This is a genomic window from Rhizobium sp. LCM 4573, from assembly GCF_001854865.1.
Taxonomy (GTDB): Bacteria; Pseudomonadota; Alphaproteobacteria; order Rhizobiales; family Rhizobiaceae; genus Neorhizobium.
Map to the genome: position 1 here is coordinate 393,421 of NZ_MDDW01000028.1, position 111,830 is coordinate 505,250.

113 protein-coding genes, 1 tRNA gene, 1 other RNA gene and 1 riboswitch (2 of these 116 only partly in view) are annotated in these 111,830 nt (G+C 62.4%); of the genes, 66 read left to right on the top strand and 49 right to left on the bottom strand.

From position 1 onward, the window contains the following. The 3 genes from LCM4573_RS23885 to LCM4573_RS23895 form a co-directional block, all read left to right on the top strand. Nucleotides 1–209, top strand: partial view of an FAD-binding oxidoreductase gene (locus tag LCM4573_RS23885; protein ID WP_071008985.1) — the 3' end only. 1,225 nt of this gene lie to the left of the window's left edge; 209 of the gene's 1,434 nt are visible here — the last part of the coding sequence; the start codon falls outside the window, past its left edge; the stop codon is at nt 207–209. Nucleotides 210–317: 108 nt separating this feature from the next. After that, entirely contained in the window at nt 318–4,004 is a 3,687-nt protein-coding gene (locus tag LCM4573_RS23890) for an AsmA-like C-terminal region-containing protein (protein ID WP_071008987.1), read from the top strand. A gap of 13 nt (nt 4,005–4,017) precedes the next feature. Next, a complete protein-coding gene (locus tag LCM4573_RS23895; protein WP_071008988.1) occupies nt 4,018–4,800 on the top strand; it encodes a DUF3658 domain-containing protein in 783 nt (260 codons plus the stop codon). On the opposite strand, the gene LCM4573_RS23900 is transcribed toward LCM4573_RS23895, so the two are convergent. From LCM4573_RS23900 to LCM4573_RS23920, 5 genes are all read right to left on the bottom strand, one after another. Then, the gene (locus LCM4573_RS23900; protein WP_071008990.1) at nt 4,797–5,012 is read right to left on the bottom strand and encodes a ribbon-helix-helix domain-containing protein; all 216 of its coding nucleotides are present in this window, start codon (nt 5,010–5,012) and stop codon (nt 4,797–4,799) included. The genes LCM4573_RS23895 and LCM4573_RS23900 overlap by 4 nt on opposite strands. Before the next feature lie 74 nt (nt 5,013–5,086). Further along, the gene (locus LCM4573_RS23905; RefSeq protein ID WP_071008992.1) at nt 5,087–5,281 is read right to left on the bottom strand and encodes a DUF4169 family protein; all 195 of its coding nucleotides are present in this window, start codon (nt 5,279–5,281) and stop codon (nt 5,087–5,089) included. Between the two features lie 14 nt (nt 5,282–5,295). Continuing rightward, complete coding sequence (locus tag LCM4573_RS23910; RefSeq protein ID WP_071008993.1) at nt 5,296–5,802, bottom strand: SspB family protein; 507 nt, start codon at nt 5,800–5,802, stop codon at nt 5,296–5,298. Between the two features lie 118 nt (nt 5,803–5,920). Next, nucleotides 5,921–6,287, bottom strand: a transfer-messenger RNA (tmRNA) gene (gene ssrA / locus LCM4573_RS23915). Between the two features lie 66 nt (nt 6,288–6,353). After that, on the bottom strand, nt 6,354–7,160 hold the full coding sequence (locus tag LCM4573_RS23920) for an NAD(P)H-dependent oxidoreductase (RefSeq protein ID WP_071008995.1): 807 nt from the start codon (nt 7,158–7,160) through the stop codon (nt 6,354–6,356). Between the two features lie 94 nt (nt 7,161–7,254). Here LCM4573_RS23920 and LCM4573_RS23925 point away from each other — a divergent pair, with 94 nt between their 5' ends. The 6 genes from LCM4573_RS23925 (at nt 7,255) to LCM4573_RS23950 (ending at nt 13,798) form a co-directional block, all read left to right on the top strand. Then, entirely contained in the window at nt 7,255–8,172 is a 918-nt protein-coding gene (locus tag LCM4573_RS23925; RefSeq protein WP_071008997.1) for a LysR family transcriptional regulator, read from the top strand. Nucleotides 8,173–8,266: 94 nt separating this feature from the next. After that, entirely contained in the window at nt 8,267–9,061 is a 795-nt protein-coding gene (locus LCM4573_RS23930; RefSeq protein WP_071008999.1) for a thymidylate synthase, read from the top strand. Continuing rightward, nucleotides 9,061–9,588, top strand: coding sequence for a dihydrofolate reductase (locus LCM4573_RS23935; protein ID WP_071009001.1), 528 nt, complete (start codon nt 9,061–9,063; stop codon nt 9,586–9,588). The genes LCM4573_RS23930 and LCM4573_RS23935 overlap by 1 nt, the downstream gene beginning before the upstream one ends. 145 nt (nt 9,589–9,733) lie before the next feature. Then, on the top strand, nt 9,734–10,831 hold the full coding sequence (gene hflK, locus LCM4573_RS23940; protein WP_071009002.1) for an FtsH protease activity modulator HflK: 1,098 nt from the start codon (nt 9,734–9,736) through the stop codon (nt 10,829–10,831). Further along, complete coding sequence (gene hflC / locus LCM4573_RS23945; protein WP_071009004.1) at nt 10,831–11,766, top strand: protease modulator HflC; 936 nt, start codon at nt 10,831–10,833, stop codon at nt 11,764–11,766. The genes hflK and hflC overlap by 1 nt, the downstream gene beginning before the upstream one ends. Before the next feature lie 388 nt (nt 11,767–12,154). Continuing rightward, on the top strand, nt 12,155–13,798 hold the full coding sequence (locus tag LCM4573_RS23950; RefSeq protein WP_083347619.1) for a Do family serine endopeptidase: 1,644 nt from the start codon (nt 12,155–12,157) through the stop codon (nt 13,796–13,798). 2 nt (nt 13,799–13,800) lie between these two features. Here LCM4573_RS23950 and LCM4573_RS23955 read toward each other — a convergent pair whose 3' ends face one another. From LCM4573_RS23955 to serB, 4 genes are all read right to left on the bottom strand, one after another. Further along, entirely contained in the window at nt 13,801–14,403 is a 603-nt protein-coding gene (locus LCM4573_RS23955; protein ID WP_071009006.1) for a GNAT family N-acetyltransferase, read from the bottom strand. Then, nucleotides 14,400–14,687: a BrnA antitoxin family protein gene (locus LCM4573_RS23960; RefSeq protein WP_071009008.1), complete on the bottom strand. Its 288-nt coding sequence runs from the start codon at nt 14,685–14,687 to the stop codon at nt 14,400–14,402. The genes LCM4573_RS23955 and LCM4573_RS23960 overlap by 4 nt, the downstream gene beginning before the upstream one ends. Next, complete coding sequence (locus LCM4573_RS27570; RefSeq protein WP_244505402.1) at nt 14,668–14,943, bottom strand: BrnT family toxin; 276 nt, start codon at nt 14,941–14,943, stop codon at nt 14,668–14,670. The genes LCM4573_RS23960 and LCM4573_RS27570 overlap by 20 nt, the downstream gene beginning before the upstream one ends. A gap of 69 nt (nt 14,944–15,012) precedes the next feature. After that, nucleotides 15,013–15,903 (bottom strand): phosphoserine phosphatase SerB, encoded by an 891-nt coding sequence (serB, locus tag LCM4573_RS23965; RefSeq protein WP_071009010.1) that lies wholly within the window; start codon nt 15,901–15,903, stop codon nt 15,013–15,015. On the opposite strand from serB, the gene miaA reads away from it, so the two are divergent. After that, nucleotides 15,904–16,794 (top strand): tRNA (adenosine(37)-N6)-dimethylallyltransferase MiaA, encoded by an 891-nt coding sequence (gene miaA / locus LCM4573_RS23970; RefSeq protein ID WP_071009011.1) that lies wholly within the window; start codon nt 15,904–15,906, stop codon nt 16,792–16,794. It abuts the gene before it with no gap. 5 nt (nt 16,795–16,799) lie between these two features. On the opposite strand, the gene LCM4573_RS23975 is transcribed toward miaA, so the two are convergent. Then, nucleotides 16,800–18,887 (bottom strand): helicase HerA domain-containing protein, encoded by a 2,088-nt coding sequence (locus LCM4573_RS23975; RefSeq protein ID WP_071009013.1) that lies wholly within the window; start codon nt 18,885–18,887, stop codon nt 16,800–16,802. Nucleotides 18,888–19,268: 381 nt separating this feature from the next. Between LCM4573_RS23975 and LCM4573_RS23980 the strand changes: the two genes are divergently transcribed. Both LCM4573_RS23980 and ilvN read left to right on the top strand, forming a co-directional pair. After that, on the top strand, nt 19,269–21,047 hold the full coding sequence (locus tag LCM4573_RS23980) for an acetolactate synthase 3 large subunit (RefSeq protein WP_071009015.1): 1,779 nt from the start codon (nt 19,269–19,271) through the stop codon (nt 21,045–21,047). A gap of 49 nt (nt 21,048–21,096) precedes the next feature. Then, nucleotides 21,097–21,669: an acetolactate synthase small subunit gene (gene ilvN, locus LCM4573_RS23985; protein WP_046792595.1), complete on the top strand. Its 573-nt coding sequence runs from the start codon at nt 21,097–21,099 to the stop codon at nt 21,667–21,669. A gap of 9 nt (nt 21,670–21,678) precedes the next feature. Here ilvN and LCM4573_RS23990 read toward each other — a convergent pair whose 3' ends face one another. Continuing rightward, nucleotides 21,679–22,524, bottom strand: coding sequence for an aldo/keto reductase (locus LCM4573_RS23990; RefSeq protein ID WP_071009017.1), 846 nt, complete (start codon nt 22,522–22,524; stop codon nt 21,679–21,681). Nucleotides 22,525–22,681: 157 nt separating this feature from the next. On the opposite strand from LCM4573_RS23990, the gene LCM4573_RS23995 reads away from it, so the two are divergent. Next, on the top strand, nt 22,682–23,275 hold the full coding sequence (locus LCM4573_RS23995; protein ID WP_046792593.1) for a LysE family translocator: 594 nt from the start codon (nt 22,682–22,684) through the stop codon (nt 23,273–23,275). Beyond that, a complete protein-coding gene (locus tag LCM4573_RS24000; protein ID WP_244505403.1) occupies nt 23,275–24,018 on the top strand; it encodes a hypothetical protein in 744 nt (247 codons plus the stop codon). The genes LCM4573_RS23995 and LCM4573_RS24000 overlap by 1 nt, the downstream gene beginning before the upstream one ends. Nucleotides 24,019–24,080: 62 nt before the next feature. Here the strand turns inward: LCM4573_RS24000 and LCM4573_RS24005 are convergent, their stop codons facing one another. The 4 genes from LCM4573_RS24005 to LCM4573_RS24020 form a co-directional block, all read right to left on the bottom strand. After that, nucleotides 24,081–24,866 (bottom strand): anti-sigma factor, encoded by a 786-nt coding sequence (locus LCM4573_RS24005; RefSeq protein ID WP_071009019.1) that lies wholly within the window; start codon nt 24,864–24,866, stop codon nt 24,081–24,083. After that, on the bottom strand, nt 24,863–25,417 hold the full coding sequence (locus LCM4573_RS24010; RefSeq protein WP_071009021.1) for an RNA polymerase sigma factor: 555 nt from the start codon (nt 25,415–25,417) through the stop codon (nt 24,863–24,865). The genes LCM4573_RS24005 and LCM4573_RS24010 overlap by 4 nt, the downstream gene beginning before the upstream one ends. After that, a complete protein-coding gene (locus tag LCM4573_RS24015) occupies nt 25,401–25,775 on the bottom strand; it encodes a hypothetical protein (RefSeq protein WP_071009023.1) in 375 nt (124 codons plus the stop codon). The genes LCM4573_RS24010 and LCM4573_RS24015 overlap by 17 nt, the downstream gene beginning before the upstream one ends. A 101-nt stretch (nt 25,776–25,876) precedes the next feature. Then, nucleotides 25,877–27,013, bottom strand: a complete 1,137-nt coding sequence (locus LCM4573_RS24020) for a mandelate racemase/muconate lactonizing enzyme family protein (protein ID WP_071009025.1) — start codon at nt 27,011–27,013, stop codon at nt 25,877–25,879. A gap of 150 nt (nt 27,014–27,163) precedes the next feature. Between LCM4573_RS24020 and LCM4573_RS24025 the strand changes: the two genes are divergently transcribed. Together LCM4573_RS24025 and LCM4573_RS24030 are read left to right on the top strand one after the other, a co-directional pair. Beyond that, complete coding sequence (locus LCM4573_RS24025; RefSeq protein ID WP_071009026.1) at nt 27,164–28,291, top strand: ATP-dependent RecD-like DNA helicase; 1,128 nt, start codon at nt 27,164–27,166, stop codon at nt 28,289–28,291. A 103-nt stretch (nt 28,292–28,394) separates the two neighbouring features. After that, nucleotides 28,395–29,147, top strand: coding sequence for a pyridoxine 5'-phosphate synthase (locus LCM4573_RS24030; protein WP_071009028.1), 753 nt, complete (start codon nt 28,395–28,397; stop codon nt 29,145–29,147). On the opposite strand, the gene LCM4573_RS24035 is transcribed toward LCM4573_RS24030, so the two are convergent. Together LCM4573_RS24035 and LCM4573_RS24040 are read right to left on the bottom strand one after the other, a co-directional pair. Next, nucleotides 29,144–30,082 (bottom strand): bifunctional helix-turn-helix transcriptional regulator/GNAT family N-acetyltransferase, encoded by a 939-nt coding sequence (locus LCM4573_RS24035; RefSeq protein ID WP_071009030.1) that lies wholly within the window; start codon nt 30,080–30,082, stop codon nt 29,144–29,146. The two genes, LCM4573_RS24030 and LCM4573_RS24035, sit on opposite strands and share 4 nt — an antisense overlap. A 57-nt stretch (nt 30,083–30,139) precedes the next feature. Next, on the bottom strand, nt 30,140–31,027 hold the full coding sequence (locus LCM4573_RS24040; protein ID WP_071009031.1) for an SDR family oxidoreductase: 888 nt from the start codon (nt 31,025–31,027) through the stop codon (nt 30,140–30,142). A 142-nt stretch (nt 31,028–31,169) separates the two neighbouring features. Here LCM4573_RS24040 and LCM4573_RS24045 point away from each other — a divergent pair, with 142 nt between their 5' ends. Continuing rightward, a complete protein-coding gene (locus LCM4573_RS24045; RefSeq protein WP_071009033.1) occupies nt 31,170–31,577 on the top strand; it encodes a helix-turn-helix domain-containing protein in 408 nt (135 codons plus the stop codon). A 26-nt stretch (nt 31,578–31,603) separates the two neighbouring features. Next, nucleotides 31,604–32,188 carry a hypothetical protein gene (locus tag LCM4573_RS24050; protein WP_071009035.1) on the top strand — a complete coding sequence of 195 codons (585 nt, stop codon included), beginning with the start codon at nt 31,604–31,606 and terminating at the stop codon, nt 32,186–32,188. Nucleotides 32,189–32,252: 64 nt separating this feature from the next. Here LCM4573_RS24050 and LCM4573_RS24055 read toward each other — a convergent pair whose 3' ends face one another. Then, the gene (locus tag LCM4573_RS24055) at nt 32,253–33,299 is read right to left on the bottom strand and encodes an NAD(P)-dependent alcohol dehydrogenase (RefSeq protein WP_071009037.1); all 1,047 of its coding nucleotides are present in this window, start codon (nt 33,297–33,299) and stop codon (nt 32,253–32,255) included. Nucleotides 33,300–33,528: 229 nt separating this feature from the next. Between LCM4573_RS24055 and LCM4573_RS24060 the strand changes: the two genes are divergently transcribed. The 5 genes from LCM4573_RS24060 (at nt 33,529) to ilvC (ending at nt 38,212) form a co-directional block, all read left to right on the top strand. Next, nucleotides 33,529–34,437 (top strand): AraC family transcriptional regulator, encoded by a 909-nt coding sequence (locus LCM4573_RS24060; protein WP_071009038.1) that lies wholly within the window; start codon nt 33,529–33,531, stop codon nt 34,435–34,437. Nucleotides 34,438–34,633: 196 nt separating this feature from the next. Further along, nucleotides 34,634–34,780, top strand: a riboswitch (FMN riboswitch). A 114-nt stretch (nt 34,781–34,894) separates the two neighbouring features. Continuing rightward, on the top strand, nt 34,895–35,530 hold the full coding sequence (ribB, locus tag LCM4573_RS24065; RefSeq protein WP_071009040.1) for a 3,4-dihydroxy-2-butanone-4-phosphate synthase: 636 nt from the start codon (nt 34,895–34,897) through the stop codon (nt 35,528–35,530). A gap of 192 nt (nt 35,531–35,722) precedes the next feature. After that, nucleotides 35,723–36,361 carry a glutathione S-transferase family protein gene (locus LCM4573_RS24070; protein ID WP_071009228.1) on the top strand — a complete coding sequence of 213 codons (639 nt, stop codon included), beginning with the start codon at nt 35,723–35,725 and terminating at the stop codon, nt 36,359–36,361. Nucleotides 36,362–36,492: 131 nt separating this feature from the next. After that, nucleotides 36,493–37,152: a TetR/AcrR family transcriptional regulator C-terminal domain-containing protein gene (locus LCM4573_RS24075; RefSeq protein WP_071009042.1), complete on the top strand. Its 660-nt coding sequence runs from the start codon at nt 36,493–36,495 to the stop codon at nt 37,150–37,152. A gap of 40 nt (nt 37,153–37,192) precedes the next feature. Beyond that, nucleotides 37,193–38,212 (top strand): ketol-acid reductoisomerase, encoded by a 1,020-nt coding sequence (gene ilvC / locus LCM4573_RS24080; RefSeq protein WP_071009044.1) that lies wholly within the window; start codon nt 37,193–37,195, stop codon nt 38,210–38,212. A gap of 69 nt (nt 38,213–38,281) precedes the next feature. On the opposite strand, the gene LCM4573_RS24085 is transcribed toward ilvC, so the two are convergent. Continuing rightward, nucleotides 38,282–38,734, bottom strand: a complete 453-nt coding sequence (locus tag LCM4573_RS24085; RefSeq protein WP_071009045.1) for an RbsD/FucU family protein — start codon at nt 38,732–38,734, stop codon at nt 38,282–38,284. A gap of 265 nt (nt 38,735–38,999) precedes the next feature. Here LCM4573_RS24085 and LCM4573_RS24090 point away from each other — a divergent pair, with 265 nt between their 5' ends. From LCM4573_RS24090 to LCM4573_RS24120, 7 genes are all read left to right on the top strand, one after another. Next, nucleotides 39,000–40,226 (top strand): PLP-dependent aminotransferase family protein, encoded by a 1,227-nt coding sequence (locus LCM4573_RS24090; RefSeq protein WP_071009047.1) that lies wholly within the window; start codon nt 39,000–39,002, stop codon nt 40,224–40,226. A 150-nt stretch (nt 40,227–40,376) separates the two neighbouring features. Then, complete coding sequence (locus tag LCM4573_RS24095) at nt 40,377–41,360, top strand: ABC transporter substrate-binding protein (RefSeq protein ID WP_071009049.1); 984 nt, start codon at nt 40,377–40,379, stop codon at nt 41,358–41,360. A 12-nt stretch (nt 41,361–41,372) separates the two neighbouring features. Then, a complete protein-coding gene (locus LCM4573_RS24100) occupies nt 41,373–43,067 on the top strand; it encodes an iron ABC transporter permease (RefSeq protein ID WP_071009050.1) in 1,695 nt (564 codons plus the stop codon). Next, nucleotides 43,055–44,083, top strand: coding sequence for an ABC transporter ATP-binding protein (locus LCM4573_RS24105; RefSeq protein WP_071009052.1), 1,029 nt, complete (start codon nt 43,055–43,057; stop codon nt 44,081–44,083). Before LCM4573_RS24100 ends, LCM4573_RS24105 begins: the two co-directional genes overlap by 13 nt. A gap of 54 nt (nt 44,084–44,137) precedes the next feature. Then, nucleotides 44,138–45,247 (top strand): endonuclease/exonuclease/phosphatase family protein, encoded by a 1,110-nt coding sequence (locus LCM4573_RS24110; protein ID WP_071009054.1) that lies wholly within the window; start codon nt 44,138–44,140, stop codon nt 45,245–45,247. Then, complete coding sequence (locus LCM4573_RS24115) at nt 45,244–45,990, top strand: DNA mismatch repair protein MutT (RefSeq protein WP_071009056.1); 747 nt, start codon at nt 45,244–45,246, stop codon at nt 45,988–45,990. The genes LCM4573_RS24110 and LCM4573_RS24115 overlap by 4 nt, the downstream gene beginning before the upstream one ends. A 61-nt stretch (nt 45,991–46,051) precedes the next feature. Then, nucleotides 46,052–46,969 carry a PhzF family phenazine biosynthesis protein gene (locus tag LCM4573_RS24120; protein ID WP_071009057.1) on the top strand — a complete coding sequence of 306 codons (918 nt, stop codon included), beginning with the start codon at nt 46,052–46,054 and terminating at the stop codon, nt 46,967–46,969. Between the two features lie 676 nt (nt 46,970–47,645). Here the strand turns inward: LCM4573_RS24120 and LCM4573_RS28385 are convergent. Further along, complete coding sequence (locus LCM4573_RS28385) at nt 47,646–47,822, bottom strand: hypothetical protein (RefSeq protein ID WP_198539777.1); 177 nt, start codon at nt 47,820–47,822, stop codon at nt 47,646–47,648. 163 nt (nt 47,823–47,985) lie between these two features. Between LCM4573_RS28385 and LCM4573_RS24130 the strand changes: the two genes are divergently transcribed. The 3 genes from LCM4573_RS24130 (at nt 47,986) to LCM4573_RS24140 (ending at nt 49,709) form a co-directional block, all read left to right on the top strand. After that, nucleotides 47,986–48,723, top strand: a complete 738-nt coding sequence (locus LCM4573_RS24130; RefSeq protein WP_071009061.1) for a LuxR family transcriptional regulator — start codon at nt 47,986–47,988, stop codon at nt 48,721–48,723. 109 nt (nt 48,724–48,832) lie between these two features. After that, nucleotides 48,833–49,495 carry an acyl-homoserine-lactone synthase gene (locus LCM4573_RS24135; RefSeq protein WP_071009063.1) on the top strand — a complete coding sequence of 221 codons (663 nt, stop codon included), beginning with the start codon at nt 48,833–48,835 and terminating at the stop codon, nt 49,493–49,495. A gap of 34 nt (nt 49,496–49,529) precedes the next feature. Further along, a complete protein-coding gene (locus LCM4573_RS24140) occupies nt 49,530–49,709 on the top strand; it encodes a hypothetical protein (protein WP_071009065.1) in 180 nt (59 codons plus the stop codon). 157 nt (nt 49,710–49,866) lie between these two features. Here the strand turns inward: LCM4573_RS24140 and LCM4573_RS24145 are convergent. Together LCM4573_RS24145 and LCM4573_RS24150 are read right to left on the bottom strand one after the other, a co-directional pair. Next, a tRNA-Lys gene (locus LCM4573_RS24145) sits at nt 49,867–49,942 on the bottom strand. Between the two features lie 113 nt (nt 49,943–50,055). After that, nucleotides 50,056–51,249, bottom strand: a complete 1,194-nt coding sequence (locus LCM4573_RS24150) for a CynX/NimT family MFS transporter (protein WP_071009067.1) — start codon at nt 51,247–51,249, stop codon at nt 50,056–50,058. Nucleotides 51,250–51,446: 197 nt separating this feature from the next. Between LCM4573_RS24150 and LCM4573_RS24155 the strand changes: the two genes are divergently transcribed. Continuing rightward, on the top strand, nt 51,447–52,106 hold the full coding sequence (locus LCM4573_RS24155; protein WP_071009069.1) for an HAD-IA family hydrolase: 660 nt from the start codon (nt 51,447–51,449) through the stop codon (nt 52,104–52,106). A 7-nt stretch (nt 52,107–52,113) separates the two neighbouring features. On the opposite strand, the gene LCM4573_RS24160 is transcribed toward LCM4573_RS24155, so the two are convergent. After that, complete coding sequence (locus LCM4573_RS24160) at nt 52,114–53,472, bottom strand: APC family permease (RefSeq protein WP_071009071.1); 1,359 nt, start codon at nt 53,470–53,472, stop codon at nt 52,114–52,116. Between the two features lie 235 nt (nt 53,473–53,707). Here LCM4573_RS24160 and LCM4573_RS24165 point away from each other — a divergent pair, with 235 nt between their 5' ends. Beyond that, nucleotides 53,708–54,328 carry a class I SAM-dependent methyltransferase gene (locus tag LCM4573_RS24165; protein ID WP_071009229.1) on the top strand — a complete coding sequence of 207 codons (621 nt, stop codon included), beginning with the start codon at nt 53,708–53,710 and terminating at the stop codon, nt 54,326–54,328. Then, nucleotides 54,321–54,956, top strand: coding sequence for a TetR family transcriptional regulator (locus LCM4573_RS24170; protein ID WP_071009073.1), 636 nt, complete (start codon nt 54,321–54,323; stop codon nt 54,954–54,956). The genes LCM4573_RS24165 and LCM4573_RS24170 overlap by 8 nt, the downstream gene beginning before the upstream one ends. A 3-nt stretch (nt 54,957–54,959) precedes the next feature. Here LCM4573_RS24170 and LCM4573_RS24175 read toward each other — a convergent pair whose 3' ends face one another. The 8 genes from LCM4573_RS24175 to LCM4573_RS24210 form a co-directional block, all read right to left on the bottom strand. After that, on the bottom strand, nt 54,960–55,397 hold the full coding sequence (locus LCM4573_RS24175) for a YqaA family protein (protein ID WP_071009075.1): 438 nt from the start codon (nt 55,395–55,397) through the stop codon (nt 54,960–54,962). A 74-nt stretch (nt 55,398–55,471) separates the two neighbouring features. Further along, nucleotides 55,472–58,012, bottom strand: coding sequence for a protein translocase subunit SecD (gene secD / locus LCM4573_RS24180; protein ID WP_071009076.1), 2,541 nt, complete (start codon nt 58,010–58,012; stop codon nt 55,472–55,474). 89 nt (nt 58,013–58,101) lie between these two features. Next, entirely contained in the window at nt 58,102–58,509 is a 408-nt protein-coding gene (locus tag LCM4573_RS24185; RefSeq protein ID WP_071009078.1) for a hypothetical protein, read from the bottom strand. A gap of 138 nt (nt 58,510–58,647) precedes the next feature. Further along, complete coding sequence (locus LCM4573_RS24190; RefSeq protein WP_071009080.1) at nt 58,648–59,133, bottom strand: cupin domain-containing protein; 486 nt, start codon at nt 59,131–59,133, stop codon at nt 58,648–58,650. 84 nt (nt 59,134–59,217) lie between these two features. Beyond that, nucleotides 59,218–61,458 carry a xanthine dehydrogenase family protein molybdopterin-binding subunit gene (locus LCM4573_RS24195; protein ID WP_071009082.1) on the bottom strand — a complete coding sequence of 747 codons (2,241 nt, stop codon included), beginning with the start codon at nt 61,456–61,458 and terminating at the stop codon, nt 59,218–59,220. Continuing rightward, nucleotides 61,458–61,961, bottom strand: coding sequence for a (2Fe-2S)-binding protein (locus tag LCM4573_RS24200; RefSeq protein ID WP_071009084.1), 504 nt, complete (start codon nt 61,959–61,961; stop codon nt 61,458–61,460). Before LCM4573_RS24200 ends, LCM4573_RS24195 begins: the two co-directional genes overlap by 1 nt. Then, nucleotides 61,961–63,349, bottom strand: coding sequence for a cytochrome c (locus LCM4573_RS24205; RefSeq protein ID WP_071009085.1), 1,389 nt, complete (start codon nt 63,347–63,349; stop codon nt 61,961–61,963). The genes LCM4573_RS24200 and LCM4573_RS24205 overlap by 1 nt, the downstream gene beginning before the upstream one ends. A gap of 134 nt (nt 63,350–63,483) precedes the next feature. After that, nucleotides 63,484–64,119 carry a TerC family protein gene (locus LCM4573_RS24210; RefSeq protein ID WP_071009230.1) on the bottom strand — a complete coding sequence of 212 codons (636 nt, stop codon included), beginning with the start codon at nt 64,117–64,119 and terminating at the stop codon, nt 63,484–63,486. Nucleotides 64,120–64,423: 304 nt separating this feature from the next. Here LCM4573_RS24210 and LCM4573_RS24215 point away from each other — a divergent pair, with 304 nt between their 5' ends. From LCM4573_RS24215 to LCM4573_RS24235, 5 genes are all read left to right on the top strand, one after another. Next, on the top strand, nt 64,424–64,786 hold the full coding sequence (locus LCM4573_RS24215) for a response regulator (RefSeq protein WP_071009087.1): 363 nt from the start codon (nt 64,424–64,426) through the stop codon (nt 64,784–64,786). 156 nt (nt 64,787–64,942) lie between these two features. Continuing rightward, nucleotides 64,943–66,331 (top strand): FAD/NAD(P)-binding protein, encoded by a 1,389-nt coding sequence (locus tag LCM4573_RS24220; RefSeq protein WP_071009089.1) that lies wholly within the window; start codon nt 64,943–64,945, stop codon nt 66,329–66,331. 127 nt (nt 66,332–66,458) lie between these two features. Next, nucleotides 66,459–67,019 carry an FMN reductase gene (gene msuE / locus LCM4573_RS24225; protein WP_071009090.1) on the top strand — a complete coding sequence of 187 codons (561 nt, stop codon included), beginning with the start codon at nt 66,459–66,461 and terminating at the stop codon, nt 67,017–67,019. A 78-nt stretch (nt 67,020–67,097) separates the two neighbouring features. Next, the gene (locus tag LCM4573_RS24230) at nt 67,098–67,589 is read left to right on the top strand and encodes a heme-degrading domain-containing protein (protein WP_071009092.1); all 492 of its coding nucleotides are present in this window, start codon (nt 67,098–67,100) and stop codon (nt 67,587–67,589) included. Nucleotides 67,590–67,605: 16 nt separating this feature from the next. Next, nucleotides 67,606–68,163, top strand: a complete 558-nt coding sequence (locus tag LCM4573_RS24235; protein WP_071009094.1) for a DUF924 family protein — start codon at nt 67,606–67,608, stop codon at nt 68,161–68,163. Nucleotides 68,164–68,165: 2 nt separating this feature from the next. On the opposite strand, the gene LCM4573_RS24240 is transcribed toward LCM4573_RS24235, so the two are convergent. After that, complete coding sequence (locus tag LCM4573_RS24240; RefSeq protein ID WP_071009096.1) at nt 68,166–68,417, bottom strand: GlsB/YeaQ/YmgE family stress response membrane protein; 252 nt, start codon at nt 68,415–68,417, stop codon at nt 68,166–68,168. Between the two features lie 159 nt (nt 68,418–68,576). Here LCM4573_RS24240 and LCM4573_RS24245 point away from each other — a divergent pair, with 159 nt between their 5' ends. From LCM4573_RS24245 to LCM4573_RS24255, 3 genes are all read left to right on the top strand, one after another. After that, on the top strand, nt 68,577–71,120 hold the full coding sequence (locus LCM4573_RS24245; RefSeq protein ID WP_244505404.1) for a mechanosensitive ion channel family protein: 2,544 nt from the start codon (nt 68,577–68,579) through the stop codon (nt 71,118–71,120). A gap of 160 nt (nt 71,121–71,280) precedes the next feature. Further along, entirely contained in the window at nt 71,281–73,794 is a 2,514-nt protein-coding gene (locus LCM4573_RS24250) for an FAD-dependent oxidoreductase (RefSeq protein WP_071009100.1), read from the top strand. A gap of 151 nt (nt 73,795–73,945) precedes the next feature. Then, nucleotides 73,946–74,797, top strand: a complete 852-nt coding sequence (locus tag LCM4573_RS24255; RefSeq protein WP_071009101.1) for a response regulator — start codon at nt 73,946–73,948, stop codon at nt 74,795–74,797. Nucleotides 74,798–74,894: 97 nt separating this feature from the next. On the opposite strand, the gene LCM4573_RS24260 is transcribed toward LCM4573_RS24255, so the two are convergent. Next, nucleotides 74,895–75,926 (bottom strand): GlxA family transcriptional regulator, encoded by a 1,032-nt coding sequence (locus LCM4573_RS24260; RefSeq protein WP_071009103.1) that lies wholly within the window; start codon nt 75,924–75,926, stop codon nt 74,895–74,897. Between the two features lie 222 nt (nt 75,927–76,148). After that, a complete protein-coding gene (locus LCM4573_RS24265; protein ID WP_046792540.1) occupies nt 76,149–76,361 on the bottom strand; it encodes a hypothetical protein in 213 nt (70 codons plus the stop codon). Nucleotides 76,362–76,575: 214 nt separating this feature from the next. Between LCM4573_RS24265 and LCM4573_RS24270 the strand changes: the two genes are divergently transcribed. Then, nucleotides 76,576–77,472: a LysR family transcriptional regulator gene (locus LCM4573_RS24270; protein ID WP_071009105.1), complete on the top strand. Its 897-nt coding sequence runs from the start codon at nt 76,576–76,578 to the stop codon at nt 77,470–77,472. A gap of 7 nt (nt 77,473–77,479) precedes the next feature. Here LCM4573_RS24270 and LCM4573_RS24275 read toward each other — a convergent pair whose 3' ends face one another. Genes LCM4573_RS24275 through LCM4573_RS24295 form a run of 5 tightly spaced genes read right to left on the bottom strand, consistent with a single transcriptional unit; the run spans nt 77,480 to nt 82,522 of the window. After that, on the bottom strand, nt 77,480–79,516 hold the full coding sequence (locus tag LCM4573_RS24275; protein ID WP_071009106.1) for an ASKHA domain-containing protein: 2,037 nt from the start codon (nt 79,514–79,516) through the stop codon (nt 77,480–77,482). A gap of 37 nt (nt 79,517–79,553) precedes the next feature. Next, nucleotides 79,554–80,513, bottom strand: coding sequence for a methyltetrahydrofolate cobalamin methyltransferase (locus tag LCM4573_RS24280; protein WP_071009108.1), 960 nt, complete (start codon nt 80,511–80,513; stop codon nt 79,554–79,556). A gap of 44 nt (nt 80,514–80,557) precedes the next feature. After that, nucleotides 80,558–81,649 carry a methylenetetrahydrofolate reductase gene (locus LCM4573_RS24285; RefSeq protein WP_071009110.1) on the bottom strand — a complete coding sequence of 364 codons (1,092 nt, stop codon included), beginning with the start codon at nt 81,647–81,649 and terminating at the stop codon, nt 80,558–80,560. Beyond that, nucleotides 81,646–82,227: a methylenetetrahydrofolate reductase C-terminal domain-containing protein gene (locus tag LCM4573_RS24290; protein WP_071009112.1), complete on the bottom strand. Its 582-nt coding sequence runs from the start codon at nt 82,225–82,227 to the stop codon at nt 81,646–81,648. Before LCM4573_RS24290 ends, LCM4573_RS24285 begins: the two co-directional genes overlap by 4 nt. Further along, nucleotides 82,220–82,522, bottom strand: a complete 303-nt coding sequence (locus tag LCM4573_RS24295) for a virulence factor (protein ID WP_071009114.1) — start codon at nt 82,520–82,522, stop codon at nt 82,220–82,222. The genes LCM4573_RS24290 and LCM4573_RS24295 overlap by 8 nt, the downstream gene beginning before the upstream one ends. 239 nt (nt 82,523–82,761) lie before the next feature. Here LCM4573_RS24295 and LCM4573_RS24300 point away from each other — a divergent pair, with 239 nt between their 5' ends. Continuing rightward, complete coding sequence (locus LCM4573_RS24300) at nt 82,762–83,394, top strand: LysE family translocator (protein ID WP_071009116.1); 633 nt, start codon at nt 82,762–82,764, stop codon at nt 83,392–83,394. 47 nt (nt 83,395–83,441) lie between these two features. Here LCM4573_RS24300 and LCM4573_RS24305 read toward each other — a convergent pair whose 3' ends face one another. Further along, nucleotides 83,442–84,041, bottom strand: a complete 600-nt coding sequence (locus tag LCM4573_RS24305) for a DUF1638 domain-containing protein (RefSeq protein WP_407071765.1) — start codon at nt 84,039–84,041, stop codon at nt 83,442–83,444. A 101-nt stretch (nt 84,042–84,142) separates the two neighbouring features. Here LCM4573_RS24305 and LCM4573_RS24310 point away from each other — a divergent pair, with 101 nt between their 5' ends. Then, entirely contained in the window at nt 84,143–84,256 is a 114-nt protein-coding gene (locus LCM4573_RS24310) for an entericidin (protein WP_244505409.1), read from the top strand. 85 nt (nt 84,257–84,341) lie between these two features. Here the strand turns inward: LCM4573_RS24310 and LCM4573_RS24315 are convergent, their stop codons facing one another. Beyond that, nucleotides 84,342–85,040, bottom strand: a complete 699-nt coding sequence (locus LCM4573_RS24315; protein ID WP_071009122.1) for a B12-binding domain-containing protein — start codon at nt 85,038–85,040, stop codon at nt 84,342–84,344. Nucleotides 85,041–85,282: 242 nt separating this feature from the next. On the opposite strand from LCM4573_RS24315, the gene LCM4573_RS24320 reads away from it, so the two are divergent. Next, a complete protein-coding gene (locus tag LCM4573_RS24320; protein ID WP_071009124.1) occupies nt 85,283–86,854 on the top strand; it encodes a trimethylamine methyltransferase family protein in 1,572 nt (523 codons plus the stop codon). A gap of 101 nt (nt 86,855–86,955) precedes the next feature. Continuing rightward, nucleotides 86,956–87,630, top strand: coding sequence for a 4Fe-4S dicluster domain-containing protein (locus tag LCM4573_RS24325; protein WP_071009125.1), 675 nt, complete (start codon nt 86,956–86,958; stop codon nt 87,628–87,630). A gap of 19 nt (nt 87,631–87,649) precedes the next feature. On the opposite strand, the gene bmt is transcribed toward LCM4573_RS24325, so the two are convergent. The 6 genes from bmt to LCM4573_RS24355 all read right to left on the bottom strand — a co-directional run bounded on the left by bmt (nt 87,650) and on the right by LCM4573_RS24355 (nt 93,590). After that, a complete protein-coding gene (gene bmt / locus LCM4573_RS24330; RefSeq protein WP_071009127.1) occupies nt 87,650–88,663 on the bottom strand; it encodes a betaine--homocysteine S-methyltransferase in 1,014 nt (337 codons plus the stop codon). Between the two features lie 44 nt (nt 88,664–88,707). After that, nucleotides 88,708–89,805, bottom strand: coding sequence for a glycine betaine/L-proline ABC transporter ATP-binding protein (locus LCM4573_RS24335; RefSeq protein WP_071009128.1), 1,098 nt, complete (start codon nt 89,803–89,805; stop codon nt 88,708–88,710). A 191-nt stretch (nt 89,806–89,996) separates the two neighbouring features. After that, on the bottom strand, nt 89,997–90,992 hold the full coding sequence (locus LCM4573_RS24340) for a glycine betaine ABC transporter substrate-binding protein (protein WP_071009130.1): 996 nt from the start codon (nt 90,990–90,992) through the stop codon (nt 89,997–89,999). Between the two features lie 167 nt (nt 90,993–91,159). Beyond that, on the bottom strand, nt 91,160–91,789 hold the full coding sequence (locus LCM4573_RS24345) for a glutathione S-transferase family protein (RefSeq protein ID WP_071009231.1): 630 nt from the start codon (nt 91,787–91,789) through the stop codon (nt 91,160–91,162). A 71-nt stretch (nt 91,790–91,860) separates the two neighbouring features. Beyond that, nucleotides 91,861–92,307 carry a GNAT family N-acetyltransferase gene (locus LCM4573_RS24350; RefSeq protein ID WP_071009132.1) on the bottom strand — a complete coding sequence of 149 codons (447 nt, stop codon included), beginning with the start codon at nt 92,305–92,307 and terminating at the stop codon, nt 91,861–91,863. A gap of 68 nt (nt 92,308–92,375) precedes the next feature. Then, entirely contained in the window at nt 92,376–93,590 is a 1,215-nt protein-coding gene (locus tag LCM4573_RS24355) for an NADP-dependent isocitrate dehydrogenase (RefSeq protein ID WP_071009134.1), read from the bottom strand. Between the two features lie 243 nt (nt 93,591–93,833). Between LCM4573_RS24355 and LCM4573_RS24360 the strand changes: the two genes are divergently transcribed. From LCM4573_RS24360 to LCM4573_RS24410, 11 genes are all read left to right on the top strand, one after another. Further along, the gene (locus LCM4573_RS24360) at nt 93,834–94,364 is read left to right on the top strand and encodes a hypothetical protein (RefSeq protein WP_071009135.1); all 531 of its coding nucleotides are present in this window, start codon (nt 93,834–93,836) and stop codon (nt 94,362–94,364) included. A 94-nt stretch (nt 94,365–94,458) separates the two neighbouring features. Further along, on the top strand, nt 94,459–96,444 hold the full coding sequence (locus tag LCM4573_RS24365) for an FUSC family protein (protein ID WP_071009137.1): 1,986 nt from the start codon (nt 94,459–94,461) through the stop codon (nt 96,442–96,444). Nucleotides 96,445–96,510: 66 nt separating this feature from the next. Then, on the top strand, nt 96,511–97,335 hold the full coding sequence (locus LCM4573_RS24370; RefSeq protein ID WP_071009139.1) for an RNA methyltransferase: 825 nt from the start codon (nt 96,511–96,513) through the stop codon (nt 97,333–97,335). Next, complete coding sequence (murI, locus tag LCM4573_RS24375; RefSeq protein WP_071009141.1) at nt 97,322–98,125, top strand: glutamate racemase; 804 nt, start codon at nt 97,322–97,324, stop codon at nt 98,123–98,125. Before LCM4573_RS24370 ends, murI begins: the two co-directional genes overlap by 14 nt. A 377-nt stretch (nt 98,126–98,502) precedes the next feature. Beyond that, nucleotides 98,503–98,769: a DUF1127 domain-containing protein gene (locus tag LCM4573_RS24380; RefSeq protein ID WP_071009142.1), complete on the top strand. Its 267-nt coding sequence runs from the start codon at nt 98,503–98,505 to the stop codon at nt 98,767–98,769. A gap of 118 nt (nt 98,770–98,887) precedes the next feature. After that, nucleotides 98,888–99,373, top strand: coding sequence for a GNAT family N-acetyltransferase (locus tag LCM4573_RS24385; protein WP_071009144.1), 486 nt, complete (start codon nt 98,888–98,890; stop codon nt 99,371–99,373). 133 nt (nt 99,374–99,506) lie between these two features. Continuing rightward, a complete protein-coding gene (locus LCM4573_RS24390; protein ID WP_071009146.1) occupies nt 99,507–100,142 on the top strand; it encodes a LysE family translocator in 636 nt (211 codons plus the stop codon). Nucleotides 100,143–100,166: 24 nt separating this feature from the next. Continuing rightward, on the top strand, nt 100,167–100,538 hold the full coding sequence (locus tag LCM4573_RS24395) for a GFA family protein (RefSeq protein ID WP_071009148.1): 372 nt from the start codon (nt 100,167–100,169) through the stop codon (nt 100,536–100,538). Nucleotides 100,539–100,548: 10 nt separating this feature from the next. Further along, nucleotides 100,549–101,181, top strand: coding sequence for a LysE family translocator (locus LCM4573_RS24400; RefSeq protein ID WP_071009150.1), 633 nt, complete (start codon nt 100,549–100,551; stop codon nt 101,179–101,181). A gap of 13 nt (nt 101,182–101,194) precedes the next feature. Further along, nucleotides 101,195–101,602 (top strand): VOC family protein, encoded by a 408-nt coding sequence (locus LCM4573_RS24405; protein WP_071009152.1) that lies wholly within the window; start codon nt 101,195–101,197, stop codon nt 101,600–101,602. Nucleotides 101,603–101,721: 119 nt separating this feature from the next. Then, nucleotides 101,722–103,245: an ATP-binding protein gene (locus tag LCM4573_RS24410; RefSeq protein WP_071009155.1), complete on the top strand. Its 1,524-nt coding sequence runs from the start codon at nt 101,722–101,724 to the stop codon at nt 103,243–103,245. Between the two features lie 38 nt (nt 103,246–103,283). Here LCM4573_RS24410 and LCM4573_RS24415 read toward each other — a convergent pair whose 3' ends face one another. Then, nucleotides 103,284–104,258 carry a TerC family protein gene (locus LCM4573_RS24415; RefSeq protein WP_071009157.1) on the bottom strand — a complete coding sequence of 325 codons (975 nt, stop codon included), beginning with the start codon at nt 104,256–104,258 and terminating at the stop codon, nt 103,284–103,286. A 334-nt stretch (nt 104,259–104,592) separates the two neighbouring features. Here LCM4573_RS24415 and rpsD point away from each other — a divergent pair, with 334 nt between their 5' ends. Next, nucleotides 104,593–105,210, top strand: coding sequence for a 30S ribosomal protein S4 (gene rpsD / locus LCM4573_RS24420; protein ID WP_071009159.1), 618 nt, complete (start codon nt 104,593–104,595; stop codon nt 105,208–105,210). Nucleotides 105,211–105,282: 72 nt separating this feature from the next. Here rpsD and LCM4573_RS24425 read toward each other — a convergent pair whose 3' ends face one another. Continuing rightward, nucleotides 105,283–106,335 carry a LacI family transcriptional regulator gene (locus LCM4573_RS24425; protein WP_071009161.1) on the bottom strand — a complete coding sequence of 351 codons (1,053 nt, stop codon included), beginning with the start codon at nt 106,333–106,335 and terminating at the stop codon, nt 105,283–105,285. A gap of 416 nt (nt 106,336–106,751) precedes the next feature. Between LCM4573_RS24425 and LCM4573_RS24430 the strand changes: the two genes are divergently transcribed. The 5 genes from LCM4573_RS24430 to LCM4573_RS24450 form a co-directional block, all read left to right on the top strand. Then, a complete protein-coding gene (locus LCM4573_RS24430; protein ID WP_071009163.1) occupies nt 106,752–107,987 on the top strand; it encodes an ABC transporter substrate-binding protein in 1,236 nt (411 codons plus the stop codon). Between the two features lie 141 nt (nt 107,988–108,128). Beyond that, nucleotides 108,129–109,031 (top strand): carbohydrate ABC transporter permease, encoded by a 903-nt coding sequence (locus tag LCM4573_RS24435; RefSeq protein ID WP_071009165.1) that lies wholly within the window; start codon nt 108,129–108,131, stop codon nt 109,029–109,031. Continuing rightward, the gene (locus LCM4573_RS24440) at nt 109,024–109,968 is read left to right on the top strand and encodes a carbohydrate ABC transporter permease (RefSeq protein WP_071009166.1); all 945 of its coding nucleotides are present in this window, start codon (nt 109,024–109,026) and stop codon (nt 109,966–109,968) included. Before LCM4573_RS24435 ends, LCM4573_RS24440 begins: the two co-directional genes overlap by 8 nt. Nucleotides 109,969–109,975: 7 nt before the next feature. Beyond that, the gene (locus tag LCM4573_RS24445) at nt 109,976–111,082 is read left to right on the top strand and encodes an ABC transporter ATP-binding protein (protein WP_071009232.1); all 1,107 of its coding nucleotides are present in this window, start codon (nt 109,976–109,978) and stop codon (nt 111,080–111,082) included. Between the two features lie 175 nt (nt 111,083–111,257). After that, nucleotides 111,258–111,830: the start of a glycosyl hydrolase 2 galactose-binding domain-containing protein gene (locus LCM4573_RS24450; protein WP_071009168.1), read on the top strand. 1,872 nt of this gene lie beyond the right edge of the window; 573 of the gene's 2,445 nt are visible here — the first part of the coding sequence; its start codon is at nt 111,258–111,260; the stop codon falls past the right edge of the window.

Here is a 111,830-nt window from a genome sequence, read left to right on the forward strand (position 1 = left end):
CGCAGCGCCTCAATGCCAGGGCGCTTGCCATGGACGGCACCTGCACCGGCGAGCACGGCATCGGCCAGGGCAAGATGGCCTTCCTGGAAGAGGAACTCGGCGGCGCGCTGGCGCTGATGCGCTCCATCAAGAAAGGGCTCGATCCGCGGAATATCTTCAATCCCGGCAAGATCCTGCGGCCGCTTGAAGGAGAACTCCCGCAAGCGTGACCTGGACGATCTCACCGGGGCGTTTTCATTTCGGGCCCGACGCTTTAGGGTGGCGATAAAACCCAATCAACGCCGACCGGCGGGTGGGGTGAGAAGGAGAGGCGGACGGTGCTTCAACGCATCATGCTTGCAATCGGCGGACTTGTCGTGGTGGCGCTTTTCACCGCGCTGCTCGCTCCGTTCTTCGTGGATTGGTCGAGCTTCCGCGTCGCCTTCGAGGAGCAGGCAAGCCGCATTCTCGRCAAGAAGGTCTCCGTCCACGGCGCCGTCGATGCGCGTATCCTGCCGTTTCCCTCCGTCACCCTGCACGATGTGAGGGTCGGGACGGATACAGACGGCCAGCCGCTGGTTCAGGTCGCCCGCTTCTCGATGGATATGGAGCTTGCTCCTTTCCTTTCGGGCGAGGCGCGCATCTTCGACATGCGTATCGAGGAGCCGAAGGCGCGCATTCGCGTATTGCAGGACGGCACGCTCGATTGGATGCGCGGCAGCCGTCCGGCGATCCCGGCCCGCACCGTCGTCATCGAGGATGTGCACATCACCGATGGCGCGATTGACCTGATCGATGAACAGACCGGCAAGTCGCGCCGCCTCACCGGACTTTCCGCCGATATGTCGGCGGAAAGGCTCACCGGTCCCTGGCGGGGCGAGGGCAACGCAATTCTCGATGGCTACGAGGCGCGCTTCACGCTGGCGAGCGGGGAGATCGATCGGGCGGCGGGCCGGCTGCCGCTTCGCTTGCGCCTGTGGCCGGAAGCGCAGGCGGTCGAGGTCAATCTCGACGGCGAACTGGCGATTGCCGACAGCAAGCCGCTCTACCGCGGCAACTTCACCTTCGGCTTCCTGCAGGAGGAGGACGAGACCGAGCCCGTCGAGCCGCCACCTCCGGGACCGCGCCTCAAGGGCGGCTTCGAACTGACCAACGAACGCCTCCGCATCCCGGAATACCGGTTGGAAGCGGGCGCTCTGGACGATCCTTACGTGGTGACCGGGGAAGCAACCCTGGACACCGGCGAAAAGCCTGAATTTCTGCTGACGGCGGAAGGCCAGCAGATCGATGTCGACCGTCTCGGCAACGGCAATCGCGGCAAGACAAGCCGGTACGCCTCGGCCAACCGCCGCATCAATGCCTTCATCGATCTCGCCGCGCGCATTCCCGTTCCACAGGTGCCGGGCCGGGCAAGCCTGCGCCTGCCGGCGATCGTCGCGAACGACACGACCATCCGCGATATTCGTCTGGATGTTCGCCCTGCCGGAAACGGCTGGACTGTCGATAATGTCGTGGCGACCCTGCCGGGGCGCACGCAGATCGAAGGCAAGGGGCAATTGACGCTGACCGGTCGCCCTGCCTTCGTGGGTGACCTGCTGCTCGCCTCGACCCAGCCTTCGGGCCTTGCGGACTGGCTCTCCGGACAGGTGGTCCCGGCAATTCGGCAATTGCGCACGGCCGGTTTCTCGGCGAAGGTCAACCTGACACCCGAACTGCAGCGTTTCGACGATCTCGAACTGGCGATAGGACCGGCGACGCTCACGGGAAGCGTCGAGCGCCAGTCGCCGTCGAATGCCGTACCTGCGCTGACCCTCGATCTTTCGGGCAACGAGATCGACATCGATGCCATGCGGGCCCTCGCCTCACTGATGACGGGCGATGATGCCGGCCAGGCCGTGCTCGATCACCGCATTGCCGCCAATCTGAAGGCCGACCGGTTCACCGCCTTCGGCGTGGCGGCGGAGAAGGTCGATACCGTCTTCACGCTTTCGGAAGGTGCGCTGTCGCTGGAGCGGCTGACGGTCGGCAGCCTGGAGGGGGCGACGATCGATGCCCGCGGCAAGGCGGAAGGCTCTCTGCTCTCCTATCTCGGCAATGCGACCGTCACTCTGAAGGCCGCAAATCCCGGCCGCTTCCTCGCAATGCTGCGCGATCGGCTGCCGTCGCATCCTGCGCTGCAAAAGCTGGCGCAGAATTCCGCCTGGTTCGCCGATACCGATCTCTCCGCCGACCTGACGATCGGCGGGGCCGGCCGAAGCGGCATCTCGGCGGTCGTGACAGGTGCCATGAACGGCAGCAGGCTTTCCGCCGATCTCGAACTGCCGCGCATCTTCGATCTCACCGGCGGACCGGATTTCACGGTTAAGGCAAGCCTCGACAATCCCACTCCCTCGATCCTGCTGGGGCAGGTGGGCTTCGATCCGCTGCCCTTCGAGGGCGATGGGGCGGGCCATCTTGACCTCGATCTCCGTCAGCAGGGTGATGGACCCGCTGCCGCCGAGTTCACCTTCCGCACGGAGCGCACGCAGCTTTCGGCCAAGGGCGATGTCGATCTGAAGGCGAGCGATTTCGGTGAGGGAAGGGCGCATGTGAATCTGCAGAGCGCCGATCTCGAACCCTATCTGCTGATGACGGGCATTGGCCTGCCGCAATTCGGTTCGGGCCTGCCGCTCCGGCTTGCGGGAGACGTGGCCATGACCCCGCAGGCCGTGAAACTGACGGGCGTGAACGGCGAGGCCGCCGGCAGCGCCTTTTCAGGCGAGCTGAGCGTCGACCGCACCCTGCCTGGCTATCCCGCATCCGGGACGCTCGATCTAGACACACTCGATCTGTCCTGGCTTGGCGAAGCCGTCTACGGGCCTTTGACCGAACCGGAGAGCGGCGCCTTTTCGGCAAGGGATTTCGGCCGTCCGATCTTCGGCGATGCCGATGTGAACCTCGACGTGAAAGCCAAGGCTTTCTGGGCGGGTGTGGCCGGCAGGATCGATGATTTCTCCGCGAAACTCGTGCATCGGAATGGCGGTGTCACGATTGAGGACGGAAATGGGAAATGGCAGGGCGGCAGGGTTTCCGGCCGGATGATGATGTCGAACGGCGAGGGCGCCGGTATCTTCCAGACAAAAATTCACCTGGAAGATGCCGACCTCGCGCCGCCGGTCTGGAATCTCGATKAAGTGCCGGTCGCAAGCGGCAGGCTCGGGTTTGACCTTTCGGCTGAGGTGACGGGAAAGAGCGTTGCCGAACTTCTGGATTCGGCGGGAGGCTCGGGCGAGATACGGTTCTCCGGCCTTTCCGTCGAAGGCATCAATCCGAATGCCCTGCCGCCGCTCACCGCCGAGGTGGACAAGCTCGAGGGCGAGGTAACGGAGGCAAAGATCCTGCCTCTGCTGTCCAAAGTCGTGCACAGGGGCTCCGCCAATCTCGGGCAGGTCGCCATTCCCTTCACCGTAACCGATGGCGAGCTCCGGGCGCAGAATGTCGCGGCCTCGACCGGCCCGGCGAAGCTGATGGGAGATGTCCGCATCGATCTCCTGAAAGAAGCGCTCCAGGGCAGTCTCGCGATCACCTATGATGCAGGGGATGAAGCCATCGCTGGCGGCGACCCGACGGTGCGGCTCGTCTATTCCGGCGATCTCGCCGCTCCTAAAAAGACGATCGATGCGGCGCCGCTCACGAATTTCCTGTCACAGCGTGCCTTCGAGCGCGAACGGCGGCGCGTGGAAACGCTGCAGGCGAGCGTCCTGGAAAAGCAGCGCCTTCGCCGCGAGGTCGCGCTTTATAACTTCCAGGCGGCGGAGCGCGAGGCGGCCCGCCAGAAGGCGGAGGCCGAAGACCGGGCGCGGCGGGAGGCGGAAGCCAAAAGGCAGGCGGAAGCCGAGACGCGCCGGCAAGCCGCCCTGGCCGAACAGCGCCGGCAGCGGGAAACCCAAGAAAGCCAGCCGCAGGCACCGGTCCTGACCGTGCCGCCCACGGAGGACGTCATCCGGGAGAGCCTGCCGCCGCTTGGAAACTCGGCGTTCCAGTAGCGGGTCTTGGCCAATGACCGATCTTCACGTCGTAACCTCGCCAAGTGCCGCCGCCAGCTTGAAACATGCCGTCGAACGCCTCGGTTTGTCGGGCGACGTGCACTGCATCATGGATGATCTGAGGCTTGGTCCCCTCGCCGGTGAAAGGGAGCGGTTCCTGTTTTGGCAGGGCCTTTCGAAGGGATATGGCGATGATGATCTGGATTTAACGATGCACGGGGGAGAGGATGTCTTTGCTCCGTGGCGGATATTGCGCGAGCGCGTGATTTCCGGCGGACCGCATCGCGTGTTGATCTGGGCGAGCGGCAGCGGGGCGGACTATGTTTTCCTGCGGATGGCTTGCCATCGGCTTGCGGATACGTGGGCAACCCTCATGCATGTCCCGGTGCCGCCACGGGACGGTTTGCATGCCGTTGCCGTCCATGATCCGCAATCATTGGCCGGTTTTGCACCGGACGCGATTAGTATCCCCGGGATCGAACGTCGCCGTCTTGCCGCGGAATTCGAGACGATCGCCATCCGGCCGGAGCTCTTGCGGGAATGCGACGGTTCCGGACATTTGCGTTTCCGCGATCTGTCGGTTCACGATGCCTTCATCTTGGAAAATTGCCCGGCCGAATGGCGCCTTGCGGCGCGGGTCGCGGGCGATGTGATGGGCAAATGCGATCCCCGAAACGGATTGAGCGACATGTTCGTTCATTCCCGGCTGCAGCATCTCATCGACGAAGCGCTGATCGAGAGCGATGGCGAGCGCCAGGGATTGCGCAACTACCGGGTCCGGTTGGCCAGCTCTTAGGAAGATTTGTTTTTGAACCAGTTAAGCACGTGGACGCGGAGGGCCGATGAGAGATTGCTCTCCGCCGCGCGGCCGTCGTCGATCTCGGCTATGAGCGCCGCAATGCTGATCTTCCGCTCCTCGGCGATCAGCCGCAGCTCCTGCCAGAACTCGTCTTCGAGGGTGAAGCTGGTGCGATGGCCGTGCAGCGTCGTGGAGTGTTTTCGGATCATGCAGGGGCTCCATCGTTGACGCATGGAGCGGTCGAGAATTCGGCGTCAAGGCCGCGCAGCAGCCGCACGGGCCATCAGTCCTTGTCGAGCGGCTTTTCCAACCGGCCCTGATCCAGCGTCTTCTCCGCCTTTTCGTTGAGCGCGCGGGTCAGCGTCTTCTCCGCCTTGCCGCGGCCGAAGGAGAGGCGGTTCTGCTCCGCCTGCTTTTCCTTTTCGCTGCGCGCCTTGTTCTTCCGGAACTGGCGGAGATTAACGACCTGGCCGGTCATGAGACCTCGTGGGATCAGTGTTTCTTGCGGAAGGAATCGAGCGAGACGACCGAGCCGGCCTTTTTCTCTTCACTGGGAGCGGCTTCCGGTGCTTCGACCGTCCGCGGTGCGGATTCGACCGGAATGGCGGTGATTTCCGCCGACGCATCGTCCTCTTCCGACAACGGCACCTCGAACTCGAGCTCGAAGTTCACGGACGGGTCGTAGAAGCCGCGAATGGCATTGAAGGGGATGGCGAGACGTTCGGGCGTATCCGAGAAGGAAAGCCCGATCTCAAACATGGTGTCGGTCACCTTCAGGTCCCAGAACTGGTGCTGGACGACGATGGTCATCTGTTCGGGATATTTCGCCTTCAGGTGCTGGGAAATACGCACGCCCGGTGCGCCGGTCAGGAAGGTGATGAAGAAATGGTGGTCTCCGGGCAGGCGACCGGTTGCCGCGACCTCCGCCAAAACCTTGCGGATGACGCCGCGCAAGGCGTCCTGCGCCAGAATGTCGTAACGGATATGATCCTGCCCCATACGGTCCTGTCTTTCCAATTCTCTGTCTTATGTAAAGCGCGTTATGCCATGCGGGCAGCTCGGGGAAAACCCCCGCGACGCTTCGAGTCAACCACATACTATTCGACTGGAGGGAGAAGGTGAAGGCTTCTGTTGCCAGGTGCCTTCGGACCCCGCCTTAAGGTGCTAACCCTAAGGGCTTAGAGCGGAATTCCCGCACCGCCATTAGGCAGCGAGAGCATATTCCTTAGCGTTGTTGTCGTTTGCAACTACACTTGTGACCCGATGACGGTGGTATCATGCCGAGCAAAAGTTCGATCTTTACACCCTTGTCGATCCTATTTCGCCCCCATCAAAAGCCGGTCTTCGGACCGACCGGTTTTTGGTGGAGGCGCCGGGTACCGCCCCCGGGTCCAATAGGTTTATTACACCGACCGTTTATTGCCATAGCCGGGCGGGTGCCCGGCAAGGGTGATATAGGTGTTTCCGGCCGCCATGAAAAGAGGCAGGCCGCGTTTGCGGCCTGAAAAATATCGGCAATTGCAGGGCGGCGGCGGAACGCCGGGCATCCGTCAGGATGCCTTGCGGACGATCGCGGCGCCGTCGAGATGCAGCGCGAATCCGCTTGCGGCCGGATCGGCAAGGCCGGGACGCAGCTGCATGCTCGGGATCAGGTAATCGCCGCCATTCTGCTGCCGATAGGGGATGGGCGCGGTGGTTTGCAGCGTGCRCATCCTCTCGCGCAGACGCTCCGCGACGGTTTCGAACCCCGCCTCGTCCAGGCGATCGACCTTATAGGCCACGAACGGCGGCAGGATGTCATAGCCCGGATAATAGAGAATGCCGTGATTGATCGGAAACAGCAGGTCGTCGATCGGTCCGTTGACGCCGCGGGCGGAATAATGCTCCTCCCAGCCGCCGGCGGTCACGATCAGCATGGCGCGCTTGCCGGCGAGCTTTCCCTCGCCATAGCGGTCGCCCCAGCGCGTTTCGCTATGCTCGCCGACGCCATAGGCGAAGCCATAGGCAAAGACACGTTCGACCCAACCCTTGAGGATCGCCGGCATGCTGAACCACCAGAGCGGGAACTGGAGGATCAGGGCGTCGGCCCATAGAAGCTTCTCGATTTCGGCCTGAACGTCACCGGTCAGCGTGTTGCCCTTGAAGGCTTCCTTGGAAGCGGCGACGGGGATCAGCCGCGCATCCGGCGCAAGCGCTGGAAAATCGGCGCGGTCGATCTCCGGCTTCCAGCCTTCGGCATAGAGATCGGTCACCCGGACTTCATGGCCCTGGGCTTCGAGTTCCTTCACCGCGACCTCTCGAAGAGCGCCGTTGAGCGAACCCGGTTCGGGATGAGCAAAGACAAGCAGAACTTTCATGGTCAGCAACTCCTGTGACGAATGGCAGACCCGTAGGTAGACAGGATGAAAGCGACCCGGTAGATGTCGATGATGAATAGGATTATGCCGGATTATGGATAAATCGGATGTCACCTTGGAGCGAATGCGCACCTTCGTGCGGGTAGCCGAACGCGGCAGTCTCTCGGCGGTAGCGCGCGAGTTCGGTATCGGCCAGTCCACGGTGACCCGGCATCTGAGGGAATTGGAAGAGGCGGTCGGTGTGCCGCTTCTCTCGCGGACCACCCGGCGGGTGACGCTGACGGACGAAGGCAGCCGCTATTATGCCGATAGCGTTCAGATCCTGCGTCTCGTGGAGCAGGCGGGCGACGAGGCGCGCGGCGCGCGCGGAGCACCAGCCGGCACGATCCGGATCTCCTGCACGGCGGCCTTCGGCGTCCTGCATGTCAGCCGCCTGATCTTCGCCTTTCAGGATCGCTATCCGGATATCGGGATCGACCTCAGCCTCACCGACGAACGGGTGGACCTCGTGCGGGAAGGCGTCGATGTCGCTCTGCGTCTCGGCCCGCTGACCGACAGTTCCATGAAGCTGCGGCCCCTCGGCCAGAGCCGGCGCCTGCTCGTCGCCGCGCCCGATTATCTTGCGGCCCATGGCAGGCCGGCTCGCCCGCAGGATATTGCTGGCCATGAAGGCATCCGCATGTCGAACGTCGCGGGAAGCGACACGCTCGTCCTTCAGGGGCAAGACGGCGCGCGGCATGTCGTGACGTTCGGTGGACGTTTCCGGGTCGATCACGGGCTTGCGGCGCGGGAGGCCCTTGCCGCCGGGCGCGGCATCGGTCCCACACACCGCTGGCTTGTCGACGACCTACTGGGGGAAGGGCGGCTCGAGGCGGTCCTGCCGGAATATTCCCTGCCTTCGGTGCCGCTGAACATGCTCATCGTGCCCGAGCGGGCCGGCATCGCAAGAGTTCGCCTGCTGATGGAATTCCTCGCCGCGGAAATCGTCGCCATTCCGGGCATAGAGCGATGAAATAGGCATATCCTGTGGAGGTCCCGGCAAGCAGGTGGCCCGCCGGCCCGGTCGGCGCTAATATAGGGGGAACAAGGAATCAGCGGCTCGTATCATGAAGCAATATCTCGACCTCCTCCGGCATGTCATGGAAACCGGCATCGATCGCGGCGATCGCACCGGCAAGGGCACGCGCTCCGTCTTCGGTTATCAGATGCGGTTCGATCTTTCGGAAGGCTTTCCGCTGCTGACCACCAAGAAACTGCATCTGAGGTCGATCATCCATGAGCTGCTCTGGTTCCTGAAAGGCGACACGAATATCGCCTATCTCAAGGAAAACGGGGTCTCGATCTGGGACGACTGGGCCGATGAAAATGGCGATCTCGGCCCCGTCTACGGCTATCAGTGGCGCTCCTGGCCGGCCCCGGACGGCCGGCATGTCGATCAGATCGCGCAGCTTGTCGAAGGGCTCAAGGTCAACCCGAATTCCCGCCGTCATATCGTTTCCGCCTGGAACCCGGCGTTGGTCGACGAAATGGCGCTGCCGCCCTGCCACTGCCTGTTCCAGTTCTATGTTGCGGACGGAAAGCTCTCCTGCCAACTCTACCAGCGGTCGGGCGATGTCTTCCTCGGCGTGCCATTCAACATCGCCTCCTATGCGTTGTTGACCATGATGATGGCGCAGGTGACGGGGCTGAAGCTCGGCGATTTCGTCCATACGCTCGGCGATACGCATATCTATTCGGACCATTTCGAGCAGGCGAAACTGCAGCTCACCCGCGAGCCGAAGGCGCCGCCGAAAATGCACATCAATCCGCAGGTGAAGGACATCTTCTCCTTCCGCTTCGAGGATTTCACGCTGACGGATTACGATCCCCATCCGCACATCAAGGCGGCGGTAGCGGTGTGATGGCCGTTCCCGTTTCGATTTTCGTCGCGATCTCCAGGAACAATGTCATCGGCCGCGACGGTGATATGCCGTGGAAGCTCTCGACGGACCTCAAGCGCTTCAAGGCGATGACGCTGGGCAAGCCGATGGTCGTGGGCCGCAAGACGCTCGAAAGCTTCGGCGGCAAGCCTCTGCCGGGGCGGCCGCATGTGATCGTGACGCGCGATCCGGCCTTCCATGTGGAAGGCGCGGAGGTGGCGCTGTCGCTTGAAGAGGCGCTCGATCGGGCGCAGGCGATCGCGGCGCAAACGGGAGCCGACGAGATCGGAATCCTGGGCGGCGGGCAGATCTATGCCCAGGCGATCGACGTCGCCGACCGGCTCTATGTGACGCATGTGGAAGCGGAGATCGAAGACGGAGACACCTTCTTTCCACCGATCGACCCCGCCGTCTTCGAAAAGAGCGAAGAACTCTTCGTTCCGGCGGGCGAAAAGGACAGTTTTCCAACCCGTTTCGTGGTTTATTCCCGCCGTGCTGCGGCAAACTGAAACATTTCGTTACCAAACACCTGGAAGTTATTGAGTGCCGCGTTGAAAGGCGTGAAACTCGTACCTATAACGGGCAATGACCTTGGCGGTGGCTGTCAAAAGTTGTCGTTCCGGGATGGGAGAATTTGCAAACAAAGAGGTTTTGATGCCCTGGAGCAATCAGAATGGTGGCGGCGGCGGCCCTTGGGGCGGCGGCGGTGGTGGCGGTAATAATCAGGGACCCTGGGGACAGGGACCCAACCGCCCACGCGGCGGTGGCAGCGGCGGTCCGCCGGATTTGGAGGACATCATCCGGCGCAGCCAGGACAGGCTGCGGGGCGTCGTGCCGGGAGGCTTCAATGGCGGCGCCTTCGCGATCATTGCGCTGGTCCTCATCGCCTTCCTCGCATTCCAATCGATCTACACCGTCCAGCCGGACGAACGCGGCGTCGAGCTGCGCTTCGGCCGTCCGAAGGACGAGATTTYCATGCCGGGCCTGCACTTCCACCTCTGGCCGTTCGAAACGGTCGAGATCGTCAAGGTCACCGAGCAGCAGCAGAATATCGGTGCACGCGGTTCCAGCAATTCGAACGCGGGCTGGATGCTGACGGGCGACCAGAACATCGTCAACGTGCAGTTCTCGGTGCTTTTCACGGTGACCGATCCGCGCGCCTATCTCTTCAATCTGGAATCGCCGGCCGAGACCCTGCAGCAGGTCGCCGACAGCGCCATGCGCGAGGTCGCCGGCCGTCGTCCGGCGCAGGACCTCTTCCGCGACGACCGCGAAGGAATGTCGACGCAGGTTCGCGATATCATCCAGGGCACGATGGACCGCTACGGCTCCGGCATTTCGATCAATGCCGTGCCGATCGAGGATGCGGCTCCGCCGCGTGAAGTGGCCGATGCCTTCGAAGAAGTGCAGCGCGCCGAACAGGACGAGGACCGTATCGTCGAGGAAGCCAACCGCTATGCGAACCAGCAGCTCGGTCAGGCTCGCGGTCAGGCCGCGCAGATCCGGGAAGAGGCTTCCGCCTATCGCGATCGCGTCGTCAACGAGGCGCAGGGTGAGGCGCAGCGCTTCGTTTCGATCTATCAGGAATATGCCAATGCGCCGGATGTCACGCGCGAGCGCATCTTCATCGAGACCATGGAGAACGTGCTGAAGAACTCGAACAAGATCATCATCGAGGGTGGCCAGGGCGTCGTTCCCTACCTGCCGCTCAATGAAATCAACCGGCCGGCGGCCACGCAGGGGGCTAACTGATGGTTTCGAACAAATTGCCAGCCCTGCTGATCGGCCTCGCGGTCATTCTTTTCCTGATCTACTCCTCGGTTTTCGTGGTCAACGAGCGGGAGCAGGCCATCGTCGTCCGCTTCGGTGAGATTCAGGACGTGAAAAGCGAACCCGGCATCTATCTCAAGCTGCCCTTCGCCTTCATGGACGCCGACCGTGTCCAATATATCGAGGATCGCGCCCTGCGCTTCGATCTGGACAATATCCGCGTTCAGGTTCGCGGCGGCGCCTTCTATGAGGTCGACGCCTTCGTGGTCTATCGCATCGAAGACCCCCGCCGTTTCCGGGAGGCCGTGTCGGGCGACCGGGAGGCTGCAGAAGCGCGTCTGAGCACCCGTCTCGATGCCGGTCTGCGCCGCGTTTACGGTCTCCGCAGCTTCACCGCCGCGCTTTCCGACGAGCGCGCCTCGATGATGACCGAGGTTCATAACGATTTGAACCAGGCGGCCGAGTCTCTCGGCGTGAAGATCCAGGACGTCCGCATTCGCCGGACCGACCTGACGCAGGAGGTCTCGCAGCAGACCTTCGCCCGCATGCGGGCAGAGCGTCTGGCCGAGGCGGAACTGATCCGAGCCCGCGGCGGCGAGGAAGGTCAGCGGCGCCGGGCCATCGCCGACCGCCAGGTCGTGGAGTTCGTCTCCGAGGCCCAGCGCGATTCGGAAATCATCCGAGGCGAGGGTGACGCCCAACGCAACAAGATCTTCGCGGAAGCTTTCACGCGCGATCCGGGCTTCTTCCAGTTCTATCGTTCGATGCGGGCCTATGTGGCTTCGATGGCGAATAACGGAACGACCATGGTTCTGTCGCCGGATTCGGAATTCTTCCGTTTCTTCAACGGCTCCGGCGGCCAGCCGGGGCAGGTGGCGCCACCTGCCGCGCCTACCCAGCCGGCAGCGGCAAACTGACGGAACGATGATCGGGGCGGCTGCGGGCCGCCCCGGTCTTTTCTGGAGACATCCACAGGCGAATGCCGGGCGAGGGGCGCCGTCTCACGAAAAGGTAATTTCRCCTGTCTTTATTCCGCCTTATGCTCGGTCGAAACTTGAGGCCGAAGTTCAACAGTCCGCCCGCTACCGTGCCGGGCTTACCCGATAGCGAGGAAACCAGATGGTCCATTCGGTTCAATCGTCCTGGAAGTGCTCAGTCGCGCTGATCGCGGCCTTCGCCGTTCTGGCGGGACCCTTGCAGGCTGCAGCCCAGACGACCGGGCCGGCCGTTCCTCCAGCCGCGCCCGAGGCGCAGCCGGTTCCTCCCGAGACGCAGCCAGCCCCTGATGCGCAGCCGACCCCCGAGATGCAACCTGCTCCTGATGCGCAGCCGGCTCCTCCGCAAGTACAGCCGACGCCGGAGACGCAGCCTGCGCCCCCGCAAGCGCAACAGGCTCCGCCGGCGCCGCCCGCCGCGGAAATGCTGCCAGCGCCTCCGACCGCTTCTCCGCCGATTGCGACCACGCCGCCTTCGCCCGTTCTGCCGGGTGCAGGGCCGGCCTCGGTCGCCGATATGGCCGGTGGGCTGCTCGATGCCGTGGTCAACATTTCCACGTCCCAGAGCGTCAAGGAGGAGGGCGCCGGCCCGCAACCGCAGATTCCGGAAGGCTCCCCCTTCCAGGAGTTCTTCGAGGATTATTTCGACGGTCAGGGTGGCCAGGGCGGGGCCCAGAAGGTTTCCTCGCTCGGTTCCGGTTTCGTGATCGATCCGGCCGGCTTTGTGGTGACCAACAACCATGTGATCGAGGGCGCCGATGATATCGAAGTCGTTTTCCCGAACGGCAGCAAGCTCAAGGCCACCTTGGTCGGCACGGATACCAAGACCGATCTTTCGGTGCTGAAGGTGGAGCCGAAGACGCCGTTGAAGGCGGTGCGCTTCGGCGATTCCCGCCAGATGCGGATCGGTGACTGGGTGATGGCGATCGGCAATCCCTTCGGCCTCGGCGGCTCGGTGACGCTCGGCATCATCTCGGCCCGCAACCGTAACATCAATGCCGGGCCCTACGACAACTTCATCCAGACGGACGCCGCCATCAACAAGGGCAATTCCGGCGGTCCGCTCTTCAACATGCGCGGCGAGGTCATCGGCATCAACACGGCCATCATCTCGCCCTCCGGGGGCTCGATCGGCATCGGCTTCGCCGTCCCGACCGAACTTGCGGAAAACATCGTCCACCAGTTGATCGAGTTCGGCGAGACGCGCCGCGGCTGGCTCGGCGTGCGCATCCAGCCGGTGACCGACGAGGTCGCCCAGAGCCTCGGTATGGACCGCGCCCGCGGCGCGCTGGTTGCCGGCGTCATCAAGGGAGGTCCGGTCGACAACGGCGTGCTGCGCTCCGGTGATGTCATCCTTTCCTTCGACGGCCGACCGGTCAACGAAATGCGGGACCTGCCGCGGGCCGTGGCGGAGAGCGCGGTCGGCAAGGAAGTCGACGTCGTCGTGCTGCGCGACGGCAAGGAAGAAACCGTCAAGGTGACGTTGGGCCGCCTGGAAGATAGCGCCGATGCCGCCGCCGACGATGCCGAACAGCCCGTTCTACCCGAAGGCGAGGGCGAGGATATGGCTCCGGAGAACGGCGCCCCCGGGGACCAGCCGGGAGATCAGTCAGGAGATCAGTCCGGTGACCAGTCGGGGGCGGTAACGGATGACCCGACGCTGAGCCTCGGCATGACGCTCGCCACGCTCGATGAAGAGCGCCGCAGGAGCCTCGGCATTGCAGAAAGCGTCGAAGGCGTCGTCATCACCGCCGTCGAAGCGGATTCAGCCGCCGCCGGAAAGGGCTTGAAGCCCGGCGAGGTGGTGGTTGAAGTCGGGCAGGATTTCATGGCGAGCCCGGCCGATGTTGTGGCCAAGGTTCAGGCGCTGAAGGCGGAAGGACGCCGCAATGCGCATGTAATGATTTCCGACGCGACCGGAAACCTGCGGTTCGTGGCAGTACCCCTCGAATAGGCCTAGGCCGGCGTTCTGCCGGCCTCCCATTCCCTCCGGCTGAGGGCGTAGACCACATGGCCCTTCAGGTGGGGGTGCGTGTCCGGCACGCGTGGTGAATTGAAGTCCCGGCTCGCATCCCTTCGGAGGCCTATCCGTTCCATGACGGCTGTGGATCGGCGGTTGCCGGTGACCGCGAAGGAGACGATTTCTGCAAGGTCTGCCTTCTCGAAGCCCCAGTCGATGAGTGCGCGTCCCGCCTCCGTGACATAGCCGTTGCCCCAGAAGCGGGTGGCCAGCCGCCAACCAATCTCCACCGTCTCCGGGGGAAAGATATCCGGCATGTTGGCGAGCGAAAGGCCGCAGAAGCCCATCGGCTCGCCGGTTTCCTTGAGTTCCAGCGCATAGAAGCCGAGGCCGGTCTCCGTGATCAGGCCATTCAGCTTTTCCATCATCGCATCGGCCTCCGCATGGGACCGCCGGAAGGGGAAGAACTCCATCACCTTCGGATCGGCATTGATCTCGCGAAAGAGGTCGCGGTCGGAGGCCAGCCAGTTGCGCAGCCGAAGGCGTTCGGTTTCCAGGATGATGGTGGGGATTTGCCGGTGGGCCGGATTGGACGTCATGCCCGTTTCTTTTCCTGCCGGGCAACGTGCTGCCGCAGCACGCTGTTGATCTCGGTCTGATAGCCGCTTCCATGGGCATGTGATTTGAACCATTCGATCACGTCGGCATCCAGCCGGATGGTGACGGATTTCTTCAGCGGTCTGTAAAGGTGACCCCGCTTTGCCAGGCGCCACTGTTCTTCCGTGATTTCCGGAATGTCGCTGGTGTCGATATCATCATCGCTGAGTGCTGCGATTTCCGCCAGTTCAGCCAATTGATCGTCGCTAAAAGGCTTCTTGCTCATATCGTCTCCTTTCATGCGGAGTGGCCTTTCGGGCACTGATGATACGGATCACCTCTTCTGCTCCGGCGCTCCGGTAGACATGCGCAACGACCAGAATGGTCACCGATGAGACCGAGCCTATCGCAAGCCATCGCTCTTCGCCGTCGTAGACCGCATCCGGGATGATTAGATGATGAGGATCGTCCCAGACATGTTGCGCAATCTGGAATGAGACCCTGTGCTTCGCCTGTTCAGGTCCGCTTTCTGGGGGTCCCATTCGAATTCCATTCCATCACCTGATGTACATACATTTTTGTAATGCTTCAACGGCGATTGATGGTGGTATTTATACCATCGCGAAATCCGCCTTCCGGTAGCCCTGGATGTAGAGAAGGGCGGTGAGGTCGCCATGGTCGATGCGCATCTTTGCCTGGGCGGCGACGGTGGGCTTGGCATGCAGCGCGACGCCGGAGCCGGCGAGCCCCAGCATGCCGAGRTCGTTGGCTCCGTCGCCGACTGYGATCGCATCTTCCGGCGTGATGCCGAGCCTCTCGCTGATCTCGACCAGCGCGTCGATCTTGGCCTGCTTGCCGAGAATGGGTTCGGCCACCTCGCCGGTCAGCAGCCCGTCCTTTTCGATGAGGAGATTGGCGCGGTTCTCGTCGAAGCCGAGGCGCGCGGCAATGCGGCTGGTGAAGACCGTGAAGCCTCCGGAAACCAGTGCGGAATAGTGGCCCTTTGCCTTCATGGTGGCGATAAGCTCCGGCCCGCCGGAGGTGAGCGTGATGCGCTTGGCGATCACCTCGTCGACCACGGAAACCGGCAGCCCTTTCAGGAGAGCGACGCGTTCGCGCAACGCCGGCTCGAAGGCGATTTCGCCGTTCATGGCCCGTGCTGTGATCGCCGCGACCTTCTCCTTTAAGCCCACGACATCGGCCAGCTCGTCGATGCATTCCTGTCCGATCATGGTGGAATCCATGTCGGCGATCAGGAACTTCTTGCGGCGGGTCTCGGCCTCCTGCACCACGAGATCGATCGGGCTTGCGGCGATCACGGCCTGCAGATTGGCTTCCGCGGCGCGCGGATCGGCGCCGTCGCGCAGCGCGATATCGCAGGCAATGCCGTCCGCGAGCCAATAAAGGCCGGCGGCATTCACCGCCTCGGCCGCCTTCTCCCCAAGTACGGGTGACAGAATGGGGTTTGACGGATGGGCGATGAGCGTGGCAACGAAAGCCATATGAAAGACCTTTTGGATGATGTGGACGCGATCCTGATAACCGGGCCGACGGCGAGCGGCAAGTCGGCGCTTGCCGTACGACTCGCCGAAGAGCAGGGCGGCGTGGTGATCAATGCCGACAGCATGCAGGTCTACGATACGCTGCGGGTCCTCACCGCAAGGCCGTCGGGCGAGGAGATGCGCAGCGTGCCGCATCTGCTCTATGGGCATGTGCCGGCGACGCGCGCCTATTCCACCGGCGAATGGCTGCGCGACGTCTCGACCCTTTTGGCGAAGTTGAGGGCTGAAGGCAGGCTGCCGGTGCTGGTCGGGGGCACGGGGCTCTATTTCAAGGCGCTGACCGGCGGTCTCTCCGACATGCCGGAAATCTCGCAGGATATCCGTTGCCGGGTGCGCCTGCGCCTGAAGGAAATGGGGCCGGAGGCGCTCCATGCCGAACTCAGCTTTCTGGACGCACCGGTTGCGGCAAGCCTGGAGCCCAAGGACGGGCAGCGGATCGTCCGCGCGCTCGAGGTCCTGGAGGAGACGGGCCGTTCGATCTCGGAGTTTCAGGACAGGCGCGGCCCGATGGTCATCGATCCGGCGCGGGCGCGCAAGATCGTCGTGCTGCCGGAACGCAAGCTGCTGCATGAGCGGATCAATCGCCGTTTCGAGATCATGCTGGAGACCGGCGCGATCGAAGAGGTGAGGGCGCTTCTCGCTCTCGATCCGGCGCCCGACCTCCCGGTCATGAAGGCGATCGGCGTGCGGGAGATCGCCGAAATGCTGGAAGGCAGGATGACGAGGGAAGACGTGATCGAAAGAGGTGCAGCACTAACGCGGCAATATGCCAAGCGCCAGATGACCTGGTTCCGCAACCAGATGGACGAGAGCTGGGAACGTCTCGGCTAGCGGCACTAATCCTTGTCGTAGAGGCTGCTCAAGGGCCGTTTCAGCAGGCTTTCCCGCAGCGATCCCTCACGTCTCGGTAGGGGAGCGGCGCGTAGGCCGTCTCCGCTCGGCGAAGGCGGCTGAGCGCCAGTCTCGGGAAAGCGCTGCCTGCGCAGTTCCGCGAAGCGGTCGGGCCATGGCGTGGCGGGCGGTTTCGGGGAGGTGTCGCCGCGGGGCAGCATGTCGGGCCTGTAGGGCTCCATCCGCGGGGCCTCGCTACTACCTGACAGGTCGGCGGCCGGTCTCGGCTCGCCATGCATCTCGCGACCCCAGCGCTCGAATTCCTCGTCGCTTGCCGGCGGAAAGTCGTGAACTTCCGGGCTGCCTTCGAAGGTCAGATTGTCCAGCGTGGTCGCAGCCTCGTAGCGACGCTGGAAGGTGGAAATGTCCGGGCCGCTTATCGCGCGCATGCGGGTGATGACCGCGCGCAGATCCACCGTATCCGGCGTCTCTTCCGACTGCCGTTCGGCAATCCCATGCGCCTTCGGCAGATGCAGGCGATCGACGCGCGAAAAGCGCATGCGCATCGGCACGGAGATAGCCTCGCCGAAGGCGATGGCCTCGCCATTGCCGATCGAGGAGAGGAAGCTGGTCGTGGAGATGGAGGAATTCGGGATCGCCGACTTGATGATTTCCTGGTCGCGCTCGTTGGAGAGCCGCATGGCGAAGACCGTCGAGCACTGCGAAAGGATCGTCTGGTCGAGTTCGCCCGGCCGCTGGGTGATGATGCCGAGCGAGACCCCGTATTTGCGGCCTTCCTTGGCGATGCGGGAAATGGCCTGCCGGGTCGGGAAGAAGCCGAGCTCCCGGTCGGCGGGCACATAGCGGTGCGCCTCTTCGCAGACCACCAGCACATGGATCGCGCCATTGCTCCAGAGCGCGATCTCGAACGCCATGCGGCAAAGCACGGACGCGACCGAATTGACGACCTCGGAAGGGATGCCCGCGAGCTGGAAGGTGGAGATCGGCCTGTCCGTGCCCGGAATGCGGAAGATATGCGCGATCGTTTCCATGATCGTGTCGCTGATCGTGTTGTTGGAGAACATGAAATGGTAGCGTGGATCGTTGATCGCCGACATGATCCGCACCTTGAGCGAGCGCAGTGAAGGCTTCTCGCCGCGTCCTTCCAGCCGGCCGATGCGCTCGTCGATGAAGGCCAGGAGATCGGCCACGCGATAGGGAACCGGCGTATCGGCGGTGATCGAGCTTCGCTCCACGGTGCGTCGCGCCGGCGAGCCTTCGCTGCCCCGGAAGGCGCGCTTCGCCTCGGGAATGAGATCGCGCAGGATATCCATCTCTTCCGAGACCGGCGGGCGGCCGCGGAACACCACTTCCGCGAACTCGTCGAGCTTCATCAGCCAGAAGGGCAGGTCGAGCTTGTCGGTGTCGATGACGACGGCGTGGTCCGGAAAGGCGGCCGCGAATTCGTTATGCGGGTCGAGGATCAATACCCTGAGCTTGGGGTCGGTTTCGATCGCCTTGTGCAGCAGCAGCGAAACGGCGGTGGACTTGCCCACGCCCGTCGAGCCGACGACCGCGAAATGCTTCGACAGCATCGATGGGATGTGGATCGTCGCGTCTATCGTCTCGTCCTGGGTGATTTTGCCGATGACGCAGGTGTCGCTCTTGCCGGTGTCGTAGATGCGCAGCAGGTCGGAAGCGCGGATGCGATGGGCCATGGCGCCGAGATGCGGATAGCGCGATATGCCGGTGGAAAACTCGTCCCGGCCGTCCGGGCGCGCGCGGACCTCGCCCAGAAGCTCGACTTCGATGTGGAAGCGGTTGTCCTCGTGCTCGCTCCAGTCCTGACGGCTGGTCTGCATGGAATAGGTGAGCGCAACCACCCGGTTTTCCCCGACCGCGATCGATATGAGGCGGCCGACGGACCAGAGCTCCGCTACCTCCGTGTCGCCATCCGCGGCAATAGCCGCGATCGTGGCATGCGAACCGCTGCAAGCGACGACCCGGCCGAGCAGGCGGTCGCCGACCTTTTGAAGATCGCGGCGCTCGTGTTCGCCGGCCGAGATGGAACGATGGAGGTCGTTGTTCAGCAAAACTGGCCCCTGTCGCTGGGGTTTGGCTTGCGGCTCGTCTGCGAGCTCGCGCTATCCCTTGAAATTCCGGAATTCTATAGCCGCCGGTTTAACAAGTGGTGTAGCGGCCGACGGTTCGGTTGCCGCGAAAACAAACGTGGTGGCATTTTTTGACGCAGCGCCAAGTTGACGAATGCCGATTATGTGGCTAACACTTCGCACCATGAAGATTTCGAGCGCACTTATTGTGGTGGGACCGCGCATGGGCAGGATGGTGTAACCATCCGGCGACAGCCACCCATGCGCGGAAAGACAGGCTCCTCAAGGGGCCTTTTTTTATGCCTTCAATCCGGCTCGCAATGAGCTTAATGCACCAAAATCACCGGCGAATGGACGAGAGCAATGACGGATACTGACAATCGCATGACGGGCGCGGAGATCGTTCTGAAAGCGCTGAAGGACAACGGCGTGGAGCATATCTTCGGCTATCCCGGCGGCGCCGTGCTGCCGATCTACGACGAGATATTCCAGCAGGACGATATCCAGCACATCCTCGTGCGGCACGAGCAGGGGGCCGGCCATGCGGCCGAAGGCTATGCCCGCTCCACCGGTAAGGTTGGCGTCATGCTCGTCACCTCCGGCCCCGGCGCGACGAATGCGGTCACCCCGCTGCAGGACGCGCTGATGGATTCCGTCCCGCTCGTCTGCATTTCCGGCCAGGTCCCGACCACGCTGATCGGTTCCGATGCGTTCCAGGAATGCGATACGGTGGGCATTACCCGGCCCTGCACCAAGCACAACTGGCTGGTCAAGGACGTCAACGAGCTTGCCGGCATCATCCACGAGGCGTTCCGCATCGCCCAGAGCGGGCGGCCCGGCCCGGTCGTTGTCGATATCCCGAAGGATATCCAGTTTGCGACCGGCACTTATACGCCGCGTCCGGAAACGCCTGCCAAGTCCAGCTACCAGCCGAAGGTCCAGGGCGATCTCGGCGCGATCCAGGCGGCGGTCGAACTGATGGCCTCGGCGCGCCGGCCGATCCTCTATACCGGCGGCGGCGTCGTCAATTCCGGTCCGGAAGCGTCGCGGCTGCTGCGCGAACTGGTGGAACTCACCAATTTCCCGATCACCTCCACGCTGATGGGGCTCGGCGCTTATCCGGCATCCGGCAGGAACTGGCTGGGAATGCTCGGCATGCACGGTTCCTACGAGTCCAACATGGCGATGCACGATTGCGACGTCATGGTCTGCATCGGCGCCCGCTTCGACGACCGCATTACCGGCCGGGTCAACGCGTTCTCGCCGAATTCCCGGAAGATCCATATCGATATCGACCCGTCCTCGATCAACAAGACCGTCCGGGTCGACCTGCCGATCATCGGCGATGTCGAGCATGTGCTGGAGGATATGGTCCGCCTGTGGCGGGCGCTGCCGAAGAAGCCGGAAAAGGCGCAGACCGAGGAATGGTGGACGCAGATCGACCGCTGGCGGGCGCGCAAGAGCTTCTCCTACAAGAACTCTTCCGACGTCATCATGCCGCAATACGCGCTGGAGCGGTTGTTCGAGGCGACCAAGGGCAAGGATACCTACATCACCACAGAGGTCGGCCAGCATCAGATGTGGGCGGCGCAGTTCTTCGGCTTCGAACAGCCCAACCGCTGGATGACCTCCGGCGGTCTCGGCACCATGGGCTACGGCCTGCCTGCCGCCCTCGGCGTCCAGGTCGCCCATCCGGAGGCGCTCGTCATCGATATCGCCGGCGATGCGTCGATCCAGATGTGCATTCAGGAAATGTCCTGCGCCATCCAGCACAATCTGCCGGTCAAGATCTTCATCCTCAACAACCAATACATGGGCATGGTGCGCCAGTGGCAGCARCTCCTGCACGGCAATCGCCTGTCGAACTCCTATACGGAAGCCATGCCGGATTTCGTCAAGCTGGCGGAAGCCTATGGAGCGGTCGGCCTTTATTGCGATGATCCGAAGGAACTGGACGGGAAGATCGCCGAGATGATCGCGGTCGACAAGCCGGTGATCTTCGATTGCCGCGTGGCCAATCTCGCCAACTGCTTCCCGATGATCCCCTCGGGCAAGGCGCATAACGAGATGCTGCTGCCGGRCGAGGCCACTGACGAGGCGGTAGCGACGGCGATCGACGCGAAAGGGCGCCAGCTCGTCTGATGCGGGCTCGCTTTCTTGAACTGAATTCTAAGGAAACGGACCCAAGATCATGAATGCCCATCAACAACCGACCGGCTCAGCCTATTTCATTTCGCCGGAGACGGAAAAGGTCGAAAGCCATACGCTTTCGATCCTCGTCAGCAACGAGCCGGGAGTTCTAGCCCGCGTCATCGGCCTTTTCTCCGGGCGTGGCTACAACATCGAGAGCCTGACGGTTTCCGAAACCGAACATGAGGCGCATCTTTCGCGCATCACCATCGTGACGCGCGGAACGCCCCACGTGCTGGAGCAGATCAAGGCGCAGCTCGAGCGGATCGTGCCGGTGCACCGCGTCGTGGACCTGACCGTGCGGGCCCGCGATCTCGGCCAGGAACGGCCGATCGAGCGCGAGGTGGCGCTTATCAAGGTCGTGGGGCAGGGCGAGCGCCGCGCCGAGACGCTTCGGCTTGCCGATGCCTTCCACGCCAAGGTGGTGGATGCCACCGTGGAGCATTTCATTCTGGAGATCACCGGCAAGTCCTCCAAGATCGACCAGTTCGTGGCCGTCGTGAAGCCGCTCGGACTCGTGGAAGTGTGCCGCACCGGCATCGCGGCCATGAACCGCGGCCCGCAGGGAATGTGAGGCGAAGCTTCAGATCATCTCCAGCGGCGTCTTGCCTCGGGGCGGCGGAAAGGCACGATCCAGCGCCGCCCAATCCTCTTCGCTGATCTCCAGCGATATCGCCTCGCGATTCTCATCGATCCGGTCGGGATTGGCGGTCTTAGGAATGGCGATCACGCCCTGACGCTTGACGAGGAAGGCAAGCGCCACCTGCGCCGGGGTTGCCTGATAGGCCTTGGCGATGCGGATGAGTTCGGCATTGCGGGCTAGCCGCCCCTGCTCGATAGGTGAATAGGCCATGACCGGAATGTTGCGCTCCCGGCACCAGGGCAGGAGGTCGTATTCGATGCCGCGGCGGGAGAGATTGTAGAGCACCTGGTTGGTGGCGCAGTTTGCGCCATCCGGCAGCTCCATCAGTTCTTCCATGTCGTCCTGATCGAAGTTGGAGACGCCCCAGGCGCCGATCTTGCCCTGTTGCCTCAACGTCTCGAAGCCGGCGACGGTTTCTCCGAGCGGATGCTGGCCGCGCCAGTGGAGCAGGTAGAGATCAATGCGGTCTGTGCCCATCCGCTCGAGACTGCGTTCGCAGGCGGCGATCACCCCGTCGCGGCTGGCATTCCACGGATAGACCTTGCTGACCAGGAAGACCTTGTCGCGCCGGCCTTCGATCGCCTTGCCGACGATGCGCTCCGCGCCGCCTTCCGCATACATTTCCGCCGTGTCGATCAACGTCATGCCGAGATCGATGCCGCGCTTGAGGCTTTCCGCCTCGATCCCGGCCTTGCGCGGCTCTTCGCCCATCTGCCAAGTGCCGAGGCCGAGTGCGGGAATCTTTGCGCCGGAAGGAAGGGTGATGGTGGGGATTGGATCGGACATGGACGACCTCGCGAAAAAATCGAACCTAACATATGACTTTCGTCGCGAACGCCAACCCCGCTTGTCGATAGAGGGAATCGGGCTTACACCGCAATCACAGCCATCCACGAAGAGATGGCACCTGAAAATCTCATCATATTGGCGCTAAGGAGTAATTATGTCGCTGGAAACCCTTCTGGCTCTATTCCTGTTCGCCTTCACGACCTCCATCACGCCGGGGCCGAACAATATGATGCTGTTCGCATCGGGCGTGAATTTCGGCTTTCGCCGCACGATTCCGCATATGTTCGGCATCGGCGCCGGCTTCTTCTCGCTTCTGATCGCCGTAGGCCTCGGTCTCGGCGCGCTGATGCAGAGCGTGCCGCTTCTCTATACCGTGCTGAAGTTCGCGGGCGGCGCCTACCTCCTGTGGATCGCTTGGAAGATCGGTACGTCGCGCAGCCTTTCGGAAGGCGAGGCGGCAGCCCGGCCGATGACATTTCTGGGCGCGGCGGCATTTCAGTGGGTCAATCCCAAGGCGTGGGTCATGGCCGTCACCGCCATGGCGACCTATACCGACCCCGCCTATTACCTGCCGACCGTGCTGATGGTGGGCCTGGTCTTTGCCGCCGTCAACGTCCCGAGCGTTTCCACCTGGGCGGGCTTTGGCTCGGCGCTGCGGGAATGGCTGTCGGTGCCTGTGCGGCTTAAATGGTTCAACATCACCATGGCGGTCTTGCTTGTTGCGAGCCTCTGGCCAATGTTGAAGTGATGAGCGACCTCCTGATCTCTCTTGCAATCGGAATCGGTTTCGTCCTTGGTACGATTGCTCTGGTGCTGGGCAGCTATTTCATCGCGCGAACGCTGCTCCATCCGGGATATGAGGGGGACCGGACGTGGGACGTGGCCAACAATGTCGCAGTCAGGATCGCGACATTGCACGGGCTGATCCTGGGTCTCGTCTATGCGCAGGAGCTTGACGACTACAAGGGCGTGCGCGCCACGCTGACCGACGAGGCGATCGCCATCTCGGATGTCTATCACGATGCCGGGCGCTACGGCGGCGTGATCGTCGTGCCGCTGCAGGAGGGGCTAGCGCGTTATCTGGCGGTCGTCGTGGATGAGGAGTGGCCGCTGCTGGCGCAGCATCAGGGCCTTTCCCCAAAGGCCTGGATGATCTGGGACGAGGTTTATCGGCGCTTGCTGGACCTTTCTCCGACGACCGACCGCGAGCGATATCTGAGCCAGCGCATGAAGGACCGGATTGCTTCGATCGCCCGCTACAGGCAACTCCGGGAGGCCACCTCGGTCAGCCGCTTCTCCGGCCTGTTCTGGGGGGCCGGCCTTGATCGGCCTGGTTCTGGTTTCGGCTGCCTTCTACGTCTCCCGTCCGACGCGGACGCATATAGCGCTGCTGTCGCTGTTCGGCGCTTACTCGGGCGTCATTCTCTTCTTCATCTTCGCGTTTGCGAACCCCTATGCCAATCCGGGAAAACTGGAGCCGCGGCCTTTTGAGCATCTGATCCGGGGAGAGATCGGCAGGAGCCTGCCGGCAGGTTGAACGGTGCTAAGGCCTCTCATGAAGGGAATTGCCGGTAGCATTCCTCCGCCACCTGCCGCAGCATGTCGCGCGGCACTTCGCCAGTGACCGCATAGCCGAGTTCGCCATCGATCCAGTAGAAGGTCTCGACATCACCCACGGAGGCGAAGCGGAAGCTCGTCGTCCTGTTTTGCGAGTTGCGGCTGAGCAGTACCGTCAGGCGCTCGCCGGCCTGATCCTCGTACATGAACATGGCGCCGGGCTGACCGTCCACAGGCAGCAGCCGTCCGCCGACCAGCTTGAAGCCGAGTCTTTGAAGGTTCGGAACCTTGAGATCGTCAATGGCGAGCCTCTTGCCGAGCCAAGTGGCGAGATGCGCTTCCTCTTCGGCGAACACCTCCACCGGATGCCTGACCTCACCGGCATAGACGAGGAAGGCGCTCTGCGCCTCCTTCGGCAGGATTTCGGCGTAGGTGAGCTGGATTTCCGGCTGGCCGAGTAGGCGGGGAGCAAAATGGCCGCTCAGCACCCCGATCGCGAAGATCACGGCCGCAGCACCGGCAAGCCGCAGGCGCTTGGCGGATGGGGCTGTCTTTGAACCCGCGCCACGAGCGATCAGCCGCACGTCGTTTTCCATGCTTTTCGCATGCCCCGCGAAAGCGGCACGTATCCGGTCGTTCTGCGTCTTCCAGTCGGCGATCATCGCTGCGGCATCCGGATTGGCGGCAAGCCAGGTTTCGATGCGCGCGCGCTCCGCCTCGTCGAGAAGCCCGTCGACATAGGCATGCAGTTCCGCTTCGCTCACGCGTGCCTCTTCGTTCATCTTGGTCTCCGCAGATGAATGACATTTTCTTCCGCGAGTTGTTCGCGCAGCATCTGGCGTGCGCGCGACAGGCGCGACATCACCGTTCCGATCGGGATTTCCAGCATTTCGGCGACTTCCCGGTAGCCATATCCCTCGACCGCCACCAGCATCAGGACGGCGCGCGCATCGGCCGGCAGCGCCTCGAGAGCCAGCGAAAGGCGCTTCATCTCCAGCGGATCGCCGGGACCGCCCGCCGTCATCGCCTCGGCCTCCTCGATGCCGACGGAGGGATGCCGCCGCAGCGAGCGGCGCTGGTTGAGGTGGAGATTGGTCATGATCCTGTAGAGCCAGGACTTGAAATTGACGCCGCGCCATTGGGCGCGGCTTGAAAGCGCCTTCTCGACGCAATCCTGCAACAGGTCCTCGCCCTCGCTGTCGGAGCGCGTGAGGCTGCGAGAATAGCGCCTCAGCGACGGCAGGAGCGCGAGCATGTGCGCCTCGAAGGAAACCGGCGCGGAAGCGGCGGCCGCCCCGTGCGCCGGTTCGGCTTCGTCAGGGTTTCGCGACATCCCAGACACCGCCCACACCGTCGCCGGTGACATCGCCTTCCTTGGTATCCTTGACCCAGTAGTAGAGCGGCATGCCGTCCTTGGCCCATTGCTTCGACCCGTCCTTGCGGGTCACGAGCGAGTATGCGCCTTCTTCGGCCGCGTTGCTATCCGCCATCAGCGGCGGCCAGTTGGTGGCGCATTTGTCGTAGCAGTTGGACGTGCCCTTCTTGTCGTTGCGGTAGGTATAGAGCGTCATACCGTTTTCGCCGGCAAGCACTTCGCCCTTCTCGGACTTGACGGTTTTGACCGGCGGGGCGGCAAAGGCTGCCGTGGTGAGCGCGGCGAATGCGAAGGGCAGGAGAATGAGGGTTTTCATGGGGGTCTCCTCTCGGGTGTGAAGGCGGCTTTTTCCTGCCGCCCATGTCGAGACACCGAAGGGGAGGGTTTTATTCCGTAACGCCCCTCAATTTTGCAGGTTTATTTGCTGCCGCCCTGGAAGGATTTCTTCAACTCCGCCGAATTCGTCCGGCAGGCGTCGAGTGCGCTTCGGCTGAAGACGATGCCGTGGCCCGGCACGTCGAGCGGCGTTCCGATGCCGTCTCTGGTGATGATCGGGTTTTCGATAAGGCCAAGCTCAGTGAAGCTGCCGCCGACCACATCCTCCAGCATATAGCCGTTGGGCACGCCGCAGAGGAGCGGCAGCGAAATCTCCATCATGTAGTGAGGCGCGATGGGCTTGCCGAAGCTGCTGGCGAGATGCGCGACCTTGAGCCATTCGGTAATGCCGCCGACGAAAGCGACATCGGCCTGCACCACGTCCACGGCGCCGGCCCGCAGATAATTGAGGAACTGAAACTTGCTGTAGAGGCTTTCGCCGAGTGCGATCGGCGTCCTGGTAGAGCGCTTCAGATCCGCGTGGCCCTGGACATCGTGATAGAGAAGCGGCTCCTCGATCCATTCGAGATGGAACTTTTCCAGCCGGCCTGCCGCCTGGATCGCCTGCGCGGCGCTCCATTTCTGGTTCAGATCGACCATCAGGCGCACGTCGCTCGGGAGTATCTCGCGCAGCCTGGCCAGGCGCTCGATATCGGCTTCCAGGTCGGGCCTGCCGATCTTGATCTTGATGGCTTTGTAGCGCCGGGCGAGATAATCCCGGGCGCGGGCCAGCAGGTCCTCGACGCGGTCGCTTTCGGCGAGATTGATTTCGCTGATATAGGCGGGGATGCTTTCGCGTGCGGCGCCGAGAAGCTGATGCAGCGGCTGGCCCTTGTGCTTTCCGATAATGTCCCAGATGGCGATATCGATGGCGGCGATCGCCATGGAATTGACGCCGAGGCCGAGCCGCCGAGACTGGTTCGAAAGCTTCGTCCAGACCTGCTCGTAGGCGAGCGGATTCATGCCGATCGCAAGCGCCGAGAGATAGTCTTCTATGAGCGTGTGGATCGCGGTGCCACMGATATCGACGCTGTAGCTGAAACCGGTACCGGTAATGCCGGTATCCGTCCTGACCTCCACGACGACGAATTCCAGCGCCTGGACCTTGTTGGTCGCATCCTCCCAGGGCGAGGCGGGCGGCAACCTGTGAACGCTCGACGTTATGCTTTCGATTCTCATGTGCTCCTCCATTTGCCAATCCATTCCATACCGGCTTGCCGAGCACAACACGCGCGGGCAGCTGTTCGTCATGCCGTATGGGCCAGCTGTTTTGATCCTCTTTCGTTCTTTTCGGTTGCGCCCGCCGCCCGAATCCTGCCAAGTCGGCCAATGCAGTTCGCACCTCAACAGGATGAGGCTCTAAAGGCCGTTTCGCGATGGCTGAAGGATGGCCGCAGCCAGGTCTTCCGCCTGTTCGGCTATGCCGGCACCGGCAAGACGACGCTTGCCCGCTATTTCGCCGAGCATGTGGACGGTGATGTGCTGTTCGCGGCCTTCACGGGCAAGGCGGCGCAGGTGTTGCGCTCGCGCGGCGCCCGCAATGCCAAGACTATCCATTCGCTGATCTATCGCCCGCGCGGCGAGGAGGCTGTGGAGGACGAGGAGACGGGCAAGACCTCGATCTCGCCGATGTTTTCCATCAACCGCCAGAGCCCTGTCGCCAAGGCGGCTCTCATCATCATCGACGAATGCTCGATGGTGGACGAACAGCTCGGCCGCGACCTCATGAGCTTCGGCACGCCCATTCTCGTGCTCGGCGATCCCGGCCAGCTGCCACCGGTTACCGGCGGCGGCTTCTTCACCGAGCAGGAGCCGGATTACCTCTTGACCGAAATCCATCGCCAGGCCCGCGACAATCCGATCATCAAGCTCGCCATGGACGTGCGCGAGGGCAGGGAGCTGATGTATGGCGACTACGGCACGGCGCAGGTGATCTCCCGCAACGAGGTGACCCAGCCGCTTGTGATGGAAGCCGATCAGGTGCTGGTCGGCACCAACAGGACGCGCAAGCGCTATAATCAACGCCTGCGCGAGCTTAAGGGCTTTTCGGCGGAGTATCCGCAATCGGGCGACAAGCTGGTCTGCCTGCRCAACGACCCGGCCAAGGGCCTGCTGAACGGATCGCTCTGGCAGGTTATGAGTTCGTCGCGCGAGACCGTGAAGCCTGGCATAAACCTTATGGTCCGGCCCGAAGACGACGACATGGATCGGGGTGCGGCCAAGATCAAGCTCCTGAAAGCGGCATTCGAGGACCAGGAGACTGAAATTCCCTGGTCCACCAAGAAGCGTTATGACGATTTCGACTTCGGCTATGCGTTGACCGTGCACAAGGCGCAGGGTTCACAGTGGAACAATGTCGTGCTGTTCGACGAGAGTTTCGCCTTCCGCGATACGCGCGAGCGCTGGCTTTAYACCGGCATCACCCGCGCTGCCGAGACGCTGATCATCGTTCGCTGATCGCTTCCATCAAAACTTTGCATGGACGGATGGCAGAAAAGCCATTGGCCTCTACTATCTCGATGGCATAAGCAGATCGCATTCTATCAGATGGGATTTCGTCATGCCCGCCAAGCTCTCGGTCAATATCAACGCCATTGCCATGCTGCGCAACCGCCGCGATCTGCCATGGCCGAGTCTGGAACATCTCGGTCGTATCGCTCTGCAGGCCGGAGCAAGCGGGCTGACCGTCCATCCGCGCCCCGACCAGCGGCATATCCGCTTTTCCGACCTGCCGGTGATCCGCGCGCTGATCGACGACGAGTTTCCGGAAGCCGAGTTCAATATCGAAGGCTATCCGAGCGAGGATTTCCTGGCGCTTTGCGAAAGAACCGAGCCGGAACAGGTGACGTTGGTGCCGGACGATCCCGCCCAGGCGACCTCTGATCACGGCTTCGATTTCCGCGGAGAGGGCGAGTTCCTGAAGCCGATCGTCGCGCGATTGAAGAGTAGGGGCATTCGCGTATCGCTGTTTGCAGATGGGGACGGAGACGTCGAGGCCGTTAAGCTCGCCAAGGCGACCGGCGCTGACCGCATCGAACTCTATACCGGCCCCTATGGAGGCTGCTACGACAAGCCGGAACTCGCAGCGGAAATTCTTGAAAAGTTGGGGCGCACGGCCGATGCGGCGGTTGCGGAAGGACTTGCGGTTAACGCCGGTCACGATCTGACGGTCGAAAACCTGCCGGCGCTCGCGAAGCGCATTCCGGCGCTTGCCGAGGTCTCGATCGGCCACGGCCTGACGGCGGACGCGCTGGAATACGGGATGGCCGAAACGGTGCGCCGCTTCCGGCGCGCCTGCGGGCAGAAAGTCTAGTTTGCCAGCTCCTTTTCGCCGAGATCGAGAACCCAGGTCTGCCCGTTGCATTCCGGACCGAACATGGCGTGTTTCTCTTCCGAGACGAGCCGGAATCCGGCCTTCCGATAGATGTGGATTGCGGCCGTCAGGATGTCGTTGGTCCAGAGCGATAGCTGGCGATAGCCGGCAAGTCTTGCGAATTGGATGCACTCATCTACCAAGGCCCGGCCGAGGCCGAGGGCGCGCGCTTCGGGCGCGAGGTAGAGCAGCCTGAGTTTGGCGATGCCGTTGCCGCCATCGGCGGCCATGATCGAACCCACTCTCTGACCGTTCCGCTCAGCGATCCAGCAGCGTTCGCGTTCGGGATTGAAATTGGTCAGGAACTTTCCGGCCACCTCGGCCACCAGCCCTTCGAACTTTTCGTTCCAGCCGTATTCGGCCGCGTAGGCCTTGGCCTGAGCCTCGATGATCCAGCCGATATCGCCGGTCCGGTGAGGCCGGATGATTGCCGGACCCGCCGGCATTGACGGGTCGAGCGTGGCGCGGATCGTGTTCATCGCGCCGATCAGAGCCTGACGGCGGGTATCTTCGATGCCATCGAGGTCGGCCGCGATCTGCCGGCGCGAAAGCTCGCCCAGCATTTCGAACTCCGCCTGTCCCCTCTCGGTGACAACGAGGATTTGGCTGCGCCCATCGGCGGGGTCGGGTTCGCTGTCGATAAAGCCCGCCTCGCGGAACTTCTTCAGGAGGCGGCTAAGATAGGCCGGATCGAGACCGAGTTCGCGATTGAGTTCGGTCGCCGAAAGTCGCCTGCGGGCGCCGATCTCGTAGAGAATGCGCGCTTCGGTAAGCGTGTAATCGGTATCGAGATAGCCCTTCGCCAGCAGGCCGAGCTTGTTCGTATAGAAGCGGTTAAAGCCGCGAACGGCGTCCAGCATGGCGATATCGGTCATGGACAGAGTCTCCCTTTGGAGACTCTGTCCAATATTTATTTGACGTAGTCAAATAAATTATGCAGCAAGGAGCGCGGCTTTCTGTTCCGCGAAGTAGGCGCCGAGAGGCTGGGGCTTGGYGCCCGTGAGTTTCTCGAAATCGCCGGTCACCAGATCGAAATTGCCGGCCTGAATATTGGCATCCGTGGAGACCAGCATGTTGACGACGAAATCCGGCAGACCTGCACCCACAAGACCTTGCTCGAGCTGTTCGGCGCTCACATGCACGACTTCAAGCGGCGCGCCGGCGGTGGAGGAGATCGCGGCGGCGATTTCCTCGGCGGTATGCGCCTGCGGTCCGGTCAGCGTCAGCGTTTGGCTGCCGACGGGAGGGTTCGCGAGAGCGGCGGCTGCCGCGCGGGCGCAATCGTCGCGGGAGATGTTGGAGACCCGGCCCTTGCCGAACGCGGTATGCCACTTGCCGGCCTGAAGATTGTGCGGCATCGAATGCAGATAGTTGTCGTAATACCAGGCATTCCGCAGGATGGTGTAGGAAAGGCCGCTCGCCTTGATCGCTTCTTCCGTGCCGAGATGGTCGGGTGCGAAGGAGATGAGCGATTTGTCCGGATTCGGCATGGATGTGTAGACGACATGCTTCACGCCGGCCTTGGCCGCGGCCGAGACAGCATTCCTGTGCTGGGTCAGGCGCTTGCCGGGATTGGCGAGATCATCGGTGGAGATGATGAGCACGCGATCTGCGCCCTTGAAGGCGGCAACGAGGCCGGCTTCGTCGTCGAAATCGGCCTTGCGGGTTTCGATGCCCTTTTCGGCAAGGCCGGCAAGCTTTTGCGGATCACGGCTCGCCGCGATGATGTCGCCGGCGGGGATCCCGGATGTCTCCAGAAGGTGACGAATGACAGCCTGGCCGAGATTGCCGGCGGCACCGGTGACGAGCAGCTTGCTCATGAAATCTTCCTTTTCTGGCAGCCGCTCAGTGCAGCAGCATTGGTGAGTGTTGGTCTCAAAAAGAGACTAACACTAGAATAGGAATTGACCTGAGGCTGTAAAGAAGGCAGTTTCGGGGGAGATCGTTACCGAAAGGGAACCCATGGTTCTGAACAAGACCACCTCGCCGCTGAAAAGCGAGGAACTCGACATCAGCGCATGGGACATGGACAATTGCCCGGTGCGCGACGTGATCGACCGCATCTCCGGCAAATGGTCGACGCTGCTCTTGGAGGCGCTCGCCATCCGTCCCTATCGCTTCGGGGAGCTCCGCCGGCTGATCCCGGATATTTCGCAACGCATGCTGACCCAGACGCTGCGCGACCTGCAGCGGGACGGCTATATCGAGCGGGAAGTGTTTCCGACCAAGCCTCCGAGCGTGGAATATCGCATGACCGATCTCGGGCGCTCGCTATTCGAGCCGCTTTCCAAGGTCCTTCAGTGGGCGGTAGTCAATCATGCCGACGTCAAGGCGGCGCGGGAGCGGTTCGACGCGAGCGAACTCGCTTGAATACGAAATCCCTTAGGGAAGTGCGGGTGGGACAGAGACTATCGGGCATCCTGATTGCCGGAAGTTCGCATGTCGGCAAAACCACGCTCGCGCGACGTCTGGCCGAGACGCTCGGCTGGAACATGGAATCGACCGACCGCCTCGGAAGGCATCCCGGCCGTCCATGGCCGGGCATACCTCAGCCCGTCGCCGAATATTACGCGCGGCTTTCTCCGGAGACGATCTACTGGTTCCTGAAGGTGCATCATGAAAACGTGTGGCCCGGCATCAGGCGGATGATTGAGAGTGAGATCGACGCCGAAAGGCCACTTATTCTGGAGGGGTCGGCGCTTCGTCCGGAATTCATCGCGCCTCTTCTTTCCGATGCGGTCGCCGGGATCTACCTCCATGCCGATACGGATTTTCTACGGGAAAGAATGCGATCCGAGGCGGGATATCGGCAAGCTGACGAGCCCGCTCGCGCCATAATGGACAAGTTTATCGAGCGGTCCTTGCGGGACAATTCGGAAATGCGCGAGGCCGCAACGCAGCATGGGGTGGCCGTCGTGGATGTCTCCGATTCCCGGGCTGTCGCCGGTCTGTTCGACGATTTGGTGCGCCGGGCCTCATAGGGCTTTGCGACGGAAAAGGAGAGGGGCGGCCGGAAGCCGCCCCTTCGGTTTTTCGGATGTTTGATCAGGCCGCCAGCGAGGCCATGTCGATAACGAAGCGGTAGCGCACGGCGCTCTTCAGGACGCGCTCATAGGCTTCGTTGATCTCACCGATATTGATCGTCTCGATCTCGGAGACGATGTTGTGCTGACCGCAGAAATCCAGCATTTCCTGGGTTTCCTTGATCGAGCCGATCATCGAGCCGGAAAGGCTGCGGCGGCCAGGGATCAGCGAGAAGGCGTGCACCGGTACCGCATGTTCCGGCACGCCGACCAGCACCATGGAGCCGTTGACCTTCAGGAGCCCGAGATAGGCGTTCCAGTCGATCGCCACGCCCACCGTGCAGATGATGAGGTCGAAGGTGCCGGCGAGCTTGGTGAAGGTCTCTGCGTCGCTCGTGGCGTAATATTCCTTGGCGCCGAGCTTCAGCCCGTCTTCCTTCTTGGAGAGCGACTGGCTGAGAACGGTGACATCCGCGCCCATGGCGGCGCCGAGCTTGACGCCCATATGGCCGAGACCGCCCATGCCGACGATCGCGATCTTCTTGCCGGGGCCGGCATTCCAGTGGCGAAGCGGCGAATAGAGCGTGATGCCGGCGCAAAGCAGCGGAGCGGCCGCATCGAGCGGCAGGTTTTCCGGGATCGACAGGACATAGCCTTCCTTGACGACGATCGAGTCGGAATAGCCGCCATAGGTCGGCGTCTTTCCGTCGGCTTCATAGTCGTTGTAGGTCTGCACGAGACCGGGCATGTACTGTTCGTTATCGACATCGCGGGAAGCGCAGCCGACGCAGCTGTCGACGAAGCAGCCGACGCCAACCTTGTCGCCGACCTTGAACTTCGTGACCGAAGAACCGACGGCCGCGACCGTGCCAACGATTTCGTGGCCCGGAACCATCGGGTATTTCGACCCGCCCCATTCGTTTCGGGCCTGGTGAATATCGGAATGGCAGACGCCGCAATACTGGATCGAGATGACCACGTCGTCGGCATTCGGCTCGCGGCGCTCGAAAGTGAAGGGCGTCAGCGGCTTGGACGCGTCGGTGGCGGCATAGCCTCTAGCAATAGCCATGAGAAGCTCCAATCATCTGTTGATTTGAGGGAAAGGGACGAAGCGGACTATGCATCCGGGCGGTCGGCAGGTGTTAGATCGATCCTGCAAGCTTCTTGCACGATCCTGCAAAATTCATGGGGGCCTACAAAAAATGGTGGGCCTGCAAAAAAGACGGGAGAGTGTGTTTCCGGTGCGGATGGGCTATCCTAGATAAGGGCCACTCGCAGAAGGCCAAAAGGGATCGCTCATGACACTGCCCTTCAATCCCTATCAGGAAATCGCCTCCATCGCCGCACGCCATACGCCGGGCGAGGGAGAGTTCGCCACGGCCATCGACAATCTGTGCCTCAGCCGGCGCTCCACGCCGAGCGAGTCGTTCCACAGCAGTTATAAGCCCTGTGTGGCGATCGTGTTGCAGGGCGCCAAGAGCCTGCGTCTCGGCACGGAGACGATCAACTATGCCATGGGCGAATATCTTCTCACCTCGTTCGATCTGCCCGTCACCTGGCGGGTAACGGAAGCGACGCCGGAAGCCCCGCATTTCTGCTTCGCGCTCGCGATCGACAGCGAAAAGCTCACAGAGCTTCTCAATCGTGTCGAGCTTCCTCGGCAGCAGGTGAATGCGGAGAGCCAGCGCGGCATCACCGTCAATGCTGCTTCGCCGGAGATATTGGACGCGGCGGTACGTCTGTTGCGCCTGCTCGACCGCCCGGCGGAAATACCGGCCATGGCGCCGCTGATCCAGCAAGAAATCCTCTACCGCATTCTCACCGGCCCGCACGGCGCGCGGCTGCTCAACATCGCGGTCAGCGACAGCAACAGCAACCGGATCGCGCGTGCGATCGCCTGGCTACGCCAGAACTATGCCCGCCCGCTTCGCATCGAGGAACTGGCGGAGCGCGTCAACATGAGCGAATCCTCCTTCCACCATCACTTCAAGGCGGCGACGGCGATGACGCCGGTTCAATTCCAGAAGAAGCTGCGCCTGCATGAAGCGCGGCGCCYGATGCTGGTGGAAAAGATGGATGTCGGCACGGCCGGCCATCGGGTCGGCTACCAAAGCCCTTCCCAGTTCAGCCGCGAATATAGCCGGCTCTACGGGCTCTCGCCCTTGCGCGACGTGGAATCATCGGTCCGCGAACCGGTCACCGTCTAGACTTGTGGCGCTTCACACGTATCGTCTGATGGCGTTGTCCTGGGCATTTCGGGGAATGGTTCTCGAAGGCCCCGGCGGAGAACTGTCCGGAAAAATCTTCCCGGGCAGATGTCGCTGAGGGTGATTAATTCTCCAGTACGACGCTCGGCTGTCGCAAAGCCCTCTTGCAAATCAGCAAGGGAAGCCATTATTTTGGAACTGTTCTCAGGGCGGGGTGCAATTCCCCACCGGCGGTATCGGGAGTAATCCCGGAGCCCGCGAGCGCTTTCACGCAAGTGAAAGGTCAGCAGATCCGGTGAGATGCCGGAGCCGACGGTTAAAGTCCGGATGGAAGAGAACAACGCCGGGTGTCCCCTGTTCGGGGGATGAGTCCGGCTTGTTCGCCCAAGGGATAAATGGCGGCCCGCAAGGCCGTGGTTTTAACCGCTAACGCGGGTAACCCTTGAAAGGCACCGAAATGACAATCGCAAAAATCGAAGATGCTCTCGAAGTTCTGGCACGCGGCCAAATGATCGTCGTCGTGGATGACGAGGACCGGGAGAATGAGGGAGACATCATCGCGGCATCGGAAACGGTGACTGTTGAGACGGTCGCGTTCATGATGAACCATGCACGCGGCCTGATCTGCGTGGCGATGGAAGGCGAGCGGCTGGATGCGCTCGACATCCCGCTAATGGTTCCCCGTAATACGGAATCCCACAAGACCGCCTTCACCGTTTCGGTGGATTACATTCCGGGAACGACGACGGGCATTTCGGCGGCCGACCGGGCGGCAACGGTGAGGGCGTTGATGGACCCGAAGGCGCAGCCGGACGACTTCGCGCGGCCGGGCCATATCTTTCCCCTCCGGGCCCATCCCAATGGCGTGCTTTCGCGCCCCGGACATACGGAAGCGGCCGTGGATCTCTGCCGTCTGGCGGGCCTGAAGCCCTCCGGCGTCATCTGCGAAGTCGCCAAGGATGACGGCACCATGGCGCGCCTGCCGGACCTCGTCGAATTCGCGAAGCTCCATGGAATGCCGCTGGTAACGATCGCCGACCTGATTTCATACGTGAAGGATCTGCGTAACGTGGGCGATGCCTACGCCGCCTGACCTGGCTCGATTGGTCGAAAGCCCCAGCATATCGTGAAAACCCGATCAAAGCCGGCGCAGGTTTGCACCGGCTTTGATCGTTTGAAAGCCTCCGAAATCATCGGACCGCCTCACGTGACTTTTCATTCCGGCATGTCGGATATCCATGCTCCCACTCGTCTTTAAAAGGAGATGAACGGAGGCCTGTCCGATATGAAACTGTACTTCAGCCGTAATCCCAATCCGCGTCTCGCGGTGGCCGTTGCGCGTTATCTGGATGCGCAGGTCGAGTTTGAATATGCATCGCCGCGAGCGCCGGGGCAGGCCGAGCGTTATCGCTCGTTGAACCCGAATCTGCTGCTGCCCATTCTGCAAGGTCCTGGAAGAACGCTTTGGGAGGCTGACGCCATCGCCTGCYGTCTTTCCCGCGACATGCTCTCCAATTTCTGGCGCACCGACGATGATGAGCCGGAGATGATCCGATGGATCAGCTGGGGCATGCAGAATTTCGTGAAAGCTTGCGATATCGTGCATTTTGAACGCGGAACCAAGTTGCGGTATGGGATCGGTCCCCTGGATCCGCAGCAGGTCGAGAATGGATTACRGCAATTTCACCAAGCCGCTAAGATCCTTGAGGTGGAACTTTCAAGCCGGCTTTGGCTGGTAGGGAATACGCCTTCGTTTGCGGACTTTCGAATGGCTACGTTTCTGCCGTTCAATGACGCCGCGTTGCTACCGATCGATGAGTATCCCTCCATTCGCCGCTGGAACCGTCAGCTCGAAGACATCGACGCTTGGCGTGATCCTTTCCGTGGATTGGGTGCTCCGGAATTGCCGCCGCTGCCGGCTTAGCTTTTTTAAAGCTGCGGGACGTTCGAAGAACCAGTGGTCAACTTCTCCCAAACCGTCTTGACGCGAGCTTGCGTCTGCGCCATAAGCGCAATCCGAACCGTACCGTACGGTACTGGATAGGAGGCCCTACAGTGATTGCCGAAGCAGGCCGCGTGCCGGAATTTTCGCCCCGCCAGAATGTCGTTCTGGAGCAGGCGCTTCGGCTGCTCGTGGAAGGGGGCGAAAAGGCGCTCACGACCTCCGGCCTGGCGCGCGCTGCGCATTGCTCCAAGGAAAGCCTCTACAAGTGGTTCGGCGATCGCGAGGGTCTGCTGGCTGCGATGATCGCCCACCAGGCAAGCAAGGTGCGCACCTTCGAGCGCTCCGGCGAGCGGCTGAACGCCGTGCTGCTGCGCGAGCACCTGGAGCTTTTCGCGCGCGACCTGCTGGAGGTTTTGGCCGGCGACGTGTCGCTGGCGCTGAACCGGCTTGCGATCGGCCAATCCAACCGCGACGGTTCCAAACTCGGCAAGCTGCTGCTCGAGCACGGCCGCCGCCAGATCGATCGCCGCGCGATCGCGCTGCTCGATGCGGGCAAGCGGGCGGGGCTCTTGCGTTTCGACGATGCCGACGCCGCCTATCACACGCTTTACGGCCTGATCGTCTCCGACCTGCATGTGCGCATGCTGCTCGGCGAGCCGGGCCTCAAGGACAATGCGCGCCAGGCGCAGAAGGCGGTCGATGCCTTCCTGACGCTGCACGGCACGCAAAAGGGAACGGAGGAGGCGCCGCGTGCCTCCTCGGGACGATGAATATCACCAACAAGCGACACGCATAGGGAAGGAAAAAACGATGCGCGTTTATTACGATCGGGATGCCGATATCAACCTCATCAAGTCGAAGAACGTCGCCGTCATCGGTTACGGCTCGCAGGGCCGCGCGCATGCGCTGAACCTCAAGGATTCGGGCGCCAGGAACGTGGCGATCGCGCTAAAGGCCGGTTCGCCGACCGTCAAGAAGGCCGAGGCCGACGGCTTCAAGGTCATGACGGTTGCCGAAGCCGCCAAGTGGGCGGACCTGATGATGATGGCGACCCCGGACGAACTCCAGGCCGACATCTACAAGGTCGAAATCGCTCCGAACATCCGTGACGGCGCGGCGATCGCCTTCGCGCACGGCCTCAACGTGCATTTCGGCCTGATCGAGCCGAAGGCATCGGTCGATGTCGTCATGATCGCGCCGAAGGGCCCGGGCCACACGGTTCGCGGCGAATACCAGAAGGGCGGCGGCGTGCCGTGCCTGGTCGCCGTTCACCAGAACGCTTCCGGCAATGCGCTTGAGCTTGCTCTTTCCTACGCCTGCGGCGTCGGCGGCGGCCGTTCGGGCATCATCGAGACCAACTTCAAGGAAGAGTGCGAAACCGACCTCTTCGGCGAGCAGGTCGTTCTCTGCGGCGGTCTGGTCGAACTCATCCGCGCCGGCTTCGAGACGCTGGTGGAAGCCGGTTACGCGCCGGAAATGGCCTATTTCGAGTGCCTGCACGAAGTGAAGCTGATCGTCGACCTGATCTATGAAGGCGGCATCGCCAACATGAACTACTCGATCTCCAACACGGCCGAGTGGGGCGAATACGTCACCGGTCCGCGCATCATCACGGAAGAGACAAAGGCCGAGATGAAGCGCGTCCTCAAGGACATCCAGACCGGCAAGTTCACCTCCGAATGGATGCAGGAATACCGTTCCGGCGGCGCCCGCTTCAAGGGCATCCGCCGCAACAACGACGCCCATCAGATCGAGGAAGTCGGCACCAAGCTGCGCGCCATGATGCCCTGGATCGGCAAGAACAAGCTGGTCGACAAGACGGTCAACTAAGCTTTCGAAGCCGCATGCGGCTGACACTCAGGCGCCACGCACCAAGTCCGGTGCGTGGCGTTTCTCTTTTTAGCCTTGAGGCGGGATCACGCCCTTGGTGAGCAGGAAGCAGCCGTAGAACCGTGTTTCGCCGGTCGCTATCACGCAATAGGCCTTCTTCGCCGCTTCGTAGAAGGCGAAGCGCTCGATGCCGTACATCGGGGCGGACTGGCCTTCGGCAGCATCGATCTGCTCTTGCACTTCCGCCTGCACCGGTTCGATCCGGTCGGGAGYGCCCATGACCTCCATCCGGCCGACGGAGGRCTGCAGCGGGGTGTCGAGCGGCAGTACCGAAAGAACGGCCTGCATGGCGCGAGCGGCCGGGACGTTGTCGATCCTGAGCAGCTTGCCAAGGGCGGTCTGGCGCGCGACGGACTCCGCCGGGAAGTTCGTGTCCACCAGCGCCAGCGTATCTCCGTGCCCCATGGAGCGAAGCGCGTGCAATACGTCTGCGTTCAATGCCGGATCGATGTTCTTGAGCATGTATTCCTCCCGGATCGTGCCATCGTTTGCTCGAATTGAGTCGGCAGAAAACTGTCTTCAATTTCTCGCTCTGGCAAGCGAACGCATTGGCTGTTTTCGCAATTCCGAAGGCAAAAACGCTGCACACTTTTGCTGAAATTGCTCTGGTGGCATAGTGCAGCATACAGGCGAAAAAATCGCCGGCAGGCCAATAGGTCAGTATTGCTGACCTGTCGATCTTTCTGTAAAGAAAGGTCATACAAAATTGAAATAAGAGGAAACATCCGTGCTTGATTGGGAACATATCTTTGCGACGCGCTCCAGCCGCATGCGTGCGTCCGAAATCCGTGAGCTTCTGAAGCTGCTCGAGCGGCCCGACATCATCTCCTTCGCCGGCGGCATTCCCGACCCGGCGCTGTTTCCCGATCAGGAATTCAAGCAAGCCTATTCGGATATCTTTTCCGGCGCCCAGGTGAATGCCGCGCTTCAGTATTCCGTCAGCGAAGGTTACAAGCCGCTGCGCGAATGGCTGGTCGGCGAAATGGCGAAGATCGGCATTCCTTGCGCCGTCGAAAACGTCTTCATCACCTCCGGCTCGCAGCAGGCGCTCGACTATCTCGGCAAGCTCTTCCTGTCGCCGAAGGACACCGCTCTCGTCACCTGGCCGACCTATCTCGGCGCGCTGCAGGCCTTCAACGCCTATGAGCCGACCTATGACCAGCTTTCCTTCGGCAACCGCACGCCGGCGGCCTATCAGGAGGCTGCGGCCAAAGCGGGCGGTGCGGTGAAATTCGCTTATCTGTCGGCCGATTTCGCCAATCCGACCGGCGAGACGGTGGACCGGGCAGGGCGCGAAAAGCTGCTCGGCCTCGCCGACGAACTCGACATCGCCGTCATCGAAGATGCCGCCTACCAATCGCTGCGCTACGATGGGGACGCGGTCCCGCCGATCCTGGCGCTCGATATCGCCCGCAAGGGCGGCATCGAGAACACCCGAACCATCTATTGCGGCAGCTTCTCCAAGACGCTCGCTCCCGGCCTTCGCGTCGGCTTCGTGGTCGCCGCCATGCCGGTCATCCGCAAGCTGGTACTGATGAAGCAGGCTGCCGATCTGCATTCCTCGACGATCAACCAGATCGCCATCGAGCATGTCGCTTCCCGCGGTTTCGACGCGCAGGTTTCCAAGATCAAGGCGGCTTACAGCAAGCGCCGTGACGCCATGCTCGCGGCGCTCGCCAAGTACATGCCCAAGGGCACGAGCTGGACGAAGCCCGAAGGCGGCATGTTCATCTGGGTCACTGTCCCGGCAGGCCTTGACGGCGCCGAGCTTCTCGCCCGCTCGATCGAAACCGAGAAGGTCGCTTTCGTGCCGGGCCAGGCCTTCTTCGCCGATCGCTCGGGCGCGAATACCCTGCGGCTCTCCTTCTCCTGCGCGGACGAGGCGATGATCGAGGAAGGCATCCAGCGTCTCGGCCGCCTCATCGGCAACGCGCTTTCCGCGGCCGCCGCCTGATCAGGCTATCCGCCAAGTCGAAGCCCTGTCTCCACTCGGTGACGGGGCTTTTTTATTGCGGATAGTCTTTCTGTGGTGCTGATGGCATCTGTCACATACCTGTCAGATCGATCGTGTTTAAGCGGTTATCCATTCAGAAGGACTGCTCAGATGAAAAAGCTTCTCTCCGCCTTCACCGCGCTCGTCGCGCTCGGCCTTGTCGCCGGTGCAGCTAACGCCGCCGACCTCGTGCTCTATACCAGCCAGCCGAACGAGGATGCCCAGGCGACCGTCGATGGCTTCAAGGCCGCCAACCCGGATATCGACGTCGAATGGGTTCGCGACGGCACGCCGCAGATCATGGCGAAGCTGAATGCGGAGATCCAGGCCGGCAATCCGATGGCGGACGTTCTGCTGATCGCCGATACCGTCACGCTGGAGCGCATGAAGCAGGCTGGCCAGCTTCTCGCCTACATGTCGCCGGAAGCCGCCAATTTCGACGCGGCGCTCTACGATGCGGATGGCTATTATTACTCCACCAAGCTCATCACCACCGGCATCATGTACAACACCCAGGCCGGCATGAAGCCGACGAGCTGGGCCGATCTCGCCAAGCCGGAAGCCAAGGGCCTGGTTGCCATGCCGAGCCCGCTCGCCTCTGGCGCCGCGCTCATCCACGCCCAGACGCTTGCCGGGGTCGACGGCCTCGGCTGGGACTATTACAAGCAGCTCAAGGATAACGGCGCTGTCGCCGCCGGCGGCAATGGCGGCGTGTTGAAGGCGGTCGCATCGGGCGAGAAGGCCTATGGCGTGGTCGTCGACTACCTGCCGATCCGCGAGAAGGCGAAGGGCGCGCCGGTGGAATTCGTCTTCCCGACGGAGGGGGTCTCGGCCGTCACCGAGCCCGCCGCGATCCTTTCCTCCACCAAGCATGCCGATGCCGCCAAGAAGTTCATCGACTATCTGCTGTCGGAAAACGGCCAGAAGATCGCCGCCAAGCTCGGCTACATCCCGGCGCGCAACGGCATCGACCTGCCGGCCGGCTATCCCGCCCGCGAAAAGATCAAGGTGCTGCCGATCAATGCGGCCGAAGCTCTCAAGGCTTCCGAGGAGGATGTGAAGACCTTTTCGGATATCTTCGGCATCAAGGGCTGATATAGAGAGCGCATGACGCGATCCGGAAATCCGAGAAACAGCCAGCCGCGCTGGCTGTTTCCTTTTGTCGTCACCGTCGTCTTCTTCCTGAGCGTGCTGCCGCTCGGCAGGCTGGCGGCGACCGGGCTTGCTTCGGCCTTTGAAGGCGGGGCTGCGAAGCTGCTATCCGATCCGGCGCTCTGGCGGTCGGTCTACGATACGCTCGCCACGTCCTTTCTCGGGATGATCGCCGCGGTGATCCTGGGCGGCGGTTTCGCGCTCTTGCTGACGCTCTTCGACATTCGCGCCAAGGCGCTGCTCGGCTTCCTCTTCATGCTGCCGATGATGATCCCGCCGCAGGTGACGGCGCTCTCCTGGATCGGCATGACGGGGCCTTCGAGCGCGCTTCTGAAAGCGCTGGGTTTGGCGCCGCCGCTTGGAAGCCCGCAGCCGCTCTATTCGATCGGCGGCATTGCGCTGCTCTTTGGTGTGCAGCATGCACCGCTCGTCTATCTCTCGCTGAGGGCAGGGCTGTTGGCTCTGCCGCGCGATGCGGTGGAGGCGGCACGGCTCTCCGGCGCATCCTCGCGCCGGGTGCTCACCGATATCATTCTGCCGCTGTCGCTGCCGGGGCTTGTGGCCGGCGCGGCGATCGCCTTCGTCTCGGGCGTCGGCAATTTCGGCATTCCGGCGATCCTCGGCATCCCGGCTTCGATCTATACGCTGCCGGTGCTGATCTATTCGAAATTCGCAAGCTTCGGCCCCGGCACTTTCGGCGACGTCTCGCTCATCTCGGCCCTGATCGCGATCATTTCGATCATCGGCCTTTCCGTGGAAAGCCGCGTTCTCAAGGGGAGGGATTATCGCGTCATCGGCCTTTCCGGGCAGGTTGCGGTTTTCCGGCTGGGCGGCTGGCGGGTGTTCGCCGAAGCGCTGCTCTGGCTCGTCATCCTGTTGATCCTGGTGATGCCGCTGACGGCGCTCGTCGCCAGTTCGCTTGCGCCAGCCTATGGCGTGCCGCTGAGCGCCAAGACCGCGACCATCCATGCTTACGAGGAAATCCTCTTCCGCCAGGCGGTGACGCGCACCGCCTTCGCAAATTCCATTTTCCTTTCGGTTACCACGGCCTTCGGCCTCCTGGCGGTGACGGTGCTGACCGGCTATTTCCTCGTGCGGACGAAGAGCAGGCTTGCAGGCCTCATCACCGCGCTGGCGGAAATTCCCTATGCGCTTCCGGGCATCGTGCTGGCAGTCGCCTTCATCCTGCTCTTTGCCGCACCGCTCCCGATCCTCCGCATCTCGATCTACGGCACGATCTGGATCATCCTGATCGCCTATTTCTCGAGTTTCTTCGCCGTCAGCCTGAAGTCGGTGGTCAGCGCCTTTCGCCAGCTCGATCCCTCGCTGGAAGAGGCCGCACGGCTTTCCGGCGCCGGCTTTGGACGAAGGCTTGCGGATATCCTCGTGCCGCTGGTGGCGCCCGCCGCCGGCGCTTCGGTGATCCTCGTCTTCCTGATCGCCTGCAACGAACTGACTGTATCCGCGCTGCTCTGGTCGGCGGGCACCCAGACGCTCGGAGTGGCGATCTACAATCTCGATGACAGCGGCAGTTTCAATCTCGCCTCCGCTCTGTCCGTCCTCGTGGTGGTCATGGTCATTGCCATGATGATCGCGCTGGAACTGATGGCGAAACGACTGCCGAAGGGAGTGGTGCCTTGGCGAAGCTGATCCTCAATCGTGTCTCCAAGGCCTTCGGTTTGGGAAAGCCCGCCGTGAACGACCTGTCGCTGACCGTGCGCGAAGGCGGGTTTCTGGCGCTGCTCGGTCCGTCTGGCTGCGGCAAGACGACGGTGCTGCGGATGATCGCCGGTTTCGAGCAGCCGACCGATGGCTCCATACTGCTCGGCGAGCGGGTGCTCGCGGATGCCGGAGCGATGGTTCCGCCGGAGAGCCGCAACATGGCGATGGTCTTCCAGTCCTATGCGCTCTGGCCGCATATGAGCGTCGCCGACAATGTAGGCTATCCCCTCAAGGTGCGCGGCATTTCCGGTGAGACGCGGCGCAGGAAGATCGGCGAGGCGCTTGCCGCCGTTCGCCTGGAAAGCTTCGGGGACCGCCGGCCGGCCGACCTTTCCGGTGGCCAGCGGCAGCGCGTGGCGCTGGCGCGCTGCCTGGTGACCGAACCGGATGTCGTGCTTCTGGACGAGCCGCTCGCCAATCTCGACCGGCATCTGCGCCAGGAGATGGAGGAGACCTTCCGGGAATTCCACGCCCGCTCGGGTGCGACGATGATCTACGTTACCCATGACCAGGGCGAGGCGATGGCGCTTGCCACCGATGTCGCCGTCATGTCGGAAGGACGGCTGCTGCAGGTCGCTTCGCCGGAGGAGATTTACGCGCGGCCGGAAGGCCGCCTTGTCGGCGGGCTCGTGGGGCAGGGTGCCATCCTATCGCTGCCATCACCAGTCGGGGACAATCGGTTGCTCGATTGGCACGCGCTCCAGCCGCTTCTTGCGAGCATCGATCCGGCTGCGCCGAGAATCGATATCCTCGTGAGGCCGCAGGATATCGCCTTCGCGGGCGGGGGGATCGAGGCACGTGTCGTCTCTGTGCTGTTCGAAGGAGAGCGCTACGCCTTGCGGCTCGTTCTGCCGGATGGGCAGATGCTCCGGGCGTTCAGCCGCGATCCGGTAAAGGCCGGCGATGTCCTGCCGATCGTCATCCGCTCCGCCTGGAGATTGTAGCCAGCTTCGGCCCGCGTGGTTATGGTGCCGTCGAAAACAGGAGGATTCCGCTTCATGTCGCTGCGCCTCGGCACCTTCAATATCGAAAACCTCATGACCCGTTTCGATTTCTCTGGCTGGCGAAACCAGCTCCGGCAGGATCGGGTGCTGAGGCTTTACGACGTGCAGGACAAGGTCGTCTACCAGCAGCTTGAACAGGCGCGGCTGGTTGCCGAAACCGACGATACCCGCCAGCTTTCGGCGCTCGCCATCGCCGAGGCCGATGCCGATATCCTCTGCCTGCAGGAAGTGGACAACATGCCTGCCCTGCAGGCCTTCGAATACGGTTATCTCTACCGCATGATAGGCAACGGCTATCGCCAGAAATACCTCGTGGAAGGCAATGATTCGCGCGGCATAGATGTGGCGGTGCTGATGCGGGAGGAAACGCGGACGGGCGAGAGGATCGAGGTGGTGGACGTGCGAAGCCACGCCATGCTCACCTATCATGACCTCGGTCTCTTCAATGACGAACTGGCRCTGACCAACGACCCCTACGACAAGATCTTCAAGCGCGACTGCCTGGAACTGGAGCTCAAGATCGGCGGCAAGCCTTTCTCGCTTTATGTCGTACACTTCAAATCCATGGGCAATGCCCGCGAGGGAACCGATGGCCGCACCGGAACCATGGCGATCCGCGCCGCGGAGGCGAAGGCGGTCCGCCACATTATCGAGCGCCAGTTCGGCAAGGGGCGCACGGCGGATAAGAACTTTGCCATCTGCGGCGACATGAACGATTACCAGGAAAAGGTGCAGGTGATCGGCACGCGCAGGCTCGGCTACCGCTTCGAGCCGGTGCGGGAGGAGACGAGCGCGCTCGACGTCTTCAGCCATGATGGGTTTGCCGAAAACCCGATGGAGCGCCGCGACGTCATGGACCGATGGACGCTCTATCATGCTCGCGGGCCGGAGGAGCAGCACCTTTGCCAGCTCGATTACATCTGGCTCTCGCCCGCGCTTGCGCGCCGCAACGCGGAGCGCGTCCCGGAAATCATCCGCGGCGGCCAGCCCTACCGCACGGTCTTCCCGCCGGGCCAGGAGGTGGAACATTTCCCCCGCATCGGCTGGGATCGCCCCAAGGCCTCCGATCATTGCCCCGTCGTCATGGAACTGGACCTCGAATGAAAATCGAATTTTCAGAGGATTTCGCCGGCTGGCCGCTGGAAGAGACTATCTTTCCGGTGAGACAGGCGGAGTTGCGAGTACTGCCGGGCGATCACCCGCTTTATCTTCGCGAGCAAGTGGCGATAGCCCGAAACTGGGAGAAGGAAATCGCGGCAAATCCCGCGCTCTTCGACGGGCGCATGGTTCTTCACCGGAAGGTTTCGCTGACCTCCGAAGGATTACGCAGCGAGGGCCACGTCGTTCCCTATTCCGCTTTCCTATGGTGGCGCAAACAGGCGGGCCGGGAAGGCGGCATCCATGTTTTCGGCTATCCCGTTCTCGAAAGCTCGGACGGTGCGCTGATCGCCGCCCGCATGGGAGAGCATACCGCCAATCCGGGGCTTGTCTATTTCGCGTGCGGCTCCATGGAGCCGGAAGACATCGTGGACGGCTATTGCGATGTCGAGGGCAATATGCGGCGGGAGGTGCTGGAGGAGACGGGCCTCGATCTAAGGGATGCCATGACGACGGAGGGATATCACGTCTCCCGATATCGCCGCGCGATCACCCTGTTCAGGCTGTTCCGCTTCGATCTGACGGCGGACGAGATGGTCTCCCGGATAGAGCACCATATCCGCGTGGCGGAAGAGGAGGAAATTGCCGCGGCAGTTGTTATCCGCTCCGCCGATCGCTCTGCCAATCCCTATCACGTCGCCATGCTGCCGGTGCTCGACTGGTATTTCGGTGGGGGCAGCCGATCATGACGCCTTGCACTGGCCGATGTGCTCGGGCAGTTTGGCGCCAAGGGTAAATGAGGAGGTTTGTTTGGCGCGGCGTTACGGCATTTACGACGTCTTCACGGACAAGAGGCTTTCGGGCAATCCGCTTGCCGTGGTTTTCGACGGGGACGGTCTGGATGACCAGACCATGCAGGCGCTTGCCAAGGAAATGAACCTTTCCGAGACGGTATTCGTCCAGAAGGCGGAAAATCCGGCCTATGCGGCAAAACTGCGTATTTTCACGCCTGCCCGCGAGCTTCCCTTCGCAGGCCACCCGACAGTCGGCACGGCGGTCGCCCTTGCCGGGCGCAACCATGTGGCGGCGGCCGGCAATGTGGATATCGTCTGCGTGCTGGAGGAAAATGTCGGACCGGTGCGCTGCGCCGTGCGGCTCAGGGAAGGGGAGGCCGGCTTTGCCGAGTTCGATCTTCCGAAGAAGCCGGTGCGCATCAACCTGCCGCTCGACCGGCAAGGCATTGCCGATGCGCTCAGCGTAAAGCTCGCCGATATCGGTTTCGAGAATCACGTCGCCTCCATCTGGAGCGCCGGCGTGCCCTTCCTCATGGTGCCGCTGCACAATCTTGCCGCCGTGCAGGAAATGGAGTTCGACACGATGCTGTGGGAAAAGGCCGCTCCCTTCGTGGAAGGCGGGCTCGCTTCAGCCTACGTCTATTGCCGCGGCGGCGTGCATCATCAGGCTAAATTCCATGCCCGCATGTTCTCGCCCGATATGGGGATCGCCGAAGACCCCGCAACGGGTGCGGCAGTCGCGGCACTTTCAGGCGCGATCCAGCATTTCGACGCGCTTCCGGAAGGGCATCATCCGGTTCTGGTGGAACAGGGGGTGGAGATGGGCCGGCCCTCTTACATTCACCTGCATATCGATGTGAAGGACGGCGAGATCGCCAGAGCCAGGATCGGCGGCCAGGCGGTGCCATTGGCTGAAGGCACGCTCCATATCTGACCTCATGTGAGACCCGAACTGGAACATGGACGCTGTAAAGCCGCCGGCTTCCAAGCGAAAGCCAGCGGCGGAAATTGAGTGGTTTGYGGCAACCTTACGGCTGCGTATTGCCGCCTGTCGACGGAGTAGCCGGAGCCGGGCTGCCCGCGGGCGGTGTGCCCGGGGTAGAGGGCGCCGGTGATGGTGTCGCAGGCTCACTGGTAGCCGGCGGCGGTGTCGTGGACGACGTGGTTGCCGGGTCCGTGGGCGAGTTGCCCATCTGCGACCATATGAAGGCACCGACCAGGATGACCGCGATCACGGCAATCCAAGCACCCCACATGGAACGACGCGGAGATTCCGGAGTCGTCCGGAGATCTGGCTTGTTGTCATACGGGTCCATAGTCATGTTCACTTCCTCCTTGTCCTCCCACACAATGCTCATTCCGGGAATTTGTTCCACGACGTAAGGATGCCGGAAGGCGGTCGCCGTTCGGATAGGCTCCTGCCGGAGATCGAATGGCTGTCTAACAGGCGGCGGCCGCGTTTGTTCGCGTAGAAGTGTTGGAAAGGAAACGGGCGAGAGAGCGGATCAAGGCCCTCGGGCCGAGACTCAGGACCCGCTGATTAAGAGTCAGCTGCCAGATGGGGACGGATGAAGAGGCGTCAGTCGTATCCCGCAAGAAACGCGGCCGTTTCACTCAGGTTCTTCGCTATCGGCTCTTTTTTGGCAAAGTTCCTGATACACGTCGATCCAGAAGGCTGCCTGATCGAGCGATCCGGTCCGCTCAGCGATCAATGCGCGCGTAAGCGTTTCCGACCCCGCCAGGTCGCCGTAGATGCTGAGAGCGGCGAGAGCCTGATGCACCGTCATGGAACGGGCGACTCCGGTCGTCTCACTGGGTAATTTGCCATCATTACGCATATGGCCTGCTAACACGGCGTCTTCGCATTGTCACATCGTACGCATGTACGAGGACCCTTGCTTGCTCACAATGCAACCGTTACGTTCCGACCATAGAATTGGGGCGCAGGCGATGACGGTAGATGATAGCGAGACCCTCATATACGAAAGGGCGTTTGGGGCAATAAAATCCGCAGCCGATGTCGGGGCGGCGATCGCGGCGCTTCGGGACTGCTATGAGGACGTCGCGCATGTGACCTATCATCATGCACAGACGATTACGCGCGGAACGGCAGTCGACGCGCCCTTCGTCCGCACAACCTATCCGGATAGCTGGGTCGCGCGTTATCTCCTCAAGGGATATGTCTCGATCGATCCGATCGTGCGGGAAGGGCTTCTGCGGCAGCTGCCGTTTGACTGGACCGAGGTTGACGTCGGGCCGGAGTGCTTCGAACTCTTCGCCGATTTTCAGAAGAGCGGCCTCAGCCCGAACGGCTATTCAATCCCGGTGATCGACAAGGTATCCAGGCGTGCCCTGGTATCGTTCAATGCGCATCCGCATGTGACGGACTGGACGGGCTACGTGCAACGCCACCAGCAGGACTGGGCGGAGCTGGCGCACACGCTCCACCGCAAGGCGGTGGTGGAGCTATACGGTGACAAGGATCCCCTCCCGCAGATCAGCCCCCGGGAACTGGAAACGCTTTACTGGATCGGCCAGGGCAAGGAATCCAAGGACATCGCGATCATCCTGGCGATCTCGGAGCACACGGTCCGCACCTACATGCGATCCGTTCGTTTCAAGCTGGATTGCGCCAATCTTTCACAGGCCGTGGCGAAGGCGATGTCCTTGCGGCTGATCAAGGGGTGAGCCTCGTACATATGTACGAGCGCCTATGTGTTAGCGCCTCCGTGCGAATTTCCGATCGTTAAGATTCGAACAATGCTCCCCCTCGCAACAAACAGCGATGGAGAGCAAAATGTTTGTGACGATTCAGGCACATGAATACGCTAAATACGCTGGCATCCTCGATCAGGTATTCTGCCTTCGCAAACGGGTCTTCATCGATGCGCTGGAGTGGAACATCCCCGCATCCGGCGATCAGGAGCGGGATTTTTATGATGAACTCAATCCTGTCTATCTCGTCTGGTGCAGTGACGATCTGAGCCGGCTTTACGGCTGCATGCGGCTGATGCCGACGACCGGGCCCACGCTGCTCTACGATACGTTCCGTGCGACATTTCCGGTCTCGGTGAACCTGGCCGCTCCCGGCATTTGGGAGGGGACGCGGATGTGTATCGACGAGCTGGCGATCGCCGCGGACTATCCCGATGTCGATGCGGGGCGCGCGTTCAGCCTGCTGCTGCTGGCGCTTTGCGAATGCGCGCTCGCACATGGCATACATACGATGGTTTCCAATTACGAGCCGCACCTCAAGCGGGTCTATCGGCGCGCCGGGGTAGAGGTGGACGAATTGGGGCGCTCGGACGGCTATGGCCGGCATCCGGTATGCTGCGGCGCCTTCGAGGTCTCTCACGGCGTTCTTGCGGCCATGCGCGAAGCGTTGAACGTCGACATGCCGCTGTATCGCCGCTCGGTGCCGGATAAGTCACTGTCGTTGCTTTTGGYGGACGCCGCGTAACGCGAGCTGGGAAATGAGTCGGGATTTTAGTGTTATGAGCATAAGCAATGATAACGATATCGGCGCCAGCATCGCGTTGGATGTTCAATCCGTTCTGAAAAAATCACGTGCAGCGCGCTATGATATGGTGACTTATTTCTGCGGGTTGATCCTGCAGGAGCTGACGCTCATCAAGATTGAACGCCTCGAAAAGAAAGAGGATGGAGCCGCGTAGATTTCACTTTGCGGCTGCTTTGACGATCTCCGGCAGCCTTCTCAGGCAGGAGGCTGTTCAGGCCAGCACCGGATCGGCCGCACCCAAAGGGGCGAGGGTGCCGCTTCCAATCTGTTGGAAGCGCGCTTGTAAAGCTGGCGATAACCTATTGAAATGATGGTGGGTGATGTAGGGCTCGAACCTACGACCCGCTGATTAAGAGTCAGCTGCTCTACCAACTGAGCTAATCACCCAAGATCCATCGTCGGCGGCTTAGGTCGCGCCGGCGGTGTGAGGGGGCGTATAAAGTGGAACGATCGGCTTGTCTAGCGCCATTGCGAAAATTTCGTGAAATTTTCGGGAGGCTTCATTCAGCGCCCACAATCCTCGTCCGCCGCGCCTCCAGGGTGCGGAAGACGAGGGCGAGCVCAAAGCCGATGACGGCAGTGCAGGCGACGAAGAAGGGGGCTGCCGCCCATCCATGGGCGGCCACGATAGAGCCGACCAGGAGCGGCCCGGCGCATTGCCCGATATTGGAACCCTGCATCACGAAGCCGCTCATGGTCCCCACGAGATCCGGGCGCGGCGAGTAGACCGGAAGCGCCCCCATCAAGGTCGCGGGAAGGAGTCCGCCCGAGACGGCATAAACGACGGCGGCGCCATATCGCAGGCTCAAAGGCAGCCCACCGCTGAAGACGGCGAAGGCCATCAGCGTGAGAATTACGCAAGGGCCGGCGATCAGCAGCCAGCGGGCAATGCCTAGCCTGGCGAGAAAACCGCCGAGCACATTGCCGCCCGCATTGGCGAGAACGGCAAGCGCCGTCATCACCGAGGCGAGTGTCAGCGCCAGCCCCATATCCTCGATCAGCATGGTCGGCAGGAAGCCGAAGACGGACATGAAGCTCGAACTGTAGGTGGCGAAGATGCCGGCCAGCAGCCAGGAGGCCGGTTGGCCCGCGGTGAGGCGCAAGCCCGCTGCCAGCGAAGCGGACGAGGTTGTGGGCGTTGCGCGCATCGACGAACCGGTTGCCATGAGCGCCGCCAGCGGTACGAGGCAGGCAAGCGTGGCGGCAATCCACGAGCCGCGCCAGCCGAAGGCGGGAAGGATGAGCGGCGAAGCGAGCATCATGACGGCGACGCCCATCGGCAGCCACACGCCCCATATCGCGAAGGCGACGGCCCGGTCCGAAGGCGCCGTGATCGAGGCGATCAGGCCGGGTGCCGCCACCACCGTCATGATGAGCCCGACGCTTTCGACGGCACGGCTTGCGAAGATCACGGCCTCGGAGGAGGTGAGGGCGCCGGCAAGGCTGCCCGCCGCCAGAAGGAGGAGACCGAGAATCATCGAGCGGCGATGGTTGAGCTGGTCCGTGAGGCGGCCGATAAGGAGCCCGCAGACGGCGCCGATGGCGCTCACCAGGCCCATCAGCCAACCGGCCGCGGCCAGATCCATGCCGAGCTCCGCGCGCAGCAAGGGAAGCGCCGGCGGCACCTTACCGATATGCAAGGCTGCCGCGATACCGGAAAGAACGGCGATCGCCACCTGTCCCCAGCGTGTCATGACGGCATGCCCTCCCAAGCCTTGCTCCTCAGCCGAGGCATATCACCGGAAGGTGAGTCGCGGCATAAGTTCGTAAGTCCCGGCCATAAATTCTCCGGCGGCTTTGGGCGGTCATGCGGACGACTTATTTGCCTGTTTTCAACGGCGACGCTATTTGATGACTGCCGCTTTCGACTCGCAATCCGGGAAAATCATCCGTGCCCATTCCAGAAAAAGACTATGCCGCCTTCCTGTTCGACATGGACGGCACGATCCTCAATTCGCTTGCCGCGGCCGAACGCGTCTGGGGCCGATGGGCGGCGGCGAACGGTCTGGACGTGGAAAAATTTCTGCCGACCATGCATGGCAAACGCGGGATCGACACCATAACGGCACTCAACTTGCCGGGGATCGATCCGCAGGCGGAAGCGGACGTCATCCTTCGCGGAGAGATCGAGGACGTCGAGGGCGTCGTGCCGATCCCCGGCGCCGTCGAATTCCTGGCTGCCCTGCCGCCGGAAAAATGGGCGATCGTCACCTCTTCGCCGATCGAGCTCGCCAGGAAGCGGCTCGCGGCAGCCGGTATTCCGGAGCCGCGTTTCATGGTGACGGCCGAGGATGTGACGGCCGGCAAGCCCAATCCGCAATGCTACATCCTGGGCGCCGAGCGCCTGGGCATCGACCCGGCGCAGGCACTGGTCTTCGAAGATGTGCTGGCGGGTGTAGAGGCCGGCGAGGCCGCCGGCGCCGATGTTATGGTCATCACGGCGACGCACGCCCACCCGTTCGAAACCGCTCACCCGAAGCTCATGGACTATCGGGCGGTGGTGCCGCACATTTCCGAAAACGGCCGGCTTTCCGTGAGGCCCAAGACCTGAGAGCGGCTCATGTGGCCTGCCGCGCGCTGCGCATGATGCCGACGGTTGCAAGCCACAGCACCACGCCGAGTGCAAGCAGGCAGGCGGCGATCAGATATTGGAACGGATCGCGCCCCGTCCAGGGACCGGCCAGGAAGGCGCAGGAAATGGCGCCCAGCACCGGCAGTATGGTCGGCGTGCGGAAGTGTTGATGTTCGACCTTGTCCTTGCGAAGGACGAGCACCGCTACGTTCACCACCGTGAAGACGCAGAGCAGCAGCAGCGCCGTCGTGCCGCCGAGCGCGGGAACGCTGCCCGCGAAGGTGATCAGCGCGAAGGCGAGCGCGGTGGTGAAGAGGATCGCCACGAAGGGCGTGCGGCGGGTCGGATGGACCTTGCCGAGGGAGGCGGGCAATACCGCTTCGCGGCTCATGCCGTAGATCAGCCGGCTCGCCATCATCATGTTGATGAGCGCCGAGTTCGCGACCGCGAACATGGTGATGATGCCAAAAATGCCGAGCGGGAAGGCGGGTGCCCCGGCCTGGACGACTTTCAGCAGCGGTGTGTCGCCTTCACCGAGCTCAGCTGCGGGAACGAGTGCAATGGCGGAGATCGATACCAGCACGTAGATCAGGCCGGTGATGACGAGGCCTGTGAGCAGGACCTTCGGGAACATGCGGCTCGGCTCCTTGCATTCCTCCGCCATGTTGACGGAATCCTCGAAGCCCACCATGGCGAAGAAGGCGAGCGTCGTCGCCCCGATCACCGACCAGAAGACGCCGCGGTCGCCGGCGGGCTGAAAATCCCAGGCCCGCGAAATATCGCCCTGGCCAGCCGAAATGGCCCACAGGCCGATGGCGATGATGATCAGGAGGCCGGTAAGCTCGACGACCGTGAGCAGCACATTGGTCATGACGCTTTCAGTCACGCCCCGGAAATTGATGATCCCCACCAGCGCTATGAAGCAGAGCGCGATGAAGGTGACCCCGTAGGCGCCGAAATCGAAGCCGAAGGCGGAAGAGAAGTTTGCGGCAAACGCGCGGGATGCGGTTGACGCCGACGTGATGCCGGATGACATGACCGCAAAAGCGACCAGAAAGGTCAGGAAATGGATGCCGAACGCCTTGTGGGTGTAAAGGGCGGCGCCGGCGGCACGGGGATATTTCGTCACCAGCTCCAGGTAGCTGAAGGCGGTGAGCAGGGCCACGACGAAGGCGACCACGAAAGGCAGCCAGACCACGCCGCCCACCTGCGCCGCCACCTGGCCGGTTAGCGCGTAGATGCCCGTGCCGAGGATATCTCCGACGATGAACAGGAGGAGCAGGCCCGGTCCCATGACCCGCTTCAATTCGGTGCGTTCTTCCCCCACTTTCGCCGTGTGCTTCATGCCATCCTCCCGAAATGCGGTGTGCAAAGGCTTCAAGGAAAGAACTAGCGCTGCCGGACGGGAAGAAAAGTGCGAGCGAAAAACCTTGCACTTAATGCAATATTGCAATAAGTATAGCTACGCAGGTTGGGAGAAATCGCGACGGTGGGCCGAATTCCTGCCTTGGAATCGCCACGTCCCCGGAGCGATGTTCGCCCGCCACTTGGATTCGTATTCATTCGCCGGGGACACAGCGATGACGGCCGATCTCGCACTATCCGATTTCCTGCATTTCTTCCGGTCCTGGGTCAGCCATCCGCTTCGGGTGGCGGCGGTGACGCCGTCGGGCAATCCACTTGCCCGCCTGATGACGCAGGAGATCGCTCCGATCGACGGACCGATCATCGAGCTTGGTCCGGGAACAGGCGTTTTCACGCGCGCGCTTCTTTCGCGCGGCGTCAGCGAAGCCGATTTGACTCTGGTGGAATTCGGCCCGGAATTCATCGAAGGCCTGCGCTCGCGCTTTCCCCAGGCGCATGTCCTGCAGATGGATGCGGCGCGGCTCGGCAAGGCAGGCGTCTTCGAGGGGCAGCCGGTCGGCGCGGTGGTCAGCGGCCTGCCGCTCCTGTCCATGTCGCCGCGCAAGGTCACGGCCATTCTCGCGGGCTCCTTCGCCTATATGCGTCCGGGCGGCTCCTTTTACCAGTTCACCTATGGCCCGCGTTGCCCCGTGCCGCGGCCGATCCTCGATCGCCTGGGGCTGAAGGCCACCCATATCGGCGGCACGATGCGCAATCTTCCGCCCGCGGCGGTCTATCGGATTTCCCGGCGCAAGCCTCTCGAACTCTCGCGGAACGGTTCCAAACCGGATGGCTGAGAAGAAACCGAAGGAAGCGGCGGAGGGCCGGCGTGAGCGCAAGCGCCGCCAGACGCGGGATCGCATCCAGCAGGCGGCGATGACGCTCTTTCTCGAAAGGGGGTTCGAGGAAACGACGGTCGAGGACATTGCGGAAGCCGCCGATGTCTCCAAGCGCAGCTTCTTCGATTATTTTCCCTCGAAGGAAGATGTGGTCTTCGCCTGGCAGGACACCTTCGCGCAGCATCTCATGAACGCGATCGCCACGCGTCCGAGCGATGAGGCTGCGGTAAGTGCCGTCAGGCACGCCCTGATCGAGACGGTCGTCATCGCAGCCGATCAGCGCGCCCTTGCGATCGGGGACCTCGTCAACAGGACGCCGGCCCTCAAGGCGCGTGACCAGCTCAAATACGCCAAGCTGGAACAGAAGCTTGCCGAGGCGCTGGAGGCCCGCAGCCGTTCGCAGGAGGAGCGGCGGCGCATGCGCATGCTGGCCGCCGTCGTGATAGGCATGCTGCGTGTCGGCGCCGAGCGCTGGAAGGAGGAGCCGAAGGGCGCCTCCTTCGAAGCCTTTGCCCGTTCGCTTTTCGCCGATCTCTGGACGATGCTCGGAGAATTGGGAGAAGAGGCTCGGGCCTCGACCGATTGAACGCTAAATCAGACCGGCCGTCGCAAACGCCACAACGAGATAGCGCGCCAGCTTGCCGATGAAGACAAGCAAGAGGAAGCTCCAGAGCGGCTCCTTGAGGACGCCGGCGATCACCGTCAGTGCATCGCCGCCGACCGGCAGCCATGCAAGCAGCAGGGACCATTTGCCATATTTGCGGTACCAGCGTTCCGCGCGCTCGAGTTGCCGCGGGTTCGCGGGAAACCAGCGTCTTTCGCGAAAACGCTCGATGCCGCGCCCGAGCAGCCAGTTGACGGCCGCGCCGAGCGTATTGCCGATCGAGGCGACGGCGATGAGAGCCGGCACGGAATAATTTCCGCTCAGCAGCAGGCCGACCAGAATAGCCTCCGATTGCATCGGAAAGATCGTGGCGGCGATGAAGGCTGCGGCAAACAGGCCCGCATAGGCGGCGAGATCGATCATCGGCTCTGACGGCTCTCAAGGAAAAGGGCGGATGAAGCATCCGCCCTTCGAAAGTATCGGTGAGGAGGCAGGATTCACGCCTGGCTCGGACGCTCGCCGTCTTCGATCGCCGGCTGGCCCGCGCTCTCCGCTGCCGCCTTGGCCCGGCGCGTGCGCCAGTCGCCCAGGAAGAGCAGGATCGGAGCGGCGATGAAGACCGACGAGGACGCCGCCACCACGATGCCGAAGACCATGGGAATGGCGAAGCTTTCCACCGCGCTTCCGCCCCAGATCGCCATGGGCAGCATGGCGAGGAAGGCCGTGACGGAGGTGTAGAGGCTTCGTGCCAGCGTTTCGTTGATCGAGCGGTCGATCAGCTCTCGCAGCGGCATCTTCTTGTAGAGCCGCATGTTTTCGCGCATGCGGTCGTAGACGACGACCTTGTCGTTGACCGAGTAGCCGACCAGCGTCAAGAGGGCCGCGATGGCCGTCAGGTTGAAGTCGAGGCCGGTCAGTGCGAAGAAGCCGATCGTCTTCGTCACGTCGAGAATGAGCGTAACGATCGCGCCGACGGCGAAGGGCCATTCGAACCGAGCCCAGATGTAGATGAGCATGGCAATCGAGGCGAGCACGACCGAGAGAATGCCCGCGGTGGCAAGCTCGCCGCTGACCTTCGGGCCGACCACTTCGGTCCGTTCGACCTTGGCTGTCGGATCGATCTTCACGACTTCCGCCTTCAGGTGCTCGACGGCTGCCGTCTGTGCTTCCTCGCCGCCGGGCTGGCGTTCGACGCGCACCAGAAGACGGTTGTGGCCGCCGAATTCCTGCAGCGCCACTTCTCCGAGACCGAGTTCGTTCAGGCCGGAGCGGAAGGCCGAGAGATCGGCTTCGTTCTGGGTGACGACCTCCATCTGGATGCCGCCGCGGAAATCGACGCCGTAATTGAGGCCGGGCGTGATGAAGAGGATGATCGAGGCGACCGACAGGAACAGCGAGACGCCGAGACCGACGAAGCGGCCTTTCATGAAGTTGATCTGAGTGCCGTCCGGGATCAGGTTGATCGGCAGAAGCGGCTTGATGTCGATCTTCTTCAGCTTGTAGCGGCCGGCGATGAAGACCATCACGACACGGACGATCGAAACGGCGGTGAACATCGAGATCGCGATGCCGAGGCCCATGGTCACGGCGAAGCCGCGCACCGGCCCGGAACCGAACCAGAAGAGCAGGACCGTGGCGATGAGCGCTGTCACGTTACTGTCGACGATTGTCGAATAGGCGCGCTTGAAGCCTGCGTCGATCGCCGCGAATGTGCTGCGGCCCTTCCTGGTCTCTTCCTTGATGCGCTCGTTGATGAGGACGTTGGCGTCCACGGCCAGGCCGATGCCGAGCACGATACCGGCAATGCCGGGCAGGGTGAGTGTCGCCCCGATCAGCGTCAGGCCGGCAAAGGTCAGGATGATGTTGATGAAGAGCGCGATGTTGGCGAGGATGCCCCAGGTCCCGTACAGGAAGAACATGAAGCCGACCACCAGCAGGAAGCCGATGAAGCCGGTGAAGATGCCCATTTCGATGGCGTCCGAGCCGAGGTCGGCGCCAACGGTGCGCTCTTCGATGACGGTCAGCTTGGCCGGCAGCGCGCCGGCGCGCAGCAGCGCGGAAAGCGTATTGGCTTCCTCGACGGTGAAGCCGCCGGAGATCTGGCCGGAGCCGCCGGTGATCGGGGTGCGGATGACCGGCGCGCTCAGCACCTTGTTGTCGAGCACGATCGCAAACGGCCGGCCGACATTCTGCTGGGTGATCTGGGCGAAGCGGTTGGCGCCCGCGGTATCGAATCGGAAGTTGACGACCGGTTCGTTGGTCTGGGGATCGAAGGCGGCGCGAGCGTCCGTCAGGCGGTCGCCGGAAAGCTCGACGCGATCGAGAACCGGATACTGGTTGCCGCGCTCGTCCGAGAGCATGGTCACGCCCGGTTCGCCCTGGTTGCCGAGCAGGTGGAAGCTCATCTTCGCCGTGGAGCCGAGAAGCTGGCGAAGACGGGAAGGATCCTGCTCGCCCGGAAGCTGGACGAGCACGCGGTCGGAGCCGACGCGCTGGATGGTCGGTTCGGCAACGCCCACCTGGTCGACGCGCTGGCGGATGATCTCGAGGCTCTGCTCGACCGCCGCGCTGCCATGGGCGGTGATGCCGGCTTCGGTATAGCCGAGCGTTATGGTGTTGTTGTTCGGCGTGCGGATGTCGAGGTCCGACTGGCCCATGCCCGCGCCGAAACCGATCGGATTGCCAAGGGTTTGGAGCTGGGTGACGGCTGCGCTGCGCTGCGAGGGATCGCGGAGCGCGATGGTAATGGTGTCGCCGTTGCGGCGGACGCTGGCCGGATCGATGCCGTTGTCTCTCAGGACGCGTCGGCTGTCCTGCAAGAGGTTCTGGAGCCGTTCGTTGACGAGGTCGGTGCGGTCGACTTCGAGCACGAGGTGCGAACCGCCGCGCAGGTCGAGGCCGAGCGAGACGCGGCTGTGCGGCAGCCAGCTCGGGATGCGGTCGAGCACGGAATTGGGAAGCGCGTTCGGTAGCGCGATCAATACACCGATCAGGATGATGAAGGCATAGGTCGCCACCAACCAGGGGGAATTTCTCATGGGTTTGTTCCTGCTGGGCCCTGCGGCACGACCTGGCGGCGGCAAGGGCGAAATTCTTGAATGATTTCAAACGCCGGAGCGTTCAAGCGTCAGGCGCGAGCAGGGGGTGCCCTGGGCTGGAAGGCGCGGCCGGCGGCCGGCAATGCCGCCGCGGCGGGACGAGGCAAGGCGAGCGCGGAGCCGCCCGAACGGAATGCCGTCTCGACGGCGCGTGCTTCGAGAGCTCCGTCGTGCCCGGTCCAATGGGGGCCGCCGCCATCCTTCCGGTCGGCGGAAAGCACGGCGCGCAATGGTTCGCGCTTGGTAAGATGCGGGATCTCGGAATTGCCCTCGGCGGCGAGCACGCCGCCCGGAACGCGGACTTCCTTGACGACGCCGGAGATCAGCCCGAAGAAGGCGGCGATCAGCATCGCGGCGGCGAGCACCGGCCATCGCAGCGGGAGGCTTTCCCGCGTTTTATCGATTTTCGTCCGCGATCTGAGCGGAACTCGCATCATCCGCTTCCTAAACTCCGGAGTGTTCCATTTTCCGGTTCTCGCCCGGAACGAATGCCGCCTTCTACTGGACGGGGTCCCGGCGGTCAATTGTCGTAAGACTTTAGCAACCGATTGCGGCTGCCTCTTGGCGCCGCAGCGTTACCGGTGGATGGGGTCCTTCCACAGCACCTCTTCGGGCTTTTCCACCGGCTCGATATCGAGATTGACGACCACCGGCTCCTGGCCGGAGCGTACCAGCACGCATTCCAGCGTCTCGTCGCGGCTTGCGTTGATCTCCTGGTGCGGCACGTAGGGCGGTACGTAGATGAAATCGCCGGGACCGGCTTCCGCCACATATTCCAGGTTATCGCCCCAGCGCATGCGTGCCTTGCCCTTCACCACGTAGATGATGCTTTCGAGATCGCCGTGATGATGGGCGCCAGTCTTGGCGTTGGCGTGGATCGTGACCGTTCCCGCCCAGATCTTTTCCGCTCCCGCTCGCGCATGATTGATCGCGGTCGCGCGGTTCATGCCGGGCGTCTGCGCGGTGTTCGGATCGAGCGAATCGCCGGGAATGACTTTCACGCCATGTTCGCGCCAATCGATCTCGCCGGGAGAATGGTCATGGTCGTCGTGATCGCTCATCGTCATGCTTCCCGTTCATCGCTTGGCTGCAGCGACATGTTCAACATGCGGGCGGCAAAAGTCAAAGCCCGGGCGGTGAGGATCTCACGTGGCGATCGCCGCTCGCACCCTGTCTCTCGTCAGAGGCAGGTCGTAGAGCCTTTTGCCGGTGGCGCTGCGGACCGCATTGCCGACTGCGCCCGCCGTCGGCCCCTGAGCGGCTTCCGCCGTCCCGAGGAAGGGCTGACCCGGCCGCCCGACGATATGGACGTCCACCTTGTCGGGAATGCTCGCAAACCGCAGGATCGGATAGCTCGACCAGTCGGTGCTGGTGATGCGCGTGCGGTCGAAGCTCACCGCCTCGTAGAGCGTCCAGCTTATCGTCTGTAAAATCCCGCCTTCCGTCTGGTTGCGGATGCCGTCGGGATTGACCACTTCGCCGCTGTCGATCGCCGAGACCGCGCGTACGATCCGGACGCGCCCCGTCTCCGGCTCCACCTCCGCTTCCACCGCCACCGCCATGTAGGCGGCGAGGTTCTTGTAGCGGGCGAAGCCGAAACCCCGGCCGCGATTGCGCGGCATCGGCATGTTCGACCAGCCGAACTGCTCCGCCGCCAGTTGAACCACGTCGCGGGCGCGCGGGTCTTCCAGATGTCTCAGCCGGAACTCCACCGGATCGGCGCCGGCAAGGATGGCCAGCTCGTCCATCGTGCTTTCGATGGCGAACACATTGGCATAGGCGCCAAGGGCACGAAGGGCCGAGACGCGCAACGGCATGTCCGGGAGGAAATGCCAGAGCACGCGCTTGTTGGCGATGGTGTAGAGCGGATCGGCATTGCGATCGCCATTGCCCGAAGGGCTGATCTGCAGTTTGGCGGGCGCGGGCGGGAAAGGCTGTGCCTTGTGCCGCGCCGCCAGAAGTGCGGGCGCTCCTCCCGGCCGCGTCGAATGCGTATTGCTCCAGAGATCGTAGCCCCAGTTGGCGATCTTGCCGGCTTCGTCGAGAGAGGCCTTGACCTTCACCAGCATGGCCGGGCCATAGGGTTCCCAGCTATGCTCCTGCTCCCGCATCCATTGCACCCGCACCGGCCGGCCGGGCAGTTTCGTCGCGATCAGCGCTGCATCGGCCGCCGCATCGTCGGCACCGTTATGGCCGTAGCAACCGGAGCCCTCCATGTGGATGACGCGCACCTTTTCAGGCGGCATGCCGAGCATTTCGGAGATCGCCGCGCGATCGGGAAAGACGCCCTGCGTATGGGACCAGACATCCAGCGTACCGTCCGGCTTCATATGCGCGACGGCGCAGGACGGTCCGATCGAGCCGTGAATCTGGTAGGGGCGGGTGAACGTCGCCGCAAAGATCTTGCCGGTGAAGCTCGGCATGTTGCCGGCCTCGGCCACGGTTCCGACCTCCCGCTCCAGGCTTTGCAATGCCGCGGGAAGATCGTTCTGGTCGGGCAGCGTTTCCTTTTCCTCCCAGCGGGAGGCGGCCGAAAGCGCCCGCATGGCGTTGATCGCCTGAAATTCCTTCTCCGCGACGACCGCCAGGAAGTTGCCGTCCAGTACCACGGAGACGACGCCCGGCATGGCCTCGATCGAGGTCGTGTCGAGTTCGCTTAGCTGGGCCGAAGCACTCGGCGGGCGCACAACGCGCGCATGCAGCATCCCTTCAAGCCGAAGGTCGTGCACATAGGCAGGCTGGCCCGTAACCTTTCCGGGAATATCGACGCGCTGCATCGGCCTTCCCATGTAGCGGAAGCTGCCGGGGTCCTTCAGCGGGGATTGCGGCTGGGCCTCCACATGCAGGATCTGGCCGGAGACGAGTTCGCCATAGGTCACGCTTCTGCCGTCCTGCGCGGTGATCGTCCGGTTCTCCACTTTCAGGCTTTCGGGCGGCACGCCGAAGCGGCGGCCGGCTTCCGCCAGCAGGATGGCGCGCACCTGCGCGGCGGCGTTGCGAATAGCTGTGCCGCTGTTCTGCATGGACTGGCTGCCCGCGGTAAAACCCTCGTTCGGCGTGCGGCCCGTATCGGCGGTCACGAGTTCGATGTCCTTCGGGTCCGTCTCCAATTCCTCTGCCGCCACCTGCAGGAGAGCGGTGCGGACGCCCTGGCCGAGTTCTGCCTTGCCGGTGAACACCGTCACGGCATTGTCGGCATCGATGCGAATCCAGGAATCCAGGAAACGCTCGTCGTCGAGGCTGCCGGGCAGCGCAGGCGGCTGAGGAGCGGCGGGCTGGGGTGCTGTCTCCTGCGCGAGAGCTCGGCCCATGGAAAAGCTGACGACCAGCGCGCCGGTGCCTGCCATAAGCCCGCGTCGCGTGATCCGGGGTTCGAGCGTATCCATCAGCCCGTCCTCCCTTCGCCCGAGGCGGCGGGCAGGCCCGCGGCCTGCATCAGCTCGCCGGCCCGGCGGATCGCCGCCATGATGCGCATATGCGTGCCGCAGCGACAGAGATTGGTGCCGAGTGCCTGGCGAATGTCTTCGTCGCTCGGATTGGCATTCCTGCGCAGAAGCGCATGGGCGCTCATCATCATGCCGGGAATGYAGTAACCGCATTGCGCGGCCTGCATCTCTATGAAGGCCTGCTGCAGCGGTCCAGGCTCCTCGATCGTGCCCAGGCCTTCGACGGTGGCGATCTCACGGCCCTCCATCAGCATGACAGGTGTCATGCAGGAAAGCACCGCTTCGCCGTTCACCACCACCATGCAGGAACCGCATTGGCCAAGCCCGCAACCATATTTCGCGCCATTGAGGGCAAGATCGTCCCTGAGCACGTAGAGCAGGGGCGTGGCCGGATCGGCATCGATCCGCTTATCCTCGCCGTTCACTTTCAGCGATATGGCCATTACTCCTCCTCCGCGCCGACATTGTGCGGCGCCCTCTCGATCCCGTCCGATGGACGGACGGCGACGTGATATTTGCCCGAGCGCGTGTTCGCGACCTGAGCCTCCAGATCTGGCCACGCCGCTTCGTCGGAGAACCGCTCGCGCATGTAGGCGAGCAGGTCGGCGATCTGCCGATCGGTCAACATGGCGGCAAAGCCCGGCATGACCGCGCTCGCCTTGCCGTCGGCCGGCGGCAGGCCGAACAGCGTCACATTGACGACGTTCTGGGGATTGGGCGCGTGAACGGCGGTGCTGAGCGCGAAATTCAAGCCGCCGAAAGGCTGCTGGCGGCCGCTCTCGTGACAGGTGGCGCAGGCGGCTTGATAGATCACCGCTCCGAGATGGCCGGATGCTGCGGGGGCGGGCTGCCTCTGGCTGTCGGAAGCCTGTATGATGCGGCCGCCGCCGAACTGTGCGCGGAGCTGCTCGGCCTTCTGTTGCCTTTCGGGAGAAGGCTCGCCCATCAGCGAGGCGACATAGATGGAGATCGCCGTAATGTCGCTATCCGGCAAAAGCGCAAGGTTGCCCGTCACCTCCGCCATGGGTCCGCGCGAGACGCCATGCAGTTCGTGCCAGCCGTTGCGCAGATAAAAGGCGAGGCTTTCCGCGTCCCAGGGAACGGGCGCCTTGGAGTTTTCGTCGATCGCGTAGGCCTGCCAGCCTTCCGCTTCTCCGCCTGCGAAATGCCTTTCCGTGTCTTCCGCCCCGAGCGAGTTCCGGGGCGTATGACAGGCGCCGCAATGCCCCAGACCCTCGGATAGGTATCGTCCGCGGTTCCATTCCGCGCTCTGGCCGGGATCGGGCTGCAATTGCCCCTTGCGGAAGAAGAGCAGCTTCCAGCCGGCAAGCAGCGGCCGGAACTCCAGGGGGAAAGTCAGCCGGTTGTCCGGCGCTTCCGCCTTCACCGGCTGGCGGGTCATCAGGAAGGCATAGAGCGCCTTGTTGTCCTCTGGCGTCACCCAGGTGAAATGGTCGTATGGAAAGGCCGGGTAGAGATGATTGCCGTCGCGGTCGACGCCTTCGCGCATGGCGCGTTCGAAGGCCGCCTCGCTCCAGTGCCCGATCCCAGTCTCCGGATCGGGCGTGATATTGGTCGAATGGATGGTGCCGAAGGGCGTCGGCACCGCAAGCCCGCCTGAAAATGCCGGTTTGCCCGGCACCGTGTGACAGGCGATGCAATTGCCGACGGCGGCAAGCTGCGCGCCCTTGGCGACCAGTTCCGGGGGATGGGCGGTGCTCGCGGCCTCTTCGTCGGGTGGTATTTCGGATCGCCAGGCGACGAACAGAAATGCGACGGCTGCGACCAGCAAAAGGGTCAACAGAAACGAGAATGCCCTGATTATGCGCATGCAGAGGCCTCCACCCGCTGCTGCCGAACGCGTGGAAGGAAATTTTGTTCCCCTCTGGTCAAAGGGCAGTCAAAAAAGAAGACCCGCCGCGCCATGGAGCGGGCGGGTCTTCTGCGGAAGCGTTCAGCGCCGGATCACGCGAGCCATTGCTGCATGTGCGGCCAGACTTCGACGAAGCCGTGATAGATCATGTTGCCGGCGACATAGACGATCACCGCAAGGCCGACATAGGCGATCCAGCGATAGCGGTGGAGGAGCCGTGCAACCAGGTTGGCCGCAAGGCCCATCAGCGCGATCGAGAGAATGAGGCCGATGATCAGCACCGAGGTATGTTCGCGGGCAGCGCCTGCGACCGCCAGAACATTGTCCAGCGACATGGAGACGTCGGCGATGACGATCTGGGTCGCCGCCTGGAGAAAGGTCTTGCGCGGAACGTTCGTTTCCTCGGCCTCTTCGGCGGATAGCGCATGTGCGGCGCTCTGGTCGGCCGATCGCAGTTCCGTCCACATCTTCCAGCAGACCCATGCGAGCAGCAGGCCGCCGAGGAGCTGCAACCCGACGATGCCGAGCAGATAGGCGGTGACCGTCGCGAACGAGATGCGCAGGACCGTGGCCGCGATGATGCCGACGAGAATCGCCTTGTTGCGCTGGTGGGCGGGGAGGCCGGCCGCTGCAAGGCCGATGACGATGGCGTTGTCTCCCGCCAGAACGAGGTCGATGGCGATGACCTGAAGGAGCGCCGAAAAACCGGCCGCGGTGAAGATTTCCATGATGAGGCTTTTACTTGGATGGCGATGTTTTGAACGGTGGTCGATCGCGACCGCATGGTGGTACAAGATATTTCGCCTCGCTTGGCAAGCAAAAAATGAGCGCATCCGCCGCTCGGCTGGGGCTGCCGTTCGAGCCGGCGCGTTTGCGTCCTCGAAAGCCCGTAAAGGGCAGGGGGTGCCAGCAGCCCCATTTTCTCCTATATTATCAGGGACTTTGTGGTGACAAAGGTCGAGGGGCGCTCTGCCGAATAGAAAAGCGACGCCGATACTGCGGCCCGAAAAGGCCTGGAACCGGAGGCTTGGGATGCTGCCAAGTGCTGTCGTGCTGATTGTCGAGGATGAGCCGCTCATCCGCTTCACGGTGCTCGACGTCTTGGAAGAGGTCGGTCATTCGGTGCTCGAGGCTGGAAATGGCGAGGAGGCTCTCGCCCTGTTTCGCAGCCGCCCGGATATCGACGTCGTGCTCACCGACGTCAACATGAAAGGTTCCATGGACGGTATCCAGCTTGCCCGTCGAGTGCGGGCGCTGCGCCCGAATGTCGGGATCATCATGACCTCCGGGGTGGACCGGCTCGATCCCATGCTGCTGCCTGCAAATGCAGTCTTCCTGCCCAAGCCCTACGCTCACGAAATGCTTCTTTCCTCCATCCATTCGCTCGTTCGTTAGCTCCCGTTCGAGCCGGCACGAGAAATCGGCCTTTACTCCTTCCTAATCTCTATTAGATTGGTAGAGATGAGGCCGCGCCTGCGGGAGGAGGAAACTCGATCCTCGGCGCGGGTTCATGGCAGCCCTTTCGCTTGCGCAATAACGAGGAGAGTGTGCTTGATCCATGATGTCGCCGTCGTCGGCTCCGGATTTTCCGCGATCGCCCTGACCATCAACCTCCTGAACCTTCTGCCCCCATCCTCCACCATCGCCGTGGTGGGGGACGATCCGGGTTTCGGCCGCGGAACCGCCTATCGCACCGAATTCTACCTGCATCGGCTGAACGTCCCGGCCGCGCGCATGAGCGTCTTCCCCGATGCGCCGGATGATTTCGTCGAATGGCTTCGGCGGCGGGGCAGGACGGTGACGCCGGACGATTTCGCCACCCGTGGTGACTACGGGCTCTATCTGCGCGATACGCTAGCCTCGCTGCTGCGGTCCCGCCGCGACCGCGCGCAGGTCGAGTTCATCAAGGCCAAGGCTACCGAATGCATCCGCTCGGAGAACGGCCGCATCGTCTTCCGCCTGGATAACGGGAATGAGCTCGCGGCGCGAAACGTCGTCCTCTGCCTCGGCGTCGGCAATGCCGACCTGCCGCTGAAGCCGGAGCGAATCGCCGGTGAGGTTCTCCCCCGCATCGTCCAGAACCCGTGGCGACTCGGCTGGTTTTCGAGGGTCCGGCGCGGTGAGGATGTCTGCATTCTCGGTTCCGGCCTGACGATGATCGATCAGGTTCTGGCGCTGCGCGGCCGGGGGCATCGCGGCCGCATCCATGTGCTTTCGCGCCGCGGACTCGTGCCGCATGCGCACCTCTTGCGCCGCTCCACGCCTGTTCAGCCAGCGCTGCCCGATGATAGCCGCGAGATCAGCGCCATTCTCAAGAATCTGCGCGGCCAGGTGAGGGAAGGGGCCGATTGGCGCGGGGTGATGGATGGATTGAGGCCTGGGACCCAGGCGCTCTGGCAGGAGCTTTCGAAGGAGCAGCGATCCCGTTTCCTGCGCCATGCACTCGCCTGGTGGAACATCCACCGCCACCGCATCGCGCCCGAGATTGCCTCGCGTTTCGATGCGCTCACGAGGGACGGCACGGTGACCGTGCATGCCGGTTTTCTGCAGGCCATGGAGCCTTCCGGCGAGGGCGCCGAAATCCGCTATCGTCAGCGCGGGAGCGACCATATCGCCTCCTTCCATACGGACTGGATCGTCAACTGTACGGGCATGGAGCGCGCCGGCATCGGTCATTCGCCGCTGCTTCAGGCAATGCGGGCGCGTGACATGATAGCCATGGACGAACTGGGTCTCGGCATCCGTGTCGATGCGCGGTCGCATGTGCTTGCGCCGGACGGGCAGGTCCAGCCGGGGCTGTACGCGGCCGGAGCGCTGACAGCGGGACAGTTCTGGGAAATCACCGCCGTGCCGGATATCCGCCTTCAGGCCCAGCGCGTGGCGGAGACGATCGCGACGGACGTGGACCTGAATTCCCGGCGCGTCGCATCCGCACGGTAATATCCCGGCCCTGCCGCCGCACCCTGAGCATGATTTTCTCTTCCGCGGGTCGCCGCCGGAAGTTCCATTTCTTTCAATGGAGGTGGGCGCCGCTAATCTGTTCCCGATAGATCGAGAGGGAAATCTGATGTCGTCTCGAAAACTGGTCGGGCTCGCCGGCAGCTACAACCGCCCTTCGAAGACCTTCGCGCTCATCGACCATGTCGCAGCCCGTGCGGCCGGGCGATATGGCTTCGAGACCTCCGTTTACGATCTCACCGATGTCGGCCCCTCGCTCGGGCTGGCGCAGCATCGCTCCGGCCTGGATGCCGATGGCGCGCGGATACTGGAGGAGATCGTCTCCGCCGATGTGCTGGTAATCGGCGCTCCGACCTTCAAGGGCAGCTATCCCGGCCTTTTCAAGCATTTCATAGACCTGATCGATCCCGATCAGCTCCGCGCCAAGCCGGTCATCATCACCGCGACGGGCGGGGGAGACCGGCACGCGCTGATGGTGGAGCATCAGCTTCGGCCGCTCTTCGGCTTCTTCATGGCGCATACGCTGCCGACGGCGGTCTACGCATCCGATCGCGATTTTGCCGATTACCGGATCACGTCCGGTGAGCTTCTACAGAGAGTCGGCCAGGCCGTCGCGGAGCTTTCGGCTTTCTTCCCGGATGCCGGCAGCGATCTCGTGGCCGCCGAATAGAAGAGGCCGGCGGCGCAGCTTTACTTTCCCCGTCTTTGCGGCCATCAATGCCGGCTCTGTAAAATGGGAGAGCAAGGCATGGCTGTAGACGAGGATATCGCCCGCATTTCCGAACAGGAAGAGGCGCTCCGTTTCGAGCATTTCGATCTCAGGACCGCCTGGAAGCTCGGATCGCTGCTCCGGGAAATGGCGGAAGAGCGGGGTCTTGGCGTGGCGATCGACGTGCAGCTCCATTCCATGCCTGCCTTCTATGCCGCCATGCCGGGTTCGACGCCGGACAATGCCCAATGGATACGCCGCAAGCGTGCAGTCGCGCTGCGCTTCTTCCGTTCGAGCTACGCAATAGGGCTCGCGCTCGCCAAGCAGAATGCCACGATGGAGGGGAAATACGGTCTCGCTTCGGCCGATTATGCGGCCCACGGTGGCAGTTTCCCGATTTTCGTGACCGGCACCGGCTGCATCGGCGCGGTTACGGTATCGGGCCTGCCGCAGCGCGAGGATCACAACATGGTGGTCGAGGCGCTCGCGAAAATCCTGGGTAAGGATATTGCCGGGCTCAAGCTCGATTGAACGGAGGGAGAGGCGCGTGTCCACAGATTTGGTGAAGACGCCGGAAGAAGTGCTTTCCTTCTGGTTCGAGGAGTTGAGCCGCGAACAATGGTTCGCGCCGGGCGAGGGGCTCGATGAAACGATACGCGGCCGCTTTGCCGCCACGCATCTGGCACTGGCGCGCGGCGAGGCGGAAACCTGGCGGTCCTCACCGGATGAGCGTCTTGCCGCCATCGTCGTGCTGGACCAATTTTCGCGCAATATCTATCGGGGCACGCCGCTCGCCTTCGCGGCGGATTGGCTCGCGCTGCGCGAGGCGAAGCTTGCCGTCGAGGCAGGGGCGGATCTCGGCGTCACGCCGGAAAAGCGCTGCTTCTTCTATCTGCCCTTCGAGCATTCCGAAGATCCGGGTGATCAGGATCGTTCCGTGGACCTTTTCAAGGCATTGGGCGATGCCGAATATCTGGATTACGCCGAGCGTCACCGCGCGGTGATCAGCGAGTTCGGGCGGTTTCCGCACCGCAATCGGTTTCTCGGAAGGGAATCCACGAGCGCCGAACTCGATTATCTGTCGAAGCCCGGCGCGGGGTTCTGAAACTATCGGCGGAATGCCCTGCCTATGACGATCAGGATGCAGGCGCCGATGAAGCCGGCGATGAGATAACCGATCCATCCGCCGAGCGCTATTCCGAACAAGCCCAGGATGGCATTGGCGACCATCGCGCCCACGATGCCGAGCAGAATGTTCATGAGGAGGCCCATATTGCTCTTCATGAACTGCTCTGCGAGCCAGCCGGCGATGCCGCCGATGATGATGGCCGCGATCCAGCCGATGCCTGCGTCTTCCATGTATCTGTTCCTTTGTTGATGGTCCCCCGACCTAACGCGCGTTGATGTTGTATGGTTCCGGGTGCCTTCGGGCTTCATATCTGCGGGCACATTCCTTTTCTTCGCCTTGAAGTCGTTCTATTTTCCCGCCGAATCGCGAGGGAAGAGAAGAGAAACGCCTTGGCCGATACCAGCACGACCCATCTTGGAGCACGGCGCGCGTCGCGCGTGCTGATTGCGGCACTTTGCTGCGCCCTCCTTGCCACGCAGCTTTTCATCCCGTTTTCCGCAACGGCGCAGCAGCCTGCGGCACCGCCGGCAGCCCAGCCGGAGGCGGCGGCTCCTCAACCCCAGACGCCGGCCCCGGCTCAAACCGCAGCTCAAACCGCCACGGCGGACGTGACCGTCGACTCGATCAACGAGCGGATGCGTGAACAGCTTCAGGCAATCCGCGAGCGCCTGACGAACTTCAGGGAAAGGGTGCAGGAAGATACGCAGGATGATGCGCGTCTGGCCGAGTTGCGCCTCGAAGCCGAGGAAATCGTCGGCCAGATGCGCGCTGCGACGGAATCGCTCAACACCCGTATCCAGCAAATTCAGGCCCGTCTGACGGACCTGGGAGAGCCGCCTCAGCAGGGGCAGCCGCCGGAGCCTCCGCTTGTGACAGAGGAAAGAAACCGGCTACTGAACGAGCGCGCGCAGATCAACACCATCGTCGATGATGCGACGAACCTTTCGAATAGCGCCAACCAGCTCGCCAATACGATCACCAATCTGCGTCGCGCGCTCTTCACCCAGACCCTGTTCCGCCACACGGAGCTGACGCCCGAGCTTTTCACCGAAGCAGGCCAGGCTTTCATCCATGAGGTGGGCAATTTCTGGAACACCCTCGGCAGCTGGCTCAGCTTCGCATGGCGCTACAAGACGCCTCAGCTTTTCGGAGCGATCGTATTATCCATCGGTGCCGCGCTCCTTTTCCTGGTCGGGGGGTATCGGCTCTTTGGCCGCTTCATCCGCCGTGAAAACGGTATAGACAAACCCTCCTATATCAAACGCCTTTCCGTCGCCTTCTGGTCGACGGTCATTCAGAACATTTCGCTCACCGCCTTTCTGGTGGCGTCCTTCCTCTTCCTCGACGGCTTCAATGTATTGCGTCCGGATATCGCTCCGATCATCGCCGCATTCGCCGGCCTGATCTGGTTCGTGGGCTTCGTCTGGCGGCTCACTTACGCCGTGCTTTCACCGGGCGATCCCGATTGGCGGCTGGTGCGGCTGACGAACAATGGCGCGCGGCTGCTGAGCTGGGCGGTGCTCGGCATGGCGGCGGTCAACGGCCTGGATTATCTTCTGGGCACGATCAGCGAGGCGCTGAACTCTCCTCTGGTCCTGACCATCGTCAAGAGCCTGATCGCCTCGACCGTCATCGGTTTTATCCTGATCGCGCTTTCATTCCTGAAGCCGGTTCTGGAAGAGGGAAGTGATCCGGATGCGCCGGGCGCTCCATGGCCGCGCCTGATAACGATCCTGCTGCGGCTGATGGGCCTTCTGCTCATCTTTGCGGTCATCACCGGCTATGTCGGCTTCGCCCGCTTCGCTTCCACCCAGATCGTGCTCACCGGCGCGGTTGTGGTCACCATCTATATCGGCATCCTGTCCGGCAAGGCGGTGGCCAAACAGGGTGCGTTTGCGCATACGGTCGTCGGCAAGCGGCTCGCCGAGCGTTTCCGGTTCGGCGAAGTGGCGCTCGATCAGGCGGGACTGGCCGCGGGCCTCGGGATCTATGCGCTCGCCCTGATCTTCGGCATTCCGCTGATCCTGTTCACCTGGGGCTTCCAGCTCGCGGATATCGAATCCTGGGTCTACCGCTTCTTCACCGGATTCCGCATCGGCAATATCTCGATTTCGCTGATCGGCATATTCGGCGGCATCCTCGTCTTCGGCGCCGGCTATGTGCTGACCCRCTGGGTACAGAACTGGATCGACGGCAACATCATGGCGCGCAGCCAGGTGGATGTGGGCGTGCGAAACTCCGTGAAGACCGGCATCGGTTATCTCGGTGTCGGGCTGGCGGTGCTGGTCGGCGTCTCCGCTGCCGGCATCGATCTTTCGAGCTTCGCGCTCGTCGCCTCCGCACTTTCGGTCGGTATCGGTTTCGGTCTGCAGAACGTCGTGTCGAACTTCGTTTCCGGCCTGATCCTGCTGGTGGAGCGCCCGTTCAAGGTGGGCGACCATGTGGTCACCGGAACGACGGAAGGCATCGTCAAGCGCATTTCGGTCCGCGCCACGGAGATAGAGACCTTCCGCAAGCAGTCGATCATCGTTCCGAATTCCGATCTCATCAACGCCGCGGTCGGCAACTGGACCCACAGGAACAGGATTCAGCGTTCCGAGATACCGGTTTCGGTCAGCTACGGCACCGATCCGCAGACGGTGATAGATATCCTGCTGGAACTCGTGAACGAAGTGCCGGAAGTGCTGCGCATTCCCGAGCCGCATGTGGAGTTCATGAGATTCGGTGCGTCCTCGCTGGATTTCGAGTTGCGCTTCCATCTTCCGGATATCGGCGAGGGCTTGAGGATACGCAACAATCTGCGCATCGCCATCCTGCAGCGGTTCCAGAAGGAAGGTATAGAAATACCGTTCCCGCAGCAGGAGATCGTTTTCCACCGCGGCAAGCCGATGGTTTCCGAGCAGCCGGAAGACGACGTGCGGGGCGGGGCTTAGACGGCCGGTGTGCGCCATTTCGGGCGCCCGTCGCGGTCAAGCTTTCCCCATGTCGTAATCAGGCGTTTGGCGAAACCGCCGGAATTGCATAGTCCTCTCAGTTTTTACGGATGGCGGGAAGTCAAGGCCGCCCGCTCCGTTCCAGAGAGGATTTCCTTTGATGAAGACGCATGCGCGGGCTGTGGTGATCGGTGGCGGCGTGGTGGGGGTTTCGACGCTCTACCACCTTGCGAAGAAGGGCTGGAGCGATGCCGTCCTGATCGAGCGCAAGGAGCTCACGTCGGGCTCCACGTGGCATGCCGCCGGCCTGCTGCCGCTGTTCAATCTTTCCTATTCGGTGGGCCAGCTTCACAAGTATTCGGTCCGCTTCTATGAGGAGCTTCAGGAAGAGACCGGCATGAATGTCGGCTTCTCCAAGGTGTCCAACATCCGCCTCGCCCGCACCAAGGATCGCTGGGACGAGTTCATGTATTATGCCGGCATCGCCGAGACGATCGGCGTCAAGGTCAACATCCTCACTCCGGAACAGGTGAAGGAGGTCTGGCCGCTCTGCGAGACCGATGGTCTGCTCGGCGCGATCCAACATCCCGACGACGGCTATATCCAGCCGGCCGATCTCACCCAGGCGCTCGCCAAGGGCGCCCGTGATCGCGGCGCCACCATCTACCGCAATACGACCGTCACGGCGATCGAGCAGCAGGCGGATGGCCTTTGGAAGGTGACCACCGACAAGGGCGAGATCACCGCCGAGCACATCATCTCCTGCACGGGTTCGTTCGCGCGCAAGACCGGCGAGATGGTCGGCCTCGACATCCCAGTCATTCCCGTCGAGCACCAGTACATCGTCACCGAGCCGCACCCGGCCATCCAGGAGCGCCGCCGCCAGGGGCTTCCGGAAATGGGCGTGCTGCGCGAGTCCGACAGCGCCTGGTACATGCGCGAAGAGGCGGGCGGCCTGATCCTCGGTCCCTATGAGGTCGGCGCACCCGTCTGCTATGTCGATGGCCCCTCCGACGAGAGCGAATACGAGCTCTTCCAGGAAGAACTCGACCGCCTGATGCCGCATATCGAGACCGCCATCGCCCGCGTTCCGGCGTTTGGGGAAGTCGGAATCAAGAAGGTCTATAACGGCGCGATCGCCTATACGCCGGACGGCAACCCGATCGTCGGCCCGGCGCCCGGCCTCAAGAACTTTTGGCTCAACGAAGGTCATTCCTTCGGCATCACCGCCGCCGGCGGCGCCGGCTGGCAGCTTGCCGAATGGATCGTCGACGGTGAGCCGACCGTCGATCTGATGGGCGTCGACCCGCGCCGTTTCGGGCCCTATGCGACGGAAGGCTATCTCATTGCCAAGAACGAGGAGGCCTATGCCAACGTCTTCACTATGCACTATCCTGACGAGGAGCGCGCCGCCGCCCGTCCGCTGAAGACGACGCCGATCTACGACCGTCTGAAGAAGCTCGGCGGCGTCTTCGGCTCCGTCTATGGCTGGGAGCGCGCCAACTGGTATGCGCCCGAAGGCTATGAAGTGCCGAAGGATCAGCTCGGCGTCGGTGCCGATGTCATCACCAATCACAACCATGCCCCGCCGCTTGAAGACGGCCGCATCGTCGAGAAGTGGTCCTTCCGCCGCTCGAACTATTTCGAGCATGTCGGCAACGAGGTGAGGAACGTTCACGAGAATGTCGGCGTGCTCGACATGTCGCCCTTCGCGAAGATGGAGGTTTCCGGCCCTGGTGCGCGCGCCTGGCTCGACTCGATTCTCGCCAACGCCGTGCCGAAGAAGCGGGGCCGCATCGCGCTCACCCATGTCCTCACGCCGGCTGGCGGCGTCAAGGCCGAATTCACCGTCTATGAATGGGCGCCGAACCGCTTCTATCTCGTCTCCGCCGGCGGGCTTGAAGCGCATGACCACGATCTCCTGTGGCGCCTTGCGCCGAAGGACGGTTCGGTCACGCTGCAGCCGATCACGCAGAAATACGGTGTGCTCGTCCTTGCCGGCCCGAAGTCTCGCGACGTGCTGAGGAAGCTCACCCGCACCAGCCTGGAAAACAAGGATTTCCCCTGGCTCACCGCCAAGAAGATCTCCGTCGGCGTGGCAACGGCGCATGCGCTTCGCGTCAACTTCGTGGGCGAGCTCGGCTGGGAACTGCACCATCCGATCGAGATGCAGAATTATATCTTCGACCGGCTGATGGAGGCGGGCGCCGAGTTCGGCATCAAGCCTTTCGGCATCCGCGCCATGGTCTCCATGGCGGTGGAGAAATCCTATCGCAACATGGGCCGCGAATTGTCGATCGAATACAACGCCTATGAATCCGGCCTCGACCGCTTCATTCGCCCGGAAAAGCCGTTCATTGGCCGGGATGCGCTTCTCGCCTACAAGGAGAGGGGCCTGAAGTGGAACTTCGCGACACTGATCGTCGAGGGAACGAAGGATGTGGATGCCCGCGGCTCCGAGGCGATCTACAACGAAGCCGGCGAACTGATCGGCCGCGTGACAAGCGGCGGCTATGGCTGGCGTATCGGCAAGTCGGTGGCGCTCGCGATGCTGAAGCCGGAATATGCCGCAGTCGGCAGCCGCGTGAAGATCAGGATTCTCGGCACGCTCTATGAGGCGAGCGTGGTGCCGGAGAGCCCGTTCGATACCGAAAATGCGGTCCTGCGCGCTTGAGCGGACGGTAACAAACCATTGACGATAAAGGCGGCTTGCGGGCCGCCTTTATGATTCCGGGAAGCTGAGTTTTGCTCGGATTAACGCTTCCGCAAAGCGTTGCCGCTACCGCTCTCCTCAGGGGACTTTTTCTTTTTCCACTGGGGGCAGCATGACATTCCTCGGCATTTCCGGGATGCAGTATTCCGGCCAATCTCTGGCAAACTCACGCATCCTGCTTGTGGAGGATTCCAACGTCTTCACATCCATGATCGGCACGAGGCTCAAGGAACTGTTCGGCATCGAGGTGGAGATCTGCAGGAATTTCGAGGACCTGCAACTCGCCTATGACCGCTCCACCGARCCGGTGACGCTCGCGATTTCCAACATCAACCTGCCGGGCGCGGAAAACGGCGAGGCGCTGGAATATCTGATCGATCTGTCGATCCCGACCGTCGTCTTCACCGGAACTTTCCATCAGGAGACGCGCGACAAGCTGCTTTCCAAGGACATCGTCGATTATATCATCAAGGACAACGTCTTCGCGGTGGAGATGCTGGCCGAATCCGTCTGCCGCTTCCTCACCAACCATCGGCACCACGTTCTGATCGTCGATGACAGCCCGACCGCTCGCGCGCTGCTTTCCAGCCGCCTCAAGCGCTACAATTTCCGGGTCAGCACCGCCGATAACGGCGCAAAGGCGCTCGATATCCTCAAGAAGAACGCCGATATCGGCCTCGTCGTCACCGACTACAACATGCCCGATATCGATGGTTTCGAGCTGACGCGGCGCATCCGCTCGGTGCGCGGTTCGCATGAGCTGCGCGTCATCGGAGTCTCGTCATCCGCCAACCGCCTGCTCTCGGCGCGGTTCCTCAAGGCCGGCGGCAACGATTTCATGATGCGCCCCTTCATCGACGAGGAATTCTACTGCCGCGTCAACCAGAACCTCGACACGCTGGTCCAGATACGTTCCATGCAGGCGAGGATAGCGGAAGGCGAGGGCATCAGGGGGGCGGCCTGACCTTTCGCGACGCGGCTGAAAGTACCGCCGCCTTGCGCTCCCATTTGCTTGAGGCGGGAAATTCAGGCAGGCACGATGCGCGCCCGCCTGTCAGCCGTCAGGCCGCCACGCCCAGGCGCGACGTGCTCATCGTCAGCTTGCGCTCGGCGCGTTCCTGCTGCGGCGAGCGGTTGTAGACCTCGCGATAGCACTTGGAGAAGTGCGAAGCGGAGACGAAGCCGCAGGCGACCGCCACTTCCACCACCGGCATGGACGACTGTACGAGCAGGTGCCGGGCGCGGTCGAGCCGGATTTCCAGATAGTAGCGGGCAGGGGAGCGCCCCATTTCCTGGCGGAACAGGCGCTCGATCTGGCGGCGCGAGAGGCCCGCATCCTCGGCGATTTCCACCAGCGACAGGGGTTCGGAAAGGTTGTTTTCCATCAGTTCGATGATGGAGAGGACCTTGGAGTTCTGCACGCCGAGCCGCGCGCGAAGCGGAAGGCGCTGGCGGTCATGCGGGTTGCGTACCCGGTCCGTGAGCTGCTGCTCGCACACGCGGTTAACGAGGTTCTCGCCGAAATCCTGACCGATCAGGTTCAGCATCATGTCGAGCGAGGCGGTGCCGCCGGCGCAGGTATAGATATTGCCGTCCACCTCGTAGAGATCGGCATAGACTTCCGCCTGCGGAAAGGCTTCGGCAAAGCCCGGCAGGTTTTCCCAGTGGATGGCGCATCGCTTGCCGTTCAGGAGGCCCGCCTGGGCGAGCACATGCGCGCCCGTGCAGAGGCTGCCGACCGCGATCCCGCGATTGTAGGTTTCACGCAGCCAGGCATTGACCGATTTGTTGTTGTGTTCTTCCACGTAGACGCCGGAACAGACCAGCACCATGTCCGGCCGGTTCTCGCCGGAGAGATTGCGGCGCTCGTCGGCAAGGGAGGAGTTTGCCTCGAGCGCGATGCCGCTTGAGGAATAGACCTTCTGGCCATCGGCGGAACAGAGCCGCCAGGTATAGGCGGAATAACCCAGCATCCGGTTGGCGATCCGGAGGGTTTCGACTGCCGCCGAGAACGGCAGCATGGTGAAATTGGGCACTAGGAAGAAGACGATGGACCGCTTCTTGGGGGGGAGAGCCTTGCTTGATATATCCATGACCGCTGTTCCCTTTTGACTGCCGTTCATCGCGGCTTGGCAAATAGTTCAAAAGCGACAGTGACACGGAAAGCTTTAACGGAAAAGAGGGGTAAGCGTCTCGCAGATGACATTTTTGCGACATCAAGGCGCGTGGTCGCGGAGCCTCGGTACAAGAAAAAAAGCGTGTTTTCCGGCAGGAATCCATGACCCGCCGCCTTCATGCCGCGGGTCATGGAGCATTCAGCGTCCGCGCAGGTCGGCGGGGTTGCTGGCGTCGCTCGTGGGCCATCCGATATCCTTGCGAATCTCTGCGGGAAGGGATTCCAGCATCTTCTGGGTCTGGCGCAAGCGCCATTCGTGCTGAAGCCGTGCCGGAAGATCGGTCACGTTGCGGAAAAGCGCGGAAAGCGGAGACGGACGCCCGTGGCTTCCATGATAGCTGATCGTGGTCATCGTAATTCTCCTTGGACTTGATGGGCCGGCATCGTCGGGAGTGGGGCCAGGCCAATTCATCAATCGATCGGATGAGAATGAAGCGACCTCTTCAGTTTCCGTGTCGGTCGCATATGCGGGCTCAATCCGATGACCCGAATATGCTCCTTGGTTGACTTTCAATCAAACGAAATGATATGGTGTTTAAATTCAAATTTATTGAAAGAGACGTGTCATGACAGTGCCGTTCCGCCCCCCGCTGCCGCTTCTCGACAATGATGTACTCAGAACCTTCGTGGCGATCGCCGAGACCGGCAATTTCTCCACAGCCGCCGAGGCCGTATTCCGTACACCGTCTGCGGTGTCGATGCAGATCAAGAAGCTCGAAGAGCAGTTGAAGACGACGCTTTTCCTGCGCGATGCCCGCTCGGTCACGCTCACTCAGCATGGAGAGATGCTGCTTTCTTACGCGCGGCGCATGCTGGCGCTCTCCAATGAAGCCGTATCCCGCTTCGTGATGCCGGAGCTTTCGGGCGTGGTGCGTCTCGGTGCGCCGGATGACATCGCCGAACGCATCTTGCCGCGGGTGCTCAAGCATTTCGGCGAAGCGTTCCCCGGTATCATGGTGGATGTCACGGTCGACCAGAGCATCCAGCTTCGCAAGCGCATGGATGAACAGCGGCTCGATCTGACGCTCATCAATTGCGCCACGCGGCCGTTCCCGACGATCGGCGAGGTGATCCATAGCGAAAAGCTGGTCTGGGCGGGTGCAAAATGCGGCACGGCTTATCTGCGCGATCCGCTGCCGATCTCCGTTTGGGAAGATGGCTGCGTCTGGCGGCAGGATGCGATCTCACAGCTTGAAAAGCACAAACGCCCCTATCGCGTCGCCTATGCCAGCGCGCATACGATGGCGCAGCGCGCCGCAGTGGTCTCTGATCTTGCGATCGCGCCTTTCCCGCTTTCCTACGTGACCGAGGACATGCAGATCCTCGGACCGAAGGAGGGCCTGCCGGAACTGCTGAACTTCGACATACGGCTGCTGACCGCGCCTCAGCTTTCGAACCCCGCCAAGGCGGTGGCTCAAAGCATTCGCGAGGCCTTCGGCTCCTTCGTCGCCGCGGCGGCCTGATCTTTTCTCATTCGCGAGAACGGCGGCGTCTGCGGGCGCCGCCTTCGCCGGCCGTGTCCGCCAGCACCTTGCGCTCCGGCAAGGTCACGGCAACCGCGAGGTTCGGGAAGGGATCGATTTTGTTCGGCAGCGCCATCGCATGCACAAAATGCTCTTGAAACTTCGGTTCAAGAGCCGTCTCTATCTTCTCGATCTTCCTGACGGTTTCCTCAATCTCGCGACGATAGCTGCGGTTCAGCAGGCACATGCGCGCGCCCGTTCCGGCGGCATTGCCCACAGCCTTGACGCGCGTGAGGTCGCAATCGGGGATCAGCCCTAGCACCATCGCAAATTTCGGATCGATAAAGGTGCCGAAGGCCCCCGCAAGGCCGATGCGATCGACATGGCCGATCCCAAGCTTGTCCATCAGAAGCTTCACGCCCGCATAGAGCGCCGCCTTGGCGAGCTGGATGGCGCGTACGTCATTCTGGGTCACGGTGATGCGCGGCTCGCCGTCGTGAAGCAGGTAGGAAAAGGTCCGACCGTTCTGCAGGATGCGCGGGCTGCGCTCCGCGAGCGATCCGTCCACCACGCCRTCTTCGGAAATGATGCCGGCGAGATACATTTCCGCGATCACCTCGATGATGCCGGAGCCGCAGATGCCGGTCACGCCGACCGCGGCGGCGGCCTCGGCAAATCCCGGCTCGTCCGACCAGGGCTCGATGCCGATCACCCGGAAGCGGGGTTCGAGGGTTATCGGGTCGATGCGCACGCGTTCGATGGCGCCAGGCGCTGCGCGCTGGCCGGAGGAGATTTCGGCGCCCTCGAAGGCCGGGCCGGTGGGGGATGAGGCCGCCACGGTGCGGGCGGCGTTGCCGAGAACGATTTCCGCATTGGTGCCGATATCGACCAGCAGCATCATCTCGTCCTGCCGATGGGGGCCTTCCGAAAGGGTTGCGGCTGCGGCATCTGCGCCCACATGGCCTGCGATGCAGGGCAGGATATAGGTGCGGGTGCCGGGGTTCATCGGCAGGCCGATCTCGGAGGATTTTACATGCACGGCACCGGAAACGGCGAGCGCGAACGGCGCGCCGCCGAGTTCCGTCGGATCGATGCCGAGGAAGAGGTGGTGCATGATGGGATTGCCGACGAAGACGCTGTCGAGAATGTCTTCCCGCGAAACGCCGCCCTCGGCGCAGACCTTGTCGATCAGTCTGTTCACCGCCTCGCGTACTGCAAGCGTCATCGCCTCGCGCCCGTCCGGGTTCATCATCACGTAGGAGACGCGGCTCATCAGGTCCTCGCCGAAGCGGATCTGCGGGTTGGATGTGCCGGCCGAGGCGACAGTGCGGCCCGAAAGCAGCGAGGAGAGATGCATGGCAATGGTCGTGGAGCCGATATCGCAGGCAATCCCGTAGGCTTCGTTCTTCAAGCCCGGATAGAGCGCCACGAGGCGCGGATGTGCATCGTCGTGGTCCTTGTGGACCGCCGCCGTCACCTTCCATTCGCCCTTGCGCAGGATGGATTGAACCGTCGGGATCAGGTGGAAATCCACTTCGAGATTTTCGAGATGCCAGTCGGCGGCAAGGGCTGCCTTCAGCCGGTCGAGATCGCCGAGCGGCTTTTCCATGTCGGGCTCTTCAACCTCGACATAGCACATGCGGATTGCCGAATTGCGGTCGAAGACGCGCTCGTCGGCGGCCTTGCGCACCACCTGGGCATTGATGACCGTGTCCTGCGGCACGTCGATGACGAGGTCGCCGAGGATCTGGGCGGAGCAGGAGAGGCGCCGGCCTTCCGGCAGGCCGCGCACGCGGTCGTAGCGCTCTTCCTTCGGCCCGATGGGTGAAAGGTGGTCGTTGGCCGATTTGATGCCGTGCTTGGCGAACCGGCCTTCCTGCACGGAAACCTGGCAGCGGCCGCAGGTCGCCCGCCCGCCGCACACGCTCTCCACATAGACGCCGAGCTGGCGCGCGGCCTCCAGCACCGGCGTGCCGACAGCAAAACGGCCGCGCTTGCCGGAAGGCATGAAGAGGACGAGTGGTTTCGAAGGCGCGTCGTTCATTTAATGTTGTCCTCAAGCGGTTGAGGGGCCTCTTTTCCTACTCCATCCTCGCTGCGGCGCCAGTCCGCGCCGCGCGTCCGCCCCGCCGGCCGCCGGCGGCAGGCATCGGGGAGGCAGCGGCGGCCCCGCCTTCGGCCGGCTTGTAGTCGCGATAAGTCATGATCCAGTTCGAGCAATTCGCGTCCGTGCCGTTCAGCACGTTCGCCGCACGTACCGCCTCCATCTCCTGTGGGCGGCAGGGGTTCATGATCGCCGACGTCATGCCCGCGCCGATCACCATCGGGATGAAGCCGGCATTGATGCCGTGGCGGTGCGGCAGGCCGAAGGAGATGTTGGAGAGGCCGCAGGTCGTGTTGACCTTCAGCTCTTCGCGCAGGCGCCGGAGCAGCGCGAAGACCTGCTGGCCGGCGCTGCCCATGGCGCCGATCGGCATCACCAGAGGATCGACCACGATGTCATGGCTCTTGATGCCGTAATCGGCCGCCCGCTCCACGATTTTCTTCGCCACCGCGAAGCGGACGTCCGGGTCCTGGGAAATGCCGGTCTCGTCATTGGAGATCGCCACCACCGGCACGTCGTATTTCTTGCAGAGGGGCAGGATGGCCTCGAGCTTCTCCTCCTCGCCGGTCACGGAATTGACGAGCGGCCGGCCCTTGGCGACCTTCAGTGCCGCCTCGATCGCGGCCGAGACCGAACTGTCGATGGAAAGCGGCACGTCCACGAGGTTCTGGACGATTTCCAGCGTCTGAACGAGCAGCGGCGGCTCGGTCTCGTTCGGGTTGACGGCGGTGACGCCCGCGTTGACGTCCAGCATCGTCGCGCCGGCGGCGACCTGCTCCAGCGCATCCTTGATGACGGTATCGAAATTGCCTTCGATCATTTCCGCGGCCAGCTTCTTGCGGCCTGTCGGATTGATCCGCTCGCCGATCACGCAGAAGGGCTGATCGAAACCGATCACGACTTCGCGGGTGGCGGATGCGACGATGGTGCGGGTCATATGGTCCTCCGGGACGCCGGCTCCTGCTGCCGGCTGATTCTGTCTCAATGGGGTTTATGCGCGGCGATATCCGCAAGCTGCTCCTGGTTTTCCTCCCGGCCTTCGCGCAACTGCTCGAGCCGTTCGGCGACGAGTGCGTCCGTCGGGTTCGCTTCGCGCTTCCAGGGCTTGCGGCCCTTCAGCACGCCCGATTCGTGAACGATCTCGGCGACATATTCCTCCTGGCGGTAGGCCATCACATGGATGCCGGAGACGCCTTCTATCTCCTTCACCTCGTTGATGATGTCGATGCAGAGCTGCTTGCCTTCCTTTTTCTGGTCCTGAGCGCCTTCGAGCCGCGCGATGACCGAATCGGGGATATGAATCCCCGGCACGTTGGAGCGTATCCACCGCGCGGTCTTGGCTGAGGCGAGCGGCCCGACGCCGACCAGGATGAAGCATTTTTCATGGAAGCCGAGATCGCGCACTTTCTTCATATATTCGCGGAACATCGGCACGTCGAAGCAATACTGGCTCTGCACGAACTGCGCGCCCGCCTCGATCTTCTTGCCGAGCCGGAAAGGCCGGAAATCATAAGGTGGCGCAAAGGGATTGATCGCCGCGCCCAGGAAGACGTGGGGCGGCGTGGTGAGCTTGCGTCCGGAGAGGAATTTCGCCTCGTCGCGCATGGTGCGGACGGTGGAAAGCAGTGACATGCAATCGAGGTCGAAAACGGGCTTGGCGCCCGGCTGGTCTCCGGCCTGGACGCCGTCGCCCGTCAGGCACATGATGTTCTGCACGCCCATGGCCGAGGCGCCGAGCACGTCGCCCTGTATGGCGATGCGGTTCTTGTCGCGGYAGGCGATCTGCATGATCGGCGCATAGCCCATGCGGGTCAGAAGTGCGCAGATGCCGACCGAGGACATATGGCAGTTGGCGCCGGAGGCATCGACCGCGTTGATCCCGTCCACCCATCCGTCGAAGATCGCAGCGCGCTCATAGACGTCCTGCGGATCGGCGCTGTCGGGCGGGTTGAGCTCGGCGGTCACCGCGAATTCGCCCCGCCGCAGCACGCGTTCCAGCCGGCCGCGGGAGGAATGGCCGGGCAGGGGATCGAGAGGGGCACCGGGATCGTGCGGGTTGATGTCCGGGCTCATGGCTGCATTTCCTTCGCCGCCTGCCGGCGGGCGGCCGCTTCCGCCGTCACGCGCAGCCAGGAGGAGGTTTCGCGCAGCGACTGGTTCACCGGCTTCTGGACGTTCAGGATCGCATCGCCGCCTGCCATGTTGCGCGAACCCTCCCAGGCCTTGACCCATACGCAGGGCATATCCGGCTCCACCTCGCAGTTTCCGTTGGCGCGCACGCCGCCGCAGGGGCCGTTGCGCAATTGCTTGGGGCAGTTCATCGGGCAGGACATGCCGGTCGAGGACAATATGCACTGGCCGCACATGCGACAGTCGAAGAGAACGCCCTTCACGCGCTTTTCGACGAAAGTAACGGGGGCTTCGACCCGATTGTAGCCGATTGCCTTCCAAAGCGGGTGCAACAACAGGAAGGCCTCGGCGAAGCGGTTGTAGAACCATTCGAGGAAACGGGAGTGCCTGACCGACCAGAGACGGATCGAATAGCGCCGCTGCACGCGCCGGTTCGGCGAGACATCGGCGGGCGTATAGGCCCCGCTCGCGGCCTTCTTCGCCGCCTGGGCGTTGCCGATCGCGGGTTTGCCTTCAGCCATTCTCGCGGCCTCCGGCCTTCACCAGCGCCACCAGCCGTTCCTTGTCATAGGCGGCCTCGAGTTCTGCCGCGGCCTTGTCCGCTTCGGCTTCGAGATCGTCGGAAACGGGTATCGGATCGGCTTTGCGCCATTCGGCCAGATAGTCGTCGGTCTCGGAGGCGCCGGTGCGCATCGCGCACATGTCGATCGCCTCGGTGAAGCGTAACGAAAGCTCCCGCTTGGCCGTCTGCCGACCCTTTTTGACGATGACCTGTGCCGGAATATCCCGCCAGTAGACGACGATGCGATCGGCCATGAATTCCTCCGTGTTGAGCCGAGCATGCACTTGCGCGGGGCGCGGGACTGCGCTTGCCACGACGTCGCATGAGGCGAAAAGCGACAGCGCAACCGGCACAGCGTTGTCACGACGCCATCTGCGCGCCAGGCCGGTGTTAGGCGGCCGTTGATGCCTTGTCGTTTGAAACTATTCAAATATAGTTGAGATGCCTCTGGAAGCGAGAGTCGAAAGCCCTCCCATATTCTTTGGATCGTTCGATGCCTGATACAAGCAGCCTGCTCGCGTTCGCATTGATCGCACTGGGGATGGTCCTGACACCGGGACCGAACATGGTTTACCTGGTCTCTCGCAGCATCTGCCAGGGTAGGGCCGCCGGGTTGATCTCGCTCGGAGGCGTGGCGCTCGGTTTTGTGTTCTATATGCTGTGTGCCGCCTTCGGCATCACCGCGCTTTTGTTGGCGATACCCTACGCCTACGATGCCATCCGCATTGCGGGAGCGGTCTACCTGTTCTGGTTGGCCTGGCAAGCGGTTCGGCCGGGCGGCCGGTCTCCCTTTCAGGTCAGGGATCTTCCGCAGGACAGCCCGCGCAAGCTTTTCCTGATGGGTTTTCTCACCAACCTGTTCAATCCGAAGATCGCGGTCATGTATCTTTCGCTGCTGCCGCAGTTCATCGATCCCGCAAATGGAAGCGTTCTGGCGCAGGCCCTCGTGCTGGGAACGACGCAGATTGCGATCAGCGCCTGCGTGAACCTGGTCATCATTGTTTCCGCCAGCTATGTGGCGCTTTTCCTCATCCATCGTCCCGCATTTGCTGCCGTTCAACGCTGGATCATGGGTACCGTGCTGGCGGGTCTGGCGGTGAGGATGGCAACCGAGGCTCATCGCTAGGACGGTCAGCCGTCGCGGCGGTTCGCCGATCGGCGGCTCTCCAGAACCTAGATGGCGCGCAGCGCCGGTGAGAGATCGCCGTATCCGGTGAAACGGTATTCGTATTCCAGGCCCAGATAGTCGGCGGCCGCGCGCGCTTTTTCCTGCAGGGCCTCGTCCTCTTCCTGGCTGAGATAGACGAGCTTGCGGTAATTGCCGAAATACATCTCCTTCAGCTCCGGATGCCGGTCGAGGCCGAGCGGTTCGATGACGAAGGCCTCGAACTGGCGGGCAAGGAAATCCGTCAGGAAGAAGGAGAGCAGGTCGTCGTCGGCCTTTGCGGCGAAAGCCTCGTTGCCGGCGAAGAAGGAATAGCAGTGGGGCCCCTCGATGCGGGCGATGCCTTCGCGCTCGCAGAGCCGGTCGATAGCGCCGCCGGTGCCGCAATCCGCATAGGCGAAGAAGATTTTTTGAAAGCCCTTTGCCCGCGCTTCCGCTACGGCCTTTTCCAGCCCCGGCACGATCTTCTGTGGATAAGCATGCCAGATGGCCGGCAGGCAATTGAGATCGATATGGTGGAGCCCATTCTGGCGGCAGACGGCCAGAATTTCACGCGCGATCGCGCCACACGCGATCACGTGAACTTTTTTGCTCGTTGAACGTTCCATAGCCGGAAATTCATTTTCCGGCACAACTTGGTCCAAATCCATCGGAGTATTCTAACATGACGGTCAAGACAGTCACCGTGATCGCCGCTCTTTTCGCCACCATGCTTTCGCTCAGCTCTTGCGGCAACACGATTCGCGGCATGGGGCAGGACACGGCCAATGCCGTCGATGCTACCCAGGATGCCGGCCGCCGCGTCGATCGCGCTGCGCGGTAAAAAGCCTCGCCCTCGGTGAGAAGCAAGGCCGGTCGAACCTAACGCGACCGGCTATTCTTGCATGCTCTATGCAGGTCCCGCCTTTTCAGCCGGCGGCGAGACTGTTGTGCTTGCGGCGAATGAAGTCCTTCGCCGTTTCCACCGCAACCGCRGCATCGCGGCAATAGGCGTCGGCGCCCACGGCCTTGCCGAACTCCTCGTTGAGCGGCGCGCCGCCCACCAGCACGATATAATCGTCGCGGATACCCTTTTCCTTCATCGTGTCGATGACGACCTTCATATAGGGCATGGTCGTGGTCAGAAGCGCCGACATGCCGAGGATATCCGGCTTCTCGCGCTCGATGGCCTCCAGGTAGTTCTCCACCGGATTGTTGATTCCGAGGTCGATCACGTCGAAGCCGGCGCCTTCCATCATCATGCCGACGAGGTTCTTGCCGATGTCGTGGATATCGCCCTTGACGGTGCCGATCACCATCTTGCCGAGCTTCGGCGCGCCGGTTTCGGCAAGCAGCGGACGCAGGATCGTCATGCCGGCCTTCATCGCATTGGCCGAAAGCAGCACCTCCGGCACGAAAAGTATGCCGTCGCGGAAGTCGATGCCGACGATCCGCATGCCCTCGACCAGTGCCTGCGTGAGGATATCGTAGGGCGTCCAGCCGCGGTCGAGCAGGATTTGAGTCGCTTCCTCGATCTCTTCCTTCAGCCCGTCATAAAGATCGTCGTGCATTTGCTGCACGAGTTCCTCGTCGGAAAGTTCCGCCAGAATGATTTCGTCGTCGGACATGGGTGTTTCCCTAGGTTCGAGAAGCCGCGCAAATCAGCCCTTCCACAATATGTGTATCCTCAAATTGTTTCGTAATTTCTTTCGTATGCGACAGCGGCGCGTCGGAAACGCGACGGGCGGCAGCGGAGAAATGTCTGTCCTGTGCAAGCCTTTGACGCAGAAAGGCAGGGCTCGGCTTGCACTTGCGCCTAGCATGGCGCATCAGAACGGCATGCGCCGGTGGCGTGAAGGCGAGGAGCATCATGGACGATTTGAACCAGCAGACGGATTCGGCAGGCGGCGGAAGACGCGGTCGCGGCGAGCGGGGCGCGGCGGGCCGCCGCGCGGCGCGGGCGGGAAGCGGTCCCGGTCCTTCGCTGCCCTATATCACTCGCAAGATCGCCGTATACGAGGTGCTGGACGAAGAGGGTCTGGCGCTTATCGAACGCAACGCCGATACGGTGCTTGAGGAAATAGGCATCGAGTTCCGCGACGATGTCGAAGCCCTCGAGCTTTGGGCCAAGGCTGGTGCCGACGTGAAGGGCCAGCGCGTCCATTTCCCGAAGGGGCTTTGCCGCGAACTGCTCAAGACCGCGCCGAAGGAATTCACCTGGCATGCGCGCAATCCTGAACGCAACGTCCATATCGGCGGCAATGCCACGGTATTCGCCCCCGTCTACGGCCCGCCCTTCGTGCGCGACCTGGACGGCAAGCGCCGCTATGCCACCATCGAGGATTTCCGCAACTTCGTGAAACTCGCCTATATGGCGCCGTCCATGCACTCATCCGGCGGCACCGTCTGCGAGCCGGTGGATGTTCCGGTCAACAAGCGTCACCTCGATATGGTCTACAGCCATATCAAATATTCCGACAAACCCTTCATGGGATCGGTGACGGCACCTGAGCGCGCCGAGGACACGATCGCCATGGCGAAGATCGTGTTCGGAGACGAGTTCGTCGAGAACAATTGCGTCACGCTCAACCTCATCAACGCCAATTCGCCGATGGTCTTCGACGAGACCATGCTGGGCGCGCTGAAGGTTTATGCGCGGCATAACCAGGCTTCGGTGGTCTCGCCCTTCATCCTGTCGGGAGCGATGAGCCCGGTCACCGTCGCCGGCACGCTGACGCAGATCCTCGCAGAAGTGCTTGCTGGCGCCTCCTTCACGCAGCTCATCCGCAAGGGCTCGCCGGTGCTGTTCGGCACGTTTGCCGCTTCGATCTCGATGCAGTCGGGCGCTCCGACCTTCGGCACGCCGGAGCCTTCGCTGGTCTCCTATGGCGCCGCGCAGCTCGCCCGCCGCCTCGGCCTGCCGTTCCGTACCGGCGGTTCGCTCTGCGGTTCCAAGGTTCCGGATGCCCAGGCCGCGCACGAATCCGCCAACACGCTGAACACCACGCTGCTTGCCGGCACCAATTTCGTGCTGCATGCTGCGGGCTGGCTGGAAGGCGGGCTCGTCTCCTCCTACGAGAAGTTCATGATCGATCAGGATCAGCTCGGCATGATGCAGAAGATGGCCGCAGGCGTCGATCTTTCCGAGGAAGGGCAGGCGATGGATGCGATCCGCGAAGTCGGACCGGGCAGCCATTATCTCGGCTGCACCCATACCCAGACGCATTTCCAGACAGCCTTCTACCGTTCGCCGCTCGCCGACAACAATTCTTTCGAACAGTGGGAGATCGAAGGCGAGAAGCGGATCGAGGAGCGTGCCAATGCCCTTTGCCGCTCCTGGCTCGATGCCTATGAAGCACCGCCGCTCGATCCGGCGATCGATGAGGCGCTCAACGCCTATATCAAGGCGCGCAAGGATTCGATGCCCGACGCGTTCACCTGAAGAGGTCCCGAGGCCGCCAGGGAGCAAGGCGGCGCCAGGCAGGTTGCCGACTTCATTCAGGAAGAGGTTTGGCGCCCGCATTACAAATACGAGGGGCCGCGATGAGCGGCCCTTCTGCCATTCTGGCGGAGATCGCCGGGGCGCTGCGTTCCTCCGGCATCCATCTGCGCGGCGTTGCGGCATTCGCACCGGGCGAGGGGCCTCGGCTTGCCGATGGCGGGGTCGCCCGCTCCGTGGTTCTGCTCGGCAATATCGGCAGCTCGCTCTGGCCGGCATTTTCCCGCTGGCGCGAAGGCTATGATGGCCCCGATCCACTCGATACCTTCTCGAAGGCGGCTATCCGCCCGCTTGCCGAAAGGCTGGGCGCCACCGCCTTCTTTCCTTCCGACCCGCCATGGCAGCCGTTCCAGCAATGGGCGATGAAGGCGGAGGGCCTGCGCCCGTCGCCGCTCGGCATCCTTATTCATCCACGCTATGGCCTCTGGCACGGCTATCGCGGGGCACTCGGCTTTCCCTTCGAGATCGAAGCCGGGCATGAGCATGTCGGTCACGCCTGCGATGCCTGTCCCGACAAGCCCTGTATCGCGCACTGTCCGGTGAACGCGATCACGACCGATCGCTTCGATGTCGCTGCCTGTCGCGGATACCTGAAAAGCGAGGCGGGCAGGGCGAGCTGCATGGTCACCGGCTGCGCCGCCCGCAACGCCTGTCCGGTCGGCGCGGATTTCCGCTATCCGCCCGAACAGCTTCGGTTTCACATGGATGCTTTGATTTAGCGGCAGGCTCCCGTGCCGCTCAGGCGCGGCGGCGGCGTCTTTCGCGCGAGGGATCGCCGCCCGATTCGCTGGCCATCTTGTTGCGCAGCGGGCCGATCCTGTCGACCACTTCCTCGATCGTCGGGCGCGGGCCGGGCGTATGTCCGTCGAGCGCGGCGCGCATGGCGGCGAGGTGCTCGAAGGAGGTGCCGCAGCAGCCGCCGATGATCTTGGCGCCGGCGTTGTGGGCAAGCCTCGCATATTCGGCCATAAGCGGCGGCGTGCCCGAATAATGGATCTCGGCGCCGCGATATTCCGGAATGCCGCAATTGCCCTTGACGATGGTGATCGCCTCCGGATCGGCGACCGTCATGTCGAGAAGGCTCGAGAGGATATCGGAGGCTCCGACGCCGCAATTGGCCCCGACCGCGACCGGACCGTCGCCGATATCGCCGGCAACACCATGAATATCCTTGGGGTCGAGGCCCATCATCGTCTTGCCGGCCGTGTCGAACGAACCCGTATAGGTGTAGGGCAGGCCGACCCGGCTCGCCGCCTCTGCTGCCGCACGGATCTCGTCGGGCGAGGACATGGTCTCGATCCAGGCGACATCGGCGCCGCCTGCCTTCAGCCCTTCGATCTGCTCGGCGAAGGCCGCAACCGCGTCCTCATAGGAAAGGGCGCCGAGCGGTATCAGCAGCTCGCCGGTCGGACCCACCGAGCCTGCGACGATCACCTTGCGCGGCGCGCGGTCGGCAACCGCGCGGGCGATCTCGGCGGCGCGCTTGTTGAGCGCGAAAACCCGGTCTTCGGCCTTATGCAGTTTCAGCCGGTGACGCGTGCCGCCGAAGGAATTGGTGAGGATGATGTCGGCCCCGGCATCCACGAAACCTTGATGGAGCCTGTCGATCTTTTCCGGCTGGCTCTCGTTCCACAGTTCCGGCGCATCGCCGGCTTCGAGCCCCATGGCGAAGAGATTGGTGCCGGTCGCGCCATCGGCGAGAAGCACGCCTTTTTCGGCCAGAAGTTCGGTCAATGGATTGGCAGCGGTCATGGCCTGCTCCTGTGGGCTGTTCTGCCGGTTATATAAAGATATCTTTATATGTTCGCAATGAGGGATGGGGCAGGTCGACCGGCGTCGGTTTCTGCCGTCGGCTTGCCGGGCTCCGCGTGCCCCATCGGTGTTACCATGGCCGCGATCACCGTCTGGAGATCGAGCATGCCGAGGGGACCACCCGCGTCATCGACGACGATCGCCTTGGAATGATTGGCCTCCGTCATCTGTTTTGCGGCGGCTTCCAGCGTCGTGCCGGCACCGAGCCTCATGCCTTCCGCCGGACCGTCGAGCGGGCGCATCACGGTTTTCGCCTGGATCACGCGGCCGCGGTTCACTTCCTTCACGAAGGCGGTGATATAGTCGTCGGCGGGCGAAAGCACGATATCCTGGCCGCTGCCCTGCTGGATCACCTGCCCGTCGCGCAGGATCGCGATCTTGTCGCCAAGCCGCAATGCCTCGTCGAGATCGTGGGTGATGAACACGACCGTTTTCTTGAGTTCCGCCTGGAGATCCAGAAGCACGCTCTGCATATCGACGCGGATCAGCGGATCGAGCGCCGAATAGGCTTCGTCCATCAGCAGGATGTCGGCATCGTTGGTCAGCGCGCGCGCCAGACCAACGCGCTGCTGCATGCCGCCGGAAAGCTGGTTCGGATAGTGATTGTCGAAGCCTGCCAGCCCTACGCGCTCGATCCAGTATTGCCCTTTGCGCATGCTCTCGCTGCGCGGAACACCCTGGATGTCCAGGCCGTAGATGGTATTCTCGATGACGGTCCGGTGCGGCAGCAGGGCGAATTTCTGAAAGACCATCGCCGTTTTCCGGCGGCGGAATTCGCGCAGGTCCTTCTCGCTCATGTGACAGATGTCGGTGCCGTCGTAGATGACTTCGCCGGCCGTCGGCTCGATCAGCCGGTTGATATGTCGGATCAGCGTCGATTTGCCCGAGCCGGAAAGCCCCATCACCACGGTGATGCCGCCCGCCGGCATCGAGATGTTGATGTTCTTGAGGCCGAGCACATGGCCGTGCTCTTCGTTGAGTTCGCGCTTGCTCATGCCGCGCTCGACGAGCTCGACGCATTCTCGGCCACGCGGTCCGAAAATCTTGTACAGTCCCTTGATCTCGATGCCGTGACTAGCCATCGACAGCCTCCCGCGACTTTACCGGGCCGCGTGGGCCGGACCGTCCTGGCTTTGTGCGTCTTACCATCCTGTTCCCTTATGTTTGCAGCTTACGCCGTCCGGCGTAAGAGCGGCCGGGTATTCCCGTGCCATCATGTTCCCATACTACATCATGCGTCCGTCCATTGTGCGATTTGCGACGCCTCAGGCGATCAGAGCGCTGCCTTTATCTTGTCGGCCACGGCGGGAACCACCCATTCGGACCAAATCTTTTCTTCCGTTTCCAGGAAATGCCGGGCGGTCTCGGCATTGCTCGCCTTGTTCGCCTGCTGCCAGGCGAGAAGCGCGCTCACCGTCTCGTTCGACCACTTGCGCGTCCGGACATAGTCCGTTGCGACATCGGCAAGCTTGCCGAAATCCCTCGAAAGCAGGGTGAATGCCCGCGAGGTCGGATAGGAATTGACCCGGGGGTTGGGACAATTTTCCACCGCCGTGCAGGCATCCCACTCCGCCTTGTCGAAGGCAACGCCGAAGGAAAGCTTCACCATTTCGTATTTGCCGAGGACCGCCGTCGGCGCCCAGTAATAGCCGAGCCAACCCGTCTTGGTCTCGAAAGCCTTGACGATCGAGGCATCCAGTTCCTCAGGCGAGCTGCTCTCCGTCAGGTCGAAACCCTTGCCGTTTGCGTCGAGCGCCCGGAAAAGATTGGCGGTCGTGGCATTGCAGGCCCAATCGCGCGGACAGTTGCGGACCGCGCCACGCTGCGAATTTATAGGCGATGGGAAGAGCTGCGGCGCAGCCAGCGCATCCTCGACGGTACGGATCTTCGGATGCGCGTCGAAGATGAACTTCGGTATCCACCAGCCCTCGATCGCGCCGTCCGCCAGGATTTCGGCGCCGAGCGCCAGTTTGTTCTCGGCGGTGGCGGCATCCAGCCGCCCGCGCACCGCATTCACCCAGAATTCCGGCGCCATGTCGGGGGAGCCATCCGCCAGCATCGTCTCGAACGTGGGCACCGTATCGCCCGGAACGAGTGTAACCTTGCAGCCGTAGCCTGCCTCGAGGATGATCTTGTCCACGTTGGCGGCGATGGCTGCCGAACCCCAGTTCATCTCGGCAACGGATATGTCACCGCATTCCGCCGAGGCGGAACCTGCGGAAAGACCGAATCCCGCGGCGATCACCGCGACGCCGAGCAGGCTTTTCATGATCAGGACTCCTGGTTCGCACATGGTCATTGTGACGCGCTTATCGTGCAGACCGCAACTGAATACGTCCCGATTCTGGTAATTTTTTATCCATGGAATGCGGTCCGCGGCGCCTCCCGGTCATGGAGGCGCTGCGACGTGTCCGGGGTTTTGCGATCCGGCGCCGCTCAGCCCACGTGCTGCATCTCCGCCATGGCCGCATCGTCCTTTTCGTTGGCGCGGATTGCGGCTTTCCGGTTGGCCACGCGTGCGAAATACTGCTGGAAGGCCGGACGCTTTTCCATGGTGCCGAACTGCATCCCCCAGCCGATCTGCGCTCCGACATAGACGTCGGCTGCCGTAAATTTGTCCCCGGCGATGTAGGGGTTCGCCTGCACCGCCTTTTCCAGCGTGTCCATCACATGGGCGAAGCTGCCATAGCCGATCATCCGTTCGCGATCGGGGGCCACTTCGAAACCGAGCGCCTTGTTGCTGACGGAGGCCTCGACCGGACCGGCGCCGAAGAAGAGCCAGCGGTAGTAATCCGCGCGTTCGGCGGGTGGCGGGGCGAGGCCCGCTTCGGGAAAGGCGTCGGCCAGATAGGCGCAGATCGCCGCACACTCCGTCACCACCTTGCCGTCGTGCACGATAGCCGGCACCTTGCCCATCGGGTTGACCGCCTTGTAGGCGTCGTCCTTCATCGTGGTTCCGAAATGGAGGATTTCGGCGCGGTAGGGCACGCCCACTTCCTCCAGCATCCAGCGGGCGATGCGGCCTCGCGACATCGGGTTGGTGTAAAGCACGAGTTCATCGGTCATGGCCATCTCCTGTATGTTCTCTTTATGTTCTATATTCTCCATTTGTCGGAATCAAGCCGGACAGGGGTGGATCAAAGTGGTTTCCGGTACTGTATGAAGCCGGAATTCTGGGCGACGCGATCGTAGAGTCTCCGCGCGGTGGCATTGCTTTCATGCGTCAGCCAGTAGAGCCGGCCGGCGCCTTTTTCGCGCGCGAGTTCGGCGACCGCCTCGATCAGTGCCTCGCCGGCGCCTTTTCCGCGGCCGGTGTTTTCCACGTAAAGGTCCTGCAAATAGCAGGTCCATTCCGGCAGCCAGCATGAGCGGTGGAAGATCGCGTGCACGATGCCGATCATCTTGCCGTCGTCGTCGAAGGCGCCGAAGGCGTGCATGGGCTCGGCCGGATCGTGGAGGCGCTCCCAGGTAAGGTCGTATTGCTCTCGCGGCAGCTCGGTTTCGTAGAAACGCAGATAGGCCCGCCAGAGCGGTTCCCATTCTGCGCGATCGGAAGGTTCGAGCGGACGGACGGTGTTGGTCATTGCAGGCTCCCGAAATGAAAACGGCGGGAATTTCTTCCCGCCGTTTGAACTTATCGGAAAAGCGCGGCTTAGGCAGCCATTGCCTTCTTGAGGTTCTCGTCGATCTTGTCGAGGAAGGCGGTGGTGGAGAGCCATGGCTGGTCGGGGCCGATCAGCAGCGCCAGGTCCTTGGTCATATGGCCGGATTCGACGGTATCGATGCAGACCTTTTCCAGCGTCGAGGCGAACTTGGCGAGTTCCGCATTGTCGTCCAGCTTGGCGCGATGCGCCAGGCCACGGGTCCAGGCGAAGATCGAGGCGATCGAGTTGGTCGAGGTTTCCTGGCCCTTCTGGTGCTGGCGGTAATGGCGGGTCACGGTGCCGTGGGCGGCTTCCGCCTCCACGGTCTTGCCGTCCGGCGTCATCAGGACCGAGGTCATTAGACCGAGCGAGCCGAAGCCCTGTGCCACGATGTCGGACTGCACGTCGCCGTCATAGTTCTTGCAGGCCCAGACATAGCCGCCGGACCACTTGAGCGCGGCAGCGACCATGTCGTCGATCAGGCGATGCTCGTACCAGATCTTCTTCTCTTCGTACTGAGCCTTGAATTCGGCGTCGTAGATTTCCTGGAAGATGTCCTTGAAGCGGCCGTCATAGGCCTTGAGGATCGTGTTCTTGGTCGAGAGATAGCACGGAACGCCGCGCTGAAGGGCGTAGTTGAACGAAGCGCGGGCGAAGTCGCGAATGGAATCGTCGAGGTTATACATCGCCATGGCAACGCCCGCCGACGGTGCGTCGAAAACGTCATGCTCGATCGTCTGGCCGTCTTCGCCGACGAACTTGATCGTCAGCTTGCCCTTGCCGGGGAACTTGAAATCGGTGGCGCGGTACTGGTCGCCGAAGGCGTGGCGGCCGACGATGATCGGCTTCGTCCAGCCCGGCACCAGGCGCGGAACGTTCTTCATGATGATCGGCTCGCGGAAGATGACGCCGCCGAGAATGTTGCGGATCGTGCCGTTCGGGCTCTTCCACATCTTCTTGAGCTTGAATTCCTCGACGCGGGCTTCATCCGGGGTGATGGTCGCGCACTTGATGCCGACGCCGTGCTTCTTGATGGCGTTCGCCGCATCGACGGTCACCTGGTCGTCGGTGGCGTCGCGGTTCTCGACGGAGAGATCGTAATATTCGATGTCGAGATCGAGATAGGGCAGGATCAGCTTGTCCTTGATGAGCTGCCAGATGATGCGGGTCATCTCGTCGCCGTCGAGATCGACGACCGGGTTTGCTACCTTGATCTTTTGCATGGAATTCCTCTTGAACGTGCGGAGGGATCGCGAAATCCCGTAGGTGGACACCAATGGGCTTGCGCTATAGCATCGCCGGGGCGGAACGCAAAGCCAATGCGCGGGGCTGAGGGCAGTTTTGCGGGTCAAGCCTCAAGTTTGCATTTTGCCATGCGGGGATGACAGGTCTGTATTGCGCTTGCCAAACGCGGCAGCCCGGTTAATCTCGCGCGCATCCCACACGCAAACTTTCGGATACATGCCATGCGGACCATCCCGCTCGCCGCGCTTCTGGCGCTGACAGCCAATTTCGCCCTCGCCGCCGAGGCCACCGACCCGGTGAAGGAGGTGATGAAGATCACCGAGGAGAACTGGGATACCGTCGATAGCGAGTGGAAGTTCATCTTCGATGCCGACCCGCTCTCCCGCCTGTTCAGCAAGGAATTTCGGGAAGYCTATGCCGAGGCGTCCAAGAAGCCGGCCTATGATACGGAAAACGGCGCGCCCGGCGATCCCTTCGGCTACGATGTCATAACCGCGTCGCAGGATGGCTGTCCGCTTTCCGAAGTRCAGATCGGAGCGCCTACGCGCCAGGGCTCCATTACTGATGTGAAAGTGACCTTCAAGGCCTGGAGCTGCATCGAGGAGCCGGAGATCAGGGACAGCGTCAACGAGGTGCATTTCGACATCGTTACGGAAGACGGGCGGCCCGTGATCGCCGATATTCATCATGTGGCGGAGGGCGAGCGCGATTCCGTGATGGATGAGATGCGCCTGCTCGCCAAGGGCGAATGAGACGGCGGGGTTTTGAAGTTTTCGCGCCGGTTATGCCGGTTATTATGATGGTCGCCCAGGACGGCTGGCACCTGCCGCCGGCAAAGGATGGCCCATGAAGCTCGCCGCTGTCTTCCGCGACTGGCTGCTTGCCAACGATCCGGCGCTCTCGCGCTTCCGAATGGGCGCGCGCGTGACCCTTACGGTCGTCGGCTCGATCCTGTGCCTGGCCGCCATCCATGTTGCCGGCCTTTCCCTGCCGCCGATCGCCTTCGGGCTTGCCATCATCCTGTCGATCGAGGGCGGCGTGGCGGTGCGGGACAGGCAGGCGTCGGCCCAGCTCGCGACACGCTTTTATGGCACCGTCGTGAGCCTTGCCTGTGTCACGGTGGCGACCCTGCTGGAGCCGCATCGCTACGTTTCCGACATCGTGTTCCTGTTCGTGATCCTCGCGGCGACCGTCGGGCGCGTCTATGGTCCGCGTGGCTTCGCGATCGGCATGTTCGCCTTCACCTCCTATTTCATGGGGGCATTTCTCAAGCCGGCGCTTGCCGACTTGCCGATCGCCGCCATCGGCCCGGTGCTTGCGCTCGTGGTGGGCCATAGCGTGCGCACCTATCTCTTTCCGGATGACTGGCGCCGAGACCTCCTGCGGTCGCTGATGGCCATCCAGGTGCGGGTGGACGATATCCTGATGCGCCTTGCGGTGCTGTCCGGTGCCGGTTCCGCGAGCGAGGCGGATCGTCACGAGTTACGGCAGCTCGAGGAGCGGCTGAAGGACGTGGTGCTGATGGCGGAGGGTTTTCTGCCTCGGCCAACGGATGAAGCCATCTCTTCGGCCGAGGAACCCGTTGCCGCGCTCGCCATGAAGATTTTCGACACGCATCTCGCCGCCGAAAGCGCCATCGTGCTGTCGCTGGAGGCCCCGCCGCCCTTCGCACTCGTGCACGCGCTTATCGAAGGCGAGCGCGACATGGCCGAGAAAATCGCCGCAAGTCCGGCAGTGAACGGGGACGAGCGCATCGCTGAAAGCGCCCGCGCACTTCTCTGGCTGCGGGATGCACGCGCCGTACTTGCCTCGGTGATCGATGATGCCCGTGGCGATCAGTTTCGCTCGATAAAGAACGACGATGCGGAACCGGCCCCAGCGAGGCCCGACTTCTCGCTGAAGAACCCGGTGATGCGTGCCGCGGTGCAGATCACCGTTGCCTCCGCCATCGCCATGGTCTTCGGCCTGATGCTTTCCCGCGACCGCTGGTTCTGGGCCGTGCTGACCGCCTTCCTCATCTTCACCAACACCAAGTCTCGCGGGGATGCGGCGATGCGCGCCGTGCAGCGCTCCGTCGGCACGCTGCTCGGCATCGGAAGCGGGCTTCTGCTCGCTACCCTGCTGACCGGTCATCCGGCGATCAGCGTGCCCCTCGCGGCCGTCTGCATCTTTCTCGGTTTCTACTATCTGCAGGTTTCCTATGCGGCGATGACCTTCTTCATCTCCATCGTGCTTTGCCTGATCTATGGCCTGATCGGCCAGCTCACGCTCGATCTCCTGCTGCTGCGCATCGAGGAAACGCTGATCGGCGCGCTCGCCGGAACGGCCGCCGCCTTTCTGGTTCTTCCCGCCCCGACGCGCTCCACGCTCGATCTGGCGCTGGAGCGCTGGTTCGGCGGGCTTCGCGAGCTTCTCGTAGCGGTGCGGGATGGCAAGGGACGCTACGAACTGATCGAGCTTTCCCATCGCCTCGATGTCGCCTATCGCGAGGTGACGGCGGCAGCCCGCCCGCTCGGAAGCTCCTGGTCAGTGGTGACACGGCCGGGCAGGGTGCGCCAGACACTGGCGGTCTTCCTCGGCGCGACCTACTGGGCGCGCATCTTCGCCCGCAATGCAGTCGCGGCCGCGAAGAGGCCGGAAGGCGAGGTGCTGACCGCGCTCGAAGCGACGTTGAGCGACATCGACGCCATTGCGGCGCGCGGCTCCGAATGCTTTCTGGTAAAGCGCAAGGCCGGACGCGCCGCCGGCCGCCATCTGCCGATCTTCAAGCATGGATCGCGGGTGGGCGTGGAAATGATCGGCACCATGCTCGGTCGCCTCTATCCGGATTGACCGGCGCTTGCCGATTGCGCCGCGCGCCGGTATTGCGGGCGCAGAATTCTATGAATGGAAACGGCAATGTCAGGCACGAATAGCGAGCGCGAACTCATAGCGGAAGGACCGGCGATCATTCTGGTCGAGCCGCAGCTCGGCGAGAACATCGGCATGGTGGCCCGCGCCATGGCGAATTTCGGATTGGCGGAACTGCGCCTGGTCAACCCGCGCGACGGCTGGCCGAACGAGAAGGCGCGCTCGGCGGCTTCGAAAGCGGACCATGTGATCGATGGCACGCAGGTATTCGAGACGCTGGAGGATGCGATCCGCGACCTGAACTTCGTCTATGCCACCACGGCACGGGAACGCTACGGGTTCAAGCCGGTGCGCTCTCCCGTGGTTGCCGCCGAGACGCTGCGGGCGAAATTCGGGGCRGGGGAAAAGACCGGCATTCTGTTCGGCCGCGAGCGCTGGGGCCTCACCAACGAGGAAGTCGCGCTGGCCGATGAGATCGTCACTTTCCCGGTGAACCCGGCATTCGCCTCTCTCAACATCGCCCAGGCGGTGCTGCTGATGTCCTATGAGTGGATGAAGTCCGGCATGGACGATCTCGGCCGCACGCCTTTCCAGGCGGTCGAGCAGCGTCCTTCCACCAAGGAACAGGTGTTCGGCCTCTTCGAACACCTCGAAGAGGCGCTCGATGCGCGCGGTTATTTCCACCCTGCTGAAAAAAAGCCGAAAATGGTGGACAACCTGCGCGCCGTGCTGTCACGGCGGGGCTTTTCCGAGCAGGAGATCAGCGTCTTCCGGGGCGTGATCAATTCGCTCGATCGTTTTCCGCGGCAGCGGCCTAAGCAGGGTTCGAACGCGGGCGAGCGGGGGGAGACCAAGGGGAATGACGAAGAGTGAGACGAAGCCCGTCCTGATGTTCGATTCCGGCATCGGCGGGCTGACCGTATTGCGTGAGGCGCGCGTGCTGATGCCCGAGCGCGGCTTCATCTACATTGCCGACGATGCCGGCTTTCCCTATGGGGGCTGGGAGGAACCGGCGCTCAAGGAGCGGATCCTTTCGCTCTTCGAAAAGCTGCTCGATGACCACGATCCCGAAATCTGCGTGATCGCCTGCAACACGGCCTTCACCCTGGCGGGCGCGGATCTGCGGGCCGCTTTCCCGCACATGACCTTCGTGGGCACGGTGCCGGCCATCAAGCCCGCTGCCGAGCGCACCCGCTCCGGCCTCGTATCCGTCCTCGCCACTCCCGGCACCGTGAAACGTGCCTATACGCGCGACCTCATCCAGTCCTTCGCGACGCAATGCCATGTGCGGCTGGTCGGCTCACAGAACCTGGCCCGCATGGCCGAAGCCTATATCCGCGGCGAAGCGATCGCCGATGAGGAGGTGATGGCCGAAATCGCCCCCTGTTTCGTGGAGATGGACGGAAAGCGGACGGATATCGTCGTGCTGGCCTGCACCCACTATCCCTTCGTCGCCAATGTCTTCCGAAGGCTCGCTCCATGGCCGGTCGATTGGCTGGACCCCGCCGAGGCGATCGCCCGACAGGCCCGCCGCAAGGTGCCGCTGGTCGATGGTGCGGAACACCCCGACGATTTCGACTTCGCCGTCTTCACCTCCGGCAAGCCGGATTTCTCGACGCGGCGTCTGATGCAGGGCTTCGGTCTGCGAATTGCGGGAGCGTAAAGGTGGTGTTGCTTTATTGCAACGAATTACCCGCGATGTTTGCAATTCGCAATTGTGGTCTTTGCCGGCCGGCGGATCTGGTGTAAATGAGTCCTTGCCCGCAATTCAAATAAGGAGGGGTGTGAAATGTCCATTCTCGCGCTTGCATGCCTCTTCGGCGGAACCGCTGCCGTGATGACGATTCATCGCAGCTATATGCCATATAATATTGGCTCCCGAGGCTTCTAAGCCAAGGTTTTTCCGCCGTTTGGCACTTTCCATTTAATCTGACGTGACCAGCTGACCCAGCGATTGTTCGCACCGTTGTGTCTGCTCTCGCACGTCTTTCGAACTTTCGAGAGGACCTGGCCGTCTGCACGGCGCCGGGACGGAAACTCATGCGTGAATCACAAGTAGTGGTTGCCGGCACCCTTGCGGCAACAGTCGATGAACTTTACCGGAAATTCGGCGCCTGGAGGACCGTTTGGGCGTTGATCCTCGCCGTCTGGCGGCGCCGCCAGGCGGAAAACCAGGTATCTCACCTGTCGAACTGGATGCGCCGCGATATCGGTCTTCCGGAGAGCGAGGATGCGCCAGGGGAAGGTTACGGATCGCTTCCCTTTGGAGTGGTCATGGTTTCCTGGGCGCGCCGTGAATTGAGCTGAGCTTTCAGGCCCCGGCGGTAACCGTTGGGGCCTGGAAACGTTAACATTGAAATCTTCACTTCTGGTGATCAGGATTTTATCACGAGGTATAGACAGGGTTCAGACTAAGGGGGGATCGATGGCTATCGAAGTAAGGGAAGTCTCGCCGGCAGACATTGATCTGCTGCTCCCGGTGTTTCTCGATATGGAGCGCCACTACGATGGCGAGAACGCCGTTAATGAAGCGACGGCTAGAACCAAATTGTCGGCGGCACTGAACGATGTTGACGGCGTCATCCTTGTGGCCGTGGACGGCCAAGCACTCGGTTTTGCCGCACTGTTCCGAATGTTCCCCAGTGCGCGTATGGAGACCATGTGGTATCTCAAAGAACTCTATGTAGCCGAGATCGCGCGAGGCCAGGGGATTGGCGAGTTGTTGATGCGCGAGGCAGCCAGGGTGGTGCTGGCCAGAGGCGGTTCGCGCCTTCAGTTCACCACTGAGCAAGTCAACAACGGCGCGCAAAAATTCTATAGCAGACTTGGAGCCGTGGAATTGCCGAAAGTTTTCTACCAATTCGATGGAGCAGGTCTTGCGGCACTCAGCGAGGCTTCAGACGAACTATGATTTGGCGCAGGCGAGAGCGCGAGAACAGCCACCCGTTCGTCCCTTGAACGACGAAGCGGCTTAATTTTCCGGCCCTCTTGCCAAGCGGCTAATTCGGTGGCTTGCTCGCTCCGTCTGTTGGAGAAGTTTCCCCATGTCGCTTGAACACTGGCTCGCCTTCGTCGCCGCATCCGCGGTATTGCTCGCCATTCCTGGCCCGACGATCCTGCTCGTCATCTCCTATGCGCTGAGCCATGGCCGCAAGGTGGCGACCGCGACCGTTGCCGGCGTCGCGCTCGGCGATTTTACGGCGATGACGGCCTCGATGCTCGGCCTCGGCGCGCTGCTGGCGACGTCGGCCACCCTGTTTACCGTGCTGAAATGGGTGGGTGCCGCCTATCTCATCTATCTCGGTTTCAAACTCTGGCGTGCCCCGGTCTCCGAGCGTCAGGAAGTGATCGAGGAAGAGGCGCCGTCTGCGAAGCCGGTCCGCATCTTCCTGCACACCTATGCGGTGACCGCGCTCAATCCGAAAAGCATCGTCTTCTTCGTTGCCTTCCTGCCGCAATTCCTCGATCTCTCGAAGCCGCTCTTCTTCCAGATGGCGGTCTTCGAAGTGACCTTCCTGGTGCTGGCGACACTGAACGCCGCGCTCTACGGCCTGCTTGCCGCCATGGCGCGCAACACCATCCGGCAGCCGAGGGTCCAGAGGATCGTCAACCGCACCGGCGGCTCGCTGATGATCGGCGCGGGCCTCCTGTCGCTCGGCTTCAAGAGGGCTGCCGCGTAAAGTTCTGTTCGGGAGGAGGAACCGATGCTGACAGGCCGATGCCATTGCGGCGATACCGTTTTCGAGATCGATGGAGAATTGCCGCAGGCGCTCACCCGCTGCACCTGCACCTTCTGCTCCAGGCGCGGCACGCTCTATGCCTATTATGAGCCGAAACAGGTGAGGGTGACGGCCGATCCCGCGAGCGACCGGGTCTATCGCTGGAATTCCAAGCTGGTGGCGCATCACTTCTGCGGAACCTGCGGCTGCGGCACCTATAGCGACAGCCCAGATTTCCAGATGGACGGCAGCTGGGACGGCAAGACGCGCCGGATCGGCGTGAATGCCCGGCTGCTCGATGATTTCGATGCGGAGGAATGGCCGCACACGGTCATCGACGGCCGGCATCTCTGGTAGGGGGCAGGCGATGGCCGAATTGACGCTGCTGGCATTCGTCATCGTATCCTTCATCGGCATCGCCACGCCGGGGCCGACCGTGCTTCTGGCGCTCACCAACGGCTCCCGTTACGGCGTTCGCCGCGCGCTTCCGGGCATGGCCGGCGCCATGGCCTCCGATTTCGTGCTGATCGGCGCGGTGGCGCTCGGCCTCGGTGCCCTGCTGGCGGCATCCGAGTTCTGGTTCTCGGTCGTCAAATGGACCGGCGCCGGCTATCTCGCCTTCCTCGGCCTGATGCTGCTCCGCTCCAAGGGCTCGCTCGACATCGCGGGCGAGGGGATGCCGAAGCTTTCGGCCTCACCGAAATCGATCTTCCTCAAAAGCTTTCTGGTCGCCGTCACCAATCCCAAGGGCTATCTTTTCTTCTCCGCCTTCCTGCCGCAGTTCATCGTCGCCGGGCAGCCGCAATTTCCGCAATATGCGATCCTCGCCATTGTTTTCGCGCTCATCGATTTCATGGTCATGCTCGCCTATGCGATGCTCGGGTCGAGAGCGGTGCATCTGTTGAAACGGAACGGCGCGCTTTGGCTCGATCGGCTCTGTGGCGGTGCGCTTCTGGCGCTCGCAGGGTCTCTGGCGCTTTACCGGAAGGCCGCCAACTAAAGGAGAGGATACCATGCCTAACCCCGTCAAATCCGTGCGGCCGTTCCTGATGTTCCAGGGCAATACCTGCGAGGAGGCGATCGCCTTTTATACATCCGTTCTACCGGAAAGCCGGATCGTCGATATCAAGCGCTACGGAGCGGGAGAGATGGGGACCGAGGGCAGCGTGTTTCGCGCCACCTTCGAGCTTGCCGGCCAAAAGGTGGATTGCATCGACAGTCCAGTCAAGCACGCCTTTGAATTCACACCCTCCTTTTCCTTCTTCGTGGAATGCGCAACGGAAGCGGAGCTCGAGCGGTTGGCCGTGGTCCTGGGAGAGGGCGGGGCGTTTCTGATGCCGATCGGCAATTACGGATTCAGTCAGAAATTCTGCTGGCTGAATGATCGCTTCGGCGTCTCCTGGCAGCTCAATTTCGAGTAGCTCCAAAGCCTGTGCATTTTCGCTCTTGCCCGGCGAAACGAATCCCGATCTCTGTTATGGCAGCAGAGTCGCGGGTCAGGTAAGTCACCGCGAAGAGACAAGCTTACGAGGGAAGTGCATTGCAGGTCGGCATCGATATGGGAACTGTGACCGGGGGTGCTCCGGCCAAGCTCGATATCGAGGAGCTTCTGGCGACGCGCCTGCTCGTCCAGGGCAATTCCGGCTCCGGAAAATCGCACCTGCTTCGTCGCCTTCTGGAGCAGTCGGCTCCATGGGTRCAGCAGGTGGTGATCGATCCGGAAGGCGATTTCGTCACGCTGTCGGATAAGTACGGCCATGTGGTCGTCGATGGCGAGCGCACGGAGGCGGAACTTGCAGGCATTGCCAATCGCATCCGCAAGAACCGCGTCTCCTGCGTCCTCACTCTCGAGGGCCTCGACCTCGAAGAGCAGATGCGCGCTGCCGCAGCGTTCCTGAACGGTATGTTCGATGCCGATCGCGATTACTGGTATCCGGTCCTGGTCGTGGTCGATGAAGCGCAGATGTTCGCGCCCTCCGTTGGCGGCGACGTTTCCGAAGACGCCAGAAAAATGTCGCTCGGCGCGATGACCAACCTCATGTGCCGTGGCCGAAAGCGCGGGCTGGCGGGCGTCATCGCCACGCAGCGTCTGGCCAAGCTCGCCAAGAACGTCGCGGCGGAAGCCTCGAACTTTCTCATGGGCCGCACCTTCCTGGATATCGACATGGCGCGCGCCGCCGATCTTCTCGGCATGGACCGGCGCCAGGCGGAAATGTTCCGCGACCTGAAGCGCGGCAATTTCGTAGCCCTCGGCCCCGCGCTCTCGCGCCGTCCGCTGCCGATCGTCATCGGCTCGGTCGAGACCTCGGCGCGCTCCTCGAGCCCGAAGCTGATGCCGCTGCCGGACGCTCCGCAGGACGTCGAGGACCTGATCTTCACGCCCGATCCGGAGGAGTTCGCCCGCCCGATCACGGCAGTACGCCGGCAGACGCCAGCGCCTCGCCCGACGACCGATATTCTCGCGGAGCTTTCGCGCTCGACGCCGGCGGCAGCATCCACCGCTCCACAGGAGGCGCGCGCTCCGCAGCCGGAGCTCTCGCCGGAAGAGCGGGAGGAGCGCCTGTCGGCCGTGCTCTCGGAAATTCTCGATGATCCGCAATCGGCCTATCGCACGGATTCCGTTCTCTATCAGGATTTCCTCGTGCGCGCCCGCATGCGGCGCTTGGCCGGTCCGCCGCTGTCGCTCTCTGAATTCCGCCGCCGCGTGGCGGTCGCCCGCTCGGGCGTGGATGCCGAAACGGCCGCGGGCGAGGCTTGGCAGACAGCGCTTTCCTTGTCGGCTGGCGTTTCGGACGATCTGCAGGGCGTATTCCTGATGATGGCGAAGGCCGCGATCGGCGGCGAGGAATGCCCGTCGGATGCCCGCATCGCCCGTGCTTACGGCACCCATTCCGCGCGCCGCGCGCGTCGTCTTCTCGGTTATTTCGAGGAGCAGGGCCTGATCGTGGTGCACGCGGATTTTTCCGGCAAGCGCATCGTCGCTTTCCCCGATCTGCAGGCCGAGACCGCGCCCGGCAGCGCCGATGCGCCGGATGAGGGTGAGGCGAGGGCGGTCGCCGAATAGCTCTCCCGCCCGGTTACGGGCGGAAGAGCCGGTTTGAATCAGGCGGTTTTTTCCTTACGTGTCGCCCAGAGCGAGCCGAGAATGCCGGCCGCCAGGATCGAGACGGTAACGCCCAGCGAAATGGAGGGCGGGATCTTCGCGATGCCCAGCATGTCGGCGACGAAGATTTTCGAGCCGACGAAGATCAGCACGGCCGCCAGCGAATATTTCAGATAGGCGAAGCGGTGCATCAGGGCCGCGAGAGCGAAATAGAGCGCCCGCAGGCCGAGGATCGCGAAGATGTTCGAGGTGTAGACCAGGAACGGGTCCGTGGTGATCGCGAAGATCGCCGGGATCGAGTCGACCGCGAAGACGAGGTCCGCGAGCTCCACCATGATGAGCGCCAGGAAGAGCGGCGTCACGAAGGTTTTCAGCCTGCCTGTCTTGTCCGTCTCACGTACGAAGAAGCTTTCGCCGCGCAGGCCCTGGGTCACCGGCAGTCGCCTGCGCAGGAACTTCAGCACCGCATTGTTGCCGATATCCTCCTCGCTGTGGTCGGAAGAGATCAGCATCTTGATGCCGGTGAAGAGCAGGAAGGCGGCGAACAGGTAGAGAACCCAGTGGAAGTTTTCGACGATCGCCGCGCCGCCGGCGATCATGATGCCGCGCAGCACGATCACGCCGAGAATGCCATAGAGCAGCACGCGGTGCTGATACTGCCTGGGAATGGCGAAATAGGAGAAGATCATGGCGATGATGAAGATATTGTCCATCGCCAGGCTTTTCTCAACGACGAAGCCGGTGAGATATTCGACCGCCGGCTGCTGGCCGGACTGGAACCAGATCCAGCCGCCGAAGGCCAGTCCGATTGCGATATAGAAAGCGGACATCCACATGCTTTCCTTGACGCCGATTTCCTTCGATTCTTTATGAAGGACGCCAAGATCGAGAATGAGAAGTCCGAGGACGAGCGAGAGGAAGAGCGCCCACATCCATGCGGGCGTGCCAAGAAGATCCAAATGGAGGAGGTCCATCAGTCAACCTTATCCGGACGAGGTTGGCTTTATAGGGGAATCCGACATCACGCATGTCCGGAATACGCCAGAGGGGCCCGGATCCCACCTCGGCTATTTCGTTGTTCCAGCCGGCCCGTTCAAGAGCCCGGTTGACATTTTTATGCGGCCGGCCTAAAGACCCCGCCAACGCCGGGTGGAAACGCCCGGTGTTTCATTTGACATGTCCCGTGGTTCTCTCCGATCGCTTTCGTGAGAAACCTGTCAGAGCCTCTAAAACGGGGTTCAGAGGAGGGCGTGTTTCCTTGATCCGGTTTGGCAACAAGCCGGTGTAACCGTTTGAGAAGGAAATGCGATGAGCAAGCGCGAATCGTCCAAGTACAAAATTGACCGCCGTATGGGCGAAAACATCTGGGGCCGTCCGAAGTCCCCGGTCAACCGCCGCGAATACGGCCCGGGCCAGCACGGCCAGCGCCGCAAGGGCAAGCTCTCCGACTTCGGCGTGCAGCTCCGCGCCAAGCAGAAGCTGAAGGGCTATTACGGCGATATCCGCGAGAAGCAGTTCCGCGCCACCTACGACGAAGCCAACCGCCGCAAGGGTGACACCTCGGAGAACCTGATCGGCCTCCTGGAATCGCGTCTCGACGCGATCGTGTACCGCGCCAAGTTCGTTCCGACCGTCTTCGCATCGCGCCAGTTCATCAACCACGGCCACGTGACCGTGAATGGCGTTCGCGTCAACATCGGTTCCTACCGCTGCAAGCCGGGCGACGTCATCGAAGTTCGCCAGAAGTCCAAGCAGCTTGTTTCCGTTCTGGAATCCGTCCAGCTCGCCGAGCGTGACGTTCCGGACTACATCGAAGTCGATCACAACAAGATGGTCGCGACCTATGTTCGCGTTCCCTCGCTCTCCGACGTGCCCTACGCGGTCGTCATGGAGCCGCATCTGGTCGTCGAATTCTACTCGCGCTGATAGCGATCTGATTCATAATGAAAAAATGGCCCCGGGAGGGGCCATTTTTGTATCCGCATCGCATGTCTCCGTTCAGTCCTTCGGCGCCATCGAAGACCAGGAGGGCGGGCTGATGCTTTGCAGAAGCTGCGGCTCCACGCCGTCGATGCGCGCCAAAAGAGCCTTGGCGAGCTCGCGCCCCGCCTGTCGAACATCCTCGTTGACGGTGTAGATTTCCGGCCGGATCCAGTTCAGGAATTCCGCCGATTGTTTCGACACCATGTCGACATCGACCCCGAGCCTTGCTCCCGCGGCTTCGATGCCGGCCACGAGCGCGATGGTCGAGGAGCCGCTGATGGAAATGATGCCTTCGGGCGGATCGGCGGAGCGCATCATCGCCTCGCCATGGGCGCGAATTTCCTCGAGCGGCAGCTCGATATTGACTCGCCCCATCGGCACCTCGGTCGCGCCGAAATCGGCAAGCCCCCTTTCGAAGCCTGCCCGGCTGTGAAAATAGAAGGAGAGGCGGTTGGGCRGCGGCAGGAAGGCGATCCGCTTGCGCCCCTTTTTCACGAGCTTTTGCACGGCCTGATAGGCGAAGGCCTCGTTGTCGTGGTCGTGATAGGGGTGCACGATGCCCATATCGGTCCGTCCGTGCGTGACGAAAGGCAGGTTCCGCTCCGTCATCAGCCGCACCCGCGGGTCGTCGGGCGCGATGCGCGAGATGATGACGCCGTCCGCCGATCCCGTATCGAGAATATAGCGCACCGGCACCATGGGATCCTTCTGGAAGGAATGCGGCGTCACCACCAGGTGATATTGCGTGCCGACCAGCACCTCGGAAATGCCGCGCACCATCTGGCTGGTGAAGCCCATCAGCTCCTCTTCGAAGCTCAGCACCAGGGCGATGACGTTCGTCTTGCCAGTCCTGAGCCTCACGCCCGCTCGGTTGGGCTGATAGCCGAGCTGGTTGGCGACGAGCCGCACCCGCTCCTTCGTCTCGGCGCCGATATCCGGCGCATCCTTCAGCGCCCGCGAAACGGTGGTGATGCCGAGCCCCGTCATGAAGGCGATTGTCTTCAAGGTCGGACGTTCGTGAAGTGCCGCCTGCGCTCCCTCTGTCCGTCGTCTTCCGCTGTCATCCATATGCTGTCGCCGCCCGATTCAGGCATTCACTATACCGAGCTTTCGGCTGCCTGGAAACGTCCGGGCTCCCTCCCAAATCCTTCGATTTACGCAATAAACTGAAACGATACAGGGAAAATGTCGAGCGGTATTTCGAAGGGTTTCAGGAACACCCGTCCCGGAGGTTGTACAACGCAGCCGCGAGATCATTTTTTTGCGTCTGCGAGAACGCAATCCGCTTGGAAGGCTTAAAGCCAGTCGAAAAACGGCAATTTTTCTTTGATGTGGCATAGACGTGTGCTGGGCGTCACACCGAGGAGARTGCACCTTTAGATTGTATTTATCTCTTCCAAAAGATTTTTCCAGAAAAGGCGGTTGCCTGTCGCGAACGATTGACATAGCTTTTTACGGCAACGTTTCAGTGAGGGAGGACACTCATGAACATCCGTGCCATGACGGCTGCATTGGCCGCGACCGTCGCGCTGCCTTTCGGGCTTGCGAATGCGACTGATCTGGAAGTGACCCATTGGTGGACATCGGGGGGAGAGGCGGCCGCTGTCGGCGAGCTGGCCAAGGCATTCGACGCAACGGGCAATAAATGGGTCGACGGCGCGATTGCCGGCTCCGGCAGCACGGCGCGGCCGATCATGATCAGCCGCATCACCGGCGGCGATCCGATGGGCGCCACCCAGTTCAACCACGGCCGCCAGGCCGAGGAGCTGGTGCAGGAAGGCCTGATGCGCGATCTCACCGATGTCGCGGAAAAGGGTAAGTGGAAGGAAGTCATCCGGCCCGCGAGCCTGCTCGATTCCTGCACCATCGACGGCAAGATCTATTGCGCCCCGGTCAATATCCACTCCTGGCAGTGGCTGTGGCTTTCCAACGATGCCTTCAAGGCAGCGGGCGTGCCGGTTCCGAAGGATTGGAACGAGTTCGTCGCCGCCGCGCCCAAGCTCAAGGAGGCCGGCATCCAGCCGCTCGCGCTCGGCGGCCAGCCTTGGCAGTCGAACGGCCTCTTCGACACTCTGATCATCTCGATCGGCGGCAAGGAGGTTTACGAGAAGGTCTATCAGGAAAAGGATGCGGAAGTTGCCGCCGGGCCTGAAATGGCGAAGGTCTTCCAGGCTGCCGCCCACGCCCGCGATATGGCGAAGGGCAGCAATGTTCAGGATTGGAACCAGGCGACCAATATGGTCATCACCGGCAAGGCCGGCGGCCAGATCATGGGTGACTGGGCGCAGGGCGAATTCCAGATCGCCGGCAAGACGGCCGGAACGGACTATTCCTGCCTGCCGGGCCTCGGCCTCAACGAATATCTCGCGACCGGCGGCGATGCCTTCTATTTCCCGCTGATCGAGGACGAGGAAAAGGCGAAGGCGCAGGATATCCTGGCCGAGACCATCGTCGATCCCAAGGTGCAGGTCGCCTTCAATCTCAAGAAGGGTTCGCTGCCTGTGCGCGGTGACGTCGATATCRCCGCCGCCAATGATTGCATGAAGAAGGGGCTCGATATTCTTGCCAAGGGCTCCGTGGTGATCAGCACGGATCAGCTTCTGTCGCAGGATACGCAGAAGCAGAAGGAGGACCTGATGTCCGAATTCTTCGCCAGCGCCTCCATAACCCCGGAAGACGCGCAGAAGCGCTTCGTGGATATCATCGCCTCGGCCGATTGATTTCTCCCGGCGCGGGGCGGTCGTCCCTTGTGGCGGCTGTCCCGTGGCCGGTGGAATCCGGCACGGCTTTGATCGCGTGGAGACCGGCAAGGGCCGGCTCCTTTCCCCGCTTCTTTTCCTCAAAATGGAGGATGGCCCAGCATGGTGAAACAGGCAGCGGCCGGACGGCCGAACCATCTGTTCCGCAATCTCAATTCGAAGATAGCCTCGATCCCTATGATCCTGGTCGCCACCGTGATCTTCCTCGGCGGCACGGTCTGGACGGTGTTCTATTCCTTCACCAATTCAAGGCTTCTGCCGCGTCTGTCCTTTGTCGGCATCGAACAGTACGAGCGGCTCTGGGCGTCTTCCCGCTGGATCATTTCCATTCAGAATCTGGCGATCTACGGCATTCTCTCGCTGATCTTCAGCCTCGTCATCGGTTTCGTGCTGGCGGCTCTGATGGATCAGAAGATCCGCTTTGAGAACACCTTCCGCACCATCTTCCTCTATCCCTTCGCGCTCTCCTTCATCGTCACCGGCCTGGTCTGGCAATGGGTGCTCAATCCGGAATTCGGCGTGCAATCCGTGGTGCGTTCGCTTGGCTGGACGAGCTTCAGCTTCGATCCGCTCTACAATCCGCAGATCGTCATCTACGGCATCCTGATCGCCGCGCTCTGGCAGGGAACCGGGCTGGTAATGTGCCTCATGCTCGCCGGCTTGCGCGGCATCGACGAGGATATCTGGAAGGCTGCGCGGGTCGATGGCATCCCCATGTGGCGGACCTATCTCTTCGTCGTCATTCCCATGATGCGGCCGGTCTTCATCACCACGCTGGTCATCATCGCGAGCGGCATCGTCAAGGTTTATGACCTCGTGGTCGCGCAGACGAGCGGCGGCCCCGGCAACGCCTCCGAAGTGCCGGCGAAATACGTCTACGATTACATGTTCCAGGCGCAGAACCTCGGGCAAGGCTTCGCCGCCTCCACCATGATGCTGCTCACCGTGGCGATCATCATCATCCCCTGGGCCTATCTCGAATTCGGAGGACGCAAGCGTGGCTGATATCGGCACCCTCAACCGCACCGCCGCTGGCTTCGAYGCCATCTCCGACAGGGTTGCGTCCGGACCGCGCGGGCGGCGTCCCCGCCGGGTCCTCTCGCCCCGCAACATCATGCTCTACGGCACGCTCTTCGTCGCCGCGCTTTATTACCTGCTGCCGCTCTATGTGATGGTCGTGACCTCGCTCAAGGGCATGCCGGAAATCCGCATGGGCAATATCTTCTCGCCGCCCATGGAGATCACCTTCGAACCTTGGGTCAAGGCTTGGGCGGAGGCCTGCACCGGCCTTAATTGCGACGGTCTTTCGCGCGGCTTCTGGAATTCCGTGCGCATCCTCGTCCCCTCGGTCGTGGTGTCCATCGCCGTCGCCTCCGTCAGTGGCTATGCGCTCGCCAACTGGCGATTCAAGGGTTCGGAACTCTTCTTCTCGATCCTCATCATCGGCGCCTTCATCCCCTATCAGGTGATGATCTATCCGGTCGTCATCGTCCTGCGTGAACTCGGCGTTTACGGCACGCTGACCGGCCTCGTCATCGTCCATACGATCTTCGGCATGCCGATCCTGACGCTGCTCTTCCGCAATTATTTCGCCTCGCTCCCGGTGGAGCTCTTCAAGGCGGCGCGCATCGATGGCGCGGGCTTCTGGTCGATCTATTTCCGGATCATGCTGCCCATGGCGCTGCCGATCTTCGTGGTCGCGATGATCCTGCAGGTCACCGGCATCTGGAACGACTTCCTGTTCGGCGTGGTCTTCACCCGGCCGGATACCTATCCGATGACCGTCCAGCTCAACAACATCGTCAACTCCGTCCAGGGCGTGAAGGAGTACAACGTCAACATGGCCGCGACGCTTCTCACGGGCGCCGTTCCCCTGATCGTCTATTTCGTTTCCGGCCGTCTTTTCGTCCGCGGCATCGCCGCCGGCGCAGTCAAGGGGTAACCTGATGATGAACCAGAATGTATCGATCGCGAACTCCAGCGTTTCCATCAGGGACCTGTCGCTCTCCTTCGGCTCGGTGAACGTGCTGCAAAACCTCGATCTGGATATCCGCGACGGCGAGTTTCTCGTGCTGCTCGGCTCGTCCGGCTGCGGCAAGTCCACGCTGCTCAATTGCATCGCCGGTCTTCTGGAACCGACCGACGGGCAGATCTTCATCAAGGACAGGAACGTCACCTGGGAGGAGCCGAAGGATCGCGGCATCGGCATGGTCTTTCAGTCCTATGCGCTCTATCCGCAGATGACGGTGGAGAAGAACCTCTCCTTCGGCCTGCGCGTCGCCAAGGTGCCGAAGGAGGAGATAGACAAGCGCGTGGCCCGCGCCGCCGAAATCCTGCAGATCGGCCCGCTTCTGAAACGCAAGCCGGCGGAGCTTTCCGGCGGCCAGCGCCAGCGTGTCGCGATCGGCCGCGCCCTGGTGCGCGATGTCGATGTTTTCCTGTTCGACGAGCCGCTGTCGAACCTCGATGCCAAGCTGCGTTCGGAGCTGCGCGTCGAAATCAAGCGGCTGCACCAGTCGCTCAAGAACACGATGATCTACGTCACCCACGACCAGATCGAGGCTCTGACGCTCGCCGATCGTATCGCCATCATGAAGAGCGGCGTGATCCAGCAGCTCGATGATCCGATCCGCATCTACAACAAGCCGAAGAACCTCTTCGTCGCCGGTTTCATCGGCTCGCCCTCCATGAATTTCCTGCGCGGCGAACTGGTGGAGGAGGGCGGTCGCGTCGTGTTCCGCACCCATGGCGTCAATTTCTCGCTCGACCGCTATGAGGCGGCCGAACCGTTGCGGGCCGGGCGCAAGGTGGTGCTCGGCGTGCGCCCGGAACACATCACCGTCGACGGCAGGACGGGCGGCGAGGTGCATGAGGCCGTGGTCGATATCGAGGAGCCCATGGGTGCCGACAACCTGCTCTGGCTCAAGCATGCCGGCCATACGCTCTCCGTCCGCATCGGCGGCGCGCGCCGTTACGCGGTCGGCGCCAAGGTGGAGCTGAGCTTCGACATGTCGCTCGCCTCCCTTTTCGATGCCGAGACCGAGGACCGGATTTGATGTCACTCCTCGCGTTTGCCCCTCATCCGGCTGCCGCCACCTTCTCCCCGCACGCGGGGAGAAGGGACATGCCGCACCGCTCCACCCTGTGCGGGACCGTGCCACAGGGCACGTTCCCTCTCCCCGCGCGCGGGGAGAGGGCCAGGGTGAGGGGCAGAGGCGTCCGCGCCGATTGATGATGAGCATGAGCAACGTACTCGACCTTTCCGGCACATGGCAGCTCGCTTCCGCGGACGGTGAACACCGCGCGGGGATATCAATTCCCGGCGACGTCCATACCGCCCTCAAGTTCGCTGGCGTCATCCCCGACCCTTATGTCGGGCGCAACGAGAACGATGTGCAATGGGTCGCGCATCAGGATTGGACCATCGAGCGGCGCTTCACGCTGGATGAGGGCGATGGCTCCTGGTATCTCGACATCACCGATCTCGATACCGTCGCGACCGTCTTCGTCAACGGCCAGCCGGTTTTGGAGGCGGACAATTGCTTCCGCCGCTACCGGCCGGATGTCTCGAAGGCGCTGAAACCCGGCGAGAACGTCATCCGCATCCACTTCCGCTCCAGCATCGCCGAAGGCGCGAAGCGGCAGGCCCGCCAGCCGTTCTACATTCCGTATTCGACAGCCAACTCGCCGATCCCGAACGGCAACATGCTGCGCAAGCCGCAATGCCATTTCGGCTGGGACTGGAACATCGCCATCGCACCGCTCGGCCTCTACGGCACGATCGCGCTGAAGAAGCTCGAAACG

Bases quoted from the DNA above. Each gene is read 5' to 3' on its own strand.
- ilvN (WP_046792595.1), top strand. From the start codon at position 21,097: ATGAATGCCCATCAACAACCGACCGGCTCAGCCTATTTCATTTCGCCG.
- secD (WP_071009076.1), bottom strand. From the start codon at position 58,012: ATGAGAAATTCCCCCTGGTTGGTGGCGACCTATGCCTTCATCATCCTG.
- LCM4573_RS24345 (WP_071009231.1), bottom strand. From the start codon at position 91,789: ATGACCGATGAACTCGTGCTTTACACCAACCCGATGTCGCGAGGCCGC.
- bmt (WP_071009127.1), bottom strand. From the start codon at position 88,663: ATGACCGCTGCCAATCCATTGACCGAACTTCTGGCCGAAAAAGGCGTG.
- rpsD (WP_071009159.1), top strand. From the start codon at position 104,593: ATGAGCAAGCGCGAATCGTCCAAGTACAAAATTGACCGCCGTATGGGC.
- LCM4573_RS24340 (WP_071009130.1), bottom strand. From the start codon at position 90,992: ATGAAAAGCCTGCTCGGCGTCGCGGTGATCGCCGCGGGATTCGGTCTT.
- LCM4573_RS23995 (WP_046792593.1), top strand. From the start codon at position 22,682: ATGTCGCTGGAAACCCTTCTGGCTCTATTCCTGTTCGCCTTCACGACC.
- LCM4573_RS24290 (WP_071009112.1), bottom strand. From the start codon at position 82,227: ATGGCTGAAGGCAAACCCGCGATCGGCAACGCCCAGGCGGCGAAGAAG.
- LCM4573_RS24380 (WP_071009142.1), top strand. From the start codon at position 98,503: ATGCGTGAATCACAAGTAGTGGTTGCCGGCACCCTTGCGGCAACAGTC.
- LCM4573_RS24395 (WP_071009148.1), top strand. From the start codon at position 100,167: ATGCTGACAGGCCGATGCCATTGCGGCGATACCGTTTTCGAGATCGAT.
- LCM4573_RS24265 (WP_046792540.1), bottom strand. From the start codon at position 76,361: ATGACCACGATCAGCTATCATGGAAGCCACGGGCGTCCGTCTCCGCTT.
- LCM4573_RS24335 (WP_071009128.1), bottom strand. From the start codon at position 89,805: ATGGCTAGTCACGGCATCGAGATCAAGGGACTGTACAAGATTTTCGGA.
- LCM4573_RS24140 (WP_071009065.1), top strand. From the start codon at position 49,530: ATGAGCATAAGCAATGATAACGATATCGGCGCCAGCATCGCGTTGGAT.
- LCM4573_RS23910 (WP_071008993.1), bottom strand. From the start codon at position 5,802: ATGGGGCAGGATCATATCCGTTACGACATTCTGGCGCAGGACGCCTTG.
- LCM4573_RS23930 (WP_071008999.1), top strand. From the start codon at position 8,267: ATGAAGCAATATCTCGACCTCCTCCGGCATGTCATGGAAACCGGCATC.
- LCM4573_RS24010 (WP_071009021.1), bottom strand. From the start codon at position 25,417: ATGTCGCGAAACCCTGACGAAGCCGAACCGGCGCACGGGGCGGCCGCC.
- LCM4573_RS27570 (WP_244505402.1), bottom strand. From the start codon at position 14,943: ATGGGACCCCCAGAAAGCGGACCTGAACAGGCGAAGCACAGGGTCTCA.
- murI (WP_071009141.1), top strand. From the start codon at position 97,322: ATGACGAAGAGTGAGACGAAGCCCGTCCTGATGTTCGATTCCGGCATC.
- LCM4573_RS24045 (WP_071009033.1), top strand. From the start codon at position 31,170: ATGGTTCTGAACAAGACCACCTCGCCGCTGAAAAGCGAGGAACTCGAC.
- LCM4573_RS24405 (WP_071009152.1), top strand. From the start codon at position 101,195: ATGCCTAACCCCGTCAAATCCGTGCGGCCGTTCCTGATGTTCCAGGGC.
- LCM4573_RS24100 (WP_071009050.1), top strand. From the start codon at position 41,373: ATGACGCGATCCGGAAATCCGAGAAACAGCCAGCCGCGCTGGCTGTTT.
- LCM4573_RS24280 (WP_071009108.1), bottom strand. From the start codon at position 80,513: ATGACCCGCACCATCGTCGCATCCGCCACCCGCGAAGTCGTGATCGGT.
- LCM4573_RS24365 (WP_071009137.1), top strand. From the start codon at position 94,459: ATGAAGCTCGCCGCTGTCTTCCGCGACTGGCTGCTTGCCAACGATCCG.
- LCM4573_RS23950 (WP_083347619.1), top strand. From the start codon at position 12,155: ATGCAACCTGCTCCTGATGCGCAGCCGGCTCCTCCGCAAGTACAGCCG.
- LCM4573_RS24210 (WP_071009230.1), bottom strand. From the start codon at position 64,119: ATGGAAATCTTCACCGCGGCCGGTTTTTCGGCGCTCCTTCAGGTCATC.
- LCM4573_RS24325 (WP_071009125.1), top strand. From the start codon at position 86,956: ATGAGCGGCCCTTCTGCCATTCTGGCGGAGATCGCCGGGGCGCTGCGT.
- LCM4573_RS24015 (WP_071009023.1), bottom strand. From the start codon at position 25,775: ATGAAAACCCTCATTCTCCTGCCCTTCGCATTCGCCGCGCTCACCACG.
- LCM4573_RS24250 (WP_071009100.1), top strand. From the start codon at position 71,281: ATGAAGACGCATGCGCGGGCTGTGGTGATCGGTGGCGGCGTGGTGGGG.
- LCM4573_RS24095 (WP_071009049.1), top strand. From the start codon at position 40,377: ATGAAAAAGCTTCTCTCCGCCTTCACCGCGCTCGTCGCGCTCGGCCTT.
- LCM4573_RS24160 (WP_071009071.1), bottom strand. From the start codon at position 53,472: ATGAAGCACACGGCGAAAGTGGGGGAAGAACGCACCGAATTGAAGCGG.
- LCM4573_RS24055 (WP_071009037.1), bottom strand. From the start codon at position 33,299: ATGGCTATTGCTAGAGGCTATGCCGCCACCGACGCGTCCAAGCCGCTG.
- LCM4573_RS24400 (WP_071009150.1), top strand. From the start codon at position 100,549: ATGGCCGAATTGACGCTGCTGGCATTCGTCATCGTATCCTTCATCGGC.
- LCM4573_RS24170 (WP_071009073.1), top strand. From the start codon at position 54,321: ATGGCTGAGAAGAAACCGAAGGAAGCGGCGGAGGGCCGGCGTGAGCGC.
- LCM4573_RS24115 (WP_071009056.1), top strand. From the start codon at position 45,244: ATGAAAATCGAATTTTCAGAGGATTTCGCCGGCTGGCCGCTGGAAGAG.
- LCM4573_RS24030 (WP_071009028.1), top strand. From the start codon at position 28,395: ATGCCCGCCAAGCTCTCGGTCAATATCAACGCCATTGCCATGCTGCGC.
- LCM4573_RS24175 (WP_071009075.1), bottom strand. From the start codon at position 55,397: ATGATCGATCTCGCCGCCTATGCGGGCCTGTTTGCCGCAGCCTTCATC.
- LCM4573_RS24270 (WP_071009105.1), top strand. From the start codon at position 76,576: ATGACAGTGCCGTTCCGCCCCCCGCTGCCGCTTCTCGACAATGATGTA.
- LCM4573_RS24415 (WP_071009157.1), bottom strand. From the start codon at position 104,258: ATGGACCTCCTCCATTTGGATCTTCTTGGCACGCCCGCATGGATGTGG.
- LCM4573_RS24230 (WP_071009092.1), top strand. From the start codon at position 67,098: ATGGCTGTAGACGAGGATATCGCCCGCATTTCCGAACAGGAAGAGGCG.
- LCM4573_RS23895 (WP_071008988.1), top strand. From the start codon at position 4,018: ATGACCGATCTTCACGTCGTAACCTCGCCAAGTGCCGCCGCCAGCTTG.
- LCM4573_RS24240 (WP_071009096.1), bottom strand. From the start codon at position 68,417: ATGGAAGACGCAGGCATCGGCTGGATCGCGGCCATCATCATCGGCGGC.
- LCM4573_RS24260 (WP_071009103.1), bottom strand. From the start codon at position 75,926: ATGGATATATCAAGCAAGGCTCTCCCCCCCAAGAAGCGGTCCATCGTC.
- hflC (WP_071009004.1), top strand. From the start codon at position 10,831: ATGGTTTCGAACAAATTGCCAGCCCTGCTGATCGGCCTCGCGGTCATT.
- LCM4573_RS23960 (WP_071009008.1), bottom strand. From the start codon at position 14,687: ATGAGCAAGAAGCCTTTTAGCGACGATCAATTGGCTGAACTGGCGGAA.
- LCM4573_RS24185 (WP_071009078.1), bottom strand. From the start codon at position 58,509: ATGATGCGAGTTCCGCTCAGATCGCGGACGAAAATCGATAAAACGCGG.
- LCM4573_RS24445 (WP_071009232.1), top strand. From the start codon at position 109,976: ATGAACCAGAATGTATCGATCGCGAACTCCAGCGTTTCCATCAGGGAC.
- LCM4573_RS23955 (WP_071009006.1), bottom strand. From the start codon at position 14,403: ATGACGTCCAATCCGGCCCACCGGCAAATCCCCACCATCATCCTGGAA.
- LCM4573_RS23935 (WP_071009001.1), top strand. From the start codon at position 9,061: ATGGCCGTTCCCGTTTCGATTTTCGTCGCGATCTCCAGGAACAATGTC.
- LCM4573_RS24355 (WP_071009134.1), bottom strand. From the start codon at position 93,590: ATGCAAAAGATCAAGGTAGCAAACCCGGTCGTCGATCTCGACGGCGAC.
- miaA (WP_071009011.1), top strand. From the start codon at position 15,904: ATGAAAGACCTTTTGGATGATGTGGACGCGATCCTGATAACCGGGCCG.
- LCM4573_RS23990 (WP_071009017.1), bottom strand. From the start codon at position 22,524: ATGTCCGATCCAATCCCCACCATCACCCTTCCTTCCGGCGCAAAGATT.
- LCM4573_RS24350 (WP_071009132.1), bottom strand. From the start codon at position 92,307: ATGACCAACACCGTCCGTCCGCTCGAACCTTCCGATCGCGCAGAATGG.
- ilvC (WP_071009044.1), top strand. From the start codon at position 37,193: ATGCGCGTTTATTACGATCGGGATGCCGATATCAACCTCATCAAGTCG.
- LCM4573_RS23925 (WP_071008997.1), top strand. From the start codon at position 7,255: ATGGATAAATCGGATGTCACCTTGGAGCGAATGCGCACCTTCGTGCGG.
- LCM4573_RS24390 (WP_071009146.1), top strand. From the start codon at position 99,507: ATGTCGCTTGAACACTGGCTCGCCTTCGTCGCCGCATCCGCGGTATTG.
- LCM4573_RS24320 (WP_071009124.1), top strand. From the start codon at position 85,283: ATGGACGATTTGAACCAGCAGACGGATTCGGCAGGCGGCGGAAGACGC.
- LCM4573_RS24435 (WP_071009165.1), top strand. From the start codon at position 108,129: ATGGTGAAACAGGCAGCGGCCGGACGGCCGAACCATCTGTTCCGCAAT.
- LCM4573_RS23900 (WP_071008990.1), bottom strand. From the start codon at position 5,012: ATGATCCGAAAACACTCCACGACGCTGCACGGCCATCGCACCAGCTTC.
- LCM4573_RS24190 (WP_071009080.1), bottom strand. From the start codon at position 59,133: ATGAGCGATCACGACGACCATGACCATTCTCCCGGCGAGATCGATTGG.
- LCM4573_RS24165 (WP_071009229.1), top strand. From the start codon at position 53,708: ATGACGGCCGATCTCGCACTATCCGATTTCCTGCATTTCTTCCGGTCC.
- LCM4573_RS23905 (WP_071008992.1), bottom strand. From the start codon at position 5,281: ATGACCGGCCAGGTCGTTAATCTCCGCCAGTTCCGGAAGAACAAGGCG.
- LCM4573_RS24130 (WP_071009061.1), top strand. From the start codon at position 47,986: ATGACGGTAGATGATAGCGAGACCCTCATATACGAAAGGGCGTTTGGG.
- LCM4573_RS24205 (WP_071009085.1), bottom strand. From the start codon at position 63,349: ATGCGCATAATCAGGGCATTCTCGTTTCTGTTGACCCTTTTGCTGGTC.
- LCM4573_RS24300 (WP_071009116.1), top strand. From the start codon at position 82,762: ATGCCTGATACAAGCAGCCTGCTCGCGTTCGCATTGATCGCACTGGGG.
- LCM4573_RS24305 (WP_407071765.1), bottom strand. From the start codon at position 84,041: ATGGAACGTTCAACGAGCAAAAAAGTTCACGTGATCGCGTGTGGCGCG.
- LCM4573_RS24195 (WP_071009082.1), bottom strand. From the start codon at position 61,458: ATGGATACGCTCGAACCCCGGATCACGCGACGCGGGCTTATGGCAGGC.
- msuE (WP_071009090.1), top strand. From the start codon at position 66,459: ATGTCGTCTCGAAAACTGGTCGGGCTCGCCGGCAGCTACAACCGCCCT.
- LCM4573_RS24000 (WP_244505403.1), top strand. From the start codon at position 23,275: ATGAGCGACCTCCTGATCTCTCTTGCAATCGGAATCGGTTTCGTCCTT.
- LCM4573_RS24310 (WP_244505409.1), top strand. From the start codon at position 84,143: ATGCTTTCGCTCAGCTCTTGCGGCAACACGATTCGCGGCATGGGGCAG.
- LCM4573_RS24005 (WP_071009019.1), bottom strand. From the start codon at position 24,866: ATGAACGAAGAGGCACGCGTGAGCGAAGCGGAACTGCATGCCTATGTC.
- ribB (WP_071009040.1), top strand. From the start codon at position 34,895: ATGACAATCGCAAAAATCGAAGATGCTCTCGAAGTTCTGGCACGCGGC.
- LCM4573_RS24215 (WP_071009087.1), top strand. From the start codon at position 64,424: ATGCTGCCAAGTGCTGTCGTGCTGATTGTCGAGGATGAGCCGCTCATC.
- LCM4573_RS24295 (WP_071009114.1), bottom strand. From the start codon at position 82,522: ATGGCCGATCGCATCGTCGTCTACTGGCGGGATATTCCGGCACAGGTC.
- LCM4573_RS24385 (WP_071009144.1), top strand. From the start codon at position 98,888: ATGGCTATCGAAGTAAGGGAAGTCTCGCCGGCAGACATTGATCTGCTG.
- LCM4573_RS28385 (WP_198539777.1), bottom strand. From the start codon at position 47,822: ATGACGGTGCATCAGGCTCTCGCCGCTCTCAGCATCTACGGCGACCTG.
- LCM4573_RS24035 (WP_071009030.1), bottom strand. From the start codon at position 30,082: ATGACCGATATCGCCATGCTGGACGCCGTTCGCGGCTTTAACCGCTTC.